This window comes from Pectobacterium carotovorum (assembly GCF_033898505.1).
GTDB lineage: Bacteria > Pseudomonadota > Gammaproteobacteria > Enterobacterales > Enterobacteriaceae > Pectobacterium > Pectobacterium carotovorum_J.
Window position 1 is genome coordinate 403,235 of the sequence record NZ_JAXAFK010000002.1, and the last position, 115,343, is coordinate 518,577.

The 115,343-nt window shown below is 53.7% G+C and carries 92 protein-coding genes and 4 tRNA genes; 68 read left to right on the forward strand and 28 right to left on the reverse strand.

Translation table 11 applies throughout. The annotated features are described in order from the left end of the window. Positions 1 to 170: 170 nt before the first annotated feature. The 4 genes from deoC to deoD all read left to right on the forward strand — a co-directional run bounded on the left by deoC (position 171) and on the right by deoD (position 4,516). Positions 171 to 950 (forward strand): deoxyribose-phosphate aldolase, encoded by a 780-nt coding sequence (gene deoC / locus R9X49_RS13845; protein ID WP_319848953.1) that lies wholly within the window; start codon positions 171 to 173, stop codon positions 948 to 950. A 159-nt stretch (positions 951 to 1,109) separates the two neighbouring features. Further along, positions 1,110 to 2,438 carry a thymidine phosphorylase gene (gene deoA, locus R9X49_RS13850; RefSeq protein WP_319848954.1) on the forward strand — a complete coding sequence of 443 codons (1,329 nt, stop codon included), beginning with the start codon at positions 1,110 to 1,112 and terminating at the stop codon, positions 2,436 to 2,438. Positions 2,439 to 2,527: 89 nt separating this feature from the next. After that, positions 2,528 to 3,751, forward strand: coding sequence for a phosphopentomutase (gene deoB / locus R9X49_RS13855; protein ID WP_319848955.1), 1,224 nt, complete (start codon positions 2,528 to 2,530; stop codon positions 3,749 to 3,751). Positions 3,752 to 3,796: 45 nt separating this feature from the next. After that, positions 3,797 to 4,516: a purine-nucleoside phosphorylase gene (gene deoD / locus R9X49_RS13860; RefSeq protein WP_039485937.1), complete on the forward strand. Its 720-nt coding sequence runs from the start codon at positions 3,797 to 3,799 to the stop codon at positions 4,514 to 4,516. 42 nt (positions 4,517 to 4,558) lie between these two features. Here deoD and R9X49_RS13865 read toward each other — a convergent pair whose 3' ends face one another. The 7 genes from R9X49_RS13865 to R9X49_RS13895 form a co-directional block, all read right to left on the reverse strand. After that, positions 4,559 to 6,349 carry an ABC transporter ATP-binding protein/permease gene (locus R9X49_RS13865; protein WP_319848956.1) on the reverse strand — a complete coding sequence of 597 codons (1,791 nt, stop codon included), beginning with the start codon at positions 6,347 to 6,349 and terminating at the stop codon, positions 4,559 to 4,561. Between the two features lie 6 nt (positions 6,350 to 6,355). Then, positions 6,356 to 8,851 carry a TonB-dependent siderophore receptor gene (locus tag R9X49_RS13870; protein ID WP_319848957.1) on the reverse strand — a complete coding sequence of 832 codons (2,496 nt, stop codon included), beginning with the start codon at positions 8,849 to 8,851 and terminating at the stop codon, positions 6,356 to 6,358. A gap of 135 nt (positions 8,852 to 8,986) precedes the next feature. Continuing rightward, positions 8,987 to 9,964: a FecR domain-containing protein gene (locus tag R9X49_RS13875; protein ID WP_319848958.1), complete on the reverse strand. Its 978-nt coding sequence runs from the start codon at positions 9,962 to 9,964 to the stop codon at positions 8,987 to 8,989. Then, complete coding sequence (locus R9X49_RS13880; RefSeq protein ID WP_319848961.1) at positions 9,961 to 10,503, reverse strand: sigma-70 family RNA polymerase sigma factor; 543 nt, start codon at positions 10,501 to 10,503, stop codon at positions 9,961 to 9,963. The genes R9X49_RS13875 and R9X49_RS13880 overlap by 4 nt, the downstream gene beginning before the upstream one ends. A 222-nt stretch (positions 10,504 to 10,725) precedes the next feature. Beyond that, positions 10,726 to 11,205 (reverse strand): discoidin domain-containing protein, encoded by a 480-nt coding sequence (locus R9X49_RS13885; RefSeq protein WP_319848963.1) that lies wholly within the window; start codon positions 11,203 to 11,205, stop codon positions 10,726 to 10,728. 203 nt (positions 11,206 to 11,408) lie between these two features. Next, positions 11,409 to 11,852: a ribosomal protein S18-alanine N-acetyltransferase gene (rimI, locus tag R9X49_RS13890; RefSeq protein ID WP_319848964.1), complete on the reverse strand. Its 444-nt coding sequence runs from the start codon at positions 11,850 to 11,852 to the stop codon at positions 11,409 to 11,411. Continuing rightward, the gene (locus R9X49_RS13895) at positions 11,821 to 12,234 is read right to left on the reverse strand and encodes a DNA polymerase III subunit psi (RefSeq protein WP_319848966.1); all 414 of its coding nucleotides are present in this window, start codon (positions 12,232 to 12,234) and stop codon (positions 11,821 to 11,823) included. The genes rimI and R9X49_RS13895 overlap by 32 nt, the downstream gene beginning before the upstream one ends. A 159-nt stretch (positions 12,235 to 12,393) precedes the next feature. Between R9X49_RS13895 and rsmC the strand changes: the two genes are divergently transcribed. Further along, a complete protein-coding gene (rsmC, locus tag R9X49_RS13900) occupies positions 12,394 to 13,440 on the forward strand; it encodes a 16S rRNA (guanine(1207)-N(2))-methyltransferase RsmC (RefSeq protein WP_319848967.1) in 1,047 nt (348 codons plus the stop codon). A gap of 2 nt (positions 13,441 to 13,442) precedes the next feature. Here the strand turns inward: rsmC and R9X49_RS13905 are convergent, their stop codons facing one another. After that, on the reverse strand, positions 13,443 to 14,435 hold the full coding sequence (locus tag R9X49_RS13905) for an aldo/keto reductase (RefSeq protein WP_319848968.1): 993 nt from the start codon (positions 14,433 to 14,435) through the stop codon (positions 13,443 to 13,445). 113 nt (positions 14,436 to 14,548) lie between these two features. Between R9X49_RS13905 and R9X49_RS13910 the strand changes: the two genes are divergently transcribed. From R9X49_RS13910 to R9X49_RS13925, 4 genes are all read left to right on the forward strand, one after another. Then, a complete protein-coding gene (locus R9X49_RS13910; RefSeq protein WP_319848969.1) occupies positions 14,549 to 15,454 on the forward strand; it encodes a LysR family transcriptional regulator in 906 nt (301 codons plus the stop codon). Positions 15,455 to 15,557: 103 nt separating this feature from the next. Continuing rightward, positions 15,558 to 15,644: transfer RNA gene (locus R9X49_RS13915), tRNA-Leu, on the forward strand. Positions 15,645 to 15,717: 73 nt separating this feature from the next. Beyond that, positions 15,718 to 15,804 (forward strand) — tRNA-Leu (locus tag R9X49_RS13920). Between the two features lie 79 nt (positions 15,805 to 15,883). After that, a tRNA-Leu gene (locus R9X49_RS13925) sits at positions 15,884 to 15,970 on the forward strand. Positions 15,971 to 16,108: 138 nt separating this feature from the next. Here R9X49_RS13925 and R9X49_RS13930 read toward each other — a convergent pair. Both R9X49_RS13930 and R9X49_RS13935 read right to left on the reverse strand, forming a co-directional pair. Beyond that, the gene (locus R9X49_RS13930; protein ID WP_319848970.1) at positions 16,109 to 16,399 is read right to left on the reverse strand and encodes a DUF1435 domain-containing protein; all 291 of its coding nucleotides are present in this window, start codon (positions 16,397 to 16,399) and stop codon (positions 16,109 to 16,111) included. Positions 16,400 to 16,505: 106 nt separating this feature from the next. Continuing rightward, positions 16,506 to 17,408, reverse strand: coding sequence for a LysR family transcriptional regulator (locus R9X49_RS13935; protein ID WP_319848971.1), 903 nt, complete (start codon positions 17,406 to 17,408; stop codon positions 16,506 to 16,508). Positions 17,409 to 17,537: 129 nt separating this feature from the next. Here R9X49_RS13935 and budA point away from each other — a divergent pair, with 129 nt between their 5' ends. Both budA and alsS read left to right on the forward strand, forming a co-directional pair. After that, complete coding sequence (budA, locus tag R9X49_RS13940) at positions 17,538 to 18,320, forward strand: acetolactate decarboxylase (RefSeq protein WP_319848972.1); 783 nt, start codon at positions 17,538 to 17,540, stop codon at positions 18,318 to 18,320. A gap of 21 nt (positions 18,321 to 18,341) precedes the next feature. Beyond that, positions 18,342 to 20,021, forward strand: a complete 1,680-nt coding sequence (alsS, locus tag R9X49_RS13945) for an acetolactate synthase AlsS (protein WP_319848974.1) — start codon at positions 18,342 to 18,344, stop codon at positions 20,019 to 20,021. A 174-nt stretch (positions 20,022 to 20,195) separates the two neighbouring features. On the opposite strand, the gene R9X49_RS13950 is transcribed toward alsS, so the two are convergent. Continuing rightward, positions 20,196 to 20,585 (reverse strand): hypothetical protein, encoded by a 390-nt coding sequence (locus R9X49_RS13950; protein WP_319848975.1) that lies wholly within the window; start codon positions 20,583 to 20,585, stop codon positions 20,196 to 20,198. A 745-nt stretch (positions 20,586 to 21,330) separates the two neighbouring features. Here R9X49_RS13950 and gcvT point away from each other — a divergent pair. The 3 genes from gcvT (at position 21,331) to gcvP (ending at position 25,872) form a co-directional block, all read left to right on the forward strand. Continuing rightward, positions 21,331 to 22,446 (forward strand): glycine cleavage system aminomethyltransferase GcvT, encoded by a 1,116-nt coding sequence (gcvT, locus tag R9X49_RS13955; RefSeq protein WP_319848976.1) that lies wholly within the window; start codon positions 21,331 to 21,333, stop codon positions 22,444 to 22,446. 59 nt (positions 22,447 to 22,505) lie between these two features. Further along, entirely contained in the window at positions 22,506 to 22,898 is a 393-nt protein-coding gene (gene gcvH, locus R9X49_RS13960) for a glycine cleavage system protein GcvH (RefSeq protein ID WP_271876023.1), read from the forward strand. Between the two features lie 103 nt (positions 22,899 to 23,001). Then, positions 23,002 to 25,872 carry an aminomethyl-transferring glycine dehydrogenase gene (gcvP, locus tag R9X49_RS13965; RefSeq protein WP_319848977.1) on the forward strand — a complete coding sequence of 957 codons (2,871 nt, stop codon included), beginning with the start codon at positions 23,002 to 23,004 and terminating at the stop codon, positions 25,870 to 25,872. 136 nt (positions 25,873 to 26,008) lie between these two features. Here gcvP and R9X49_RS13970 read toward each other — a convergent pair whose 3' ends face one another. Beyond that, positions 26,009 to 26,428: a type II toxin-antitoxin system YafO family toxin gene (locus R9X49_RS13970; protein WP_319848978.1), complete on the reverse strand. Its 420-nt coding sequence runs from the start codon at positions 26,426 to 26,428 to the stop codon at positions 26,009 to 26,011. Next, positions 26,413 to 27,012, reverse strand: a complete 600-nt coding sequence (locus tag R9X49_RS13975; protein ID WP_319848979.1) for a hypothetical protein — start codon at positions 27,010 to 27,012, stop codon at positions 26,413 to 26,415. The genes R9X49_RS13970 and R9X49_RS13975 overlap by 16 nt, the downstream gene beginning before the upstream one ends. A 237-nt stretch (positions 27,013 to 27,249) precedes the next feature. On the opposite strand from R9X49_RS13975, the gene R9X49_RS13980 reads away from it, so the two are divergent. The 5 genes from R9X49_RS13980 to R9X49_RS14000 all read left to right on the forward strand — a co-directional run bounded on the left by R9X49_RS13980 (position 27,250) and on the right by R9X49_RS14000 (position 32,476). Beyond that, the gene (locus R9X49_RS13980; RefSeq protein ID WP_319848980.1) at positions 27,250 to 28,122 is read left to right on the forward strand and encodes a sugar ABC transporter permease; all 873 of its coding nucleotides are present in this window, start codon (positions 27,250 to 27,252) and stop codon (positions 28,120 to 28,122) included. Further along, the gene (locus R9X49_RS13985; RefSeq protein ID WP_319848981.1) at positions 28,112 to 29,017 is read left to right on the forward strand and encodes a carbohydrate ABC transporter permease; all 906 of its coding nucleotides are present in this window, start codon (positions 28,112 to 28,114) and stop codon (positions 29,015 to 29,017) included. Before R9X49_RS13980 ends, R9X49_RS13985 begins: the two co-directional genes overlap by 11 nt. 246 nt (positions 29,018 to 29,263) lie before the next feature. After that, the gene (locus tag R9X49_RS13990; protein WP_225086916.1) at positions 29,264 to 30,088 is read left to right on the forward strand and encodes a phosphodiesterase; all 825 of its coding nucleotides are present in this window, start codon (positions 29,264 to 29,266) and stop codon (positions 30,086 to 30,088) included. Continuing rightward, positions 30,088 to 31,176, forward strand: a complete 1,089-nt coding sequence (locus R9X49_RS13995; protein ID WP_319848982.1) for an ABC transporter ATP-binding protein — start codon at positions 30,088 to 30,090, stop codon at positions 31,174 to 31,176. Before R9X49_RS13990 ends, R9X49_RS13995 begins: the two co-directional genes overlap by 1 nt. Continuing rightward, on the forward strand, positions 31,169 to 32,476 hold the full coding sequence (locus R9X49_RS14000; protein ID WP_319848983.1) for an ABC transporter substrate-binding protein: 1,308 nt from the start codon (positions 31,169 to 31,171) through the stop codon (positions 32,474 to 32,476). The genes R9X49_RS13995 and R9X49_RS14000 overlap by 8 nt, the downstream gene beginning before the upstream one ends. Positions 32,477 to 32,521: 45 nt before the next feature. On the opposite strand, the gene R9X49_RS14005 is transcribed toward R9X49_RS14000, so the two are convergent. From R9X49_RS14005 to R9X49_RS14015, 3 genes are all read right to left on the reverse strand, one after another. Then, positions 32,522 to 34,666, reverse strand: a complete 2,145-nt coding sequence (locus R9X49_RS14005) for an alpha-galactosidase (RefSeq protein WP_319848985.1) — start codon at positions 34,664 to 34,666, stop codon at positions 32,522 to 32,524. 216 nt (positions 34,667 to 34,882) lie between these two features. Beyond that, complete coding sequence (locus R9X49_RS14010; RefSeq protein ID WP_319848987.1) at positions 34,883 to 35,887, reverse strand: LacI family DNA-binding transcriptional regulator; 1,005 nt, start codon at positions 35,885 to 35,887, stop codon at positions 34,883 to 34,885. 43 nt (positions 35,888 to 35,930) lie between these two features. Further along, the gene (locus R9X49_RS14015; RefSeq protein ID WP_319848988.1) at positions 35,931 to 36,539 is read right to left on the reverse strand and encodes an HD domain-containing protein; all 609 of its coding nucleotides are present in this window, start codon (positions 36,537 to 36,539) and stop codon (positions 35,931 to 35,933) included. Positions 36,540 to 36,972: 433 nt separating this feature from the next. Here R9X49_RS14015 and trhA point away from each other — a divergent pair, with 433 nt between their 5' ends. Further along, complete coding sequence (trhA, locus tag R9X49_RS14020; protein WP_319848989.1) at positions 36,973 to 37,620, forward strand: PAQR family membrane homeostasis protein TrhA; 648 nt, start codon at positions 36,973 to 36,975, stop codon at positions 37,618 to 37,620. A gap of 54 nt (positions 37,621 to 37,674) precedes the next feature. Here the strand turns inward: trhA and ygfZ are convergent, their stop codons facing one another. Further along, positions 37,675 to 38,676, reverse strand: a complete 1,002-nt coding sequence (gene ygfZ / locus R9X49_RS14025; protein ID WP_319848990.1) for a tRNA-modifying protein YgfZ — start codon at positions 38,674 to 38,676, stop codon at positions 37,675 to 37,677. Positions 38,677 to 38,911: 235 nt separating this feature from the next. Here ygfZ and sdhE point away from each other — a divergent pair, with 235 nt between their 5' ends. The 3 genes from sdhE (at position 38,912) to rlmF (ending at position 40,576) form a co-directional block, all read left to right on the forward strand. Next, positions 38,912 to 39,178: an FAD assembly factor SdhE gene (gene sdhE / locus R9X49_RS14030; protein WP_012773340.1), complete on the forward strand. Its 267-nt coding sequence runs from the start codon at positions 38,912 to 38,914 to the stop codon at positions 39,176 to 39,178. 19 nt (positions 39,179 to 39,197) lie between these two features. After that, positions 39,198 to 39,572: a protein YgfX gene (locus R9X49_RS14035; protein WP_319848991.1), complete on the forward strand. Its 375-nt coding sequence runs from the start codon at positions 39,198 to 39,200 to the stop codon at positions 39,570 to 39,572. 68 nt (positions 39,573 to 39,640) lie between these two features. Then, entirely contained in the window at positions 39,641 to 40,576 is a 936-nt protein-coding gene (gene rlmF, locus R9X49_RS14040; protein ID WP_319848992.1) for a 23S rRNA (adenine(1618)-N(6))-methyltransferase RlmF, read from the forward strand. A gap of 45 nt (positions 40,577 to 40,621) precedes the next feature. Here rlmF and R9X49_RS14045 read toward each other — a convergent pair whose 3' ends face one another. The 4 genes from R9X49_RS14045 to R9X49_RS14060 all read right to left on the reverse strand — a co-directional run bounded on the left by R9X49_RS14045 (position 40,622) and on the right by R9X49_RS14060 (position 43,748). After that, positions 40,622 to 40,945: a hypothetical protein gene (locus R9X49_RS14045; protein WP_095993682.1), complete on the reverse strand. Its 324-nt coding sequence runs from the start codon at positions 40,943 to 40,945 to the stop codon at positions 40,622 to 40,624. 28 nt (positions 40,946 to 40,973) lie between these two features. After that, positions 40,974 to 41,492: a flavodoxin FldB gene (gene fldB / locus R9X49_RS14050; RefSeq protein WP_319848994.1), complete on the reverse strand. Its 519-nt coding sequence runs from the start codon at positions 41,490 to 41,492 to the stop codon at positions 40,974 to 40,976. 333 nt (positions 41,493 to 41,825) lie between these two features. Further along, on the reverse strand, positions 41,826 to 42,212 hold the full coding sequence (locus R9X49_RS14055; RefSeq protein ID WP_319848995.1) for an acyl-CoA thioesterase: 387 nt from the start codon (positions 42,210 to 42,212) through the stop codon (positions 41,826 to 41,828). Between the two features lie 207 nt (positions 42,213 to 42,419). Continuing rightward, positions 42,420 to 43,748, reverse strand: a complete 1,329-nt coding sequence (locus R9X49_RS14060) for an MFS transporter (protein ID WP_319848996.1) — start codon at positions 43,746 to 43,748, stop codon at positions 42,420 to 42,422. Positions 43,749 to 44,059: 311 nt separating this feature from the next. Between R9X49_RS14060 and xerD the strand changes: the two genes are divergently transcribed. The 14 genes from xerD to R9X49_RS14130 all read left to right on the forward strand — a co-directional run bounded on the left by xerD (position 44,060) and on the right by R9X49_RS14130 (position 59,365). Beyond that, a complete protein-coding gene (gene xerD, locus R9X49_RS14065; RefSeq protein ID WP_012773347.1) occupies positions 44,060 to 44,959 on the forward strand; it encodes a site-specific tyrosine recombinase XerD in 900 nt (299 codons plus the stop codon). A 141-nt stretch (positions 44,960 to 45,100) separates the two neighbouring features. Continuing rightward, complete coding sequence (gene dsbC, locus R9X49_RS14070) at positions 45,101 to 45,817, forward strand: bifunctional protein-disulfide isomerase/oxidoreductase DsbC (protein WP_319848997.1); 717 nt, start codon at positions 45,101 to 45,103, stop codon at positions 45,815 to 45,817. 6 nt (positions 45,818 to 45,823) lie between these two features. After that, a complete protein-coding gene (gene recJ, locus R9X49_RS14075) occupies positions 45,824 to 47,584 on the forward strand; it encodes a single-stranded-DNA-specific exonuclease RecJ (RefSeq protein ID WP_319848998.1) in 1,761 nt (586 codons plus the stop codon). A gap of 114 nt (positions 47,585 to 47,698) precedes the next feature. After that, positions 47,699 to 48,797 (forward strand): peptide chain release factor 2 gene (prfB, locus tag R9X49_RS14080; RefSeq protein ID WP_319848999.1). Its coding sequence is split into 2 segments (ribosomal slippage): positions 47,699 to 47,773 and positions 47,775 to 48,797, totalling 1,098 coding nucleotides; the frame shifts between segments, so codons are not numbered across the junction. Positions 48,798 to 48,805: 8 nt separating this feature from the next. Then, a complete protein-coding gene (gene lysS / locus R9X49_RS14085; RefSeq protein ID WP_319849001.1) occupies positions 48,806 to 50,323 on the forward strand; it encodes a lysine--tRNA ligase in 1,518 nt (505 codons plus the stop codon). Positions 50,324 to 50,737: 414 nt separating this feature from the next. Then, positions 50,738 to 51,493, forward strand: coding sequence for an AraC family transcriptional regulator (locus tag R9X49_RS14090; RefSeq protein WP_319849002.1), 756 nt, complete (start codon positions 50,738 to 50,740; stop codon positions 51,491 to 51,493). Positions 51,494 to 51,555: 62 nt separating this feature from the next. Next, complete coding sequence (locus R9X49_RS14095) at positions 51,556 to 52,239, forward strand: LysE family translocator (RefSeq protein WP_319849004.1); 684 nt, start codon at positions 51,556 to 51,558, stop codon at positions 52,237 to 52,239. 81 nt (positions 52,240 to 52,320) lie between these two features. Then, positions 52,321 to 52,394, forward strand: a tRNA-Gly gene (locus R9X49_RS14100). Between the two features lie 113 nt (positions 52,395 to 52,507). Then, positions 52,508 to 54,133 carry a site-specific integrase gene (locus R9X49_RS14105; protein ID WP_261855443.1) on the forward strand — a complete coding sequence of 542 codons (1,626 nt, stop codon included), beginning with the start codon at positions 52,508 to 52,510 and terminating at the stop codon, positions 54,131 to 54,133. A gap of 1,020 nt (positions 54,134 to 55,153) precedes the next feature. Then, positions 55,154 to 55,711, forward strand: coding sequence for a hypothetical protein (locus R9X49_RS14110; protein WP_261855442.1), 558 nt, complete (start codon positions 55,154 to 55,156; stop codon positions 55,709 to 55,711). Positions 55,712 to 55,941: 230 nt separating this feature from the next. Then, positions 55,942 to 56,232 (forward strand): hypothetical protein, encoded by a 291-nt coding sequence (locus R9X49_RS14115; protein ID WP_261855441.1) that lies wholly within the window; start codon positions 55,942 to 55,944, stop codon positions 56,230 to 56,232. Positions 56,233 to 56,444: 212 nt separating this feature from the next. Continuing rightward, positions 56,445 to 56,879 carry a hypothetical protein gene (locus R9X49_RS14120; protein WP_261855440.1) on the forward strand — a complete coding sequence of 145 codons (435 nt, stop codon included), beginning with the start codon at positions 56,445 to 56,447 and terminating at the stop codon, positions 56,877 to 56,879. A gap of 101 nt (positions 56,880 to 56,980) precedes the next feature. Next, the gene (locus R9X49_RS14125) at positions 56,981 to 58,141 is read left to right on the forward strand and encodes a hypothetical protein (protein ID WP_261855439.1); all 1,161 of its coding nucleotides are present in this window, start codon (positions 56,981 to 56,983) and stop codon (positions 58,139 to 58,141) included. 831 nt (positions 58,142 to 58,972) lie between these two features. Further along, the gene (locus tag R9X49_RS14130; RefSeq protein WP_319849103.1) at positions 58,973 to 59,365 is read left to right on the forward strand and encodes an SgcJ/EcaC family oxidoreductase; all 393 of its coding nucleotides are present in this window, start codon (positions 58,973 to 58,975) and stop codon (positions 59,363 to 59,365) included. 90 nt (positions 59,366 to 59,455) lie between these two features. Here the strand turns inward: R9X49_RS14130 and R9X49_RS14135 are convergent, their stop codons facing one another. Further along, the gene (locus R9X49_RS14135) at positions 59,456 to 60,523 is read right to left on the reverse strand and encodes a DUF1176 domain-containing protein (protein WP_319849005.1); all 1,068 of its coding nucleotides are present in this window, start codon (positions 60,521 to 60,523) and stop codon (positions 59,456 to 59,458) included. A gap of 376 nt (positions 60,524 to 60,899) precedes the next feature. On the opposite strand from R9X49_RS14135, the gene lpxP reads away from it, so the two are divergent. Then, a complete protein-coding gene (lpxP, locus tag R9X49_RS14140) occupies positions 60,900 to 61,823 on the forward strand; it encodes a kdo(2)-lipid IV(A) palmitoleoyltransferase (protein ID WP_319849006.1) in 924 nt (307 codons plus the stop codon). 254 nt (positions 61,824 to 62,077) lie between these two features. Here the strand turns inward: lpxP and R9X49_RS14145 are convergent, their stop codons facing one another. After that, complete coding sequence (locus tag R9X49_RS14145; protein WP_319849007.1) at positions 62,078 to 62,482, reverse strand: hypothetical protein; 405 nt, start codon at positions 62,480 to 62,482, stop codon at positions 62,078 to 62,080. Positions 62,483 to 62,724: 242 nt separating this feature from the next. Between R9X49_RS14145 and R9X49_RS14150 the strand changes: the two genes are divergently transcribed. The 24 genes from R9X49_RS14150 to R9X49_RS14265 all read left to right on the forward strand — a co-directional run bounded on the left by R9X49_RS14150 (position 62,725) and on the right by R9X49_RS14265 (position 99,430). After that, entirely contained in the window at positions 62,725 to 64,080 is a 1,356-nt protein-coding gene (locus R9X49_RS14150; protein WP_012773362.1) for an NCS2 family permease, read from the forward strand. A 280-nt stretch (positions 64,081 to 64,360) separates the two neighbouring features. After that, the gene (locus R9X49_RS14155) at positions 64,361 to 66,007 is read left to right on the forward strand and encodes a Na+/H+ antiporter (RefSeq protein WP_225181477.1); all 1,647 of its coding nucleotides are present in this window, start codon (positions 64,361 to 64,363) and stop codon (positions 66,005 to 66,007) included. Between the two features lie 187 nt (positions 66,008 to 66,194). Continuing rightward, on the forward strand, positions 66,195 to 66,332 hold the full coding sequence (locus tag R9X49_RS14160) for a hypothetical protein (protein ID WP_319849008.1): 138 nt from the start codon (positions 66,195 to 66,197) through the stop codon (positions 66,330 to 66,332). A gap of 33 nt (positions 66,333 to 66,365) precedes the next feature. Beyond that, on the forward strand, positions 66,366 to 67,076 hold the full coding sequence (locus tag R9X49_RS14165) for a response regulator transcription factor (RefSeq protein WP_319849009.1): 711 nt from the start codon (positions 66,366 to 66,368) through the stop codon (positions 67,074 to 67,076). Continuing rightward, the gene (locus tag R9X49_RS14170) at positions 67,054 to 68,553 is read left to right on the forward strand and encodes a HAMP domain-containing sensor histidine kinase (protein ID WP_319849010.1); all 1,500 of its coding nucleotides are present in this window, start codon (positions 67,054 to 67,056) and stop codon (positions 68,551 to 68,553) included. Before R9X49_RS14165 ends, R9X49_RS14170 begins: the two co-directional genes overlap by 23 nt. Positions 68,554 to 68,865: 312 nt before the next feature. Then, positions 68,866 to 69,087: a Flp family type IVb pilin gene (locus R9X49_RS14175; protein ID WP_010295686.1), complete on the forward strand. Its 222-nt coding sequence runs from the start codon at positions 68,866 to 68,868 to the stop codon at positions 69,085 to 69,087. A 7-nt stretch (positions 69,088 to 69,094) separates the two neighbouring features. Next, positions 69,095 to 69,646: a prepilin peptidase gene (locus tag R9X49_RS14180; RefSeq protein WP_319849012.1), complete on the forward strand. Its 552-nt coding sequence runs from the start codon at positions 69,095 to 69,097 to the stop codon at positions 69,644 to 69,646. A 46-nt stretch (positions 69,647 to 69,692) separates the two neighbouring features. Continuing rightward, positions 69,693 to 70,637, forward strand: a complete 945-nt coding sequence (gene cpaB / locus R9X49_RS14185; RefSeq protein WP_319849013.1) for a Flp pilus assembly protein CpaB — start codon at positions 69,693 to 69,695, stop codon at positions 70,635 to 70,637. Positions 70,638 to 70,716: 79 nt separating this feature from the next. Beyond that, a complete protein-coding gene (locus R9X49_RS14190) occupies positions 70,717 to 72,153 on the forward strand; it encodes a type II and III secretion system protein family protein (protein ID WP_319849014.1) in 1,437 nt (478 codons plus the stop codon). A 20-nt stretch (positions 72,154 to 72,173) separates the two neighbouring features. Further along, entirely contained in the window at positions 72,174 to 72,860 is a 687-nt protein-coding gene (locus R9X49_RS14195) for a CpaD family pilus assembly protein (RefSeq protein ID WP_319849015.1), read from the forward strand. A 14-nt stretch (positions 72,861 to 72,874) separates the two neighbouring features. Then, complete coding sequence (locus R9X49_RS14200) at positions 72,875 to 74,074, forward strand: hypothetical protein (protein WP_319849016.1); 1,200 nt, start codon at positions 72,875 to 72,877, stop codon at positions 74,072 to 74,074. Between the two features lie 78 nt (positions 74,075 to 74,152). Continuing rightward, positions 74,153 to 75,556 carry a CpaF family protein gene (locus tag R9X49_RS14205; protein WP_319849017.1) on the forward strand — a complete coding sequence of 468 codons (1,404 nt, stop codon included), beginning with the start codon at positions 74,153 to 74,155 and terminating at the stop codon, positions 75,554 to 75,556. Positions 75,557 to 75,574: 18 nt separating this feature from the next. Continuing rightward, a complete protein-coding gene (locus R9X49_RS14210; RefSeq protein ID WP_319849018.1) occupies positions 75,575 to 76,555 on the forward strand; it encodes a type II secretion system F family protein in 981 nt (326 codons plus the stop codon). 14 nt (positions 76,556 to 76,569) lie between these two features. Beyond that, positions 76,570 to 77,529 carry a type II secretion system F family protein gene (locus R9X49_RS14215; RefSeq protein WP_319849019.1) on the forward strand — a complete coding sequence of 320 codons (960 nt, stop codon included), beginning with the start codon at positions 76,570 to 76,572 and terminating at the stop codon, positions 77,527 to 77,529. 100 nt (positions 77,530 to 77,629) lie between these two features. Further along, a complete protein-coding gene (locus R9X49_RS14220) occupies positions 77,630 to 78,481 on the forward strand; it encodes a tetratricopeptide repeat protein (RefSeq protein WP_319849104.1) in 852 nt (283 codons plus the stop codon). Beyond that, positions 78,481 to 79,041 carry a hypothetical protein gene (locus R9X49_RS14225; RefSeq protein ID WP_319849020.1) on the forward strand — a complete coding sequence of 187 codons (561 nt, stop codon included), beginning with the start codon at positions 78,481 to 78,483 and terminating at the stop codon, positions 79,039 to 79,041. Before R9X49_RS14220 ends, R9X49_RS14225 begins: the two co-directional genes overlap by 1 nt. After that, positions 79,034 to 79,666, forward strand: a complete 633-nt coding sequence (locus R9X49_RS14230) for a hypothetical protein (RefSeq protein WP_319849021.1) — start codon at positions 79,034 to 79,036, stop codon at positions 79,664 to 79,666. Before R9X49_RS14225 ends, R9X49_RS14230 begins: the two co-directional genes overlap by 8 nt. Positions 79,667 to 79,843: 177 nt before the next feature. Continuing rightward, a complete protein-coding gene (locus tag R9X49_RS14235; protein WP_319849022.1) occupies positions 79,844 to 81,463 on the forward strand; it encodes a Tad domain-containing protein in 1,620 nt (539 codons plus the stop codon). A 57-nt stretch (positions 81,464 to 81,520) separates the two neighbouring features. Continuing rightward, complete coding sequence (locus R9X49_RS14240; RefSeq protein WP_319849023.1) at positions 81,521 to 91,204, forward strand: beta-propeller fold lactonase family protein; 9,684 nt, start codon at positions 81,521 to 81,523, stop codon at positions 91,202 to 91,204. Between the two features lie 145 nt (positions 91,205 to 91,349). After that, on the forward strand, positions 91,350 to 93,137 hold the full coding sequence (locus R9X49_RS14245; RefSeq protein ID WP_319849024.1) for a TolC family protein: 1,788 nt from the start codon (positions 91,350 to 91,352) through the stop codon (positions 93,135 to 93,137). Further along, positions 93,137 to 93,892: an efflux RND transporter periplasmic adaptor subunit gene (locus tag R9X49_RS14250; protein ID WP_319849025.1), complete on the forward strand. Its 756-nt coding sequence runs from the start codon at positions 93,137 to 93,139 to the stop codon at positions 93,890 to 93,892. Before R9X49_RS14245 ends, R9X49_RS14250 begins: the two co-directional genes overlap by 1 nt. Further along, on the forward strand, positions 93,889 to 95,244 hold the full coding sequence (locus R9X49_RS14255) for an efflux RND transporter periplasmic adaptor subunit (protein ID WP_319849026.1): 1,356 nt from the start codon (positions 93,889 to 93,891) through the stop codon (positions 95,242 to 95,244). The genes R9X49_RS14250 and R9X49_RS14255 overlap by 4 nt, the downstream gene beginning before the upstream one ends. Before the next feature lie 2 nt (positions 95,245 to 95,246). Further along, positions 95,247 to 97,376, forward strand: coding sequence for an HlyD family efflux transporter periplasmic adaptor subunit (locus tag R9X49_RS14260; protein WP_319849027.1), 2,130 nt, complete (start codon positions 95,247 to 95,249; stop codon positions 97,374 to 97,376). Between the two features lie 323 nt (positions 97,377 to 97,699). Further along, positions 97,700 to 99,430, forward strand: a complete 1,731-nt coding sequence (locus tag R9X49_RS14265; protein ID WP_319849028.1) for a polysaccharide lyase family protein — start codon at positions 97,700 to 97,702, stop codon at positions 99,428 to 99,430. A gap of 452 nt (positions 99,431 to 99,882) precedes the next feature. On the opposite strand, the gene actP is transcribed toward R9X49_RS14265, so the two are convergent. From actP to acs, 3 genes are all read right to left on the reverse strand, one after another. Then, positions 99,883 to 101,541: a cation/acetate symporter ActP gene (gene actP / locus R9X49_RS14270; protein WP_319849029.1), complete on the reverse strand. Its 1,659-nt coding sequence runs from the start codon at positions 101,539 to 101,541 to the stop codon at positions 99,883 to 99,885. Next, positions 101,538 to 101,849: a DUF485 domain-containing protein gene (locus R9X49_RS14275; protein ID WP_012773384.1), complete on the reverse strand. Its 312-nt coding sequence runs from the start codon at positions 101,847 to 101,849 to the stop codon at positions 101,538 to 101,540. Before R9X49_RS14275 ends, actP begins: the two co-directional genes overlap by 4 nt. Before the next feature lie 125 nt (positions 101,850 to 101,974). Then, positions 101,975 to 103,936: an acetate--CoA ligase gene (gene acs / locus R9X49_RS14280; protein WP_319849030.1), complete on the reverse strand. Its 1,962-nt coding sequence runs from the start codon at positions 103,934 to 103,936 to the stop codon at positions 101,975 to 101,977. Between the two features lie 902 nt (positions 103,937 to 104,838). Between acs and R9X49_RS14285 the strand changes: the two genes are divergently transcribed. The 5 genes from R9X49_RS14285 to R9X49_RS14305 all read left to right on the forward strand — a co-directional run bounded on the left by R9X49_RS14285 (position 104,839) and on the right by R9X49_RS14305 (position 111,177). Further along, on the forward strand, positions 104,839 to 105,231 hold the full coding sequence (locus tag R9X49_RS14285) for a transcriptional regulator (protein ID WP_225086976.1): 393 nt from the start codon (positions 104,839 to 104,841) through the stop codon (positions 105,229 to 105,231). 738 nt (positions 105,232 to 105,969) lie between these two features. Beyond that, complete coding sequence (locus tag R9X49_RS14290; RefSeq protein WP_319849031.1) at positions 105,970 to 108,345, forward strand: TonB-dependent siderophore receptor; 2,376 nt, start codon at positions 105,970 to 105,972, stop codon at positions 108,343 to 108,345. Between the two features lie 169 nt (positions 108,346 to 108,514). Then, complete coding sequence (locus R9X49_RS14295; RefSeq protein ID WP_319849032.1) at positions 108,515 to 109,039, forward strand: sigma-70 family RNA polymerase sigma factor; 525 nt, start codon at positions 108,515 to 108,517, stop codon at positions 109,037 to 109,039. Beyond that, positions 109,036 to 109,983: a FecR domain-containing protein gene (locus R9X49_RS14300; RefSeq protein WP_319849033.1), complete on the forward strand. Its 948-nt coding sequence runs from the start codon at positions 109,036 to 109,038 to the stop codon at positions 109,981 to 109,983. The genes R9X49_RS14295 and R9X49_RS14300 overlap by 4 nt, the downstream gene beginning before the upstream one ends. 183 nt (positions 109,984 to 110,166) lie before the next feature. Further along, complete coding sequence (locus R9X49_RS14305) at positions 110,167 to 111,177, forward strand: AI-2E family transporter (protein ID WP_319849034.1); 1,011 nt, start codon at positions 110,167 to 110,169, stop codon at positions 111,175 to 111,177. A 198-nt stretch (positions 111,178 to 111,375) separates the two neighbouring features. On the opposite strand, the gene R9X49_RS14310 is transcribed toward R9X49_RS14305, so the two are convergent. Beyond that, complete coding sequence (locus R9X49_RS14310) at positions 111,376 to 112,902, reverse strand: MFS transporter (RefSeq protein WP_319849036.1); 1,527 nt, start codon at positions 112,900 to 112,902, stop codon at positions 111,376 to 111,378. A gap of 383 nt (positions 112,903 to 113,285) precedes the next feature. Here R9X49_RS14310 and R9X49_RS14315 point away from each other — a divergent pair, with 383 nt between their 5' ends. After that, positions 113,286 to 113,660, forward strand: coding sequence for a hypothetical protein (locus R9X49_RS14315; protein ID WP_319849037.1), 375 nt, complete (start codon positions 113,286 to 113,288; stop codon positions 113,658 to 113,660). Here the strand turns inward: R9X49_RS14315 and R9X49_RS14320 are convergent. Beyond that, positions 113,653 to 115,140 carry a fructuronate reductase gene (locus tag R9X49_RS14320; RefSeq protein ID WP_319849038.1) on the reverse strand — a complete coding sequence of 496 codons (1,488 nt, stop codon included), beginning with the start codon at positions 115,138 to 115,140 and terminating at the stop codon, positions 113,653 to 113,655. The two genes, R9X49_RS14315 and R9X49_RS14320, sit on opposite strands and share 8 nt — an antisense overlap. Between the last annotated feature and the right edge of the window lie 203 nt (positions 115,141 to 115,343).

The following is a 115,343-nucleotide window of genomic DNA, read 5'->3' on the forward strand; positions in this document are numbered from 1 at the left end:
GGATGAATTGTAGAGGAAGGCTGATTGCGGTGAGAAGGATCTCGGTGCCGCTACAGGTTGTTTCTCCTGAGCGCTATCTTCAAGGAACCAAGTCCGCTCGCCAAACGTGCTGGTTTTGCACCAGTTAATGTTCAGGGCCGGTTAGACCGGCTGACGAGTTGGAGAGTTGTATGACCAAGCTGACCACGGCCGCGCAGCGTGCGCTGGCGCTGATGGATTTAACCACGCTGAATGAGGATGATACGGATGAAAAAGTGACGGCGCTCTGCCGTCAGGCGAACAGCCCGGCAGGGAAAACTGCTGCTATCTGTATCTATCCACGTTTTATCCCCCTGGCGAAAAAGATCCTGCGTGAGCAAGGTACGCCGGATATTCGCATTGCGACCGTCACCAACTTCCCGCACGGCAATGATGATGTGGCAATTGCGGTTGCAGAAACCAAGGCGGCAATCGCCTACGGCGCTGATGAAGTTGATGTCGTATTCCCTTACCGCGCACTGATAGCTGGCAACGCTCAAATCGGTTTTGAGCTGGTGCAGGCATGCAAAGCGGTGTGTCAGGATGCCAACGTGCTGCTGAAGGTGATCATTGAGACGGGTGAGCTAAAACAGGACGCGCTGATCCGTCAGGCGAGCGAGATTGCCATTGATGCGGGTGCGGATTTCATTAAAACCTCAACCGGCAAAGTCCCCGTGAACGCGACGCCAGAGAGTGCGGCGATCATGCTGAAAACGATCCGCGATAAAGGCGTAGGCGAGCGCGTTGGCTTTAAAGCGGCGGGTGGCGTACGCAATGCGGAAGACGCCGCCATCTATCTGCAACTGGCGGACGATATCATGGGCGCTGAATGGGCGACGGCCTCGCATTTTCGCTTTGGCGCATCCAGCCTGCTGGCAAGCCTTCTGACCACGCTCGGCCACGGAGCAACAGCGCCGCAGGGCGGCTACTAAGCAGGCGTACAGGCGCACGACTTCATGTGTGACAACGTTATTCGTGACAACATTTTTTCATAACAGCATTCTGTTTATGACTGCATTGGCTCACAACAGCAAATGCGTCCGCAGCAAAAGGCTGCGGAGCCACATCAGAATTCATCAGGAGTACAGACCTTGTTTCTGATTCAAGAAATTATTCGTAAGAAGCGTGACGGAAAAGCTCTGAGCGAAGAAGAGATCCGCTTCTTTATCAACGGTATTCGTGACAATACCGTCTCCGAAGGCCAGATTGCGGCTCTGGCGATGACCATTTACTTTCATGACATGTCGATGGACGAGCGCGTGGCGCTGACGTTGGCAATGCGCGACTCCGGCACGGTGTTGGACTGGAAAAGTCTGAACCTGAACGGCCCGCTGGTGGACAAACACTCTACCGGCGGCGTGGGTGATGTCACTTCGCTGATGTTGGGGCCGATGGTCGCTGCCTGCGGGGGCTACGTCCCGATGATCTCTGGGCGCGGTTTAGGCCATACCGGCGGCACGCTAGATAAGCTTGAAGCGATTCCGGGGTTGGATATTTTCCCTAACGATGACGATTTTCGTCGCATCATCCAGCAGGTTGGCGTCGCAATTATTGGGCAGACTTCCTCACTGGCTCCGGCGGATAAACGCTTTTACGCTACGCGTGACATTACCGCCACGGTCGATTCAATTCCGCTGATCACCGCGTCGATTCTGGCGAAAAAACTGGCTGAAGGGCTGGATGCGCTGGTGATGGACGTCAAAGTGGGGTCGGGGGCGTTTATGCCGACCTATGAACTGTCCGAGCAGTTGGCGCAGGCGATTGTCGGCGTAGCGAACAACGCGGGATGCCGCACCAGTGCACTGCTGACTGACATGAATCAGGTGCTGGCCTCTAGCGCGGGTAATGCGCTGGAAGTGCGGGAAGCCGTGCGTTTCCTGACGGGGGAGAGCCGCAATCCGCGCCTGTATGATGTTACTATGGCACTCTGTGGCGAGATGCTGCTGGCGGGCGGGCTGGCAAGCTCGGCGGACGACGCACAGTCACGTCTACAGGCCGTGTTGGATAACGGTAAAGCTGCCGAAGTCTTTGGCCGCATGGTCGCCGCACAGCGTGGCCCGGGCGATTTTGTCGAACACTACGATCGTTACCTGCCAGTGGCGACATTAAGTAAGCCGGTGTTCGCGACGCGTGAAGGCATCGTGACCGCGATGGACACGCGCGCGCTGGGCATGGCAGTCGTCTCGCTGGGCGGCGGACGTCGTCAGGCTACCGATACGATCGATTACAGCGTCGGTCTGGATAGCATGATCAGCCTGGGTGAGCGTGTTGATGCGCAGCGCCCGCTGGCGGTGATCCATGCCAATACAGAAGCGCAATGGCAGCAGGCGGCAAATGAGGTTCGCGCCGCGATCCAACTGGGCGACACGGCGCCAGAAAAGACCCCGATGGTCTACCGTCGGGTGAGCGCAGAAGCGTGATCGCCAGAGTGGGTTATTGGTCGTCTTGAAATTGATATTCCCCTGCCTGTAGGCAGGGCGTTAGCGCATAGCTGCGCAGGAGAGAAAGAATGAAACGTGCATATATTATGGTTCTTGACTCGTTTGGCATCGGCAGCAGTGCGGATGCAGAGCGTTTTGGCGATGTCGGTTCGGATACGCTCGGTCACATCGCTCAGGCGTGTGCGGCGGGGACGGCGGATAAAGGGCGCAGCGGCAAGCTGCATTTGCCGAACCTGAGCCGTCTGGGGCTGGGTAAAGCCGCTGAGGCCTCAACGGGGACGTTCCCAGTAGGGCTGGATGAAAATGCCGACATCATCGGTGCTTACGCGCACGCCAGCGAAATCTCCTCGGGGAAAGATACGCCGTCTGGCCACTGGGAAATTGCCGGTGTGCCTGTGCTGTTTGACTGGGGCTATTTTAAAGATGAAGAAAACAGCTTTCCGCAGGAATTGCTGGATAAGCTGGTAGAACGTGCCAATCTGCCGGGTTATCTGGGCAACTGCCACTCTTCCGGCACGGTGATTCTGGATCAACTGGCTGAAGAACACATGAAAACCGGCAAGCCGATTTTCTACACCTCTGCGGATTCCGTGTTCCAGATTGCCTGCCATGAAGAAACGTTCGGTCTGGATAAGCTGTACGAACTGTGTGAAATCGCCCGCGAAGAGCTGACCGAAGGGAATTACAACATCGGGCGCGTGATTGCACGTCCGTTTATCGGCGACAAACCCGGTAACTTCGAGCGTACTGGCAACCGTCACGATCTGGCCGTTGAACCGCCAGCGCCGACCATTCTGAAAAAAATGGTAGATGAAAAAGGCGGTGAAGTGGTTTCCGTCGGTAAAATTGCGGATATCTACGCGCAGGTCGGCATCACGAAGAAAGTGAAGGCGACCGGCATTGATGCGCTGTTTGACGCGACGCTGAAAGAGATGGATAACGCGGGCGACAACACCATCGTGTTTACCAACTTTGTTGATTTCGATTCTGCCTACGGTCACCGTCGCGATATTCCGGGCTACGCTGCCGCGCTGGAGCTGTTTGACCGCCGTCTGCCAGAAATGCTGTCCCGCGTGAAAGGCGATGACATCCTGATTCTGACGGCAGACCACGGCTGTGACCCAAGCTGGCACGGCACCGACCACACCCGTGAGAACGTCCCGGTGTTGATCTATGGCCCGAATGTGAAACCGGGCTCATACGGCCACCGTGAAACCTTCGCCGATATCGGGCAGACGGTTGCGGCCTACTTTGGCCTGTCGCCTATGGACTACGGTAAATCGATACTGTAAAACACACCGTTTTTACGTGAACTTGATTAATTAAGGAATAAACGCATGGCTACGCCACATATTAATGCAGAAATGGGTGATTTCGCGGACGTTGTACTGATGCCGGGAGACCCGCTGCGTGCTAAGTACATTGCAGAAACCTTTCTGGAAAATGCCCGCGAAGTGAACAACGTGCGTGGCATGTTAGGGTTCACGGGGACCTACAAAGGCCGTAAAATTTCGGTTATGGGCCACGGGATGGGGATCCCATCTTGCTCAATCTATGCGAAAGAACTGATCACCGAATTCGGCGTGAAGAAGATCATTCGCGTGGGTTCCTGCGGTGCGGTACGTGAAGATGTGCAGCTGCGTGACGTGGTGATCGGTATGGGCGCCTGTACGGATTCCAAAGTGAACCGTATGCGTTTCAAAGATCACGACTATGCGGCTATTGCTGATTTCGACATGGTGCGTAATGCCGTTGATGCGGCCAAAGCACGCGATGTTTCTGTCCGTGTAGGTAACATCTTCTCCGCCGATCTGTTCTACACGCCAGACCCGCAGATGTTCGACGTGATGGAAAAATACGGCATCCTGGGTGTGGAAATGGAAGCGGCCGGTATCTACGGCGTCGCGGCAGAGTTCGGTGCAAAAGCGCTGGCCATCTGTACCGTTTCTGACCACATTCGTACCGGTGCACAGACTACGTCAGAAGAGCGTCAAAACACGTTCAACGAGATGATCGAAATCGCGCTGGAATCCGTTCTGCTGGGCGATAACGAGTAAGTTCACATCAGCCCGGACGTTCGTTCCGGGCTGTTTTTCTCTTCACCTCTCTCCGTAAGCAACCTGCTGACTGTCTGCCGCTGGCGGTGCAACAGAAGGCTCGTCTGTGTGATTTTCTGTGTGCGCTTTCTTCTCTGCTTCGAGTGGCGTTAACCGTATCTGATGTGTGAAACAGGCCAATACCGCAGGCTGATGGCTGACGGCCAGTACGATCGTGTGTGGCAGCGCAGTCCTGATGTGCTCTAGCAGCTGAAGCGCCGCTGCGTCATCGAGTTGGCTGGTGGCTTCATCCAGACAAAGCAGCGTCGGGCGCAGCAGCAGCACACGTGCGAGCGACAGGCGCTGTTGTTCGCCGCCCGATAGCTCCCGGCTCCAGTTTGCCTTGTCGTCCAGACGAGGAATCAACGCGGCCAGCCCGGTTTGTTCCAGCGCCGCGATCGTCTGCGCAGTATCCGCTAGCTGTGCCTGCGGGTAACACAGCACCTGACGTAGCGTATCCTGCGGTAAATAGGCTTTTTGCGGCAAAAACAGCGTGCGGCCTACAGGGAAATGCCAGTCTCCTTGCGAAATCGGCCACAGCCCCGCCAGCGCACGCAGCAGCGTGGTTTTTCCCGTGCCGCTGGCTGCGTTAAGCGTCGCCCACTCGCCAGCCTGAAGCGTGAGCGTCAGCGGGGCGAAATACGGCGAACCATCGGGGCGCGGTACGGATAGCGCGTTGATGTGCAGAGTATGACCTTCATGGCGCGGGGCGTCTGGCACAGGCAGTTGCTGTAATCGGTGTTGGAATTCCCACAGCCGTTCAATCGTGGAAGACCACTGAACTAGCTGGCGATACGCATCGATAAACCAGCCAAAGGCATCCAGTACATAGCCGAAGGCGGATCGCGCCTGCATAATCGCCCCGAGGCTAACCTGACGAGCGAGAAACAGCGGCAGGGTAGCGAAAACCGGAATAATCAGGCTGAAGCGGAAATAGCTGGTCGTGAAGCTTTCCAGCCGGAATTCTCGCGCCATTAGGCGCTGCCAGTTTTGCACGATGGGCAGGAAATGTTGCCGCATCCGCTGCTGTTCGGCGTCGCTCCCCTGATAAAACGCAATCTGCTCGCTGTTATCCCGCACCCGTAGCAGCGTGGCGCGATAGTCAGCCTCTGTCCGCTGACGCTCAATGTTCAGCTTGTGCAGGCGGTGCCCCAGCAGGTGCGTCACCACGCTGGCTAGTGCGGCGTAAACCAGCGCGATCCACACCAGATAGCCGTGTATCGTGATGGTGTAGTCGCCCAGCGTGACGGTGTGGACGCCGGAAAGCTGCCAGAGAATGGCGATGAAAGAGAAAAAACGGGCGGTGTTTTTCAGTAGCGAAAGCAGGAGCTCGAGGCTTTGTTCGATCAGCAGACGAATATCTTCCGCGATGCGCTGATCGGGGTTATCCAGCCCTGAGTTGAGCTGATAGTGGGCGTGATTGCGCAGCCAATCCTGCTCATACTGCTGCGTCATGGTATCGCGCCAGCGGATAATCAGCTGTTTCTTGAGCCAGTTGCCGCAGATGATCACCAGCACGAACAGCAGCGTATAGGCCAGATAGCGCACGACCATATCGTAGATTGAGGCGTGCTGAAAATAGTCGGCCAGCGCGTCGTAAAAATCCCGACTCCAGTTATTGTACTGCACGCTGATCCACACGACGGAGAGCGTCAGGCTCATGATCAGCAATAGCAATAACCACAGCAGCGTGGCGCGTGTAGTCAGCCAGAAAGGCGCGACCAGTGAATAAAAGCGTCTAAGCGTTTGCATAATTGGGGGAGCGATAGCCTGCCAGAAGAGGCTGGCAGGCATATTCGCTTAGAAATTCCACTTCGCGGTCAGCATGAAATTACGCGGGTCGCCGTAATAGTTGTTGCCGCTAAGATGGCGATTGTTCAGGTTTAAGAAGTAGGTTTTATCCGTCAGATTATTGCCCACCAGATTGAAGCTCAGGTTTTTGCTGTACTGATAGCGGATATTGGCGTTAAACAGGGTGTAGCCGCCCTGATGCAGACCATAAGCCCGGTTCGGGTAGGTTTGCGTTTCGGTCTGTGCCGTCATACCTGCGCCAATCGTCCATTGGTTCAACTCACCCGGCAGATTGTATGAGGTGTAGAGCTTGAACATATGCTTCGGTGTACGCGGGCTGAACTGTGCGGCTCTTTCACTCGCACTGCCTTCAAGATATTTACTGTTGGTCAGGGTATAACCCGCCTGAATCTGCCAGCCTTCAGTCAGTTTCCCCGTGACATCCAGCTCCACACCCTGACTTTGTACCTTGCCTTCGGGCTGGGAGCAGCTTGTGCCGATCAGGCAAACCGAGCTATCCGCGACGGCCATGGCCCGATTTTCCTGAATGATGCGGAACAGCGCCAGTGAGGTATTCAGATCGCCATCAAAGAATTCGCCCTTCACGCCGGTTTCATAGTTGGTGCCGGTAACCGCGGGCAGCAGCTTGCCGTTGCGGTCTTTTTCGCTCTGCGGCTTGTAGATCTCGGCGTAGCTCAAGTACCAGGTGTAGTGATCGGCGAAGTCCCACAGCAGGCCGCCGTAAGGGACAAACTCATTACTGGCATGCAGGCTGCTGAGCGAGGAGGTATTGCGGAGATGGTTAGTGAAATACTCGTCATAGCTGTAGGCGCTGTAGCGGCCGCCCAGAATTAGCTTCCAGTCATCCGCCAGTTCAAATCTGGCTGTGGCGAACGCGCCGCGCTGATAAAGATTAAAACGGTCGTTGTAGTGGTTGTTGTAGAGACTCGTATTTGACCAGTCCGGTTCTGCCAGCGAATTGGGCTGCCAGTTGAAGATATTCACGCTGCTGGTGTTGTTGATGCGGATGTGGTTGTTATCGAAGTTCTCTTTCTGATAATCACCGCCCACCACCAGTTCATGATTGCGTCCCAGCAGTTCGAACGGACCGTTCAGGCTGAGGTTGTAGCCCCACTGTTCGGCTTTATTGTCGTAGCGCAGGTTATTGTTGAGCGATGACGTCCCCGTTGCCGGATTGACGCCGCTGGTGCCGTTCATGATTCCGATATAGCTGCTGGCCGCACGGGAATGGATATAGTTCAGCGCGGTTTTCAACGTCCAGTCGTTATCGAAGTGGTGTTCCAGTTCGACGAACGGGTTAATTTTTTCAAATTCGATGCGGTTCCAACTGGCACCCAGATAGGTGGAACGCGGCAGGTTCAGGCTGCTTTTATCGGTGGCAAACGGAACGCCATACACATCAGGCACGCCCCGGGTTTTTTGCCAGTTGATACCGCCGGTCACCGTGGTGGACGGCGTCAGGTCGTAAGCCAGCGTGCCAAACAGCACTTTTCTTTCACTGTGCTCGTAATCTTTAAAGCTCTGCTTATCCTGATAAACACCGACGAGACGGCCGCGCAGGCTGGCATCGTCGTTCAGCGGCCCGGAGACATCGAGTTCGCTGCGGTAATTATCCCAACTGCCAGCGCCAACGCTGCCGGAAGCCTGAAAGTTGTGAGTAGGTTGCTTGCGCACCAGATTAACGGTGCCGCCGGGTTCGCCATTGCCTTGTGACAGACCGGACGCCCCGCGCAGGATTTCGACACGGTCATAAATCGCCAGATCGGGCGATTCGCTGGAGGCCTGAACTGCACCCATGTTGGAGACGCTGTTCTGGCTAGAGAAGTTAACGCCGTCTTCCTTGATATTATCCATCACGAAAGCACGCGACTCGTATTTCACCTGATAGCTGTTTTGATTGACCACGTTAATGCCGGTGGTTTGCTTCATGGCCTCATCCAGCGAGGTCATATTCTGATCGTCCATCCGCTGGCGCGTGACAACGCTCACCGACTGAGGCGTTTCTCGCGGCGACAGATTCAACTGCGTCGCGGTGTTCATGCTGCGCGTAGTGTAGGACTGGGTGCCTTCGGTCACGCCGTTGCGGTTGATGCCCGCTACGACCAGCATCTCATCGCCCTGCGGTATTCTCTGTAAGCGCCAGACGCCGTTAGGCTGTGGAACCACCTGAAGCCCGCTTCCTGCCAGCAGTGCCGAAAATCCGCCATCGACGCTGTAATTCCCTTGCAGGGACGGCCCGGTTTTTCCTGTCGCCAGCTGTGCATCGCCGACCAGATAAACGCCCGACTGGGCGGCAAACTGGTTTAGCTGCTGGTTAAGCGACCCGGCAGGAATAGCGTAGGTTTTGGTTGCCGCCGCGGCTGTCGTTTCCGCTGCGATTGCGGTGGAATGTGCGAGCAGCGGTGCGCCGCACAGCAGCAGATGAACGGCTATTGCCAGTTTGGAAGGGGTGCGCTGTGTAGAGAAAAATGGAATCAATGCCATGAAAATTCGCCTTCTGACCCAGAGTAAAAATTGGTGGTTTTACTGTGAATCGAACGACAGTGGAAAAAGGGGAACTCAAAAGAGAAAATTTTTTGGCCGTATCCCAAAAAACGGTATCCGAAAAAGAGGGCGATATCAGCGCGGTTCCACGGTCACCCACCACGGAAAACGTCGATGGATGCGAACCGGGAAGGCCTGCGCCAGCATGTTCAGTGCCATGTCGGTATCGGTTAAGGGGAAGGTGCCCATCACGCGTAAATCAGCGATGGCAGGCTGGCACGCCAGATAGCCGTGGCGATAGCGAGACAGCTGCGCCACGACCTCTCCCAGCGGCATGTTGTCCGCCTGGAGCACGCCGTGTGACCAGTCGGCATCGTTCTGCTGGTTAGAGACGATGTCACCCTGACCGTCGGCGTTAAAACTTAGGTGATAGCCCGCGTTGACCCGACGTGCGGTGGAGGCGTACTTGGCGCTGGCGTCGACCGCGTGTTGGTAAACGGTCAGCGTGGTGGCCTCCGGCTCTTGCGCGACGCTGAAGCGCGTGCCCAGCGCCTGCAAACGCCCTTGCGCGGTCGTGACAAAGAAAGGGCGGGCATCGGCAGCGGTATCAATCAGAATATCCCCCGCTAGCAGGGCAATTTCCCGACGCTGGTCGCTGTAGCGGATATCAATCGCGCTGGCGGTATTCAGCCACACCCGGGTGTTGTCCGGTAACGTCAGCGATTTGATTTCTCCTACCGCGCTGTGATGATCGGCTGTCATCGCCAGCAGCGAGCCTTTTAGCGGCGTGTGGCGGTAAGTCAGCCAAGAAAGGAGTGAGCCAGTGCTGAGCAGCGCAGCGAGTTTGAGCGCACGGCGGCGTGCCATCGACGCAGGCTGGTGCAACAGCGTATTCAGCGCAGGCTGTTGACCGTCACCACGTAGCGGCTGGAAGCGTTGGCTGACCGTGAGCACGAACTCCCAGGCATGGCGATGTTCTTCGCTTTCGTCCATCCAGCGCTGCCAGTGGCGGTAGTGCTCATCGGCAGGTTCCCGATCGCACAGCTGGGCGTACCACTGCGATGCCTGCTGCAAGGCAATAAAGCTGGGTTTGTTCCGACTGGGGTTGTTCATGAATGAGCGGCCTGACCGTCCGCGTCTATCTCTGCCTCCAGCAGTACACAGTGCAGCATGGCCTGCGCCATGTATTTTTTCACCATGCGTTCGGAAACGCCCAGTGTCTCGGCAATCTCCCGATAGGGGAGCCCTTGTACCTGCGCCATGATGAAGGCGGCGCGCACCTTCTCGGGCAGCGCACGCAGCATGGCATCGACCTGATACAGCGTTTCGAGAATGATATTGCTGTCTTCCGCTGACAGGGCAACCGGTTCCGGCTGTTCGGCCAGCGAGGTAAGCCAGACGCGCTCAATTTCCCGTTTGCGCCAGAGATCGACGCACATACCTTGTGCCATCACGCTCAAATAAGCCCGCGCGCCCGCGTGGCTGTCGAACTGACGTGGCTTCAGCAAGAGCCGTAAAAATACATCCTGTGCCAGATCGGCCGCATCACACAGATTCCCCAGCCGTTTGCGCAATAGCCCCTGCAACCAGCCATGATGCTGGCAATAGAGCTGATGCATATCTGCTGAGGTATCAATATTGGCTGATGACATGTCTGGTGCCTGAACCGGAACGATAGGAGGTCAAATTTCAGGCGCATCTTAGTTGAGAATGATTTTTATTTCAATGCTAAGGAAAATGTGGGTACTGATGGAGAGAGGACGGGATGCTCCGCAACGTGTGGGCTGCAAGGCGAAAATGCACCACGCCCTCTAGCGGTGCGGTTCAACGACAGCGGAAGAGGCCGGCCTTAACGTCAGGCCAGCCCGATAACGTTACTTAATCGCCTGAGCAGGAACCTGTGCGGTGCTGTTAAAGCTGATCTCGTTGATCGCGCTCCATTTGTTCACATCGGTGCCAAACGTATCCAGTTTGAAGAATTTGGCTTTAACGGCTGGGAAGGTGAATTTTTCACCGTCTTTGGCATTGCTGGAGGTGACCAGATTCTCAGCCAGCTTTTTCCAGGTTTTACCGTCGGTGGAGTAGGAGACGGAGAACTTCAGTTTGCGCTCGTCCGCTTTGAAAGGAACAAGAACAAAGTTCTCAACCGATTGTTCTTTATCCAGTTCTAACTGAACCCAGCTCTCACCATTTGCTGCCCAGCGCGTTTTTACGTCGCCATCGGCAATGTTGGCCGGCTTGTGGCCTTTGTCTGAATCATAAGCGGAGGCTGTCACCGCCGTTACTTGTACCGCGTAAGCGGAAAGAGAGAATAAGCCGCACAGAAGCGTCGTAGCCAGAGTGTATTTTTTCATATTATTCCTCGTTGATAACGGATAAACCATGGCATGCCTGCAAACCAGAAACATGAAATGGAATGTCATTATGATAAAAAAGAAACGATGTTTTATTTGTAGCGATCACGTTGCGGGGATTTTTCTGGCAGGAAAAAAGGCAGAGCGAGACGGGGCGCACATTTATGGCACTCTCCTCGTGGCGAGTGCCGCAGATAAAGGTGTTAGCCGAGCGGCAGCGCCATGAGAATCGCGTCTTCTCTACCTTGTGCCGTGGGGTAATAATCGCGGCGCACGGAGACTTCGTTAAAGCCCAGACTTTCATACAGCGCGATGGCGCGTGCGTTTGATTCGCGGACTTCCAGCCACAGCGTCAGAATTCCGCGTCGCTCCATTTCGTCGATCAGGTGCTCCAATAGCTGGCGACCCAAGCCCTGACGCTGGTGGTCGGGGTGCACGGCGATGTTGAACAGCGTCGCTTCATCCAGCACAACCTGCGTGATGGCGTAAGCGGCAAGCTGCCCGTCATGGCTCAGTTTGATGTTGAAATAACGTTCCCCTTGATTGCTGACAAACGTTTTTTCCGTCCAGGGAAAGGCGTGGCTGGCTTGTTCAATTTTAAAGGCTTGCGCCAGGTCAGCTGGCGTCAGAGAAGATATCGTGTTCATGTTCACAGATCTGTTGCCACAGCGCCCGTTTGGCGTCGGCATTTTGATAAAGTTCGGAAAGCAGAGGGCTGGAAAGCTGAACGCCCTGTAGCGCAATCGGCTCCGCAATACCCAGCCGCCAGCTATGGCAGCGTGCGTCGGCGGGCAGCATCTCGAGCTGCTGCGGCGTCAGCCGATAGGCTTGTGCAGGCGTCAGCGCCAGACTGTGCAGGACATCGGCCAGCAGCGGTTCATCATCGGCCAGCGGCTCGGCGGAGACAATCACCAGACGCACCTGTGCGGGCAGACTGACGGCGATTTCGCCTTGCAGCACCGTTGGGCGACGCAGCGTCCACTGCGTAATCCCCAGTTGCTGTAGCAGCCTGTCACGTCTTGATTCCATGCGTTATCCTGTCTGGCGTGCGAGAAAATGATTCGTGCCTATGCTAACAAACCCCGTCAGGCTGCGCCAACGTCGGCGCGGTTATTTCCTCTGCGCGCTGCAACTTCGGGGGCGAAGCGTATATAATCCCCCGCTCAATGATTAAGGAGCCGTAGCCCGATGTCCGCATTAACCCCCGCCAGTGAAGTTATACTGCGCCATAGCGATGAATTTCTCTCACGCCGCGTTCTGTTTGCCGGTGATTTGCAGGATACCCTGCCTGCGCAATTTGAGGCGGCGTCGGTGCGTGTCCACTGCAACCAATATCACCACTGGCAACAGATGGTAAAGCCGCTTGGAGAGAATGCTCGATACGGCCTGGTGGCGGATGCAGCGCTGGTGGCGGATAGCGATACGCTGATCTATTACTGGCCGAAGAGCAAACAGGAAGCGGAATTCCAACTGCGTAATCTGCTGTCCCTGCTGCCGGTTGGCGCGGAGATCTTCGTGGTTGGGGAAAACCGCAGCGGCGTGCGCAGCGCCGAAACTGTGCTGTCTGATTTCGTTGATCTGGTTAAAATCGACAGTGCGCGCCGCTGTGGGCTTTACCACGGTCGGATTGACAAGCAGGCCAGCTTCACGCTGGATGACTGGTGGGACGAGTATGTGACGGATGGTGTGACCGTCAAAACGCTTCCGGGCGTCTTCAGTCGTGATGACCTGGATCCAGGTAGCCGACTGCTGCTGTCTACGTTTGAGCCGCACATGAAAGGCAAAGTGCTGGATATCGCCTGCGGGGCGGGCGTGCTGGCATCGGTACTGGCGAAACAGTCGCCGAAGATCCGCCTAACGCTGAGCGATGTCAGCGCGGCGGCGGTGGAGTCCAGCAAAGCTACGCTGGCGGCGAATGCGTTGGAAGGCGCGGTGATTGCGAGCAACGTCTATTCCGACATTAATGGCCGCTTCGATATGATCGTCTCCAATCCACCATTCCACGACGGCTTACAGACTAGCCTGCAAGCCGCGGAAATGCTGATTCGTGGCGCGGTGACCCATCTGCCGGTTGGCGGGCAGTTGCGCATCGTCGCTAACGCCTTCCTGCCGTATCCGGCGCTGTTAGACGCCGCATTTGGCAGCCATGAAGTGCTGGCGCAGACCGGACGCTTTAAAGTGTATCAAGCCACTGTTGGTCGTCCGCCGCGCACAGGCAGTAAAGGTCGTCGGTAATCCTACTGATTAAGGGCTGCCATACTCTCCTTGCCATAGCGTTCGCCCGCTGCGGCATCGGGTGGGAAGATGGCATTAATGGCGGCCAACTCCTCTTGCGTCAGCGTGACATCCAGCGCCGCGACGTTCTCTTCCAGATAGCGGCGGCGTTTGGTGCCCGGAATCGGCACGATATGCTCACCCTGTGCCAATACCCACGCCAGCGCCAGTTGTGAAGGTGTAACCTGTTTTTCCTGCGCCAGTTGGTTAATTTTCTCTACCAGCAGCAGATTCTTGTCGAAGTTTTCCCCAGAGAAACGCGGATTGGTGCGGCGGAAATCGTCGGCGGCCAGATCGTCCGGGCTGCGAATCGCACCGGTCAGGAAACCCCGGCCCAGCGGGCTGTAAGGCACAAACCCGATCCCCAAACGCTCACAGGCAGGCAGAATGTCGGCTTCCATATCGCGTGTCCACAGTGAGTATTCACTCTGTAACGCCGTAATGGGGTGCACGCGATGCGCACGCTCCAGCGTGGTGACGGAGGCTTCACTCAGGCCGATGTAGCGAATCTTGCCTTCCTGTACTAGCTCCGCCAGTGTGCCGACTGTCTCTTCGATCGGAACCGTCGGGTCGATGCGGTGCTGATAGTACAAATCGATGACGTCCGTACCGAGGCGCGTCAGGCTGCCTTCTACCGCACGGCGGATATAATCCGGCTTACCGCAGATGCCGCGCGCGTTGGGGTTTGCCGGGTCGCGGATGATACCGAATTTGGTTGCCAGAAAGACCTGATCGCGCTTGCCTTTTATCGCTTTTCCGAGCAGTAACTCATTGGTGTGTGGGCCATACATATCGGCGGTATCCAGCAGTGTGACGCCCAGCTCCAGTGCGCGGTGCAACGTGGCGATGGATTCTTTCTCATCCTGCGCGGTGGAGTAGAAATCGCTCATCCCCATGCAGCCTAGCCCAATAGCCGAAACCTGTGGACCGTTCGTGCCTAATTTGCGCTGTTGCATTGTCATCTTCCTCATTTCGTTGGCAGTGAAAGCAGTCTGGTTGTTTATCTAACAAAGATAAATACCGCTTTTTATGCAACACTGTTCAAAAATAACCAACAATGGTGGCGGTGATGGATCATATTCAGGCGATGCGGGTTTTTGTGCGAATTGTCGAATTAGGTAGCTTCAGCCGGGCGGCGGAGCGACTGACACTACCGCGTGCGACGGTGAGCAACACCATCAAACAGCTTGAAGGGCGTCTAGGGGTGCGTTTGCTACAACGCACGACCCGTCAGGTGCAGATCACCGATGAAGGACGCGTTTATTATGAACGCTGTCTGCAATTGCTTGCGGAAATTGAAGAAATCGACACGCTATTCACGCAGCAAAAACAGCAGCCCGTTGGTAAAGTGCGGGTGGATATGCCGCACTCGCTGGCGCGAGAGATCGTCGTTCCGGCGCTGGGGGAGTTCTACGCGCGTTATCCGCAGGTGACGCTGATGCTGAGCGCCAACGATGCGGCGATTAATGTGCTGCGTGAAGGCGTTGACTGTGTGTTGCGAGCCTGGCAGACGGACGACGAGACGCTGGCGACCCGCCATTTGCCGTCAATGCCGCAGATTACCTGTGCGTCGGCCGACTATCTGGCGCGATACGGCGTGCCGCGTTCGCTTGATGAGCTGTCGGGGCATCGCATGATCGGGTATTTCTCCCTGCGTACTGAATATCTTTATCCGCTGGAATTCATGTCGGATGATGAGTGCATTACGCGTATGTTGCCCAGTGCGTTGCAGGTTAACGGCACCGATGCCTACATCGCCAGTGCCCGTGCCGGGCTGGGGATTATTCAGGCACCGCGTCGCGGTTTACGCCCATTTCTGGAAAGCGGGGAACTGATGGAGATCCTGCCGGAAATGCCGCCGCCTGCGATGCCGCTTTACGTGATGTATGCGCCCGGTCGTTTTCTCGCACCACGGATTCGGGTGTTTATAGAATGGCTTGATGAGCTCTTTACGCGCAACGCCGCAGCGAGATGATGATTTTTGCAGCAAACCCCGCATTCCAGAGGAAATAATCATTGACGTGAACGCGAAAACCTCTAGAATTCGCCCCCGTAGTGATATTGCGTAAAGCAGTGTTGCGAAGGTGGCGGAATTGGTAGACGCGCTAGCTTCAGGTGTTAGTGTTCTTACGGACGTGAGGGTTCAAGTCCCTCTCTTCGCACCAACGTCACTACAGCGGTTCTCGTTTGTCGAACCGAAGCAGTAAATCAGTATTGCATAAGCAGCATGACAGAATTGCGAAGGTGGCGGAATTGGTAGACGCGCTAGCTTCAGGTGTTAGTGTTCTTACGGACGTGAGGGTTCAAGTCCCTCTCTTCGCACCATGTCATGATAGCTTTAACGCATAAAGCTGATTTTCCGCATAAAGCAGGTTTGCTGCATAAGACAAACAACGTTCTCAGTGCGAAGGTGGCGGAATTGGTAGACGCGCTAGCTTCAGGTGTTAGTGTCCTTACGGACGTGAGGGTTCAAGTCCCTCTCTTCGCACCACAGATTCCCTCTGTATCTTCCTGATTTTTTCCCTATTATTCTCTTTTATCCCGTTTCTGGCTATGCCGCTTTTTCGTGATTATTTACCATTCTGGGTTGTGTACTCTTTCTCGTTTACTGATCTACATCCACGTACATTTACAGCGTCGTGAGATTAAACGTGACGGACAGCGCCGCTAAGCCGCCAGCCAGCGCAACGCAGGACGGCAGCAGTAAATAGTGACGTAAGCGTTGATGGAACAGCATGACAAGCGTCGCCAGCAGGGCGATGGCGATAATCACTTTCAGATGCGTCAGGTTCAGATTGAGCAGCGCCAGTAGCGGCATGATGGCACAAGGTAACAGCACGCCCCAGGCACTGGACAGATGCTTCCCCATACACCAGCTCACACCCCATAGCCCGCAGGCTGTGATCATTGCTGTTAGCATTTTTCCACCCGTCAAAAGTGATAATGATAACTAATATCATATAAGAATTTATATCAATTACTAGCTTTTTGACGAGCAGATGGCCGGAATTTTCTCTATCACGGGATTAATCGGGATGCTGGCTACTCAGATGCTGGCGTATCAGGTGGATCATATTCACGATAACGGGCGATCGTTCATGTTTGCGCCAGATAGCCGCAATTTGTGTATGGATTTCAGGCATGCCGATATCGTGATAGGTCACGTTATCGGCCTGAATGCAGGCGAGTGATTCCGGCACCAGAGTAATGCCGAAGCCTGCCGCGACCATCCCGATCGTCGCCGTAAGCTGCGGGGCAAATGGGCTGGGTCTGGGGCCATAGCCTGACAGATAGCAGGTGCGGATAATCATATCGTGCAGTCCCGGACACACCTCGCGTGGGAAAATAATCAGCGGTTCCTGACGCAACTCGCTGAGCGAAACCTGCGCTTTATGGCTAAGCGCATGCCCCGCGGGTAATACCAGTTTCATCGGCTCCTCGGCCAAAATTTCCCCGTTAATCTCATCACTGAGATCGCAAGGTAAACGCAGAAATGCGATATCGATATTGCGTTCTTGCAGCGCAGCAATAAGCGTTGCCGGGTTTTCTTCCCTCGGTAGCGGTTGAACATGTGGATACTGCTGACAGTAACGATGCAGCAGGGCAAGCACCGTCGGATGGAACATGGCCGACGGTGAGAAGCCCACGTTCAGGCTTCCTTTTTCGCCTCGCGCAATACTTCTGGTCCGTGCAATCGCCGAATCGGTGAGTTGCAGAATCCTGCATGCGTCTTCATACAGCGCCTGTCCCGCCTCCGTCATTTCTACGCCGCGCGTCAGTCGCTTGAACAGCGGTGTCCCGATCTCCTGCTCGAATTTCTTGATTTGCTGGCTAAGAGGCGGCTGTGACATCCCCAGATTTTCTGCCGCACGCGTGAAATGCCGTGCCTGGGCAACGGCGACAAAATAGCGCAGATAACGTAGCTCCATTTACGTAACTCCATATGTTTCCGATCTTGAAATAGCCTGAATTGCATATTGGAATTTTGTTCTCTCCCGCGTCAATCTTTATCTAAATATTAGTAATATTTAAGTAATTGGTGCGGTGAGAAGGAATGTATGAAAACGAATGTCAGTGAACAATCCTGTGAGGAAGCCTTTGCCAGCTATGCTTATGATTTTCGTCAGCAGCATGCAGACAGCGTTATTTATCAGACCTCATTAATGAGTGGGCTAATAAATGGCGTATACGAAGGTAGCCGAACGATGGCTGAATTACTGGAACATGGTGACTTTGGATTAGGAACATTTAATAGTTTGGATGGGGAACTGGTTGCGTTAAATAGCCAGATTTTCCAGCTGTTATCCGATGGCAGCGCACGGGCGGCGAAGCCGGAGCAGAAAACGCCGTTCGCCGTAATGACGTTCTTTCACCCGACGGAAACGATCCGTTTTGATCGCTGGACCTCGCGCGAAGACGTGCATCGCCAGATCGATGAGATTGTGGGAACGGATAATTTGTTCTGCGCGCTGCGGATTGACGGGAATTTTCGCTGTGTTGAAACCCGTACCGTCCCCCGGCAGTGCCGGCCTTATAAACCGATGCAGGAAGCGGTTGAAGGACAACCGACATTTCATTTTGAGCACCGTAACGGCAGTGTTATTGGTTTTCGTAGTCCAGCTTACACTCAGGGAATTAATGTCGCGGGTTACCACGAACATTTCATTACTGACGATCGCCAGGGCGGCGGCCATATTCTGAATTATGACGTCGAACACGGCACGCTAACGTTTGGTGTGGTTGCCAAACTGATCATCGATCTGCCTCAGGATCGGGAATTTCTCAATGCCGATCTGTCCTCAGAAAACCTCAATAGCGTCATCAAGTCAGTAGAGAGCTAGTCATTTCATCGGAGTCATGTCATGGAAAAGTCCACCGAACAGCAAAGCTGGAGTAGCGGAGCCGAGCTGATTGTAAAACACCTGGAAGCGCAGGGCGTAAAGCATATTTTTGGTATTCCCGGCGCTAAAATCGATCGCGTGTTTGATGAGCTGGAAGACTCGACAATTCAAACGATCCCGGTACGTCATGAGGCGAACGGCGCGTTTATGGCGGCGGCGATAGGCCGTCTCACGGGAAAAGCGGGAGTGACGCTGGTGACATCCGGCCCCGGCTGTTCCAATCTGGTCACCGGGCTGGCAACGGCAACCGCAGAAGGTGATGCGGTCGTGGCATTGGGCGGGGCGGTTAAGCGGGCGGATAAGCTCAAGCTGACACACCAGAGTCTGGACACCGTTAGCCTGTTTCAACCGGTCAGTAAATTCAGTGCGGAAATTACGGCATCCAGCGCGATTTCTGAAGTGCTGGCGAATGCTTTCCGGGCAGCGGAAAGCGGCCGTCCAGGGGCGGCGTTTGTCAGCCTGCCGCAGGATATCGTCAATGAGCCGGTGAGTAGCCCTGTGCTGGCATGTCCGAATTTGCCGCTGCTAAACGGTGCGCCGCATAGTGACGTTGCCGAGGCGGCCAAACGGCTGCGACAGGCTAAAAATCCGGTGTTACTGCTCGGATTAATGGCTAGCCAACAGGAAAATGCACAGGCACTGCGTCGTTTTTTACACCGCAGCCAACTGCCGGTTACCAGCACGTATCAGGCTGCTGGCGTGATCGACCAGCAGCAGTTCGATCACTTTGCCGGACGCGTTGGATTGTTCAACAATCAGGCCGGGGATAAGCTGCTGCAACAGGCGGACGTGATCGTTACCGTAGGCTACAGCCCGATTGAGTACGATCCGGTGTTATGGAATAGCGGCAAAGCAACGCTGATCCACATTGACGTGCTGCGGGCTGAGATCGACAGCGCCTATCACCCTGATATCGAGCTGCTCGGGAATATCGCGATGACGGTGGATGCGTTGAATGCGTGTATCAGCGAGCCAGTGATCTTATCGGCGGGCACGCAGGCCGTGTTGCAGGATCGTCAGCGTCAGCGCCACGATCTCAGTACGCGTGCCATCAACATGGCTGGGTTTGCGATCCACCCTCTGCGTCTGGTACGGGCGATGCAGGATATCGTGAATGAAGATGTCACGCTGTGTGTGGATATGGGGAGTTTCCACATCTGGCTGGCGCGTTACCTGTATAGCTTCCGGGCGCGACAGATTCTGATGACCAACGGCCAGCAGACCATGGGCGTGGCGCTGCCGTGGGCGATAGCGGCATCACTGGTGCAGCCTGGCAAGAAAGTGGTATCCGTTTCCGGCGATGGTGGGTTTATGCAGTCCAGTATGGAGCTGGAAACGGCGGTGCGCCTGAAAAGCAATCTTCTGCATATCATCTGGGTGGATAACGGCTATAACATGGTGGAAATCCAGCAAATCCATAAATACCATCGTCCGGCGGGCGTGGCATTTGGGCCGATTGATTTCAAAGCGTATGCGGAAGCGTTTGGCGCGAAAGGGTTTGCGGTGGAATCCGCGGATGAACTGGTCAGCAAACTTCGTCAGGCGATGGACGTTGACGGCCCAGCGGTGATTGCGATTCCGGTTGATTATTCCGATAACCACTGGCTGATGGAGAATCTAAATATTAGCGTGCTGATTTGATACGTCAGGATCGCGTCTGTACGCTGGTATCTATTAATATTATTTACACTGTCTGCCCAGAGGAATCTGGGCAGACAGTAAAAGAGTAATATCCAGGAAAGTATTCATGTTAAGGGCTAACATTTTTCTGTATTTTATGAAAACAAGCTCATTCAATAGTTATTAAACAATGTGCTACCTTTCTCCATAAGTGTACTCAATCTTGTTAATTGTTGATTTGAATCCATATCGTGGAAAAATTCTCTGTGGCGATGCTAAATAACTATCAGCTAACGCTTCAGCCGCAGTTCGGTAAAACTTTTCTTGGTTTTTATTATACCAGGGGTCATCATGCGGGTTAGGGCTGAATTTGTAGGTTTGATCGCGTGTAGCCGCCATGATACGAATTCCGCGATTTCCTGCACCAGAACCATATTTTTGCTCTGCGTAAGTAAACTCCACGCCACTTTTGGTGAATTTTCCTTTGACATCTACCGCGAATGCGTTGTCGGCAGTAAACGTCAAAAATAGAAATGCCGATGCAGCAATAGAACGTTGCAATAATGTATTAATGTTTTTTTGCATAGCTTTTATCCTATATGATTTTAACAGGGAGAAACACATTTAAAATCTAGATGAGCATCTGAGTTTATGCAATTGGCAGTCAGATTCTATTAACTGTATTTTCTTGGTTTGCTAATAAATAGCAACTTTAAAGTTATAATCCAATCTATTATCTCGATCGTCATTTTAAGTAATATTAATTTTTCATGTAATTATTAATATAATGCTGCGTGACGATATTTTTTACACCTTAATCCTCGTCATACTTCAAGTTGCCTGTGAGTTGGCCGATCAAATTCGTTTCAGACGAATTTGATCTTTTAGCGCGTGCTGCCACATAGAAAAGACGCCTGAGATACGGCTCACAAAATCGTGATGATGGCGACATAAGGAAAAGCGTAAAGCAGGGGGCCGTTGCCGGATTTTGATTGAAAAAATCTAATTTAGCGTTGTTTTTATCATTAGATTATCTAATTCGAATGATATTCTTGCGTGGGGGGCATTGCCTGAGTTATCCAGCTTTAATGCCATTAATTTGTGAATTAGGCTGGTTTAAGTAAGTTATATTCTTGTTTTTGTCTATTGTTAAGAATATTACGCTGCTTTGTTTTTTGTGGACGATTCGACTTTCTTCGCCTTCTATATAATTTATCTTATGCCTAAGAGTGTGGTTTAACCTGCGCTTCGGTGGTAAGTTCAGTTAGAAGATATCGTTTGCGTAGTGTGTTTTATCGCCTGAACGCCATGCGCTGAAGAGGGATGAAGAATGGCAAAGCAGACCCCGTTGTACCAACAACATCTGGCCGATGGTGCCAAAATGGTGGATTTTCACGGCTGGATGATGCCGCTGCATTACGGTTCTCAATTGGATGAGCACCATATTGTGCGTCGGGAAGCTGGCATTTTTGACGTTTCCCACATGACCATCGTCGATTTGCACGGCGTGAGAACGCGTGAATTCCTGCGTTACCTGCTGGCGAATGATGTCGCTAAACTCACGCAGCCGGGCAAAGCGCTGTATACCGGCATGCTGAATGCTTCCGGTGGCGTCATCGACGATCTGATCGTTTATTTTCTCACGGAAGATTATTTCCGGCTGGTAGTGAACTCCGCGACCCGCGAAAAAGATCTCGCCTGGATCGAGCAGCACGCTGCTCCTTTTGGTATCGAAATCCGTGAGCGTGAGGATCTGGCGCTGGTCGCGGTACAAGGTCCGCAGGCGCAGGAAAAAGTGCAGGAATGCCTGAAGGCGAAAGGCTTGAGTGATGCAGACGTGGCAGCGGTAGCTGGCATGAAGCCATTTTTTGGCAAGCAGGCGGGGGATTTCTTCGTCGCTACGACGGGTTATACGGGCGAAGCCGGTTATGAAATTGCGTTGCCGAGTGAGCAGGTGGTCGAATTCTGGCAGCAACTGCTGGCAGTTGGCGTGAAGCCATGCGGGTTGGGCGCACGCGATACGCTGCGGCTGGAAGCCGGGATGAATCTGTACGGTCAGGATATGGATGAGGGCGTTTCGCCACTGGCGGCCAATATGGGATGGACGATTGCCTGGCAGCCGGAGGATCGCCAATTTATCGGGCGTGAAGCATTAACGCATCAGCGTGAAAAAGGGACCGATCAACTGGTTGGTTTAGTGCTGACGGAAAAAGGCGTATTGCGCAATGATTTACCTGTGCGCTTTACTGATAGTGATGGCGTGATGCGCGAAGGGGTCATCACCAGCGGATCGTTCTCGCCAACGCTTGGCGTGAGCATCGCGCTGGCGCGTGTTCCGGTGGGGATTGGTGAACAGGCGATTGTGCAGATTCGTAACCGCGAACTGCCCGTCCACGTGACCAAACCCGGCTTTGTTCGCGCCGGAAAAGCCATCGTTCAGTATTGATAGCGGCTTGCCTGTAAAGATAAGCGCATAGGATTAACGACTTTAGGAAAGGGGATGCAATGAGCAATGTACCAGCAGAATTAAAATACACCACGTCGCATGAATGGGTACTGCACGAGGGCGGCGGTATCTACAGCGTGGGCATTACCGAGCACGCGCAGGAGCTTCTGGGTGACATGGTCTTTATCGATTTACCTGAAGTGGGCACAGTCGTCGCCGCAGGCGATGACTGTGCGGTGGCGGAATCGGTAAAAGCGGCGTCGGATATTTATGCGCCCATCAGCGGTGAGATCGTGGAAATCAACGAAGATCTGGAAAGCTCCCCTGAGCTGGTCAACAGCGCGCCTTATGCTGATGGCTGGCTGTTCCGCATCAGAATTTCTGATGAGTCTGATTTGGACGAACTGCTTGATGCCGAAGCCTATCAGGCGTCGCTAGAAGAAGACGAGTAGTTATCGCGCCCTCGGTTTTGCTGAACCGGGGGCGTTTTGTTTTATTCGCCCGCGTCGTCTTTCAGCGCGGCAGCGATCACGATTGATGCAGGAAATTACTGTAATGACCCAGACACTCAGTCAACTCGAACATGACGGCGCGTTTATCGAGCGCCATATCGGTCCTTCCGTCAGCCAACAGCAGCACATGCTGTCGGTGGTGGGCGCGACGTCGCTGGATGCGCTGATCCGCCAGATTGTCCCGGTGGATATTCAATTGCCCAGCCCGCCAGCGGTGGGAGAGGCAGTGACGGAACATGAAGCGTTAGCTGAGCTGAAGGCCATTGCAGGACGCAATCAACGTTATAAAAGCTATATCGGTATGGGCTACAGCGCGGTGCTGATGCCGCCAGTGATTTTACGCAACCTGCTGGAAAACCCAGGCTGGTACACCGCCTATACGCCGTATCAGCCGGAAGTCTCTCAGGGGCGTCTTGAGGCGCTGCTGAATTTTCAGCAGGTCACACAGGATTTAACTGGTCTGGACTTGGCCTCCGCCTCGTTGCTGGATGAAGCGACCGCAGCGGCGGAAGCGATGGCGATGGCAAAACGTATCAGCAAACTCAAGCAGGCTGAGCGTTTCTTCGTCGCCGACGACGTACATCCGCAAACGCTGGACGTGGTGCGTACCCGCGCGGAAACCTTCGGTTTTGAGATTGTTGTGGGTAAGGCGGAAGAGGCGCTGAAAGACGGTGCGGTGTTTGGCGTACTGCTGCAACAGGTGGGGACGACGGGCGAACTGCACGATTACAGCGACCTGATGGCCGCACTGAAAGCGCGTAAGGTTGTCAGCTGCGTGGCGTCGGACATCATGGCGCTGGTGCTGCTGACCGCCCCGGGCAAACAGGGCGCGGACATTGTCTTCGGTTCCGCACAGCGCTTTGGCGTGCCGATGGGTTACGGCGGGCCACACGCGGCCTTCTTCGCCTGTCGTGATGAACATAAACGTGCGATGCCGGGACGTATCATCGGTGTGTCGCGCGATGCGGCAGGCAACACTGCGCTGCGCATGGCGATGCAGACGCGTGAACAGCACATTCGCCGCGAGAAGGCGAATTCCAATATTTGTACCTCGCAGGTGCTACTGGCCAACATTGCTGGGATGTACGCGGTATTCCACGGCCCAGAAGGGCTCAAACGTATTGCAGGACGCATCCACCGCCTGACCGATATTCTGGCGGCGGGATTAACGCAGGGCGGCCTGCTGCTGCGCCATCGCAGCTGGTTCGATACTTTGACCATCGAAGTCGCAGACAAGGACGCGGTACTGAGTCGGGCATTAAGTTTTGGCATTAACCTGCGCAGCGATTTGGCAAGCGCCGTGGGCATCACGCTGGATGAAGCGACCACGCGTGAAGACGTACTGGCGCTGTTTGCGGTGCTGTTAGGTGACGATCACGGGTTGGATATTGAGGCGCTTGATGCGGCTGTTGGTCAGCAAGCTGCGACGATCCCTGCCGGGCTGGTACGTCACGATGCGATCCTGTCGCATCCGGTGTTCAACCGCTATCACAGTGAAACCGAGATGATGCGTTACCTGCATCGTCTGGCGCGTAAGGACCTGGCGCTGAATCAGGCGATGATCCCGCTTGGTTCCTGCACCATGAAGCTCAACGCGGCGGCGGAAATGCTGCCGATTACCTGGCCGGAGTTTGCTGAACTGCATCCGTTCTGCCCGCCGGAACAGGCGCTGGGCTATCGTCAAATGATTGAACAGCTATCGGGCTGGTTGGTACAACTGACGGGCTATGACGCGATTTGCATGCAGCCCAATTCGGGTGCGCAGGGCGAATACGCGGGGCTGCTGGCGATCCGTCGCTATCATGAAAGCCGCAATGAAGCCAGCCGTAATCTCTGTCTGATTCCTAGCTCTGCCCACGGTACGAACCCGGCATCGGCGCAGATGGCGGGGATGGACGTGGTGGTGGTCGCCTGTGACAAGCAGGGCAATATCGATCTGCACGATCTGCGTGAGAAAGCACAGGCGGCAGGCGAGCAGCTTTCCTGCATTATGGTGACCTATCCGTCCACCCATGGCGTCTATGAAGAAACGATCCGTGAAGTGTGCCAGATCGTGCATCAATATGGCGGTCAGGTGTATCTGGACGGCGCGAACATGAACGCGCAGGTTGGTATTACGACGCCGGGCTACATTGGCGCAGATGTATCGCACCTGAACCTGCATAAAACCTTCTGTATTCCGCACGGCGGCGGCGGACCGGGCATGGGGCCGATTGGCGTGAAAGCGCATCTGGCACCGTTTGTACCGGGGCATCAGGTAGTAAAAATCGAGGGTGTGTTAACGGAGCAAGGCGCGGTATCGGCGGCACCGTTCGGGAGTGCCTCCATTCTGCCGATTAGCTGGATGTATATCCGTATGATGGGCGCGGAAGGGCTGAAACAGGCCAGCCAGATGGCGATCCTGAACGCCAACTACATCGCGACGCGCTTGCAGCAGGCCTATCCGGTGCTTTACACCGGCCGTGATGGTCGCGTGGCGCACGAATGCATTCTGGATATTCGTCCGCTCAAAGAGAGCACGGGTATCAGCGAGATGGATATCGCCAAGCGTCTGATCGACTACGGTTTCCATGCGCCGACCATGTCGTTCCCGGTCGCGGGCACGCTGATGGTGGAGCCAACGGAATCGGAGAGTCAGGTCGAGATCGATCGCTTTGTTGACGCGATGCTGGCGATCCGTGCCGAAATCAACCGTGTTGCGCAGGGCGAATGGCCGCTGGACGACAACCCGCTGGTGAACGCACCGCATACGCAGGCGGAGCTGGTGGCGGACTGGGCACACCCCTATAGCCGCGAACTGGCGGTATTCCCGGCTGGCAGCGAACACAAATACTGGCCGAGCGTGAAGCGTCTGGACGACGTTTACGGCGACCGTAACCTGTTCTGTTCGTGTGTGCCGATGAGCGATTATTAATAAGCGCGGTGTGAATATTGGCCTCGCACGTATTTTAACGCATGCGAGGCCAAATTTATTTGGCTACGGGGAATTTGAAGCTGATACCAGAAGGAGTTTTTGGTTTATTCGAACATTCCTCAATATTCAGCCTCTCTTATTTATAATAAGAAAGTGAATTAAGCTGTCTTTCATTTAGAGACTGAAACTTGCTTTCCGTTATTTTTATAATTGTGGGTAATAATTTCTTAATCCTTTCGTGACCATCTGGTTTAATAATTGCAATTACTTGAATATTCAGGGGATGGATATTATGTATTGCAAATACTAAGAAATTATCGCTTACTCTGCGATGGAGGGGATGTGATGCAGGCCACGGGGTCTCTTCTCCTGGAATGCGAATATGAGACTTGTAAATTCCAGAAAGGTTAGATTGAGAAGAACGTTCAAAACCGCCCATCTTTCCAAGATATGCAGAGACTTTTCCGTTGTTTTTATAATTTGCTAATGCTTTAGCAAAGAAGTTTTCCAATTGACCTGCGGCGGCATCATCAATAATGCTTACGCGGTTTTCCATGCTGGCGGCTCCATGCCAAGTCTCTTGTGACTGTCTTCAACTGACTTTTTGAAAGCAGCTAATTCTTCATCGTTAAATTCCCCTGCTTCTTCGTATTCAAGAGGAAGAAACTGAGCTCCGAGTGTGGCTACCCCCATAGTTAACTTCTTGTATTCGATGAAAGTGTTGATCGCGTGATTTTTCATTGTCATAAGCGTAGTGAGATGTGGCAACCAGGCTTTGTTATTTTCGGCAACAAAGAAGGTATAAAGAAGCCTCGTTATGCCATGATCAATTTGATTGACCTGATCGTTTAGCTTGTCGATGTCACTGCGTTGGATGTCTAGTGCTGCAATGTTCTCATCAGTTCCATTGCTAAGGGTATCGATAAACTCTTTATATTTTTCACAGTTTTTTTCAACGGGTGCCATGACTTTGTAGATGATTTTCAGTGCATCGGAGGCTTGTTTTTTGGAGATAGAATTCCCGTGACTTCTGTCAAAGTCAGATATGGATCGCTCAATAGGCTGAGACACGTTATTGAAAACGCTCTCTATCTTATCCGGCCCTTGGTTGACAATAGCCATAGCTTCAAGCCCTAGCATGATTGATTCCTTATAATTTTACAGGTTAAAAATGATACAGCAAAGTTAGTCACTCTTCCCAGCCGTATTTTTAGGGACTTCGAACCTTCCCGCAAATCACCTGCCAAAACGGAGATGAATCGTTCGCAGGCATATTTTCCCTACCCGAAAACAAACTGTCATTAAACTGACGCCCCACTGACACGCTAGCGTTCTAGGGTAAGGCCTCTGTGTTTCACACTGAGCGGCCTTTGAGTTATGCGTGCAAAATGCTTTCCCTATCTTGTGCTGTTGCCGACGCTGGTTTTTTTGCTTGCCTTCACCTATTTCCCCCTGCTGCGCTCGGTTATCGATAGCCTGTATGACACCCGGCTGAATGCCGATACGCCGCTGTTTGTCGGTATGGATAATTTTGTGCGTCTGGTGCAGGACGCGGTGTTCTGGCAGGCCTTGCTGAACAACGTGCTGTATATCCTGATGACGGTGGTTCCCGGCGTACTGCTGGCGCTGTTGCTGGCGGTGCTGCTGTGGGAAAACACGCGCGTTAACCGCTGGCTGCGTACTGCTTTCTTCTTTCCGATGATTATTCCGCTGGTGAGCGCCGCGACGCTGTGGCTGTTCATCTTTATGCCGGGGCTGGGGCTGCTGGATTACTATCTGGCGAAAGTGTTCGGCCCGATGAACAACAACTATCTCGGCATGAGCGACAGCGCGCTGGTGGCGGTGAGCGTTATCGGTATCTGGAAATTCGCGGGTTATTACATGCTGTTCTTTCTCGCCGGTCTGCAAGCCATTTCTGCTTCCGCCCGCGAAGCGGCGCTGATGGAAGGCGCTTCACGGCGTCAGGTGTTTTTCTACGTCACGCTGCCGCTGCTACGGCCAACCATCGCCTTTGTGGTCACTATCGCCTTTATCTACGCCATTACCCAGATCGACCATGTTGCTGTGATGACGCGCGGCGGGCCGAATAACGCGACGACCGTGCTGCTCTATTACATCCAGGATCTGGCGAATGACACGCACGATCTGGGTAAAGCCTCTGCGGCGACCTTCCTGACGCTGGCGATGCTGTTCGCCTTTTCCACTATGAATCTGAAAGTGCTGGAGAAAGGGGTGCATTATGAGCGTTGATCACCTGAATGTTGAGAACCTAAGCGTTGACGTTCGGCATGTTGCAAACCGCAGCGTTGCCAATCGCCACCCGCTTCGCATCACGACGCGATTCACGCTACCGCTGCTGCTGATTTGCGCTGCGCTACTGTGGGTCAGCCCGTTTATCTGGATGTTGTCTTCTTCCATTAGCACCAGCAGCTTCGGCGTAGATATGGCGTCGCTGCTGCCGCGTCTCCCATTTACGCTCGATAACTTCCGCGATGCGTGGGACAGCGCCAACTGGCTACAGCTTTACACCAACACGCTGATCTTTGCGGTCGGCACGTTTCTGGTACAGCTGGTGACGATCACCACGGCGGGCTACATCTTTGCCTATCACGAGTTTCGCGGCAAAACGCTGCTGTTCTATCTGCTGCTGATTCAACTGATGATCATGCCAGTCGTCATGATGGTGCCAAACATGATGACGCTCAAACAGCTTGGCCTGCTCAACACCCTGACTGGTGTGATGATGCCGTATTTCGCCTCGGCGTTTGGCGTATTCCTGATGCGTCAGGCGTTTCTCAATATCGCCAAAGAGATCGAAGAAGCCGCGTTGATGGAAGGCTGTCGCTGGTGGCAGGTGGTGTTTCACGTCCTGATCCCGATGACCTGGCCGTCGATTCTGGCTTTCGCCACGGTAAGTATTACCTACCACTGGAACGAATATCTCTGGCCGCTGATGGTGCTCAACGACCCGGACAAACAGGTACTGACCATTGGGCTGGTGTCGTTTGCCATGGGCGCGGAGTCCGGCGGGCAGTGGGGATTGATTTGCGCAGGTACGCTGCTGGTGTGTCTGCCGCTGATGGTGGCTTTTGTGGTGTTCCAGAAGCAGTTCCTGAGCAGCTTCGGCTTCTCGGGCATTAAGTGAATCGCTGATAAGGCCATGCGGGTAATACGGGTTACTTAAGCTCGCTGTTAGGGGAAACACAGGGGGAGGTTCCCGCAGGGAGGCCTCACCCCTGCGGTCGCCCCGTGTACCTCGATGCTTGAGCGATCGGCGTTAGGCCATGCGGGTGACTTAATTCTATTTATCAGGAGCGACAAGCTCCATGTATCTCGATCCTTAAACGATCGGCGTTCGCCAACGGGTGAAATAACGATAGAGGTGGTGGTTATGTTGCTGGCACAGATTTCCGATCTGCATTTTCGCAGTGAGGGGCGCAAGCTCTATGAATTTATTGATATTAACGGGGAAAATGCCAAGGTCATTAACCAGCTCAACGCGCTGAGCGAGCGGCCGGACGCGGTGGTGATTAGCGGCGATATCGTTAACTGCGGCAGTCCGCAGGAGTATCAGGTGGCACAGCGCGTGTTGCAGATGCTGGATTACCCGATGTACGTGATTCCGGGTAATCACGATGATAAGCAGCATTTCCTCAACGCGATGCGCCCGCTTTGCCCACAATTAGGCGATGATCCCGAGAACATCCGCTATGCGGTGGATGACTTCCCGATGCGCCTGCTGTTCATCGACACCAGTTTGGCCGGGCAGGCGAAAGGCTGGCTGACGCCGTCCACGTTGGGCTGGCTGGAGCAGCAGTTGCAAGATCACGCCACGCGCGAAACGGCGATCTTCATGCACCATCCGCCGCTCCCGCTGGGATCGGCACACATGGATCGGATTGCCTGCGAAAACGGGAGCGAGCTGCTGACGTTGATCGAGCGTTTCCCGCAGCTTACGCGGATCTTCTGCGGCCATACGCACCGCCTGATTATGACGCAGCATCGGCAGGCGATTATTGCCACCGTGCCGGGCACTGTCCATCAGGTGCCGTATTTCTACTATGACGACACGTCGTACTACAACCTGGAACCCGCCAGCGTGGTCATGCACCGCTATGTGCCGGTTACCGGGCTGGTCAGCTACAGCCAGTCGATTGCCTCGTACCCCGGGCCTTACCTCTACGATCCACGTATCAGCTGTCCGGTGGATGCGTAATGGCTGTGATTCAGTTACGTAATATCAGCAAACGCTTCGAGCATACGCAGGCGCTGGCATCGCTGTCGCTGGATATCGCTGACGGCGAATTTCTGGTGCTGGTCGGACCGTCCGGCTGTGGCAAAAGTACGCTGCTGCGTATGCTGGCCGGACTGGAGGACGTAAGCGACGGACAAATTCTGCTGGGTGACGACGACATTACGACGTGGAGCCCGAAACAGCGTAATTTCTCGATGATCTTCCAGAACTATGCACTGTTTCCGCACCTGACAGTTGAGCAGAACATCACTTTTGGGATGCGGATGCGCGGCGAGCCGAAAGCAGAGTATCCACAGCGCGTGCAGCGCGTTGCCAGCCTGCTCCAGCTTGAGCCGCTACTGAAACGCAAGCCGGGGAAACTATCTGGCGGTCAGCGCCAGCGTGTGGCGATGGCGCGGGCGATCGTACGCGATCCGCATTTATTTCTGATGGATGAGCCGCTGTCGAATCTGGATGCCCGCCTGCGCAGCGATGTGCGGGACGGCATTATGGATCTGCATCGGCAGTTGAAAACGACCACCGTTTACGTCACGCACGATCAGATTGAGGCGATGACGATGGCCGACAGGATCGCCGTGCTCGATCGCGGCGTGCTGCAACAGGTCGGGACGCCGGAACAGCTGTATTCACACCCGGCTAATGTCTTTGTCGCCGGGTTTATTGGCACGCCAGCGATGAATCTCGTGACGCTGCCCTGCACAGATGGCCGCGCCATGTTGCAGGCATTGCCTGTGGCGCTGCCTGACAGTGAAGAAACGCGAGCATTAACCAGCGTGCTGCTGGGGATTCGCCCTGAGCATATTACCGAACACGCCGCGTCAGACGGCGACTTGTCATTGCCGGGAACAGTGAAGCAGAGGGAGCTGTTTGGCGCGGAGTATCTGATACATGTGGATACGCCGTTGGGAAATATTCGCTACCGTCGGCCAAATCGCGATGGCGTGCCGGATGTCGGTGCCCCCATTGTGCTTCATTTTTCACCGCAGGATTGTCATTGGTTTTCCGGGCAAACCGCCCGTAATTTATCCCAGGAGAAAAGAAATGCGTAACCCCCGTATGATGGCGCTGGCGATAGCCTTGCTGATGTCCGGCCCCGCGCTGGCGAAAGAGAGTATCGATTTCATGTTTCCTGCGCCGGTTGATGGCAAGCTGACGATGGAAATGACGCGCATCATCAAGGAGTACAACCAATCGCAGGATCAGGTTGAAGTGCGTGGGATCTTCACCGGCAATTACGACACAACCAAGGTGAAAGCGGAAGCTGCCGCTAAAGCGGGCGATCCGCCAGCGCTGGTGATTATGTCGGCGAATTTCACTGCCGATCTGGTCATCAAAGATGAAATCCTGCCGATGGACGAGCTGTTCAAATACGGCAATGAAAAAGCCACGCCTTTCCTGACCAAAAATTTCTGGCCTGCGCTGCATCAGAATGCGCAGGTAATGGGGGTGACTTACGCGATCCCGTTCCACAACTCGACGCCGATCCTCTATTACAACGAAGACATGCTGAAAAAGGCCGGCTTTAACGAACCGCCGAAAAACTGGGATGAAGTGGTTGCCGTCGCGAAGAAACTGACTGACCCGGCGAAAGGGCAGTGGGGCATCATGATTCCGTCCACAAACGATGACTACGGCGGCTGGATGCTGTCTGCGCTGACGCGTGCCAACGGCGGAGCGTATTACAATGCCGATTATCCGGGCGAAGTGTATTACAACACGGCATCAACCAAAGGCGCGCTCCAGTTCTGGCGTGATTTAGTGTACCGCGACAAAGTGATGCCCGCTGGCGTGCTGAATTCCAAACAGATCAGCGCCGCGTTTTTCTCCGGCAAACTGGGCATGACGATGCTGAGCACCGGTGCGCTGGGCTTTATGCGTGAAAACACCAAAGATTTCCAGCTTGGCGTGGCGATGATGCCGGAAAAAGAGCGTCGCGGCGTAACCATCGGTGGGGCGAGTCTGGTGAGCTTCAAAGGGATTTCCGAAGCGCAGAAGAAAGCGGCCTGGCAATTCATGAACTATCTGGTCAGCCCGGAAGTCAGCGGCAACTGGAGCCGTTTTACCGGCTATTTCGCACCGCGCATGGCGGCCTACGATCTGCCGGAAATGAAGGATTATCTGGCGAAAGATCCGCGTGCGGCGATTGCGCTTTCACAGCTGCAATATGCCCATCCGTGGTATGCAACCTATGAGACGGTCGCGGTGCGTAAAGCGATGGAAAATCAGCTGGCTGCGCTGTTAAACGATCCGGCGAAAAAGGTTGATGACGCCGCTGCTGCTGCACAAAAAGAGGCGGATGGCATCATGAAGCCTTATGTGGATAAAACGGCGTTGCGAGACGTGAAATAAGGACATCTCGCCCCATTGATACTGGCTCAACGGGGCGGGAAAAGGCTAATTGCCTGCGCTTTCCGCCACTGCGGAAAGCGCGACCAGAATGGCGGTTTCCGGCGTCAGGACGGGAAGGGAAAGACCAGCCTGCATCAGCCAATCGCCAGAAACCACGATCGGTTGACGTAACCAGAGAGGAAGTTCACGCATGGTGCTGCCGCCTTCGCGCACCGTTTTGATTTCCGGACTATCCAGCAGTGTGACTTCATAACGCGCGTCGGGTCGCAGACCGGGGAAGCGCAGCGTACCCGCCAGCGAATAATTCGGCATACACAACTGGGCAATCTGAAAAACGGCATGCTGCCGATCGTGGCTGACCACGCCGGTGACCTGTGTGGCATTGTCCGGCATATCGACCCGCCAGGTGGTGCCGTTGTGCAGCAGCGGGCGCAGCGTTTTATGCAACTGGATGTAGTGGCGATAGCCTTCCAGTTCGTCGTCATCGGCCTTTACGGGATCCAGTTCGATGCCCATGTGACCGAACAGAGCGGTCAGGCCGCGAAAGGCGAGGGTATGGCGCCGATAGGTAGCGTGGCACCGTGCATGTCCGATGTGTTGCCCCATCACCTCTGGCGGGAAGAAGTAGCTCATGCCGCGCTGGATGGTCTGTCGCTCCAGCGCGTCGTTGTTATCCGACACCCAGAAACGCTGGGTGCGCTCCAGCACGCCGTAGTCGATACGGCCGCCGCCGGACGCGCAGGATTCAAACTCAACATGGGGAAAACGCTGACGCAGGGTATCGAGCAGACGATAGAACTGCCGAGTCTGCGCATCGGCGGCCAGACGCCCTTCATGGCCGGGCTGCACCAGCTCGCGGTTCATATCCCATTTCACATAATCGACCGGGTGCTCGCCCAGCAGCCAGCTCAGCCGCTCCAGCAGGTAAGCGAAGGCGTCGGGCTGATTTAAATTCAGCACGTACTGGTAGCGACCCGTTGGCTGTGCGTAGCCGGGCAATTGCAGCACCCAGTCGGGATGGGCGCGGAACAGGTCGGAATCGGGGTTGATCATCTCCGGTTCGACCCAAATACCGAACTCCATCCCCAGTGCTTTGACATGCTCGATGACGGGCATTAGCCCGTTCGGGTATTTTTCCTCGTCCAGATACCAGTCGCCGAGTGCAGCTCGGTCATGATGGCGACCGAGGAACCAGCCGTCATCGATAATGAAGCGCTCCACGCCGACGTCGGCGGCCTTGCTCGCCATCTGCATGATGTACTCTGGATCGTGATCGAAATAGATCCCTTCCCAGGTATTGAGGTGCACCGGGCGCGGCTTGTCGCCGCAGAATTGGATCAGGGACTGGCGCAGGAAGGTGTGGTAGCGCTGGCTCATGCCATTCAGGCCAGTATCAGAGAAGGCGGCGTAGACCCATGGTGTAGTGAGGGATTCCGACTGTGCCAGCGTGATTTCGCCCGGCAGATACAGGGCTTCCGCCTGCACGACGCGGCGTCCGTCCGTTTTAATATCGGCACGCAGACGGTGGTTGCCGCTCCAGCCTAAATGCACGCCCCAGACGGCACCATGCTGCTCATTGAACGCGGATTCACCGAGGATAAACGCGGGGAAATATTCGTGGGAGCTTCTTCCGCGACGGCTTTCCTGAATAAAGCCGCCGTGCTGCAACGTGAGACGGTGAGTCTGAAACTCACGTAGCCAGCGGCCGTGAAACGCCATGACGTCGCTCGCCCGTTCCGGGACGGGGAGCGTGACGGCCAGGCGCTGTACTTGCCAGACATCAGCGCGCAGATTCTGCAACGTGTGGCGCAGTTGCAGGACATCGGTCTGCGGATCCAGACGCAGCTCGCTGGTCAGACGCAATCCTGCCTGTGCATCTTCCGCTGTAATGATGAGCGTATTGTCCTGAACGTCAGCCTGCGTCGTCGTGAAGATCGGCGCGGCGTCATAGCCCGAGCGATGCCCCTCAATACCCGGGGAACCGAACTGGCCACGTCCGTATTCCATCGCCAGCGTCAGAGGGAGATCGACATCCAGACGACCGTTAGCAACGGGGCGTTGCAGAGAAACGATATCCTCTGGAGAGAAACCGCGCAGCCGTGGCCCCCAGTAGAGAATTTCCGCCGCCGGAGCGCAGCGAACGATGATATCGCACTGCGCGCTGGTTAATTGAACAAGATCACGCACCATGAGGAAGGCTCCCAATTACGATCCGATTAATGCCTCTTAGTGAAAACTTAAACGTTTAAGCCATCAACTTAAACGTTTAAGAAATGTGATTTTGTTAAAATAATCGTTAAGGAAGGGAGAAAGGTTGCGACGAAGATGTGAAGAACATCTCGTTGGCGGCTGGAGCCAATAAACCAACTGATGTCTTTATAAAAAGGCGGAAGAGGGCGGAATAGATTAGGCGGGAAAGCTCGTCTTACCGATGCGTAACGTCGGTTGCCATAGCACCTGCAAATTTTCTACGGCTTCGCCTGCGATGAGCGCCTGCGTCATGCTGGCAATCTGTTCGCCAACCTGCTCGCGCGTCGCTTGTTCTATGGCGGTCACGTTGATGTCGGTCAGGCTGTCCTGTGGCAGACCGTCATACATCACCAACGAAATGGGGGGTGAACTGGAAAGTCGGCCCGCCTGCTGCAATGCCGCAACGGCACCGTCGCCGTGCACATTGCCATCTATCACCATCGCGGTTGGCGGTTCAGGCAGTGCCAGAAGGTCGAGCATGGCCTGATATCCTGCGCGGCGCGTGGGGCTGACACAGCGCAGATAGGTTTCGTGAAACGGCAGACCGTGGTGTTGCAGAGCATCGCGATAGCCCTGACGACGCTGCATGATGAACGCCTGCGGGTGGTCTTCACTTAACATGGCGATACGGCGATGGCCGAGCGCGATCAGGTGCTCGGTCGCCAGCGCCATGCCAGCGCGGTTGTCAAAATCGAACCAGGCGTAAGGGTGGGGAAGCTGACTACGCCCCAGCGCCAGAAAAGGCACGTTGTGGCGTTGCAGTAGCGCCAGCCGCTCGTCCTGTTCGCACGTATGCGCCACAATCAGCGCATCAATGCGCTGGCTGGCGATCAAGCGGGCGGCTCCCTGACAGGCGTCTTGCTCATCGGCCAGCAGGAGAAAATCGACCTCGTGCTGCGCTAGCTTATGGCTGATTGCGCCAATCATCTCAAAAAAGACATCGTTACTCAGGGAAGAAGCGTAGGGATAGACCAGCCCGACGGCGTTGCTTTTGCCCATTTTCAGGCGGCGCGCGTGGGTATTGGGACGATAGCCGATACGTTCTGCTTCTTCCTGAATACGCTGGCGCGTGGCGTCGGAGATATCCCGATGGCCGTTCAGAGCACGGCTCACCGCTGCTACGGACAAACCCAGGTTATTCGCGATTGTTTTTAAAGACATCACCCTCTCCTGACGTGAATGCCCGGCTAGCGGGAAAACCGAATTATAGCAACCAGCCCTTGGCTTTGGCCTCTTCCAGATGCTGCTTCAGGTATTGCCACAGCTCCGGGTTGATCGCGGCGATGAATTCGGCGCGTTCAAGAACCTGCTCCAGACGAATGCCGTTTTCTACCCAGCTTTGCCCGCCGTTGTACAGATTCATCAGCATTGGCATGACGCGATCGAGCATCATGGCGAACTGGGCGCTGGGGGTTTCGTTGGCTTCATACTCTTCCCACAGATCGTGGAATCGTTGACGCTGTGGCTCCGGCAGCAGGCCAAAGATGCGGGCGGCGGCAGCGACTTCCTGATCGTGAATCGCCAGACGCGCGGAAAGATCGTAAACGATCACATCACCTGCATCGATTTCGACGATGTCGTGAATCAGCGCCATTTGGATCACGCGCTGGATATCCACGTTTTCACCTGCATAAGGTGCCAGCGCCATCGCGGCGACGGCAAAATGCCAGCTGTGTTCGGCAGAATCTTCGTGACGTTCGCTGCCGATGATTTTGTTACGGCGCTGCACGCTTTTTAATTTATCGATTTCTATCAGAAAGCCGAAAACATCGGTCATGGAGCCGAAATTCAGAGTGGATGGGAAAGATGACATGAAAAGCTTACCTCTTGCAGTGAAAACGATGCAGTAAAAATCATGCAGTGAAAACGATATGTAGTTAAAACCAAAACGATATGTAGTGAAACTACAGGAAAGCGCTGTAAGCGTCAGAACCGGATAACCGTAAACGCGAATAACCGGTAAAAACGGCAGAGCCCTTCAAAAAACAGGGAGATATCGAGGCCGATCATTGTAGGGGATGTTGCCCGAGATTGACATGCATGATTACACGTTAAGTCAGAGAGAAAGTGAGACGATAATTATTTTAGCTTACACGTGTACACTGAAACTATTCTCAGTTACTCTGCTCAAAGGTTAAACACCTGCGCCTGTGTCCCCTGTATGAAACCGGGGAAGGTAAGGCGGATAACGTCAGCGCATGATGTTGTGAAATGTGTACTGTTGCCGAATACAGTGGGATCTATTGATGTCAAAAAATACACAGATGTCGGATTACTCTCTGGCAGAGGAAATTGCGAACAGCATAAGCCATGGAATCGGTGTGATTTTCGGGATTGTGGGTCTGGTTTTATTGCTGGTTCAGGCGGTCAATAATGACGCTGGCAGCGTGGCGATTACCAGCTACAGCCTCTATGGCGGCAGTATTATCCTGCTATTTTTGGCGTCGACGCTGTATCACGCGATACCGTCTCAGCGTATTAAGCCGTGGCTGAAAAAATTCGACCACTGTGCTATCTATCTGTTAATTGCCGGAACCTATACGCCGTTTTTGCTGGTGGGGCTGGATTCACCGCTGGCGCATGGTCTGATGGTTGTTATCTGGGGGATGGCGCTGCTGGGTGTGATCTTCAAACTGGCGTTTGCCCACCGTTTTGAAGTGCTGTCATTGATTACCTATCTGGTGATGGGCTGGCTGTCGCTGGTGGTGATTTATCAGATGGTGATGAAGCTGGCGCCAGGGAGTGTGACGCTGCTGGCAATCGGCGGCGTGGTGTACACGCTGGGGGTGATTTTCTATGCCTGCAAGCGTATTCCCTATAATCACGCGATTTGGCACGGGTTTGTATTGGGCGGGAGCGTTTGCCACTTTCTGGCGATTTATCTTTATATTTAATCCTGCATAAAGCGCATGAACCTAAGTGGTTCATGCGCGATGTCACCCGCCGGATTAATCCGTTATTTCATACGGCAGCGGCTGAATCGTGAGCTGGCTGTCGGCATCTTCGCGTACGCGCAGAACATTCTCCGCGGTGAGATCGTTATTCAACACGGCCTGTACCCACACCTCACCGTTCTGCAATTGGCTGGCGGCCAACACCGTACCGGTACGGCGCCAGTTCTCGCCGAGCTGCAATTCGAGATCGTCCCCTGCTTGCGGCACCTGATTCGCCTTACCCGCCAACCAGTAAAGCGCACGCTTGTTTGCCCCACGATATTTTGCCCGAGCGACCATTTCCTGACCGGTATAGCATCCTTTGCTGAAGCTAATCCCATTTAATGCCTGTAAATTAGTCGCTTGCGGGATGAACTGCGCACTGTTTGCGCTGTCAATGATGGGCTGACCTGCTTCGATATCCAGCGTCAGCCACTGGCGGCTGTCGTTCAGACTGACTTTATCGCCGAGCTGCTCAAGCAGCGAAGCGCTTTGCTCAGGCGACAGCACCAGCAGGAAACGTTCTGCGGGATGGGCAAAATGCAGTAAGGTTGCCCCTTCGTGCTGCACGACAGGGTGATCGGCGTCTGGCAACTGGCTAAAGGCAGAGGCCAGCAGCTCGCGGATGCCTGCACCTGCCGCGCCGAGCAGTACGGCGTTGTCGTCCGGTACGATAGTTGTTTTCGAGAAAACGGCGTATTTTTTCAGTTCGCTAAGCTGGGCGTCGCGTAGGTTACGACGCTCAATGAAAGCAAAGCCTTCGCCGTGATGGAACAGGCGTAGGTTGCTCCACATTTTCCCTTTCGCGTCGCAGTGGGCGCAAAGGATGTGCCGATCGTCAGCGAGTGCGCTGACATCCGCAGTGACCTGTCCCTGGAGATACTTGACGGTATCCGGTCCGACCATCGTGGCCAGCGCCCAGTCATCCAACGAGATGAGCGTGGCGGCCAGTTGGGCGGAAGCAAATAGGGGTTGTGAGGCAAAAGGACGTTGATGAGCCGTATGTTCGTTAACCATATAGTACAATCCTGCGCTAAGGGCGATACCCGAATGGCTTAATGGTAAAAGAGCGCTCAGGGTTTGCAAGTGGTTATTCACGCAGCGTTATTGCATAGCACATCCTGATACCGATCGGCGCGCTCGTCGCGGCGCACGCCGGTAAACTATGTCAAAATGTTACTATTAGTTGATACCCGCTACCGGAATCGGAGTACACTAGCGGCACGTTGCGATAACAAGGTGGACATGAAACATGGAAATCGATAATAAATCACGCATTCATTGGGCATGCCGCCGCGGTATGCGCGAACTGGATATCGCGATCATGCCGTTTTTCGAGCATGACTATGACACACTCAGTGACAGTGATAAGCGCACGTTTGTACGCCTGTTACAAAGCGACGATCCCGATTTATTCAACTGGCTGATGAACCATGGCGAGCCGAAAGACGGAGAGCTGAAACGCATGATTTCTCTTATTCAGACGCGAAATAAAGATCGTGGCCCAGTGGCAATGTGATCTTCGCGTTTCCTGGCGTATGCAACTACTGTCATTGGTTGTGCATGGCCTATTAGTATTGCTCATTCTTCTGGCGCCGTGGCCGGACGGCTATGCGTGGCTGTGGCTGTGCCTGGTCACGATGGTGATGTTCGGTTTTATCCGTAGCCAAAGGAATATCAAATCCCGACAGGGGGAAATCGTTCTGCTCAGCGAAACGACCCTGAACTGGCGGCAGCAGGAATGGCAGATCGTTAAACGACCGTGGTTGCTGAAAAATGGCGTGTTGCTGTCATTGCAGGCCGTTAACGGTAAAGACAGACAACAGCTTTGGCTGGCATCGGACAGCATGGGCGATGACGAATGGCGTCATTTGCGTCAGCTTCTTTTGCAGCAGAAACACTGGGCGAGATAGCGGCGCGTTGGAAATGTTCTTATTCGGTCACCGTGTGACCGTGCTTTAAAATTGATTGGATATAACTGATGACTAAGCCCGCAGTGCAAAAAAATGGTCTGCATCCTCGTAATCGCCATCGCGACCGTTATGATTTTCCCGCGCTCAAACAGAGCTATCCCGCGCTTGTCCCGTTTGTCACGGTGAATGCCTACGGTGATGAGTCAGTGGACTTTGCGAATCCCGAGGCGGTGAAAGCGCTGAATCAGGCGTTGTTGCAGCATTTTTATCAGATTGAACACTGGACGATTCCAGACGGTTTCCTGTGCCCACCGATTCCTGGCCGTGCCGACTACATTCACCATCTGGCTGACTTGCTGGCGGAAGATAACCGCTCAGTGGTGCCGCGAGAGGCGTCCGTGCTGGATATCGGCTGCGGCGCCAACTGCATTTATCCGCTGATTGGGTATCGTGAATACGGCTGGCGTTTTACCGGCAGTGAAATTAATCCGCTCGCAATGAAAGCGGCCAACCAGACGATTGAGGCTAATCCCGGTTTGAACCGAGCGATTCGCCTGCGCCGTCAAAAAAGCAGTACAGCGATACTGGCAGGGATTATTCACAAGAACGAGACGTTTGATGCGGTCATGTGTAATCCGCCATTCCACGCTTCCGCTGAGGATGCGCGTCAGGGAACGCAGCGTAAACTGCATAACCTGGGGCTGGATAAACGCTCACCGCTGAATTTTGGCGGCCAGCAGGATGAGCTGTGGTGTGAGGGGGGCGAGTCAGCGTTTATTGGTCAGATGATTAAGGAGAGCGCCGGTTTTGCCCGTCAGTGCCTGTGGTTTACGTCGCTGGTATCGCGCAAAGAGAACCTGCCGGAGATTTATCGCGCGCTGGAAGCGGTTGACGCAGAAAAGGTCAGAACCATCGATATGGCGCAAGGCCAGAAGCAAAGCCGCTTTGTTGCGTGGAGTTTCCTTGATACCGCCGCGCGTACCCGCTGGTTACAAAAGCGCTAAGCCACTTCAACGGATGCGGATACCGGTAAGGTATCCGTGAACGTATTACTCAACGGTAATCGTATCCGGTTCCTGCTGGGTTACCTTCAACGATGTCCCCTGAATCGCCATAAACACCGCTTCCCGTCGGGTCAGATAACCTTTGACGGGATGCGGCTTAATCGCGCCCGTCAGCGTGGTATCGGTGATGATGCCGCAGCCCGTCGCGTGTGCGATTTGCTGGGCAGTCTCATCAAATCTGGAGAAATCGATAGCGTAATATTGCGGTACATCGCATTTCCCGCCTAGATTTCTGGCGTATTCCTGCGTGCCTGTTTGAGCACAACCAGCAAGCAACAATCCTGCGACCGCTATGAGTAACATTTTCATCGTGCTTACCTCTGTTGAGTCGTACCGTTTACAGTAATGACGCCATTTCTTGCAGGATCTGTTCGCACCACTGTTCCAACCGCTCATCGCTGAGATCGTATTGGTTCACTTCGTCCAGCGCCAGCCCGACAAAGTGTTTGCCGTCAGCGGCCAGCGGTTTTGGACTGATGAAATCATAGCCTTCTGTCGGCCAGTATCCAACGAACGTGACACCCAGCGGCAGCAGTTGGTCATGCAACATGCCCAACGCATCAAGGAACCATTCGCTATAGCCAAGCTGGTCGCCCATACCGTAGAGCGCCACGACTTTGCCTTTGAGGTTTAGCGTCGCTAATTGACCCCAGATGTTCTCCCAGTCTTCCTGAATCTCTCCGAAATCCCAGGTGGGGATGCCGAGAATCAGCGTACTGTAGTCTTCCATACGTTGAGGTTCGACATCCTTAATATTGTGCAGATCCACCAGTTCTTCGCCCAGAATGTCGCGAATTTTTTCCGCCGCCATTTCGGTGTAGCAGGTGCTTGAGCCGTAAAACAGACCGATTTTCATACTATCTATAAGTCCATGATTTAATTATTTTATAAAATCAATGCATTGGTTCAGTTTCTGCGCTGTGACGTGACATGCCTAAATGTGGCAAGTCCATCGCTCATATGCAGCAGAAAACAGGCAATGAGTGTCATATTCGGTGATATCGAGGTCTTTTACAATCGCTGGCGAAACTCGCGGTGCAGAGCGATTGGCTGAAATGGGGGGCACAAGAACCGTATTTGAGGGAAATGGTCTCAGTGAGAAAAACGTATCTCATTACAACATGCAGAGCTCTCTTCGTTAGCGCTATAGGCTGGGGGCTAACGAAGAGAACCCTGATCATACGGATGCTTAAAGCGCTAATGCATTCACTACTGCTTCCGGCATTGATGGTCGGCCATTGGTCAGGCAAGTAGCGACAAACGTGGCTTCTGCGTAAGTAACGTCGCCAACCTTAATCTGCTGAACGAAATTGACACGATTACGTTTTTCGTTCTTTTCCAACTGGCAGGTGACTTCTAACCGATCGCCTTTTTGCAGGCTTTTACGGAAGCGCAGAGTGTACTCGAGTACCATGTAAATCTTTCCCTGCTTGAACTCTTCTTCAATATCAATGCCCAGCGCTTCTTTCATAAAGGCATGTCGCGTCCACTCCATGTAAAACGGGTAGTAGAGGCCGTCGACGACGCCCTGAAAGTCGATATGACTGTCCTCAACGTCATAATGTTTTGAAAACATTTTTGCATCCTATTTGATTGTTGTACCGAACGGATTTGTTACATCGACAGGCCTGTTGGTATACCTCACTTAATTAGCGTGGTAAATGCGAAAATGTATCAAAGTGATAATAACGTGATGTCATGATTTGAGTGGGGATAAGCGGTTTGGTGCCATGGTGAAAAAGGAAAGGTGCAGTGAGGGCCGCGGCCCTCACTGAAGGGAAATTTATCCCAGAGACTGGTGACGTGTTTCTCTGGTCGCCAGCAGCGCAATCAGCGTCAGCGACGCCATGGCTGCCAGATAAACGCCGACGTAGAACAGGCCGTAGTTGGCCGTCAGCCACGCTGCGATATATGGTGCGACCGATGCACCCAGAATTGACGAGACGTTATAGGAGAATGACGCGCCAGTGTAGCGTACTTCCGTCGGGAACAGCTCCGGCAGCAGCGCACCCATTGGGCCGAACGTCAGTCCCATGATGCTCAGACCCAGCACCAGGAAGCCCATTACCAGCGCCTGATTACCTGAGCCGAGCATGTAAGGGAACAGCATCGCGAAGACGATCATGAGGCAGGTGATGGTAATCATGGTCTTGCGGCGGCCAAAGGCATCCGCCAGATAGCCTGCTACCGGCACCATCAGGCCAAAGCCGATCACCGCGATCATCAGCATCAACAGGAAGCTGTTACGCGAGAAGCCAAGCCCCTTAGGTTCTGGCGTTGTTCCGTATGTCATGGAGTAAACGGTCATGATGTAGAACAGTGTGTAGGTCGCCAGCATGATGAAGGTGCCGAGGATCGTGACTTTCATGTGCTTGCTAAGCAGCGTGCCCAGCGGCATACGCACCTGTTTGCCGGCTTTGACCGCTTTGGTAAAGACCGGGGCTTCATGCAGAGAGATACGGACATACAGGCCAACCAGCACCAGCACCGCGGACGCGACGAACGGTACGCGCCAGCCCCAGGTCATGAACTGCTCTTCCGTCAGCAGCCAGGACAACAGCAGGAAGGTGCCGTTTGCGAAGAAGAAGCCAATCGGTGCGCCAAGCTGGGGGAACGACCCGTACAGCGCACGCTTATTGGATGGGGCATTTTCGGTCGCCAGCAGTGCCGCGCCGCCCCATTCACCACCCAGACCCAGCCCTTGGCCGAAGCGTGCCAGTGCCAGAAGAATCGGTGCAAAAATACCAATGGTTTCGTAGGTCGGTAACAGCCCAATCAGGACGGTTGAGATCCCCATGGTCAGCAGAGATGCGACCAGCGTGACTTTACGTCCGACGCGGTCGCCGAAGTGACCGAATACTGCCGAACCAATAGGGCGAGCCACAAAGGCAATCGCGAAGGTGGCCAGCGACTGTAGCGTAGCGGCTGTCGGATCGCCCTGCGGGAAGAAAATGTGCGGGAAAACCAGCACTGCGGCAGTGGCGTAGATATAAAAATCGAAAAATTCGATAGCGGTGCCAATCAGCGACGCAACAATGACTTTATTGCGTGAGTTTACGGGTGGCGCTTCCGCTTCGGCATCGAGAGTGGGAGTGACGGTGGTGGCTTGCATAATGTTTCTTTATTTTAACAACACGAACGACCATTCTACGCACAGAAAAATTGGCTTTTCAACGTTGATTAAGTAAGGGCAATGCCAGTCGGCACGCGGCTTCAAGGAGCCTGTTCCAATATATTATCGATACATAAAATATAATGTGCCACAGCCTTATTTTTGCCGGAGAATGTTATGGCGATGTTGATGTTCACGGAATATGTGAGATCGCGCACAATTCTGTCTGCGCGCGAATACGGCCTTGATGAAGGTGTAAAGTCGCCGCTTCATCGGCATAATATTGCCAATCAGTGAAGAAGGACACGGCGATGCAAGAACACGATCAGGCGCTTATCGAACAGTTTCTCGATGCGCTATGGCTGGAAAGAAATCTGGCCGAGAATACGCTAGCGTCTTATCGGCTGGATCTGCGCACGCTCGCGGAGTGGCTTGCACACCATGATAACGACTTATTGCAGGCGCAGGCGCTCGATCTTCAGGCGTTTCTCGCCGATAGGGTTGATGGCGGCTACAAGGCGACCAGTTCGGCCCGTTTGTTGAGCGCGATGCGCCGCTTCTTCCAGTACCTTTATCGGGAAAAGCTGCGCAGCGACGATCCCAGCGCGGTGTTGTCGTCCCCGAAACTGCCGCAGCGTCTACCCAAAGATTTGAGCGAGGCGCAGGTGGATGCGTTGCTCAACGCGCCAAGCATTGAGCAACCGCTGGAATTACGCGATAAGGCCATGCTTGAGGTATTGTATGCGACGGGGCTGCGCGTTTCCGAGCTGGTCGGTTTGACGATGAGCGATGTCAGCCTGCGGCAGGGCGTGGTACGCGTGCTGGGAAAAGGTAATAAAGAACGGCTAGTACCGCTCGGTGAAGAAGCAGTGTACTGGATCGAGTACTATCTGGAACATGGGCGCCCGTGGCTGCTGAATGGGCAAACGCTGGATGTCCTCTTTCCCAGCAATCGCGCACGGCAAATGACGCGCCAGACGTTCTGGCACCGCATCAAGTATTATGCGGTGCTGGCGTCGATTGATAGCGAAAAGCTCTCGCCGCACGTTTTGCGTCACGCGTTTGCTACCCATTTATTGAACCACGGCGCGGATTTACGGGTCGTACAGATGCTCTTGGGGCACAGCGATCTTTCCACGACGCAGATTTACACCCATGTGGCGACAGAGCGGCTGAAGCAGCTTCACCAGCAGCACCATCCGCGCGCCTAGGGGATAGCGTAACCAATCGAGTCATTATACAGAGTAACAGGATGTTATCTGGCTGGCGGGATTTCCCGCTTACTATCACGGCGCATCCTTGTCATCAGCGATTTGCCGCGGACAATGTTGCGAAAACACAGGATTGATGAAATGAAAAAAGGGTTATTACTGCTTTCTTTACTGGTCGCGACGGCAACCAACGTTGCTCACGCCGATGATGCCGCGATCAAGCAGACATTGACGCGTCTGGATATGCAGGGGGCGGAAATCCTGCCTTCGCCGATGGCGGGCATGAAAACGGTGATTACCGACAGCGGCGTGCTGTACATCAGCGAAGACGGCAAGCATTTGCTGCAAGGCCCGCTTTATGACGTGAGCGGCACCATGCCAGTCAACACCACCAATAAGATCCTGATCGGCAAGATGGATGCGCTACAGGATCAGATGATTGTGTATAAAGCCGCGCAGGAAAAACACGTTATCACCGTTTTTACCGACATCACCTGCGGCTATTGCCACAAACTGCATGAGCAGATGAAAGATTATAACGCGCTGGGCATTACCGTGCGCTATCTGGCTTTCCCGCGGCAGGGCATGAAATCGGCAGCCGCGAAAGATATGCAGTCCATCTGGTGCGTGGCCGATCGCAATAAAGCGTTTGATAGCGCGATGAAGGGCGATGCGATCTCGCCAGCAACGTGTAAAACTGATATCGCTGCGCATTACCAACTGGGCATACAGTTTGGCGTGCAGGGCACCCCTGCTATCGTGTTGCAAGACGGTATGGTCGTGCCGGGATATCAAGGGCCAAAAGAAATGCTGGCGATGCTGGAAGCACATAAAGCCTCGAAGAAAACCGGCGGTTAATGCTACGTGGATATGATTACCCAACTCCGTCGGCGTCCGCTGGCGGAGGACATTGATTTACCTGACACCGTTCCGCCCTTGCTGCGTCGCCTTTATGCGCAGCGCGGCGTGAAAGGGGCTCAGGAGCTGGAACGAAGCCTGAGTGGTTTACTCAATTATCGGTTGTTAAGCGGTATTGATAAGGCAGTCGATCTGCTGCAAAAAACGCTGGCTGAGAAGCGCTGCATCGTCATTGTCGGCGATTTTGATGCCGATGGTGCTACCAGTACCGCGCTCACCGTGCTGGCACTGCGCAGCATGGGTGCCGTGAACGTGAAGTATCTGGTGCCGAACCGTTTTGAAGACGGTTACGGGCTCAGTCCGGAAGTGGTGGCGCAGGCCGCCGCGCTGGGTGCAGAAGTGATTGTGACCGTGGATAACGGGATCTCTTCTCACGCGGGCGTTGAGGATGCGCATCGGCGCGGTATTACCGTGCTGGTGACCGATCACCATCTGCCGGGTGAAATTCTGCCTGACGCCGACGCCATGATTAATCCCAATCTGCCTGACTGTCAGTTTCCCTCCAAGTCACTGGCGGGCGTAGGCGTCGCGTTTTATCTGATGATGGCGTTGTTCGTACGCCTGCGTGATAGCGGCTGGTTTACGCAACCCTGGTTTACACAACAGGGGCTGGCGAAGCCGAACCTCACCGAATTACTGGATCTGGTGGCGCTGGGCACGGTCGCTGACGTGGTGCCGCTGGATGCCAACAACCGGATTCTGGTCGCGCAGGGGCTGAACCGCATTCGTGCGGGCGAATGTCGTCCGGGTATTCGGGCGCTGCTGGAAGTGGCGAACCGCGATGCCAGTCAACTGGTCGCCAGCGATTTAGGCTTTGCGTTAGGCCCACGGCTGAACGCGGCTGGACGGCTACACGACATGAAAATCGGTGTCGAACTGCTGCTCAGCGATGACATCGTACAAGCACGTATCCTTGCCAATGAACTGAATGACATGAATCAGGACCGGCGGGAGATTGAACAGGGGATGCAGGCAGAAGCGTTGCGCCTGTGTGAATCGCTGGAACGTACCCGTGATTCACTGCCTTACGGATTGGCGATGTATCACCCGGAATGGCATCAGGGTGTCGTCGGTATTTTGGCTTCGCGCATTAAAGAACGTTTTCATCGTCCAGTGATTGCCTTTGCTCCTGCGGGCGACGGCATGCTGAAAGGGTCAGGGCGCTCCATTTCCGGCCTGCATCTGCGCGATGCGCTGGAGCGGCTGGATACGCTGTACCCCGGTATGATGCAGAAATTCGGCGGGCATGCGATGGCGGCAGGGTTATCGCTGCATGAAGATCGGTTTGAGGATTTTCGCCAGCGCTTTGGCGAGCTGGTTGGCGAATGGCTCGACCCGTCTCAGCTTGAAGGCGTCGTCTGGTCTGACGGTGAGCTGGTGCTGCCGGAACTGGATTTGCTCTCAACGGCAGAGATGCTGCGCTACGCGGGGCCGTGGGGTCAGTCCTTCCCTGAACCGACGTTCGATGGCTGCTTCCGTATTCTGCAACCTCGCCTACTCAAAGAGCGCCATTTGAAAGCGATGTTTGAACCGATTGGTGCAACAGGGCAGGTGCCGCTGTTAGATGGTATCGCATTCAATGTTGATACTACCATCTGGCCGGATCCGAGCATTAAAGAAGTGGAAATCGTGTACCGGCTGGATATTAACGAGTTTCGCGGTAAACGTTCGGTGCAATTGCTCATTCAACATCTGTGGCCGCGCTAGCCGTGTGGACAGAATACGGTGGGCAGAAAGTCTATAAAATGGGCCTTTTATCCGCTAGAATGGCGGGTTACACCATTCCGTTGTCAACGACTTAACGTAAGAATATAAAAAATCATGTTTGAAATTAATCCGGTAAAAAACCGCATTCAGGACCTGTCTGAACGTAGTGCCGTTCTTAGGGGGTATCTTTGACTATGATGCCAAGAAAGAACGCCTCGAAGAAGTAAATGCCGAACTGGAACAGCCTGATGTCTGGAATGAGCCTGAACGCGCTCAGGCATTGGGAAAAGAACGTTCCTCGCTGGAAGCCATCGTAGACACCATCGATCAACTGACTCAAGGTCTGGAAGATGTGAATGGTCTGCTTGAGCTTGCGGTGGAAGAAGACGACGAAGATACGTTTAATGAAACGTCGGTAGAACTGGACGCGCTGGAAAATAAATTAGGCCAGCTCGAATTCCGTCGCATGTTCTCCGGCCAGTACGACAGTGCGGATTGTTACCTGGATATTCAGGCAGGTTCTGGCGGTACGGAAGCGCAGGACTGGGCCAGCATGCTGGTGCGTATGTACCTGCGTTGGGCGGAAGCCAAAGGGTTTAAAACCGAAATTATTGAAGAGTCAGACGGTGACGTGGCCGGTACGAAATCCGCCACTATCAAGATCATCGGCGACTATGCATTTGGCTGGCTGCGTACCGAAACCGGCGTACACCGTCTGGTGCGTAAGAGCCCGTTCGATTCCGGCGGCCGCCGCCACACCTCATTCAGCTCCGCGTTCGTTTACCCGGAAGTTGAAGATGATATCGATATCGAAATCAATCCTGCCGACCTGCGTATTGACGTTTACCGTGCCTCTGGTGCGGGTGGTCAGCACGTTAACCGGACAGAATCTGCGGTGCGTATTACCCACATGCCTACTGGTATTGTCACGCAGTGTCAGAATGACCGTTCCCAGCATAAAAACAAAGATCAGGCGATGAAACAGCTGAAAGCCAAGCTGTACGAGTTTGAGATGCAAAAGAAAAATGCTGAGAAACAGGCGATGGAAGACAACAAGTCTGATATCGGCTGGGGCAGCCAGATTCGTTCCTATGTTCTGGATGATTCGCGCATCAAAGATTTACGTACCGGAGTGGAAACACGTAACACTCAGGCCGTACTGGATGGCGATCTGGACAAATTTATTGAAGCAAGTTTAAAAGCGGGGTTATAAGAATTCACATGGCTGAATCACAATCACAGGGTGCCGATCAGGCGCAAGATCTGAATAATGAATTAAAAACGCGTCGTGAAAAGCTGGTGGCGCTGCGTGAAACCGGGATCGCATTCCCGAATGATTTCCGCCGTGACAGCACGTCCGATCGTCTGCACGCTGAGTTCGATGGCAAAGAGAACGAAGAGCTGGAAGAACTGGGCGTTGAAGTGACTGTCGCGGGCCGTATGATGACCCGTCGCATCATGGGTAAAGCCTCTTTCGTGACCTTGCAGGACGTTGGTGGCCGTATTCAGCTGTATGTTTCCCGCGACGATCTGGTGGAAGGCATCTATAACGAGCAGTTCAAGAAGTGGGATCTGGGCGATATTCTGGGCGCGCGCGGTAAGCTGTTCAAAACCAAGACGGGCGAGCTGTCCATCCACTGTACTGAACTGCGTTTGCTGACTAAAGCGCTGCGTCCGCTGCCGGATAAATTCCACGGTCTGGCCGATCAGGAAACGCGTTATCGCCAGCGTTATCTGGATCTGATCGCTAACGATGAATCTCGCAATACCTTCCGTATTCGTTCAAAAGTGATGGCGGCGATCCGTAGCTTCATGGTTGATCACGGCTTTATGGAAGTTGAAACGCCAATGATGCAGGTGATCCCTGGCGGCGCGTCTGCCCGTCCGTTCATTACGCACCACAACGCGCTGGACATCGACATGTACCTGCGCATCGCGCCGGAACTGTACCTGAAGCGTCTGGTTGTCGGTGGCTTTGAGCGTGTGTTCGAGATCAACCGTAACTTCCGTAACGAAGGCGTTTCCCCACGTCATAACCCTGAATTCACCATGATGGAACTTTATATGGCGTATGCCGATTATAAAGACCTGATTGTGCTGACGGAAAACCTGTTCCGTACGCTGACGCAGGACGTACTGGGCTCGACAACGGTGGAATACGGCGACCAGACATTCGACTTCGGCAAGCCGTTCGAGAAGCTGACGATGCGCGAAGCGATCTGTAAGTACCGCCCTGAAACCAACGTTGCCGATCTGGACGATCTGGAGAAAGCGACCGCGATCGCCCAGTCTCTGGGGATCAAGATCGAGAAAAGCTGGGGTCTGGGCCGTATCGTTACCGAGATCTTCGAAGAGACGGCAGAAAGCAGCCTGATCCAGCCAACCTTCATCACCGAATATCCGGCTGAAGTATCACCGCTGGCGCGTCGTAACGATCAAAACCCTGAAATCACCGATCGCTTTGAGTTCTTCATCGGCGGCCGTGAAATCGGTAACGGCTTCTCCGAGCTGAATGATGCCGAAGATCAGGCAGAGCGTTTTGCGCAGCAGGTGAATGCTAAAGACGCGGGCGATGACGAAGCGATGTTCTACGACGAAGACTACGTGACCGCGCTGGAACACGGCCTGCCACCGACAGCGGGTCTGGGTATCGGTATCGATCGTATGGTGATGTTGTTCACTAACAGCCACACCATCCGCGACGTGATCCTGTTCCCGGCAATGCGTCCGCAGAAATAAGGCAAAGAAAGTCAGACTGACACTGTCGTCATACTTTATTAAACCGGTGCAACCGCACCGGTTTTTTTACTATCGACAAAGGCCGTCGAGCGGTAGTAACGGATAGATCGTAAAGACGCTGTGAACACATCCCTGTGCGCTCGGCTTGCGCGGATATGAATCTCATCCCTGAGATTCACCCTTACAGGGCCGTCGCTAGCGACGTTCAAAAACGTTCCTGACGTTTTTGTCCATGGCGCAAACGCTTTACTCTTCTATTCCGTTACTACCGTTTTTTTTCGGCGAATGGGTTTATCAACTATCTGGAACGCCATAACCACGTTTTCCCTCCGCATTCTTGCCGTTATTCTGTGATTGTCGCATGACGGGGGAAGATGCTATTTTCAGGCATTCATTCACTGCCGGAACACTCCCATGATGACTTACCGCGATGCCTGGTTCGAACTGGCGCTGTTAACCAACGGCCGCAGTTTTCCACGGCATACGCACGACGAGTTCGTCATCAGCGCCAATCTCAGCGGGTTGGAAACGGTCTGGCTGGATGGAGAGACCTTTATTGCCACCAACGATATGGTGACAACCTACAATCCCGATCAGCTACAAGGCAGCGACAACGCGTTTGACCGCTGGCAGTGCGCATCACTGTACGTTCACCCGCAGGCATTCGAGCATTATTTCCACCAAACTTTTCGGTTCTCACGGGGCTGGAATCCGTCGCCGCAGTTGGCAGCCGAGCTAAAACAGCTGGTCATCTCTGATGTGGACGATTGCACGCGTCAGGAGCGCATTATCCTGCTGCTGGCTGCGTTGATGGAAAACCAGCATCCTATGCCGTCTCAGGGCCAGATTAAAGAAGCAGAGCGGATCACGCGGATTAAAGACGGGTTGCTGAGCGATCTCAGCGATGTCCCCACGCTCGATCAGCTCGCGCAGCAGGAAAATCTGTCAGTCGCACATCTGGTACGTTCGTTTAATCAGGCGGTTGGGCTACCACCGCTGGCGTGGCTGATGCAGCGACGTATGTGTAAAGCGCGGGAACTGCTGCGGCAGGGGACTGCGATTAGCCAGGTCGCGGGTGATGTCGGGTTTGCCGATCAGGCGCATTTCACCAAAGCTTTCAATCGCTATAACGCCATGACGCCGGGGCAGTTCCGCCGTATCAATTTTTGACAATACAGCGTTTCCTTTGGGCTCTAGACTCGCCTTATTGCTTAACGTTCGAAGGGAATTCCATGCTGTTAGTTGTGTTCACGGGGATGCTGCTATCCCTGTCGCTGTGTCTCGATCTGGGGATGGTCAATACCGCGATTATTAACCGGGGGCTGCGGCACGGCGCGCGCTCGGCGTTTTATATCGGGCTGGGTTCCTGTTTCGGCGATCTGTTCTATGCCACGCTGTCGGTGCTGGGTCTGGCGGTTGTCTTTAATCTGACACCCGTTCGCTGGGCGCTATGGATTGGCGGCGGGCTGATTCTGATCTGGATGACGTTCAGTATGGCGCGTGCGGCATGGCGTGACTATCAGGTTAAACGTTTCGCCAATCTTTCTGCGACAGCGAATGCGGCGGATTTTACTGCGCCGCCTGCCCGCTATACCGAGTTTTTCAGCGGCGTTGGCATGGCGCTGGCGTCACCAACGGCGTTACTGTGGTTTGCTGCGATTGGTGGCACCATTATCGCGCAATCTACCGATGGCTCAGCCTTCATGATTAGCCTGTTTCTGCTGGGCTTTTTTGTGGGCGGCGTGCTGTGGACATTCTTCCTCGCCGCGCTGGTGAAGTACGGTCAGCGCCTGCTGAAAGAGCGTATCTCATTCTATTGCAGCCTGATCTCCGCGCTGCTATTTGCCTACTTTGCCTGGCACGTTATTTCCAATGGGTATGAGACGCTGTTTCTGCCGTTCTCTACGGCTGCATAACTGGCTAAAACATCAACATGTTGCCGGGTTTTTTACTTGCTCGGCAACGGCATAGCGCTATAATGCCATTCGCTTCTTTGTGCGAGTGTAGTTCAATGGTAGAACGGCAGCTTCCCAAGCTGCATACGAGGGTTCGATTCCCTTCACTCGCTCCATGACCTTCTTAAAGACCTCTAACTTACTGAATCCTAAGGGACACGGCTTAACGCCTCCTTACAGAGTTACTTACTGTAACCTACTGTGTAACCCTGCTCAGGGCATACAGACCATGATTCAGCTATCAAATTCAACCAGTGTTCTCTCGATTACCACTTATCTATACCAGCGTGGCGGCGTTTACTATTTCCGTATGAAAACAAAAAGAAGTAAAGATGTCTGGAAGTCTAAAATGAATGAGAATAAGATAACTTCAGTTTCATTACGAACCAAAGACAGGCGTACCGCTATGGCTCACTCTCGACACATTAAGGCAGCACTTAAAGCAATCCATGCGGATAAGCCTAACGCTTCCTATGAGGAGATGAGGGAGCATCTAAGGGATATTGCTGAGTGGGAATTGTCGTTGGGGCGTTCAGACCTCTTTGAGCCAGACATGAGGGATATCTATCGTGACCAGTACGGGGAAGTAGGCGAGGGCCTTATTGATGCTTTAGCAAGTGAACCGTTGAGTATTGACCAACACCGATACATCAATGAAGCGCTGAAGGTACTAAAGGCTTGCATGAAACGTATAGAAGTGGGAGACAGTCAACCTCTCATAGATTATATCGATGGATTTTATGATATTGATCGGTCAAATAATCAGGCGTCTGTATCCCTACCTGTTAATGTGCCAGAAGTGGCTACCGTCAGTGTTGCTGCTCTCTTTGGGCAATACGAAGATGAGAATGCTCAGAATTGGAAGCCAGCAACCTTAAGAGAAAACACATCGGCCCACGCTACGTTAATCGAAATCTTCAACTATATGGGCCTCAACGAGGACGCTAACGCGATAACTCGCGCTGATATGCTAAAGGTTCGTGATGTCCTCCAGCGATTACCAAAGCACCGTAAGCAGCGTTACAAGAATACGCCATTGGCAGACCTATTGAATCGTGAGGATAAGGCTGATTGTCTGGATGTGGTAACAATTAACAATAGATACCTGATTAAGCTGTCAGCCGTCTTTAAATGGGCTGTAAGAAATGACTTATTAGTCAAGAATCTAGCTGAAGGGTTGGAACTAAAAGTGCCCCAGCGTAGAGTCTCTGAGGCGCGTAATGCCTTTAGTCCTGAGCAAGTGAGGCAAATATTGGTCGCCGCTAGAGCGTATTCACAGAAGAACTCAGGTAAGCCATATCATTATTATGTCACCGCTTTGGCTGCAATCACTGGAGCAAGGCTGAATGAGGTGGCGCAACTACAGGTTAAAGACGTTAAGACCACGGGAACGGAAACTGTTTATATCCATATCAATGAAGATGATAGCAGCTTATCCGGTAAGAGCATTAAGAATGCCCATAGTGAACGCTACGTGCCGCTTGTTGATGGTGCGTACGGTTTTATATTGGCTGACTTCATGACACTTGTAGAGGCCCGTAGAAGCGCTGGCGGCGATGATGCGCTGGTGTTCGATGGTCTACACCTCATGAAGAACGGTTACGGCGAACAAGTTAGCAAGTGGTTTAATCGGACGTTGTTGCCTAAGGTTCTGACTGACCGTGATGGATTGGCATTCCACTCGTTTAGGCACACAGTAGCCACGCAGCTAAAACAGCATGGTGTCGAATTGGCTTACGCTCAGGCGATTATGGGGCATAGCTCGGGGTCGATTACCTATGACCGTTATGCTAAAGAAGTTGAAGTGGATAAACTGTTTAATGTTCTGTCTGGTGTCTACTTGCCTCAGCAATGAAAACATCTAACCAATACAGGATGATTATCTACCTTTCGGTTTTTTATGCATTAAGAGTGAATGGTTAATCAGTCTGCCTAAGGATGGGTGGATTGCTAAAACTCTATGTAAATCAATCACATTTAATAACGACTCACTACTAGAAGAGAGACCCTTAAGACTTCCCTTAAGTTAGCATTCAGTTTATTCATGCAGTGTTTATGCATGGCTACTGACTGTGTACTTAAGGGGTCATTCAGCTCCATTCTAATTGTTATAGTAATATAATCACAATCCCTATTAACGTTAAGCCACTTTATATCCTGATAGGGTCAGACTGATATTTCCTTGATGATGAATTGATGCTTTTTTTTGGTATTAACAGCTAACCTTCGGGAAAGACTGAGTGATGGAACTAGGATAAGGGCTTAAAGGTAACTTAGGGAGAGGTGATAATATGAATGATAATTGTCTATCACCAGCCTAGAGAATAACCTATGGCCTGAACTTTTAATTAATCAGGGTCATCTATGTATCAACCATAGGCTATCATTTGGTCTTGTGAAAGCCGCCATTGCTGTCATCATGAATAACGACTCACTACTAGGCAAAGGACAAAACTTAGCTGCATCGACAGGTTACCGCCACAGGAATCACGGGAGGAGTACGTTAGGTTTTTGCCTTTTGGCACCCCTCTTCAATTGTCTCATAGGCACGTTATCCGCGATATTCGGCGTATGATGGCTGACCTGAGCAATGAACAGAACGGTAATTCTCGCAGCCCAAATCTGGGCAGTGAACCGAGCGATGAATCACCACCGATATTATATTCAATCGTCGAGTTAAACCGCTCCGGAAATTTCTTACCGTGAATGGTACGTCATCAAGAAATACAAGGCTCTCCCCGCCTTCCTTCTTTATTTAAATCGCAAAGTCACTCTGTCTGCATCCTGTCTCCTGCTGGTCTCCCTTTATGTGGGGACTTTGTGTAGGCCAGCAGGATGGGACTTCAGGATGCATACAAATGGAGAACACATAAGCATGAATAAATTAAACAAACACGCAAGCCATATCATTATTATTGAAGAGCACAGCTTTAAAGCTAATGACTGCGGCATGTGGAATCTGACGGAAATATGGAAAGTTCTCGAATTAACCCGTGCTAAGGCACCGTCCCAATGGCGAACTAAAAGCACTGTGCGTCTGGAAGCTCTGCAAAAAATGCATAGGTACAACGGTGAATATATCTACGCAGATAAACAAGCAACCTTAAAGTACGCCGGATGGGTCTCAGCAGATTTTGAAGATATGGTCTATGCGGCTTTTGAAGCCATCTTGGAGATGCCAGAGATTGCCGAAGTTGTAGCCAATAAAATGATTGAATTGGGCTATCAGAAAGAGGCCGAGCTATTGGAACGCCATAAGGACGACTACAGAGAAGCTATGCGGAATTTGAATAGGATTGGTAAACGTGTTGATGGCAGGAAGCCTGAGCGTATCTACAAAGCTGTTCTTAATGGCAATATGACGAAATCTCAAGGCCTCTCCCTGATCCCTCGTACCAGTGTCTGGTACAACAGAATAATGGTGAATATATAATTCCTATGCAAATTGACACCCTAATACCTAAGGGAAGAGAACTATATGCCGCCGGATAGCTCCCCCCTAATTGACGTTTTTTGTCTGCCAACAAAGCAGAAACACAAGGCGTCAATATAGGTATTGGCGATCAATTCCAATTTAACGATCGAGACAAACGATCAATAAGGGAGCCAGAATCAGATATCCTTTGCCTCTTTCTCTTTAGTTATTTTTACAGGATATAAAAGATGTTGAAAGGCATGGGGTCATTCATTGGGATGTCAGTGCTGCTTTTAGGTGTGGGCGTTATGGCTGGTTATATCAGCGGTGGGACAACGTGGGAAACGTACCGCGCAGTAGCTAGAGGTATGCGCGCTTTCTGGTGGGCTTCGGGAAGCCTATTCGTCGCAGGGATAATCTACCGCATTGCATTCAACAGATTGTCAGGCGTATGTGGCGTCCTTTTTAGCTTAGCAATAGCCGTCGCCTTAATACTTACTGGTTTTCATTATGCGATTGGTGGTGGTTGGTGGCGGTAATCCACTTCTGTATCCCTTTAAATTTACTCACAAAAATCTCAATATCGATCCAGCAGTAACCACTATGCTGCATCCCCTTGGCCTCCTCAGGAGGCTTACTCTTTGTAAATAAAACCCTTTCTTGAACTGACCGATGCGGGGAGACCGTAGGCATGACTGTGTCTGCGATACCGATAAGTTCATCATCCAATTTCAAGAAGGAGAATCAAATCATGTCATCAATCAATGAAAACCTGCCATTACTGAACATCGTCAAACAGAAGCTAACTCTTAGTAAAGACGGGGCGACCGTGTTGTGGTGTGACGTTGAATACCCTGTAGTCAATTTTGTGAACGTCGTAGTTCCTAGCCTGCTGGCATATTTCCAGCCGTACAGTCATGGGTCACATCATCTGCTGTCGGAGATGTCGGCTAACGGCTTCAGCATTCGAGGCTATGGCAAGCACGCTACCGCTTGGGCTGAGACCATCCGAAACAACCGAGAGGCACATGAACAGCGCCTTAAGGAAGTCCGTGAGCACCACGAACGGATGGCAGCAATGAACGCTACTCCTGCTGAGATTGCAGCGGAAAGAGCCGAGAAAGCACGCATTCAAGATGAATACGCTCGCCGCTATGGCCGCAAGGGCGCTGACTTCGGGCTGTAAGTCCAGACATTTAAACGCCAATACGATGGCCTGCCAGTCTCCCCCGCAAAGGAAACAGCAGGTCAACTCACCAGATTTAACTTACACAGGAGAACCACATCATGCAGAACACTAAGCACAGCAACGCCAACGCTACCACCGAGATTAAACGTACCGACACTACTCAATCAAAAATCAAAACGCTCGATGACCTGAAGACGCACCTCAAGGATTCCAACGGGGAAAAGATCCCTAACTCTGTCTGGGGAACTGATATCAGCCGCACCGAGCTTGTAAACCAGCAAGACGGCACAGGTCAAATTCTAAACGTTGGCTATACAGACCGCTCCGGCAATCCGCAACCTTTCGGTAATGACGTACACGACTACATTAAGGCGTTGGAAGAATCACTAGATGCGACCTTTAATGATGGCGAGTTTGCTGATGCTATGCAAATCCACATCTTCCCGTCTGAGTTCCGACCATTCGCCAGCCAGCCGACCCCACTTAATGTACAACTGCTGGAAGATCGCACAGTGACCTTCAATCCGAACGGTAAACGTGACCGTTCCAACCTGCCTACAGCGAAAGCAATTGCTGGGTCTGCGGTAATGGTCGCCCCTGTACTGCATGGCGATGACAACACGCAAACAGGCATTCTGTGCTCGACTGCTACCACCGTGTCCGATTTCGATATGATGGGTGGGTGGACTGCTGGGTCTTTACGTCAAACTGTCGAAAACATGCAGATTCAATTCTGCCGTGTCATGGCGGGTAATGTCGCCAAGGTACTAGCAAAGACACCTGACCTTGTAACGTTAGAGTGTGATGCTCTGAGCACCAAACCAAAAGATGCTGCTGAAGATCTGCTTGATTATCTGGCTATTCACCTTCCGGTTCACTTAGGGGCAACACTCGACGCTTACGCCTTGATGGTGCCTGAGAAGCTAGAGGCCGTACTAGAGCGTGCAGCCCAACGAGCAGGCCATGAAGACGCAAGCGAGTTATTCGGATGTACCATTATGGGATACCTTGGTGAAGACACTGGTGTTTACTTGCTGCCGAAAGGGTTTGCGATGCTGTCATTTCGCTCTACCAAGCAAGGCGATACCGTCAAGATTATGGTCACACGCCAACCTAGCCGCGCTGGTTACGCTGTAGAGTTGATTGCTGTCATTGATGTGATGGCGACTGGCACCGTTAAGGTGAAGCAAGGCGAGTTCAACGTAGAGGCGACCGCTGAGTTTCCTGTGGTACACCGCCTGACATTCAAAAAAGCATAACATCCACAAGAACCCTTGGGTCAATACCCTTGGGTTTATTATATGTTATGATATAACATCATAAATACAAGGGGGCCATTATGCCAACTATCCTACGAGACCTAGCGCCTCTGATGGTCAAACTAATAGTTACCTGCCTGCTGGCCTATCTGACGCTATCAGGGCACCTTAACGGCGGCCTGCTGGCACCAATCATAGAGGCTGTGGGTCGGGCTTACTGAATGCCATAAACGGCTACGCTCCGGCTGACCTGAAGTGGCCTTTGAGAAAAATATCACAAAAATCTGAGAGGGTATGTAATAGCTCTTTGTCGGACAATTACCCCCGTGGGTCGTCAATAAGTTGCCCAAGACGGAGGTGGTTTGTCCCTGTAATCGAAACATTGGCTTGCCTTTGGTTCTATTCCTGAATCGGAATCTAACAATGATATTGACTAGAGATCACTCAATGTGTAACCATAACTGTAACCTTCGGTTTCATCGTTTCTTTAAGAAACAAATGGTTAGATGTTGATTGTCTTCGGTGCTTCGATTCCCTTCACTCGCTCCAAGCTCTCTTCTCTCATCGTCAACCCAAGTCCCAAAAATCCAATAATGACAAGGCCTTGTGCTGCTTTTTAGTTGCTTAGGGAATAACCCGATTATCGAAATATATACATCAGAGTGTATAGAATGTGCGTATAAAGTAATCCCCCGAAAAAAACAGAGCATTCATAAGTAGAATTTTCTCGCAATCTGAATACAAGAGATTATTATGAATAATATCTCTATTATCATAGGGTTGTGCGTTATTTCTATTGGGTTTTACGCCATTTTACTGAGGCCAATGCTTATGAAACCACATCCGATACGCGAAATTATTGAGGCCTGTGATAAAGCAATCTCTGAGCGAAACCTTGATGCCCTGATGGATTATTACGCCGAGGATGCCGCACTTGTTATCAAGCCAGGCATGGTTGCGAGAGGCAAAGACGATATAAGAAAAGCATTTGTCGCTATTGCCGATTATTTTAAAAATCAGCTTATTGTTGAACAAGGAAATATGCAGGTCATTGAGGGGGGCGGAGACGCTTTAGTCATCATGGAAACCGTTCTGCATTATCCAGATGAGCAGGGCAGTATTGTTACAACGACCCGGCGAGCAACCTATGTGTTCAGGAAAGACGCTAATGGGAACTGGCTTTGCACAATTGATAATTCCTATGGAACAACGCTGCTTGACTGATTCTGTTTAGCCAAGGCTGGCGCGCCTTTATTCTTCCTCGGTAGCTTTTCCATGATTGAATTTGAGGTCAGCGAGTGACCTCAATTCCTGTCATTTACCCGGTTTCACCACGGTTGTTGTCCAGCTAGGTAAATCCCAGGTGCCGCCAAGTTGGATCATGCGGCATGAACCTGTGGTCGATACACTGCTTTGCTGGAATGCTTTGCCATCCCATGTCCAGGCGTCATAGCTCATGCAGTCCGCGAGTCCGCGCCCCTTATGCACAGAGGTAATTTCACCGTCCTCGTAATCTGTGCCATCTGTCGTCACGAGCTGCGGCTGAGTCTGCATGGCGTTATCGATGACCCAGTAGGCGTAGCCTTCGTTATACGCCGCGCGCCAGCAAAGGGTACTGAGCAGGGACAGGGTGTCATTCAGTGGCGTGATCTCAATGGGTTCCGCTTGTTGGCCATCTTGCGGCTGCAATCTATCGCAGTCGCCATCTAGTGTTTTAAGCAGTTTTTTCTGGATAGCCGACTGTTCTGCATCCGTCAGACTCCGTGATGGCTCCTGCTTAGTGACTGCTGCGTAGATGACGGGAGCTGTTACGGAAGGTAACGTACTGCTTTTATTCCCTTTTTTGGTGATGGCGTCGGTTGTGCCGATGCGACCTTGTTTCTCATCCATCTTTAACAGTACCGCGTAAGCACCAGCCCCAGACAGTTCGGAAACGACGCCATTGTGACGAAAAGCCACTTTTCCGCTTCCTTCCAGGGCCTGTAATACGACGGCAATTTGCTTCTCATTTAGCTGCCAGAGATTGTCTCCGGTTGAAGTGAGCAGGCCTTTATCCACGCCGTCAACGGTTAGCGTGAGTGTGGTGCCTTTAGGTATCGCTTGGTATACCTCCGCGAGCATGAGGTCGGCCGTTATTGGCGTATTTTGCCCCGCATGACGCGTGAGAAGCAGTGAGACACCGGGAATATCCTTCTCTTCTCCCGCGTACTGCTCTTCTGACGAGTAACCGGCAGCCCGGCACGTCAGCGTATTATCACAGACCACTTCCCAGTCTTTATGAGAGAAAGTGCTATCGGCAAGTGTTGTAGCCAACGCCAAAGTAGGGATACCCGCGATAAGAGCAGCGAGCACAGTGAGGCGGGGAGGGAGAGAAAAAGTCATTTTCCATCAAGTCCTTGATTATATTGTTACTTGTCATCGTCCTGTTCTTCGAGTCAGGACGTTAAGCGCTTTTTTGACATATGCCAAGATGTTAGCGCTAGACTACGTGATATTGCGAATATTTCTTGTCCGACCACTCCTTTATTAAGAGCGAATCGGGTATGATGCCGCTGCCGTCAACTGCTCATCGATTGCTCAACATCCCCTCTGTGTTATCAGCATGTTTATCCTGCTTTTTAACCTCATGCGTGATAACGGTCAGAAGCAGTTTTCCACACAGATAAAACGATTCCTATAAATAAGTGTCATGATAGATGTAGCGCGATAAGAACGACTCTTTATGCGGTACGCTGTTAATCACTTAAAGACGAGTATCATGAAAATTAAGCAAACATTTACCAGGGCATTACTCCATCCGCGCTATTGGACGACTTGGTTCGGCCTTGGCGTGCTGTTTTTATTAGTTCAACTTCCTTACCCGCTGCTGATGAAAATCGGGAGCAGTGCGGGTCGCCTGTCCCGCGTTTTTCTTAAACGCCGGGTGTCGATTGCCAGACGCAACCTTGAATTGTGCTTCCCTACGATCTCTGACGACGAAAGAGAAGCGATGATCGACAACAACTTTGCTTCGCTCGGCATGGCATTGGTCGAAACCGGCATGGCCTGGTTCTGGTCCGATCGTCGCGTGCGTCATTGGTTTGATGTTTCGGGACTGGAACATTTACAGCACGCTACCGCAAAAGGTCAGGGCGTGATGGTGATTGGTATTCACTTCATGTCGCTGGAGTTGGGCGGCAGGGCGATGGGGCTATGTCGACCGATGATGGCGATGTACCGCCCGCACAATAATAAAGCGATGGAGATGGTACAAACCTGGGGGCGTTCTCGTTCGAACAAGGCGATGATCGACCGTAAAGATCTGCGTGGCATGGTGCAGGCGTTGAAACGCGGCGAAGCGGTATGGTTCGCTCCCGATCAGGACTACGGTCCTAAAGGTAGCGTTTTTGCCCCGTTCTTTGCGGTGAAAAATGCGGCGACGACCAGCGGCACGTACACGATCAGCCGTCTGGCAAAACCGGCGATGATGACGACGGTACTGATTCGCAAGCCCGATGCCTCTGGTTATCAACTGGTGATTCAGCCCGAATTACAGGATTACCCTTATCACGATGAACAGGCTGCGGCGTGTTATATGAATAAGGTGATTGAGAAAGAAATCATGCGTGCGCCTGAGCAGTATCTCTGGCTGCACCGCCGCTTTAAAACGCGCCCGGCAGGGGAGGTATCGCTCTACGCCTGATGGCATAAAGCACGTGTGATATCGGATGGCGCTTCTGCGCCATCACGGTATGGTGAGCAGAATCCGTCACGCATCGTGTAAAACAAAAATGGCCGCCCGGATGGCAGCCATTTTATGGTGGTTAACGTACTTAAGTACGATTAACGGAAGATAGCGTGGGGGTTAACACCGCGATAGGTTTTGCCCAACGCTTTTAATATTTGATTGATTTTGCGGACAACGCGCATCTTTTTATCCCCACGATTCTTAAATAATTATTGGTTGAAAGTACCAAAGTTGATGTTGATGTTTTCAAACATAGCGATGATTTTGTTCAGCAGTTTCATGGTCATTTCCTCATTGTTAGTTGATTGTTTTTCTGTGATGCTGTTCACGTTTTTAAGAATACTCGCACTGATACGGGTGGTCAACTTTTTTGTGATGAGAATCACAAAAAAATGAACGATCAGTTTGTGAAGAGTAAACCGCTGTTTTGATTTCTGTCTAAAAACCTTTTCTGCTTTTTCTTCATACTGACGCGTTTTCAGCGAGTTACCTGATTGAACGTTACCTGTACTGGCTGAAGGCGTCCTTATCGGACAGATTAAGTGAGATAGGTAAATTGTCTCGATTAGCAGTTGAAATACGCGCGGGTGAAGCGGGATAATCGTGCGCTTCACATTGCCAGATACCGTTTTATCCAGCTCGTTTTAGTACAGCCTGTTTTGATATAGCAATGTTTTTATACGGTAATGTCTTGATACGACAACGTTTTCCGGTTTTGCACTCAGCGAGTTAATCGTTTGCGTGCGGAGCTATACGGTTCATGATGTGCCAGTGATGCTGGCACGCTTGCGGAGCAAGGCCGCGGGAACCGGTCAAATTGATCTTAAATAATAATGGCATTTCAGGGGATACCACCATGTCAAACACCACCCGTCAGGCAGGCTCGCAGGGCACGCTTGATGCTTTTTTCAAAATTACACAGCGCGGCAGTAATGTGCGTCAGGAAGTGTTAGCTGGCCTGACGACGTTTCTGGCGATGGTTTACTCGGTGATTGTGGTGCCGAGCATGCTGGGCAAGGCCGGCTTCCCACCTGCGGCCGTGTTTGTTGCGACCTGTCTGGTTGCCGGGCTGGGGTCGCTGCTGATGGGATTGTGGGCTAATCTGCCAATGGCGATTGGCTGTGCGATTTCACTGACGGCGTTCACCGCGTTCAGTCTGGTGCTGGGGCAACAAATCAGTATTCCTGTCGCGCTGGGTGCGATCTTCCTGATGGGCGTGCTGTTTACCATCATTTCCGTCACCGGCATCCGCTCCTGGATCTTGCGCAACCTGCCGATGGGCGTCGCGCACGGAACGGGGATTGGTATTGGCCTGTTCCTGCTGATTATTGCCGCTAACGGTGTGGGGCTGGTGGTAAAAAACCCGATTGATGGCTTGCCAGTCGCACTGGGCAATTTCACTTCTTTCCCCGTCGTTATGTCCCTGCTGGGGCTGGCGGCGACCATCGGTTTAGAAAAACGTCGCGTACCGGGCGGTATCCTGCTGGTTATCATCGCGATCTCTATTCTGGGGCTGATTTTTGACCCAAATGTAAAATTCTCTGGCTTCTTTGCGTTGCCGAGCCTGACGGCGGCTGACGGTTCGTCGCTGATCTTCAGTCTGGATATCATGGGTGCATTGCAGCCGATGGTTCTGCCGAGCGTGCTGGCGCTGGTGATGACTGCCGTGTTCGATGCTACCGGTACTATCCGTGCCGTAGCCGGACAGGCGAACCTGCTGGATAAAGACGGGCAAATCATCAACGGTGGTAAAGCGCTGACCGCAGACTCCGTGAGCAGCATTTTCTCCAGCCTGGTCGGGACGTCACCTGCGGCGGTTTACATTGAATCTGCGGCGGGTACGGCAGCCGGTGGTAAAACGGGCTTAACGGCAACCGTAGTGGGTGTGCTGTTCCTGCTGCTGCTGTTTGTCTCTCCATTGGCGTATCTGGTGCCTGGCTATGCCACAGCACCTGCGCTGATGTACGTTGGCCTGCTGATGCTGGGTAACGTATCCAAACTGAACTTTGATGATTTCGTCGATGCGATGTCCGGTCTGGTATGTGCCGTATTCATCGTACTGACCTGTAACATCGTGACCGGCATCATGCTGGGCTTTGGCGCGCTGGTATTAGGCCGCATCTGTGCTGGTGAATGGCGTAAGCTGAACATCGGCACCGTCATTATCGCTGTCGCGCTGGTGGTGTTTTACGCTGGCGGTTGGGCGCTGTAACCCCTTCCAGCAGACCTTCTGGCGCCGTCCAGAAGGTCTGTTATTCTTCGTCTTTCCTTCCTCTTTCCCTTCTTTATCGTTTCTCACGCCAAACGTGATTTTATGTGCCCTTTTATTGGCTTTGGGTTGATGTTACTTGTGTGATAATCAGTAAAGTAATTACTTTTCCTCTCCACCCAGAAATCCATTTTCATACCGAGCTAAATGCGTTAAATATGGAAGGGCAGTTTGCTCGCTAACAGGCAGAATTTTTTGATTTAGGAGTACGTCTAAGGAAAGCATGGAAATATTTTTTACGATTCTTATTTTGACCCTGGTTGTATCCCTGTCCGGGGTGGTTACCCGCATTTTACCTTTTCAAATTCCCCTGCCTTTAATGCAAATTGCGCTTGGTGCCATCCTTGCCTGGCCCCAGTTCGGTTTGCACGTTGATTTCAATCCCGAGCTGTTTATGGTGCTCTTCATTCCGCCGCTGCTGTTTGCCGACGGCTGGAAAACACCTACGCGTGAGTTTCTGCGGCACGGTCGGGAAATTATTGGTCTGGCGCTGGTTCTGGTACTGATTACCGTGGTGGGCATCGGCTATTTCATCTACTGGATGGTGCCGGGCATGCCGCTGATTGCGGCCTTCGCGCTGGCCGCTGTGCTGTCGCCAACGGATGCCGTCGCGCTGTCTGGTATCGTGGGTGAAGATCGTATTCCGAAAAAGTTGATGGGCATTTTGCAGGGCGAAGCGTTGATGAACGATGCGTCCGGCCTGGTGTCACTAAAATTTGCTGTCGCGATTGCGATGGGCACGATGGTATTTACCGTTTCCGGTGCGACGCTGGAGTTCATGCAGGTTGCGCTGGGCGGACTGTTGGCGGGCGTCGGCGTGACCTGGATATTCGGTAAATCGCTGCGCGTTATCAGCCGCTGGAGCGGTGATGATGCCGCAACGCAGATTGTGCTGCTGCTGCTGTTGCCTTTCGCGTCGTATCTGATTGCGGAACACATTGGCGTGTCGGGCATTCTGGCGGCGGTGGCGGCGGGGATGACCATCGGTCAGTCTGGCGTCATCCGTAGCGCGCCACTTGCGATGCGGCTGCGAGCCAACGGCGTGTGGTCGATGCTGGAATTCGTGTTTAACGGCATGGTGTTCATCATGCTGGGTCTGCAATTACCAGACATTCTGGAAACCTCGGTGACGCAGGCGGAGCTGGATCCAACGGTTGAAACCTGGATGCTGTTTACCGATATTGCGATCATCTATGGTGCTCTGCTGCTGCTGCGTTTCTGCTGGCTGTGGGTGATGAAAAGATACAGCATGCACATCCAGAAAAAGCGCCCGATGATCTTCGCCGAGTTTTCTACGCGCGAGCTGTGGATCGCGTCCTTTGCTGGTGTGCGAGGGGCGATTACGCTGGCGGGTGTGCTGTCTATTCCGCTGCTGCTGACTGATGGCACCGCGTTCCCGTCACGCTATCAATTAGTGTTTATCGCCACGGGCGTCATTCTGTTTTCTCTGCTGTGTGGCGTGCTGGCCTTGCCGTTTCTACTGCGCGGCGTGGTGGTGGCGGATAAAGCCGCACACGCCAAAGAAATCCGCATGGCACGTATGGCGGTGGCAGAAGTGGCGATCAAAAGTATGCACAAAATGGAGGAGCGTCTGGCGGCCGATCGGGAGGAAAACATTGATGAGCAGGTGCTGAAAGAAGTCAGCGCGCGCGTCATCGGTAATCTGCGCCGACGGCTAATCGATAAAGACGATCCTGAAAATGGCCTGCTGATTGAGAATCTGGAGCGGCGTTTTCGTCTGACCGCGCTGAACTCCGAACGTGCGGAGCTGTATCATCTGCGCGCCACACAGCAGATCAGCAATGAGACGTTGCAAAAAATGCTGCGCGACCTCGATCTGATGGAAGCGCTTCTGATCGAAAATGAGTAAAACGCGGTGAGGCGATCCCCGTTACCACGTTGATTTCTTTCTTTTCCCTTTTCTTCCTCTGCATCCCCATGGCGTAAGCGATGGGGATGTTTTTTATGCGTCCAGCCTAAGAACGACGTCAGGCGATTGTAAACTGCTTGTCACTAAATGATAATGATTGTTATTATCCGTAGGACTTTTCTCATAGGTGAAAAGTAGAGCAGTAAAAAGCAGAAAAGTAAAAAAACAAGAAGCACAAAACGGCCCGCACGGTATCAACACCGTGTGGGGTGAATGGCTGTTTGAAGGACCAGATAAAAATAAACGGACATTAACCCTGAATTAATTAGGTAATAAGCCACGTTTATAGGGGAAAATTATGCGTGTATTAGTGGTTGATGATGATTCTGTGCTGTGCCATTGGCTGGGGTCTAAATTACATTCCCACGGCCATTCTTGCCGAATGGTGCATGATGGCGCACACGCATTAAAAGCGATCAAGGATGAAGTTTATGATGTTGTTCTGTTAGACAGAATGTTACCCATCATGGATGGATTTACGGTATTACGCGAATTACAAGGCTCGCGCCACCCACCTATTATGCTGCTCTCGGCGCTGGATCGTGATGTCGATCGGGTGATGGGCTTAGAGCTTGGCGCAGAAGATTATCTCGGCAAGCCTTTTAATTTTAATGAGCTTAGATTACGTCTGGATATTATGGCGCGGCGCGGTAAACGCCATGCGGATAATCCTTCCATGCTGACTTTTGAAGATCTGCAACTGGATCGTATGCAGCGCGTTGCATGGCGTGGCGGCAAGCGTATCGATTTGACCGATAAAGAAATCAAATTGCTGATTATATTGATGGAAAATCCAGGTCAGGCGATTACGCGCACCATGCTGCTAGAGCGTGTATGGGGCTATAATTTTGATCCACAGACCAATTTGATCGACGTTCATATGTCAAAGCTGCGGGCGAAAATTGATAAAGGCTTCCCGCGTCCATTAATTAAAACGCTGAGAGCGATGGGCTACGCATTAGGCGCGGTAGATAAGGACAAAACCGATGTTGGCAGCCACGCTGAATAAAATAAAAATAAAGAAGCTGGGGCAGCGCTGGCAGGTAAAAATAAAACACTGGCAATTACTGGGAGCAAGCCAATACCCTGGCTTTTTATGCACCTCTAATTTTCGTCAGGCAATAACCATTGTTTTTCTGTTCTTATTAATGATGCTGATGTGTATTGTCGGCTTCAGTTCATTAAGTGAAACGCTGATTAGAACGCATGTACGTGAAGTTATTCTGGGTAATATTTACGATTATTCGATGCAGTCGCGCTTAACGAATGCCGATAGCCTGATCGCACAATTACGCCAGGATAATCGGGCGAAAGGGGATGAATTACCGCTGTTTCTGGTGATGAATAAAGACGGTGATATTCTGTATCACAATCATCCATTAAGAGCGCATCCACTCCCTCCCCATTCCGCAAACTCACACCCTCTGGAAATGCGGCAGCATACCGATTGCCGGATGGATGTCAGCTGCCTTAAGGCCGAAATTTCTAGCCCAGACGATCCCAATCTGATCGGTTTATCCGTCATGCTGGATGACGGGGGCGTACTGTTTACCGCCTACAACATTCGGCCCATGTTAGAACGGGTGAGAACAATTCCGCTGGTGGCGGGGGCGGGACTGTTTATCGTGCTGCTTTTCTGCCTGTTCGTCAGCCGCCATTTCAGTTTACGCAGCTTGCGCAGCGTGGAGAAAATCCGTGCGGCGCTGCATCGCTACAGCAGCGGCGAGCAGCAGGTGCGTATGCCGCTGTCGCCTTACGACGATGATTTCGATAGCCTGAGCGCCGACATTAATCAGAATCTGGAACGGATTGAACGCCTGATGGAGCAGGTGCGTAACACATCAAGCCACGTCGCACATGAGCTGCGTACGCCGTTGACGCATCTGCAAAACCGCCTGTTTAACCTGACAGAACGCGCAGGGCTGGATAACGACGTTCGTGATGAATTGAATCTGGCGGTGGATGAGGTACACAAAATCCTCGGGTTGTTCCGGACTGTGATGCGCATCGGTGAAATCGAAAGCGGGCGCTGTGTGCACCAGTTTGAGAGCATTGAAGCGCGCCAACTGCTGGAAGAAATTGCCGAATATTATCAGCCGCTGGCAGAAGAGCGCGGCTGTCGCCTGAAGATTGAAATCAAAGCCGGAATCCAGCTTTTTGGCGACCGCGCGCTGCTGTTTCAGGCGCTGGCCAATCTGGTGGAGAACGCGCTGAAATACGCGGCACAGGGGAAATACATCACCTTGAGCGTGACGCTGTATCGCGGCTGGATCGCCCTTAGCGTCGCCGATCGTGGCCCAGGGATTCCGCCCGCGCTTCACACCAAAGCGCTACAGCGTTTTCAGCGGTTGGATACCTGGTTTCAGTCCGGCTATGGGCTGGGGCTGTCTCTGGTTCAGGCGATTACCGACCTGCACGGCGGCAAGCTCTATCTGGACTCCTCTGAACCGGGCTTGAACGTCTATCTGTGTATTAATCGCTGTTAATGCGTTTTTTCTTACGATGAACAGACGCATTACGGGCGATTTTTCCCCAGCCTACCATCACTCGCCTCTCTCAATTTTTATGAATATCCCTGCAAAAAACATGAATATTTATTAATTTTCCTTGTAAGGAAGTTCATGTTAATTATTGATTTTTATTGATAATTTTTTGTATGAAAAGATTAACGAATATTAATGTTCTACTGCTTGCGGCGCTTGATAATAAGTCTCATTATTAATCTTATTATCATCATGGCACCCCCGAATTCCCGAGTAGGCCATGATTCCTTTGCCTGCGAATTAGAGAGTCTTCCCATGAAAAACATGAAAGCAAAATTACGTTCTTTCCTGCGTGACGAGAGCGGTGTAACGGCAATCGAATACGGCATTCTTGCGGCGGCAATGGCGGCAGCAATTGGCGCTATTTTCGGCGGCGACGGTATCTTCGTAAAAGCGCTGAATGAGAAATTCACCCAAATCGCCGATCAAATCACCGGTACGGGCACTAGCGGCGGTACCTCCGGCGCAGCGAAATAAGCGCGAGATGGCGGATTACACGCACTGGCTGCAGACGGCACTGCTGATGGGCTGCCTGCTGTGGTGTATCAGTACCGACCTGTTAGTACGCAAAATTACCAATCGGGCGGTACTGATTTTATTGCTGGGCTGGCTGTTCTTCAGCGCTTCACATGTCCTGCAATCCGGTGCGTTAGATATATTGGCACTACGGAAAACGCTATGGGCGCTGCCTGGTGCGGCGGCTGTATTGGTTGTGGGATTTTTGCTTTTCCTCACCGGCAGATTAGGTGCCGGGGATGTCAAGCTGATGAGTGTGCTGTGCCTGTGGGTTGGGCAAGGGCACCAGATCGTTTTCGTCATGGTGACGGCGCTGGCTGGCGGTGTTTTGGCGCTTAGCCTGCCGCTGCTGAATACCGTACCCACAGCGGTGGCGATGGGCATTCAAACCACCAACCGGATATTCAAGAGTCGGTTGCCTATGCCACCCGCGTTGCCCGCCGATCTTTCTCAAGGCATACCTTACGGCGTCGCCATTGCATTCGGCGCGATGTATGTCCTGATTTTTCCCTTGTTTTAATTCTGTCGCAGCTTTAAGACACACACGCTAGGGTAGGCAAGTTGAAATGAAAGTGAACTCTACATACGTACTGTCAGGTGCGCTCGTTCTGGCAGGCATTGTTGCGCTGGTGGTGCGTAGTCATCTCTCTTCGGAACCCCCTCCGCCACCTCCCGTTGTGGTGAAAGCGCCGGAAAAAACGGCTGTTCTGGTGGCTGCGAAAGATCTTCATCCCGGTGATTTCATTGATTCTGCCTCACTGCGCTGGCAGGAGACAGATCAATCGGTTTCCCGATCATTTAACTTTGTTCGTGGCAAAGACAGCCAGTCCCTGCTGCTGGGCGCAACGCTGCGTGAAACCGTTGCGGAAGGTGCGCTGCTGACCAGTAATGTATTGGTTAAGCCGAATGAACCGGGCTTTGTTGCCGCCGTGCTGCATAAAGGGATGCGAGCTATCTCCGTTCCCACTAGCGCGATTGCGAGCAATGCTGGGCTAGTCTCAGCAGGCGATCGTGTCGATGTGATCCTCAGTATGAGACGAGACGATCAGTCAGAGTTACCCGCAAGCCGTAACCAACCTGTCGTGATGCCGCTGTTGGCGTCACAAACCATTGTTCGTGATTTACGCGTATTGGCGCTGAATGACAGAACTGGTACGCCGGTATATCCACGCTTTGATACCGCGGAAGACGGTACGGTGCTTGATGCCACCGCTAAAAGCCGTGAATCAGCCGTGCGTTCTCGTCCTGCCACCTATCAAACCGTTACGCTGGAAGTGACGCCTCAGCAGGCTGAAGCGCTAACTGTTGCCAAAGAACTCGGCATTCTGCATTTAGCACTACGCAGTGCTGATCTGGATGATGCGGTCGATCCAGCGACAGGGCGACCACATGTGACCACGGTTCCGCGCGCGACCGATATCTACGAGGTGCTATCAGCAGGATCCGGTGAACGCAAAGTGAAAATCTATCGCGCTGAGCAAAAAGACGTGGTGACGTTCCCCTCCCGATAAGACGAGTACGCAATCTGACAGCCTGCGGGGAGCCGCGAGTTGCTCATGGAAAAATGAAGCCCATTACGGAATTAAGTAAATGACGATGTTTTCGCTGTTTTTGAAATCGGACTTTCGGGGCACGTGCAAACGGTTGCTGACCGCTGGCCTGTTTAATGCGGTATTGCCTGTCACGCTGACGACGATGATGTTGCCTGCGACCACGCTGGCTGCCGGGGTCTCTGTTGCGCCAGTCACCGATGAGGTGCGTTTGACCGTGAATCAGGGACGGTTACTGCAACTCCATGGACTGCCGGACAGCGTGCTGGTGGCCGATCCGAATATCGCCAGTTTTGAACTGCCTTCGCCGGGTAACCTGTTTGTCTACGCCAAAAGCGTCGGTACCACCACGCTCTACGCGATGGATGAAAATGGCAATGTCATCAACGCCATTCGTCTGGTATCCGAGCATGATTTGAAAGCGCTGGGTGAACGCATGAAGCGTGAATTCCCCGGTGCGGATATCCAACTGGAAGCCTCGATTCCCAGCGGTGTGATTGTACGCGGCAGCGTCGATACCCCACAGGATGCCAAGCGCGTGATCGACAGTATTCAGGCTTACATCAGTGCGTCCTCTGGCGGGCAGGGCGGCGGTGGAGGCGGTGGCGAAAAATTGCCGGGCTCCAGCGAATCCTCCGGCAAGGTGATCAATCAGCTCAAAATCAAAACGCCTTCGCAAATCAATATTCAGGTGCGCGTGGTGGAAGTGTCTCGCAAGCTGACCAGCGAACTGGGCTTCAACTGGGCGGCGTCACTGAGCACCGGCAGCGGCAACATGACCGCAGGCAGCGGCTCGCGTCTGAATCTGTTCAACGCCACGACCGGGAGATTTGCTAACCCAACGGATTCGGGCTTTCTCAACTTCGGCCGCTCCAGACTGAGCGGATTGTTAACCGCGATGAACCAACAGGGCATGGCAACCGTATTGGCTGAACCCAACCTGACGGCGATGTCAGGGGAAACGGCGGCGTTTGCGGCGGGTGGCGAAGTGCCGATCGTCCTGATCACCAATAACAGCGTCAGCATTGATTACAAATCTTACGGTGTGATTCTGCGCATGACGCCAACGCTGCTGTCTGCCAACCGTATCAGCCTGCACATTGCGCCGGAAGTCAGTGAGCTTACTGAAGTGGGTTCTGTACAGTTGGAAGGGGGATCGCGTATTCCGGCATTAACGGTACGTCGTGCGGATACCACGGTAGAGCTGGCCAGCGGACAGAGCTTTGCGCTGGCGGGAATGCTGCGTAGCGCGGGTAGCCAGACGATCAACGGCGTGCCGGGGTTAAGTAGCGTCCCGATGTTTGGTCGCCTGTTTGAAAGTGAAGCCACCAGTCAGGAAGAAACGGAACTGGTCATTATCGCGACCGCCTATGTGGTTGAGCCGGTTAACGCAGGTGAGCTTCAGACGCCGGGGCAAGGCGTAAAAATGCTAGATGCTTCCATGCCGCGTTCGGCATCTATCGGCTATCTCTACTGAGTCCGTGAGGGGAATAAAACATGAAAACGATCAACAGCAACCACCCTCCGTTTCGTCCGCTGCCCCTGCGCGCAGCGGTGCTTACCGCCGTTTTTCTGCTGGCAGGATGCGGATGGAATAAGCCGATTAACGATGTTCGTATGCAGCGTTTTGACCAGCCTGGGCTTCAACCGATTGCCGTCCAGCCTTCATCGGTGTCAGTGCCGTTATTGGCCGCGCCGAACGGGCGGGGGTTCCTCCCCGAGTCGTTGAAGCAGCTCAATATCATGCTGAAGGATCAGGGGCGGCTATCGGCACAGACACTGACGCTGATCCCGCACAGCGTGAGCGGCGAGCAGATGGCAGGGCGACTGGCGACGGTGCTGAAAAATGCCGGCGCTAATCCACAGAACGTGAAACAGATGCGCCGCTCTACGGCGAGCGGTCAGAACGGCGATCTGGAAGTGATCTCCGAGGCGCTGGTGGTCAAAACCACCCGTTGCACGATCAATGACCCGAATCAGCTGATGGTGAAGCCTTATGAAGCCATTGGCTCTCTCGGCTGTGCCACGCAGAACAATCTGGCGATGATGGTTGCTGAACCACGCGATCTGATTCAGGCGAAAGCGCTGGATGATGCGGATGGCGTAGCGGCGGTCAATAGCATCGAACGTTATCACAAAGGTGAAGTGAAAGAGCTCATCGACATTAACTTTGAAGAAGATTAAGGGCGTGACATTCCATGAGTGAAATTACCCCTAACGATGGTGAAGAACTGGCGCTGCCGCTGGTGGCATTCGCCAATGACGTACGCGATGTGGCGGATATCGGCGATCTCTTCACTCGCCTGAAACAGCCGGATGTACCGGTGATGTCCGGCGGTATTGCCGCTGCTCGTCAATGGTGTGAGCTGAATGTCCCGCCACGCATTTTGCTGGTAGATCTGGAAGGCGCGCACTGGCCGCTTCCGGCACTGGAAGAGCTGCTGAGCGTCTGCGGTCCAACCAGCCAGGTGATTGCGACGGGCAAAGAGCAGGATGTCGGCTTATACCGCGCGCTGCTTCAGGCTGGCGTGGTGGACTATCTGGTGAAGCCGTTCACGCTGGATCTGCTGGCCGCAACGCTGGCGAAGTGTGAAGGCCAACAGGCCGGGCCAGAATATGCCCGCATGGGCAGGACGATTGCGGTCGTCGGCGCCAGCGGCGGAAGCGGGGCAAGTACCGTAGCGATGGGGCTGAGCCGCCTGCTGTCCGGCGAACGTCATTTGCCCGTCGCGCTGGTGGATTTCGATCGCCGTAACGGCGATCAACTGCTGCTGCAAGGGCAAACCGATGACGCGGGGCTGGCGGCAGTGCTGGAAACGCAGGAGCTGGATACCCGACTCTTGCAGCGCGCCATGCTGCGGGTGGATACCCGCCTGCATCTGCTGGCGCAGAAGCCGGAGCTGGGCGAATTGGGGCCAGTTGACGTAGATAACGTGCTGAATCTCGGCGGGGCGCTGTGCCGCATGTTCAATCAGGTGATCTGGGATCTGCCCAGCAGCTATCCGACCGGAGCGCTGGATGTGCTGACCTACGCGGATCTGCGCATCATCGTGACGGAATTGACGCTTCAGGATGCGCGTAATGTGCGGCGCGTACTGAATGAGATCGGCGACGAAAGCGAAGGGCAACGTCTGTTGCTGGTGCATAACCAAAGCCGTTTTGCCACGTCCGCGCCGCTCAGTCGCGATCAGTTCGAACAATTTACTGGCCGGAAGATTGATGTCGTGCTGCCGAACGCGGGTCACGCGTTATCGCAGAGCCTGACGCTCGGCGCACTGAATCTGGCTGCGGCGCCTGCTTTCCAGCAGGGCTTGCGCCAACTGGTCGATCTGGCCTGTGGCGTGCGCGCCAGACCGGCGGAAAAACGCTGGTTCTCACGTTGGTTAAAACGCGCCTGATGATGTTCAGCGTGCGCCGTTTTTCAAAGATGAACGGACTATTTTAGGGTTACGGACTGTTTTTTGGGGTTCAGGATTATGTTGATTCGCAAGAATAACCTGCAAAAAAGCGAAGCAGGAAAAAGCACGCCTCAGCCTGCGCCTGCTGCCAACGTGGCAGAACTGAAAACGCGTCCGGCTGCGGAGAACCGCACACAGCCTGCGGCGAACACTGCGTCTGGATCTGCTCCGGCAGCTCGCCAGACGGACAACCGGACCAGCCAGCGCCGGATTATTCGCGCACAGCTCTACGATCAGATCGACGCAGGCAAAGCGGCGATGATGGGGCGCGACAAGCTGCTGGTGCAGATCGAAACGGTAATCCGCCGCATCTGTGATGAGCAGCGCCTGCAGCTTTCCCGGCAGGAAGAGGAAGCCATTGCCGCCGAAATGCTGGACGAGATGACTGGGATCGGGCCGATCCAGCCGCTGCTGTCGGATGACACGGTCAACGATATTCTGGTTAACGGCGCCGGTCAGGTGTTTGTCGAGCGTTTTGGCAAACTGGAACTGTCGCCGATTACCTTCATTGATGAAGAGCATGTGTTTAACACCGCGCAGCGCATTGCTGCCGCAGTAGGGCGCCGTATCGACGAAGCCAGCCCGATGGTGGATGCGCGTCTGCCGGACGGTAGTCGCGTCAACGTTATCACCTACCCGCTGGCGATCGACGGTACTACGATCTCGATCCGTAAGTTCATGCGCCGCAACCTGTCGCTGGAAATGCTGGCGGAGCGCCGCTGCATGTCCTACGCGATGGCGGATGTCCTGAACAAAGCGATGCAGGCGCGCGTTAACGTCATTGTTTCCGGCGGAACGGGCGCGGGGAAAACCACCTTGCTGAATGCGCTGTCGCAGAAGATCGGCAGTACCGATCGCATTATCACCATTGAAGATGCCGCTGAACTGCAATTGCAGCAGGAACATGTGGTCAGGCTGGAAACCCGTCCTGTCAGCGCCGAAGGCACCGGCCGCGTCGATCAGCGCGATCTGATGCGTAACGCCCTGCGTATGCGCCCTGACCGCATCATTCTGGGCGAGGTACGCGGCGGCGAGAGCTTTGACATGTTGCAAGCGATGAACACTGGCCACGACGGTTCGCTGTGTACGGTACACGCCAATACCTCGCGCGATGCGATACAGCGTCTGGAAAACATGGTGATGATGGCGAACATGCAGCTGCCGCTGATGGCGATCCGCCGTCAGATCGCCAGTGCGGTTCATCTGATCGTGCAGATCGAACGTATGCGCGACGGCATGCGCCGCGTGGTATCCATCACTGAAGTGTGCGGCATGGAGAACGAAGTGATCCAACTTCAGGATCTGTTCAGCTTCAACATTCAGGGGATGGACGGGCAGGGCCTGTTGACGGGTGAATATGTTCAGCACATCCAGCGTCCGCAGTTCTACAGCGACAAATCGCACCTGTTTGATGCGCAGTAAGGGACGAAGGAGACGCCGATGAGTGACGCACGTCTGAACCTGATTACGCTGCTGGTGTTTTGCAGCGTGCTGATGCTGCTTCTGGCGGTCAACGCCTGGAGAAAATCACGGCAGCAGCGCATGCAGCGCGAACAGCGCTGGCAGCAGATTTTGAACGAGGTCAGCCCGTCGGCTGCCGCAGTCGCGTCTGATTCGATCCTGCGTGATGAGATCAGAACGCCGCTGATGGGTGTCCCGGTGATTGGACGTTGGCTGGCCATCCTGTGGGCGCAGATGACGTTCATTGGCTGGAAAAAGAACCTGCTTCAGCGCGCTCTGGCGCTGGCGGCGGTCTGCCTGATACTCGGTATGATTCTGGGACAGCGTACTCTGCTGCCGCTCACGATGGGGCTGCTCTTTACGCTGCTGCTGTTTGTCAGCATTGGCCTGCTGCTGTTCCGTTCAACGTTGCAGAAACACCTGAAAGCACTGCGCGAGAGCCTGCCGGAAGCGATTGATGCCATTACCCGCAGCTGTCGTGCCGGTGTACCCGTTGCCAATACCTTCTCGATTGTCGCTGAGCACCTGACCGGGCCGCTGGCGAATGAATTCAAGACGATCGATCACTGGCTACGGCTGGGGATTCCGCTGCGTCAGGTGATCCAGGCCTCGGCTACGCGGGTACCGATGTCCGAATACCGTTTCTTCGTGGTGATTCTGATCATCAATCAGGAAGCGGGTGGGCGACTGGGAGAAACGCTGGAGCGTCTGTCTGCCACGCTGCGTGAACGTCGTGAGCTGCAACTTAAAGTGCAATCCAAGACGTCCGAGGCGCGGGCATCCGCCAAGATTGTTGCCGCTCTGTTTCCCAGCTGTCTGGCCTATCTGTACATGAAATCACCGGAGGATTTTAGTTTCCTGTTCTCCGATCCAGTGGGAACGTCGGTGCTGATTTACGCCTTGTGCAGCGTCTCGGTCGGCATGTTGATCACGCACGTTATGGTTAAGCGAATAGGGTAAAGGGAGAGCCATTCATGACTGTTTTTGACGATCCCTTACTGCTGCTGGCGCTCGTGCTAATGGTGGCGGGGATTTACCTGGCACGTATGCAGCATAAAACGCAGCAATACAAGCAACTGGAAATTCGCATGCGCGGGCATCTGCCCATCGCCTCTATAGAGGCGGCCTCTCAGGAAAACATCCTGAGAGGCCAGGGAACCACATTATCTCCCCTGCTGGAAAAGCTGTTGCAGCCGCTGGCTACACAGGGCGAGCGCCTGTCGGGATCGGAACGCGATCGCCGCAATCTGCGCCGCCTGCTGGATCTGGCCGGGATCCGCCGCAACGAAGCGGTGGGCTGGCTGGTGATGGGAAAATTTGCTGCCGGGGCGCTGCTTGCTATCGCGCTGGTGTGGGGCTGGTTGCCGCCTGCTGACCGTGCGGGACTGACGGGCGTTGCGGCAGGGCTGATTGGCTTCTTTGTCGGCTCGATGGTGCCGGAGTGGTGGCTGAAGTGGCGTGCGGCAAGCCGAGGCGAAAAGCTGGCACGCGCGGTGCCGGATGCACTGGATCTGATGGTGGTCTGTGCCGAAGCCGGTCTGCCGATTGGGCGCGTGTTGCAGGTGGTATCGAAGGAGCTAGGGCTGTCTTCACCGGAAATGGCGGATGAATTGCACTACACCGCCGCCGAATTGCAGATCCTGTCGGATCGTACGCTGGCGATGAAACATCTGGCGGAACGTACCCGCGTCAGTGAGATTGAAAGCATGGTGGCGACGCTAATTCAGGCGGAGCGCTACGGTACGCCGCTGTCTCAGGCGCTGCGCACGATTGCGGATGAAAGCCGCAAGACGCTGATTCTGAGTCTGGAAGAGAAGGCGGGTAAATTGCCAGCACAGCTGAGCGTGCCGCTGATGGCGCTGATCCTGCCACCGATCATCGCCATTATGGCGTCGCCTGCACTGGTGCGAGTGATCCGCCTGCTGGCGCAATAGCGTTTTATTTTTAACATATTGATTTTTAGTTCTTTTAAATACATTGATTCCCGGTATAGACCGGAAATCACAACGGTTACAACCGATGGAGTTATCGAAGATGGTCGATCTGGTAGCAAAACTTAAGCGCGGCGCGCCCATGCTGGCACTGCTGATTGTCAGTACCGTGCTGGCGGGATGCGGCAGCTCGATGGCGATTAAAGGCAGTAAGGATGAGGGCCTGCGTCTGGCGCGGCTGCTGCGCGATCAAGGGCGTGTGGAAGCGGCGACGGAAGTGTACGCGCGTCTCGACAGCCGCGATGCGCTGAAAGGGGCTGAGATGCTGGAGTATGCCAGTGTTGCGGCGCTGGCGCGTTCACCGCAGCAAACGCTGGAGCTGTACGGGCGAGCACGTCAGGCGCTGGGCGGCGATACCAACAAAATGACGCCGGAAGAAGCACTGGCTGTGTGTTTGGGAATGGGCCGTGCGCAGTTGGCTCTGGGACGTAATGCGATGGCGCAGACCGATTTTGCCTGTGCGCTGAAAGCACAGCCGAACGACGCGGGCGCTCTCAATGGCATGGGCGTGGTGGTGGATGCCTCAGGCAAACACGCAGAAGCGCGCCAGCTGTTTGAAAAAGCGTTGCAAATAAACCCGGCAGATGTCGCAGCGCTCAACAATCTGGCGCTTTCTTGGCTGGCAAGCGGCAATGCGGATAAAGCTATTTCTCTGCTTCGCTCGGTGGATGAGAGTAATGCAACTGGCCGACTGAATCTGGCGCTAGCCTACCTCTCCGAGGGCAGAGACACTGACGCGCGTTCGGCGCTGGCGACCATTGCCCAGCCACAGCGCATTGATGGCCTGATCGACGAGCTGAATCTGCGTTTACAGCAGATGCAGCAGGATAAATCCCGTGGTGAAGCGCTGCTGTTATCCAGCCGCCAACGCCTGCAATTGAGTACGCCTGAGTAATGGCGTGGCTTCGTAATCTCGGCCCGTGGCGTGATAAGGGCACTGTGCAAAGTATCGTGCCGCGCCATGAACGCCACTGGCGCAGCCCGTGCGGTGTGATCGCGACGGAAGTGGCGTTTCTGGTGCCGGTGGTGCTGGTCGGGGTGATGATGCTGTTTGAACTGGCGCGTATCGGGCTGGTGGTTGCCGCTGGCAGCGCCGCGCTGGATAAAGCCGTGCAGGCTTTCCGCCTCGATAATCTCGCGTCGGACAGCGCGGAACAGATGGGAACCCGCCTAAAGGCGAGGATGGTTGAAGCGGGATACGGTTACCTCAAGGAAGACGATTTAACCGTCAGCGTGTTGCACTTCGACAATCTGAGCCAGCTTGGCGGGCTGACCAATGGCAATAGCAGTCAGGACAATCCCAATGGTGAGGAAACGACGACGCTGCCGGTGTGGTCCGTGACGGTGCAGATTAAAAAAGCGTTTATCACGCCGCTGCCGGAGGTGTTAACGCTGGGAGACACCTTCCGCTACCAGTACAAACATGTGTTTGGGACGGAACTGCGCAATGACTGATCGTTTATTGAAAACCAGTCGTTCGTTGAAAACCGGCTATTTCCTGAATGGGCTCCGCCGCTTCTGGTTTTCTCGTTGTGCTTCTACTGCGGTAGAAACCGCGCTGGCGTTTCCGATTGTGTTGGCGATTGGGTCGCTGTGTGCGGATATCTACACCGTCGGGCTGGAGCGCACGAGTATGGAACAGCGGGCGGGTGCCATCGCGTCAATATTAGCGATGCAGCAGAAGCTGGATGAGAAAGGCCTGCAAGGTCTGCTCGATACGGTGCTGCCAACGGAAGGGTTAGGCAATTACCAGCTGTTAATCAGCAACGTGCGCCAGACCGGGGAGCTGTACTGGCAGTTGAACAGAGGCACGGCAGAGGCGCTGTGCGCAGAAAGTGAAACCCTGCCGGGCGAGGAGTACCTCCCTGAACTGCCGGAAAGAGACCGTGAAGAGGGCAGCAAGAACACTTCCATGATGGTGGTAGAAATCTGCCGTCAGGGGAAAGATGTGAGCCTGCTGGGCGGGTTGTCGCTGGGTGGGTTGCTGCACGCCTCGTCGGTCAACCGGGTGGCTATCGGTGTGGTTGAACTGGATGAGGTACTCAGAAAAGAGGCCGGTCTGGAAGAAGAAGATCAATAGCTACGGGTTTTATAAAAGACATAGAAGCGGCAAATAGACCGCAAACGGCAGCGAGTTTCTCGTTACCGGAATAACAAAACAATTAAGACAAATAACGTGTGAGCCATGTCGTTTTATTTTCCCGTTTTATGGGCGGGTTGAGTATGCGCTGAATCCAGGAATACAGGATAGGAAAGGATGAAAAAAACCTTACAGAACAGAAGAGTAAAAAAAGACGCTACCGGAATCACTCTGTTCTGGCGTGAACGCCTGTCCGCTTTTATTCAGCAGGAAAAAGGGGCGGGTACGGGGTTTTATGTGTTGGGTGCGATGGCGTTGTTGGTGACGGCGGCTTTTATCGTGGATACCTCTACGGCGACCGGCGATGCGACGCAGATCAAACGCGCGACGGATGCCGCCGCGTTGGCTGTCGGGCATCAGGCGACCATTAACGGTGAAGAGTACAGCCAGGAAGAGACCAATAAGCTGGCATATGAATACGTCAAAAATAATCTGGGTATAAATAAAGCCCTGAGTGAAAAACTGGTGGTGGGCGATGTGTCCGTTACGGAAGGACGTAACAGCGCGACGCGTAAAACCTATACCGTCACCGTCGCTTTCGAAACCAAGCCCAGCCTGCTGAGCCTCGGGGCGAGAAAGCAGGAAGTGTACTCGACCTCCGAAGTCATCAACCGCCCGACGGAAGTGGCTTTTGTGATGCCGGTGACGGGGGATATGAGTGATGCCGATATCCGTTCGCTGAAAAGCGTTAGCCGCAGCTTCGTTGAGCGCATGCTGAGCAGCGCAGACGGAAAACGCGACAACCTGTGGCTGTCGCTGGTGCCGTACAGCCAGTCGGTTAGCGTATACGACGCAGAAGACGCCAACCGCATTCGGCGCTGGGCCGCACCGGGTGCGCTGAACCCGCCAGAGCTGCGTTCGCTCTTTGCCAGCGGCGTGGTGAGTAGTCTGGCTGACCGCCGTTTCCCGGATCGTCGCGCCAACCTGCTGTGCATGTACCGTGGGTTGGGACGGGAAGAAAACTTCTTCTGGGATGAACCCCCTGTCGGCCAATTTAAAATCTATTACCGTCACGATTTACCGCAAAACGGCAGCCCCGGCGCGCCACCAATCTCCTGGCGCGGCCCTAACCCTGATTTTGACGATACCGATGCGGTAGATACCCGCTGGATCGTGGCGGATAAAGGGTGCCCGAATGCTGCGCTGATGCCGCTGACCAATGAAGAAAGCAGGCTGAATCAGCGTATCGAACAGTTTTCTGCCCGTTTCAACGTGAACTACGCCATCGGTATGTCATGGGCGGGCGCAGCGCTGTCACCCAATATGCGCGGTTCAGACGGCTGGGGTGATGCCAAGCTGCCGCTGGATTTCAATCTGGACGGCAACGGTGACGGGCAAAAGGTGATCGTGATGATGGCCAACACGGTTGGTAACTGGTTCGACACCGACAGCTACAACTTCAACCGAAATGCATTCAGTGGTCAAACCGGCACGGATCCTGCCCGCTCCTTTGCCGCGCAGCGCTTCCGCGATCTGTGTTCCAGCTTCCGCGCGCGCAACATCAAATTCTATTTTGTCGGCATTCGCCCCGGCGACCCAGAGGATTTTGGCCGCAACCTGTTCGACGCCGAAGCGACGCCGGGCCTGCTGGTCTGCACCGAGGGTGAGAAACGGATGAGTTTTATCGACGGTGCAGGCTTCGGCGCAGAGGGCGTGGAGGATCAATTGATCCGACGCCTGGATCGTATTGCCGGCCAGATCGAAACCGAGGGCGGCTATGTTCGGCTGGTTGAATGATCGCTGAAGGTAGCCAGAAATGACGCGCTTTGCCCCTTTATTACAGGACATGACACGATGACTTTTTCCCGCTCAAAATCTGGTTCAGGCTTAACGCGCACGCCGCGTCAGGCGTGGGTACTGGAACCGCGTATGATGTTTGATGCCGCCGCCGTGATCACTGCGGTGGATGTGGCAGCACACGTCGCGGCAACGGACACGGCGCCCGGCGTTGATGCGACGCCGGTTAAGGCGACGGTCACCATCACCGACTCCAGCGACAGTTTCGAACCGGTCGATCTGTTCAGCGACGTTCGCGTATCGGCGGATAAAGGCGGGCAGGAGCTAAAAGATCTGGTGATTACCGTCAATCGCACGGGCGCGAACCAGGCGTTAGTCATCGACGGCACTGAAATTACGCTGGAAGCCGCCAATGGGGCAAAAACGACGGAAGGCGACGGAAAATATGGCTATACCGTTGCGGTTAGTGGTACGACGACAACCATCACCGTTAGCATTGCTTCATCTGACGCATTTCAGCCCAGTGACGTCACGAAGCTGATCGACGGTATTGCCTATAAGCCACTTGATAAAACCGTGGCCGGTGGTGATGTCGTGGTGACGCTGAAAAGCCTGAGCGATGAGAGCGACACTGCCGATCTGAATATCCACTCGACCGTCACTATCGACAGCAAGATCAATGTAGCACCGGTGGTGTCCGCATCGGATGCGCCTGAGCTGGCCGAATTAATCATCGTGCCCGGTATGGCATCACCGCAGGACGTGCGCTATTCCAGTAATGGTGATTACGCCTATGCCATCGGAAGCGATGGCACGCTGGGGGTCTTTACCGTCGGCGAGCACGGCAAGCTGACGTTGAGCCAAACGCTGAGCGGCATCAGTGCGCTCAAGGATGTGAAAGAGGTCGCGCTGAGTGCGGACAACCGTTCGCTATATGCCACTACTGGCAGTAGCGATATTGTCGCGCTTAGCCTTGACGAAAACGGGCTGGTGGTTCGACTCAGCGGCAGCGACGAACAGCCGGTGTATACCCAAACCATCTCTTCGCAAAACGGCAATATTACCGGGCTTGCCGTCTCCAGCGATGGTACTCAGGTTTATGCCACAACGCAGTGGAACGGCATGGTCGTTTTTACTCGCGATGCGGCAATGGGCAGCCTGACGTTACTCCAGCGCGTGGACAGCAGCGGGATCGATCGCAGTGGTATCGTGGCGAGCAGCGGTAACTATGTTGTTACCATCGGAATGGGTGCAAAGCATACGTTATCGGTTTTCCAACGGGGCGAGGACGGAAAATTAACGCCAGTCACGACGCTGGAAACGTCTGGGGAAGGTTATGGGGCGGTAGAGTATCAACTGGCGATCTCGAAGGATCAGCAGTTCATCTACGTTGCCGATCCTGACAGCGGTGAAATCAGCGTCTATCAACTGCGTGACGGTACTGAAGGGAAAACGCTGGCTCATACGGACACAAAAACGCTGGAAGGCGTCAACGCGCTCTATTTTAACGCCAACGGCAGCCAGCTTTATGCGCTGAGCAGCGAAGGCGAGTTGCAGATTTATAGCGTCAACGCATCGACGGGGGCGCTGAGTGAAAACGGCCAGATTAAGAATATTGGCGATACGCGCGGCATGGTGCTGTCACCCGATGGACAATCACTCCTGATCGCCGGTGAGACCATTCAGCGCTTTAGTGCATTACGCACTTATCTCTATGGTAGCGACTTGCCGTTTGCCGATCATATCGCGCTTTCCGATAGCAATCTGGATGTGCTAAACGGTGGTGCAGGTAACTATAACGGCGCTGTGGTGACCATCGGTCGTGAAACGCCCTCGGCAGACGATCAATTCGGCCTAAGCGCAGGCAACAACCTGACGCTGCAAGATGGCAAAGTTCTGCAATCAGGCACAGAGATTGGGACGTTCACGCAGAATCAGGGCGTGCTCAGCGTGACGTTTACCGCTGATGTGACGAAAGAAACGGCTAATAACGTCCTGAAGCAAATCACCTATCGCAACGTCGGCAGCCAGAGCTCGGCCGAAACGGTGGTGCTGACGGTGACGGCGAACGATGGCGAGCTGAGCAGCACGGTAACCACTGTCGCGCTGCTGCTGACCGCCAACAGCGCGCCAACGCTGGTCAGTCAGGGCGGAAGTAACCTGACGCTGGATACGCGCGGCACGTCCGTCACGCTGTTCAAAGACACCGCGATTAATACCGGAGAAGCTGGACAGGCGCTGACCAAACTGTCGATCGGGATTGATGGCCTAAACAATCCGCATCAGGAATACCTGACGGTGGATGGTACGGTTATCGATCTGAGTAAAGACAGCGCTGGCACGACGGTGAGCGGCTACCAGTATACCTACACTTATAACGCCCTGAGCGGTGAGTCGTCACTGGTGCTGAGCAGCGTTCAGGGCATCAGCAGCATGGCGATGATGAAGCTGGTCGATGGTCTGAGCTACTCAGCCGGTAAAGAGAGCACCAGCGCCAGCGGCTTGCGTACCATCACCTTAACCGAGTTGCAGGATAACGGCGGCACCGCCAATGGCGGAAGCGATACCGCGACGCTGACGGTTTCTGGTAGCGTCAATCTGGCCTTCAACGAACTGCCAACGATCGAGGCAACCTATTCCCCCGATGCCACACTGTTTTATAACGCGGGTACGCTAAGCGGTTACAGCGAGCGCGTCTCGGCGATTAGTGTCTCTCAGGATGGGAAAACCCTGCTAGTCACTGGCAGTGAAGGGAACAATAACAGCGGCAAGACTTATCTGCGCGTTTACGCGCGTGATGCGGAAACCGGCGCATTAACGTTATTACAAAGCTTCACGCAGGGTGAGCAGGACGATCCATCCACCCCTGCGATTGAAGTTAACGGCCTGAACACCATCACCACGCTGGCGCAGTCGAAAGATGGCTCCAGCGTGTATGTCGCGGGAGGCAGCGGAAGCGCCTACTCGCTGGTGCAGTTTAGCCGTGATGCCACAACGGGACAGCTGAGCTATGTCGGCGTGGTTGCCACGCAGGGCGTGAATGGCGTCAGCGGCCTGGATGCGGCAGTTTCCGAGATCGTGCTGTCCGAAGATGGCACCTCGTTGTACACCATTAACGGTGTGACGCCCATCGATGGTTCTACGAGTAAAAACGAGATTACCTTTTTCTCACGTGATACTACCTCCGGTGCGCTGACGTTTGTCGGCTCGCTGGTGGGCGGCGACACCATTCCGGTGAGAAGCCCTAGCGGCATCGTACTGTCCAGTGACGGCACATCGGCTTATATCTCCAATCTGGGGAATCACAGTATTACCGTGTTGTCGCGCGATGCCGCGACGGGCAGCCTGAGCTATGTCACCACGATTAATAAAACCACGATAGCGGCTGATGCGAACAGCGCGGACATTCCGAAGGACGATCGTTACCTCAACGGGTTGCAGGATATCGTGATCTCCCCTGATAACCGTTTTGTCTATGTTTCATCAAATTCGCAGGGTACCGTCTCGATTTTCAGCCGCGATGCGGATACGGGCGCATTGACCTACGCTGGGACGATGGATTTGTACAACAGTGAAAGCCATGTTCCTGATGAGCTACGAGCAACATCACTGCGTGAAATCATTATCTCTCAGGACGGTTCGGCGTTGTATGTTGCTGCGTTCGGCAGTAAATCACTGTTGGTATTCGCCCGCGACGCTGATTCCGGTGCCTTAACCTACCGTAATAGCGTTGAACTCTCGGTTAATACCGTCAACCATCTTGCCGTCAGTGCGGATGGCAAGAATATCTATGCCGGGGTGAGTACGTTCTTTGCCGGGCTAAGCGTGTCCACCGCTGCGGCGAATGCACCTTATAGCCAGACCACGGATGCGTCGTTTGCAACAGGCGTCACTCTGTCAGATCTGGAGTTGGATGCCGCCGATGACTACAAGGGCGCGACGATTGCCATTAGTCGTAACGGCGATGTGTCGGCAAACGACCATTTCGCTTTCCAGAATGGGAACGGGTTAACGCTGTCCGGCAACGACATTCAGTATGAGGGCGCGACTATTGGCACCTTCAATGTGAGTGAAGGGGCGGTGAAGGTGGTGTTTACCGATAGCGTCACTAAAACGGTCGCCAATCAGGTGCTGCATCAGATGACTTACCGTCATGATGGTGATGCAACGGGGGCATCGATCCCGTTGAATATCACCTTTAGCGACGGCGGTAAAGAGACCAGTCTGCTATTGACGCTGGTGCCGAATAAGCCGCCCGTGGTGGATAATAGCGAGTACGCCCCGCCGTCTGGCGTAGCCGGGCAGCATTACGCGCAAACTCTCCCTGACGATCTGTTCCGTGATCCTGAAAATGGCGCGCTGACGTGGCAGGTGAATGGCCTTCCGGCGGGGTTAACCTTCGATGCCGATACACGCACGATTTCCGGCACGCCGACGCTCAATGGCGCGGGAAACTTCTCTATTACCGTCATCGCGACGGATGCGTCGGGCGAACAGGCGGAGCAGACGCTTACCCTAAAGATTGCCTCCGATCCTGCACAAATCCCAACGATCGGCGGTGAATCCAGCGCCCTTCAGAATGATTACGGCCTTGAGGGCTATGACTCCAATAGTTATGTGGATGTGCTGAGCGGGGTGAAAGATAGCCAACTGTCTGCGGATGGCAAAACGCTCTATGTCGTGAGCGCCCCAGAGAGTGGTTCGGCAGTACTGAGCGTGTTTGTCCGTAACGAAGAAGGCAAATTTACCCTGTCGAAGACCTTCTTTAACTACCGATCCGTTTACAACAATGAAACGGAGCAAATGGATAACGTGGTGGACAACGCCGGATTGGCGGGCGCATCAGACGTCACCCTGTCTGCCGATGGGCAGTACCTGTATGTGGTGGGCAGTGAAGGCAACGCGGTGACAATCTTCCGCGTCGGCAGCGACGGCGAACTGACGCAAGCTGGTGTGCTTGATCAAGCCGCTCTGGGTGGTCATACGCTGGATATGCGTTCCCAGATTGTTTCTCAGGGCGATTACCTCTATCTCACCGCTGCCCAGTCAGGCAGTGATAACGACAGCCGCAGCGTGCTGGTGTTTAAGCGCGGGGCGGACGGTACGCTAGCGGCGGTTTCTCAGGCTGATAACCTGATTGGGGCGAGCCGTCTTGTGCTCGATCCAACCGGGCGTTACCTGTTCGTGTCGGGTTCCGGCAGTACCGTTGGCGTCACGGCTTTCAGCATTGATGCACAAGGAGCGTTGTCTCAGGTCGGCCAGATTAGCGGAACGAGCGAGTATTACATCAATGGGCTGGCGCTGTCGCCCGATGGCAAAACGCTGTATGCGATTCATGCCGATGTGGGCAATTACACGCTCAATACGATAACGGTTGGTGCAGATGGCGCACTCACGCTGGCATCGACGGTACCGTTTGTCGATGACGGTGGTGATTCCGGCGAGGCGTTGGCAAGCAATCTGGTGGTCTCCGCGGATGGTACAGCGCTATTTGTGATCGGGAAGAACATCACTATCTTCTCCCGTGCTGAAGATGGCAGCCTGACCCTGAAGCAGACTGTGAGCAGCGGCTGGGACAGTTCACTCGGTATCAGTTTCTCATCGTTGCAAAACATAGCGTTGAGTGCAGACGGCAAACAGCTGTATCTGATCGGCGGCGATAAAATTCATGTGCTGAATGTCGGCACCGCGGGTGCCACTTATACCGAAGGGCAGGAGGCCACGGTGTTGCTGCCGTCAGGCCGTCTGTCCGATCCGCAGCTTGATGCGCTGAATGAAGGGAAAGGCGACTATAGCGGTGCCAGCATCACGGTGGGCCGACAAGAAGGCGGGCTACCGGAAGATACTTTTGGTTTTAAAGCGGATAACGGTTTAACGCGTGATGGCGACAATATCCTGAAAGATGGCATCGCGATTGCGACCTTTACGCAGGTGGAGGGCGTGCTGACGGTGACGTTTACGGCGGCGGTGACCAAAGCCGATGCGCAGAACGTACTGCGCCAGATTACCTACCACAACACCAGTCAGGATCCTGAACAGGCGGGAGCGTCACCGACATTCACCTTCAGTATGAATGACGGCGACAATAACATTGCTAACACGGATATCACCGTTACTCTCATTGGCGTGAACGATCCGGCGGTATTGAATACCACGGTGCTTAACCCGCAGATTCCGGGCAACGGCGAGTTCGTTAAGCTGTTTAAAGATACCCATGTCGACACCATTGAGAGCGGACAGACCATCTGGCAGGTGGTGCTGACGTTTGATGTCTCAGGCCCTAACGAAGTTATTAGCGTCGATGGCAGCACGATTGTGCTCGAAAAATCCAGCGGTGTTCCCCGCACCGCCAGCGGCTTGCAATACTCTGTTGATGTGAAGGACGGTAAAGCGACGGTTCTCCTGTACGTCGGGAGAGACGCGAGTGGAACCGCCGCGATCATTGACAGCATTGGCTACAACTATCTCGGCAGTGAATCCAGCGGTGAACGCCATGTCACCCTGATGATCAAGGAAAATAGTTATAACGGCAGCGCACCGGAAACCAAACTGGAACAGGCGATTACGTTGACGCTAGCACCAGCGGCAGAAACCAATACTGCTCCGGTCATTACGATTCCGGACACTACGCCAACCTATACCGAACGCGCTGAGCCTGTTGCGCTGGCACCGGACGCGACGGTGTCCGATGCACAGATGGACAAACTCAACGGCGGCAAGGGCAACTATGACGGCGCGACGCTGAAAATCACGCTGGGTGATGGCAAAACGGCGCTGGATAAGCTGGGCTTCAATGCAGGCAACGGCCTGACGCTATCGGGCGATACGCTGCAGAAAGATGGTGTCACCATTGGTCAGGTTAGTAACCAAGACGGCGTGCTGACGATTCGCTTTAATGCTAATGCAGGCACGGTTCCGACGACGGAAGATGTACAGAATACGCTGCGCCAGATTACCTACGCCAGCGACAGCCATACGCCTGCCGCGCAGGTGGCGGTGACGGTAACGCTGTCCGATCGTTATCTGGAATCTCAGGTCACGGCCTTGTCGGTGGCGATTACCGCGATCAACGACACGCCTGTCGTGGCGAACGATCCGGTGCTCTCTGCCGATGAACTGCGTCTGGTGAATACCTATACCGCGATTAGTGGGCTGGGCACGTTGACGGCTGCCGCCCGTACGACCGATGGGCTGTCGCTGTATGTCAGCGATGATAAAGGCGCGATTGCTTTATTCCAGCGTGATGCGAACAGCGGCGAATTAACCTATGTGCGTACCTTCGCCGCCGCAGAGAGCGTGACAGGAATAAGCCAGCTACAGGTTTCCGCCGAGGGTAACAGCGTGTATGCGCTGCGTGCCGATGGCAATGCGATTGTCTGGTTTAGCCGGGATGCTAACGGTGAATTGACCCATAAGGCCACGATAGAAAGTGATTATGATATCGATGGGGGCAATCTCTATAACATCAACGGAATTGCTCTGTCTGATGACGGGAAAAACCTTTATCTCATCAACAGCTACAACGGCCAGTTAGCCTACTTCAGCCGTGACACCGCAACGGGTGCATTAACCTATGTTGAAGCGCTGGGCGGGAGTATGTGGAGCGAGCCTTACCTATGGGCTCCGACCAGCATTCTCAGCCGCGGCAACCTGTTGTTTGTCACGACGGCAATCAACGATACCTCAACGGTTATTGTTTATCAGCGTGATGACAGCGGCAAACTGACGCCGTTGGGATACGTCCGCGGCTTTACTGATGCCGCAGGCAATACCGTGCAACTCTCAGGGCTGGAGCAGCTCACCGTCAGCGCCGATGGCCGTAGCGTCTTTGTCGCCAGCGCAGGGCAGATCGATGCTTTCGCGCTGGATACTGCAACGGGAACCTTTACGCACCTTGCCCGCATCGCGGCAGAAGGCACGGTGAGTGATATCGCCCTCTCTGCGGATGCACGAGTGCTGTATGTAACGAAAAACGATGGTGCGCTCACTCGCTATGTGTTGAACGATAAGGCGCTGATCCCACTCGATACGCTGATCAATAACGGTACAACCTTCGCCCATCTGCTGCCGGTTGATGGTGGGGTGATTGCGCTCGGCAACGGCGTGTCGGTGCTGGATGAAGCTTCCCGCCTGCCGGTTTACCGCGTTGACGGCCCGGCGGTCATCGTCGCACCGGCTATTGTCCTCAGTGATGCGGAACTGGATGCATTGAACAGCGGGGCGGGGAATTATCAGGGCGCATCGATCACGCTACAGCGCGGTGAAACGGTATCCGCAGGCGATCGCTTCGATTTTACTGCGGGTAATGGCTTTACGTTGGCAAATGGCGTGATTAGCAAAGATGGACAAGCGGTAGCGACCTTCACGCAGGTGGACGGCAAGCTCACCGTCACCTTTACTGCTGCGATTTCCCGTGCGGATGCGACGGCGCTGGCACGTCAGATTAGCTGGGCGACGAGCGCACCGCTGACGGGGAATACGACATCGTTGACGCTGGTGCTTAATGACGGCGTAGCCGATTCTGCGGCGCAGGCGCTTGGCGTGACACTGTCGAGAGAGGTTAACCAGCCGCCCGTTGGTCATGCCGAATTGTTCACCCCGCCAACGGCACAGGTTGGCACTCGCTGGTCCTATACATTACCCAATAGCCTGTTCAGCGATGCGGAAAATGATGTGCTGACGTTGTCGATCAACGGTCTACCGAACGGGCTGACGTTCGATGCTGCCACGCGCACGATCGGTGGCGATCCCGCCATTTCAGGTACGTTCAACCTGACGATTACCGCCACGGACAGCGCGGGCAACGCGACGGCGCTAAATGTGGCGCTGACGGTCAACGCGGCTTCGACACCGGTTGATCCCGGCACGCCGACGGAGCCGGCCAATCCCGATAACACCGCGACAGCGGCACCGGTGATTCTGGTACAGCAAGGCGTGAGCCTGCCTGCTGATTCGGGTGACAGAGAACGCGAACAGCCGCTGGGGGCGATTGTTGCCGATCTGTCTCGCCCGGAAGCACAACCGCTACCAACCAACATCGTCACCGAACCTGTACGCCAGCGTGATGCCGATACGTCACGCCAGTCGGATGCTCCTTGGGTGCTCGATCCCGTCATGTCATCGCTGATGCCGACGCTGGAGCAGGTCAATTTCTCTTCACGCGCTGAGGCGTCTATTCGCGATAACGCCGCGCTGCGTTCGGCTGATTCCAACCTGTTCCTGAGCGTGCGCGGTCAGACAACGTCGCTGGAATCGGCTTTCAGCAGCGTGCAGGGCGCGTTACAGCCGGATGCCTCCGGCGCACTCGCCTTTAGCTTGCCGCAGCGCATGTTCAGCGTGCGTGAAGGTAATGCCACGCTGACGCTGCAACTGGCGAACGGGCGTCCTTTACCTGCGTGGGTGCAGTTTGATGCCCGCAGCGGCGTGGTGCGCATTACCGACGCCAGTGCCGTGCAGGTTAATCAGATTCAACTGGCGCTGAAGGCGCAGGCCGTAGACGGCACCAGCCGGATCGTACCGATTACGCTGCAAACCGGACAGGGTGCTGGCACCGAGATGGCGACTGACCGTGGTGCGATGCAAGGGCCAGCCAACCCCACGATACAGCCAGCTGAAAGCCGGGATGTCGAACGGTTAGCGCCAGCGGGGAAAACCGCCTTTACCGAACAGCTGCGTCAGCATCAGCCGGAACAAGATGCGCTGCTAGCGGCGCTCAGTGAACTGAGCAGCCTGCGTGCATAACCAAGCGCAAACCTGGTAAAGCGCAGATCGAATACTGAGACGAGATTTTATTACTTAACCACTAACCCGGGCGCTTGCAGGCGGTAACCAACCCACCGCCTGCAAGATGAAGGGAACAGACAAATAGAAGATGGGGAGAACCCGGGTGAATCAGCACATAGCGCATTTCTGGGATAGCCAGCAACACGACAGTCAGCAGCAGAACGTTCAACACGAGGCTACACCACGCACCGCGGGTTCTCGAGCATTACGGATCGCGGTGACCCTTGCCTGTCTGGGGCTGGCTGGCTGTGCCGTCAAGCCTGAGCCGGTTACGATCGAACAGCAGGTTGCTCAGGCGCTGAGCGACAGAACGCAGATGTTCGCCAATCAGGAACCGGTGCGCGGCACGATCACGCTGGATGAAGCGATTGCCCGTGCGCTGAAATATAACCTGCAACAGCGGGTCGCGCTGATGGAACAGGCGATGGAAGATGACCTGTTGGGCGTACAGAATCTGGATATGCTATTACCTAAACTGACCGCGCGCGCCGGGCTGCAAACCCGCGACAACGTAGCCGGTTCCAGCAGCCAGTCGGTGACTACGGGACGACAATCGCTGGAAGCATCCACCAGTCAGGATCAGACCCAGCGCACCGCCGATCTGACGATGAGCTGGAACGTGCTGGATTTTGGTATCAGTTATTTCAACGCCAAAGTACAGGCGAACAAATCGCTGGCGGCGGAAGAACGCCGTCGTCGTGTCGTCGCGGATATTACCCGTCAGGTGCGGACGGCCTATTGGGAGGCCGCCACGGCGCAGCGTTTGCAGCCGGAAGTGACCACGGCGCTGACGCAGGCGCGTCAGGCGCTGGAATACGCGCGTCAGACCGAACAGCAGCGCCTGCTGGCACCGGTTGAGGCACTGCGTTTCCAGAAAAATATGCTGGAGATGGTGCGCCAGTTGGAAATCGTCGACAGCGATCTGGTGGTAGCAAAATCCCGTCTGGCCGCGTTGATGAATCTGCCGCCGTCGAGCAAATATGATGTTGTCGTGCCGAGCGAAAGCAGTCTGGTTGCGCCGAAGATGGCCTATTCGCTCGACGATCTGGAAAACTTCTCGATGGTTAAACGCCCGGAAGTGCGCGAAGAGAGCTATCTGGCACGCAATAGCGTACTGGAAACTCGTAAATCGCTGCTGCGTCTGCTGCCGGGCGTGTCGCTGTTTGCCGGTATCAACGGCGACAGCAACAGCTATCTGGTCAATCATCAGTGGGCAAACGCGGGCGTTCAGGTCAGCGGCAACCTGCTGAACGTGCTGTCGTGGTCGTCGGTTAAACGTGCCGGACAGGCGAATGAAGATCTGGCAGAAGTTCGTCGTCAGGCGCTACGCATGGCGGTGCTGACGCAGGTGAACGTTGCCTGGCAGGAATATCAGCAGAGTACGCGGATGTTCGGTCGCTACCAGGAACTGGCGCGGATTCAGCGCGGCATCCTCAATCAGACCACGCTCAGCGTACAGCATCGTGCCGAAACGCAGATGGAACAGGTGCGTGTCAGCACGGAAACCATTCTGACCACCCGCGCGCGTGACCGCAGTTTTGCCGATGTGCAGAACGCGCTGGGCGCGGTGTATCAGGCTGCCGGACTGGATGTACTGCCGGATAACGTGAGCGATGTCAGCCTGGCGGCGCTGAGCAGCTCGATTGCCCGCACCACGGGTAACCTTGAGAAAGGCGGCGTTGCGGTACCGCGTCTGTCCCTGTCAACACCGGCGACGTCGGCCACCACGACCGCTTCTGCCGTCACCTCTTCCGCAACAGGTTCAGCTGTCTCTAAGCCCATCACGCCTGTGGCTGTAACGCCACCGGCTAACGCGGGGAAACCCTACCGCGTCGTGAATACAGACATGTGGGATAACCTACAATCCCTACAGGCGGGAGGCTCGCGTTAATGGCTTTCGGCATGATGCGTCCGCTGTTGCTGGTGAGTGCGTTAAGTCTGCCCCTGTGGGGGCAGGCTGCGACGACGGGAGACATTCGCGTACAGCTTAGCGCGCAGCGCTATACCGTGTTATCCAGCGAAATTGCCGGAAAAGTGACGGATATTGCGGTGAAAGAGGGGGAACACTTCAAGCAGGGCGATACGCTGGTGACGTTTGACTGCACCGTGCTGCGTGAAAAGCTGAACTACTCAAACGCCGCAGAGAATGCCGCGCGTAAGAAGCTAGCGATTGCCGATCGACTGGATAAGCTCAATTCGATCAGCCTGTCGGATGTCGATCAGGCACGATCGTCGGTGTCGATGGCGCAGGCCGAAAGCGGCGTTAATCGCGCCATGCTGCAACGCTGTGTCATTAAAGCGCCGTTCTCCGGCCGCGTAACGGAAACCAAAGTGAAACGTTGGGAATCCGTGCCGGAAGGTAAAGAGCTGCTGGCGATTTATGATGACAGCGCGTTCGAGCTGGAAATGATTGTGCCGTCGCGCTGGCTGGTGTGGTTAAAGCAAGGCAGCGCTTTTCAGGTTACGCTGGATGAAACCGGACTGAGCTATCCGGCGGAAATCAGCCGGCTTTCTTCGGCGATCGATCCGGTTAGCCAATCGGTAAAAGTCTTTGGTCGCATTACCCAGTCTACTGCTGGATTACTGCCGGGCATGAGCGGTGTGGCGCAAATCGTGCCGCCTGATGCAGGCAGCGTGTCGCCATGACCGAACGGAACACGACAGCAGCACAAACTGAACAGGATACCCGGCTGGCGCTGCTGGCCGAGTTGTTGCAGCTGCAAAGCCGTGCCAGAGCGCGTGAAACGCTGGATGAACTGGCGTTTTTTATCGTCAACGAGACGCATAATTTAGTGAAGTATCGACAGGCGCTGCTGTGGGACGGCGATAAACGGCGCTTGCAGGCGGCCTCCGGGCTGGTCTCTCTCGATCACAACGCGCCGTTTTGTACCGAATTTAGCCGCCTGTGCCGCCAGTGGCAGGAAGAGGGGCGTCAAACGCAGGCGCTGCAATGCCGCGAGCTGCCTGCCGATGACCAGATTTTGTGGCAGGAACATCTGCCGGAATTTTTACTCTGGCTGCCGCTGCGTTTACCGCAGGGCGATACGCCGCTGGTGCTGGTGTTAGCACGGGATAGCGCGTGGCTGCCTGCCGAGATCGTGCTGCTGGAAAAACTGGCAGACGCCTACGCGCACGCCTGGTCGAGCCTGTGCAAAGTGCGCCGCCGCCCGTCGAAAACGCCGCCTGCCAGACGCCGTTTGATCGTTGCTGCGATCGTGGTGCTGGTGCTGATCTTATTGATTCCGGTTCGTCAGTCGGTGCTGGCGCCGGCGGAGATCGTCGCACATCGTCCGGTGATGGTGCGCGCCCCTGTGGCGGGCGTGGTGGATGACATACTGGTTCGCCCTAATCAGTCCGTCAGCGCTAATCAGTCGCTGGTGCGACTGGACGTGCGCGAACTGGAAAACCGGCTGGAATCGGCCCGACAGGCTTTTGCCACCGCCGATGCCCAGTATCGTCAGGCACAGCAGCAGGCGCTGTTCGATGCCAATAGCAAAGCCAGCCTGGCCGTGTTGCAAAGCCGCCGTGAGCAGGCGCAGAGTGACATGGATTTTCTGCAACGTCAGCAGGAACGCATGCAGCTCGTTTCCCCGCGCGACGGCGTGGCGATTTTTGATGATAGCAACGACTGGATTGGGCGCTCGGTGGCGGTGGGGGAACGTATTATGATGATCGCCGATCCGCACGATGTTGAGCTGGAGATTCAGTTGCCCGCGGCGGACGCGATCGCGTTGGAAAACGGCGCGGACGTGCGCCTGTTCCTCAATGTTGCGCCGAATTCGGCACAGGAAGCGCGACTTGAGCAGATCGGCTATCGCGCTGCGCCGACGCCGGATAATGTGATGGCCTATCGGCTTCGGGCGCGTTTTACGCAGGATGATCCGCAGCTGCGCGTGGGCCTGAAGGGGACCGCCAAGCTGTACGGGAAACGCACGGTGCTGTTCGTTTACCTGCTGCGTAAACCGTTGGCATCCCTGCGCGTCTGGCTGGGCGTCTGACGATGTCCGGAGGCGCGACGCCAGCCGCTGGGCTCAGCCCGCTACGCGATGAGCTGATCCTGCACGCCGGGCCGGCTAACCGCGACGGATCGCCCAGTTGGACGCTGGAAGATCCGCTGCGCGGTCTCTATTTTCGTATCGGCTGGGCAGAAATGGCGATGCTCTCGCGCTGGTCGATGGGGAACGCGGCGCAGATCGTGGCCGAGGTTAACCAGACTTCTGCACTGACGCTTGATGACAGTGATGTGCAGTATTTCAACCGCTTCCTACAGGCCAATAGCCTGACGCGTGTTTCCGGCGATGATGCGCTGGCACAATTTTCTCGTCAGGTGGAACAGTCGCGCGTTTCCATTTGGCGCAAGCTGTTGAAGAATTATCTGTTTTTTCGCATTCCCTTATGGCACCCCGATCGCTTTCTGGGCGCGACGCTGCCGTGGATCGAACCGTTTTTCAGCCGGACTTTCCTCAAACTGACGCTGCTGGTGGCCGTGCTGGGGCTCTTCCTCGCCGGACGCCAGTGGGAAACGTTCAAGCATACGTTTCTGCATTTCTTCACGCTGGAAGGCGCGGCGCTGGCGGGGCTAACGCTGTGCTTTACCAAAATTCTGCACGAGTTCGGCCACGCCTACACCTGCAAACGTTTTGGTGCGCGGGTTGCCACGATGGGCGTCGCGTTTCTGGTGATGATGCCAGTGCTGTACACCGATACGTCCGGCTCGTGGAAGCTCACACGCCGGCGGCAGCGGATGGCGATTGGCGCGGCAGGCATGATGACCGAGCTGGTGCTGGCGGCGTGGGCGACGCTGGCATGGAGCTTCTTGCCGGACGGCATGCTGCGCAGCGCCGCGTTTATGCTGGCGACGACAACCTGGATTATGACGCTGGCGATTAACCTCAGCCCGCTGATGCGCTTCGACGGCTATTTTCTGCTGTCCGATGGATTACAGATGCCGAACCTGCAAAACCGGGGCTTTGCTATCGGCCGTTGGCAGATGCGGGAATGGCTGTTTGGCTTAGGGGATGCCCCGCCGGAGCACTTTCCGCGCTGGCTGCAACGCACGCTGGTGGGTTATGCCTTTGCGGTGTGGATATACCGTTTCTTCCTGTTTACTGGTATCGCGATTCTGGTTTATCACATGGCGTTCAAGCTGCTGGGGATGCTGCTTTTCGCGATTGAAATCGGCTATTTCGTGGTGATGCCGGTAGTGAATGAAGTGCGCGAATGGAGTAAACGTCGTAAGGATTACCGTATGAACCGTAATATGACGACAACGCTGGCCGTGAGCGCTGTGATTCTGCTCTTACTGATGCTTCCCTGGCAGCGCGGCGTGTACGCACCGGCACTGCTGCGGGCGGAACAGCAAAGCAGCCTGTATATGCCCGTACCGGCGATGATTCAGCGCATTGAGGTGCAGGTCGGTCAGCCTGTGCGCGCCGGACAGACGCTGTTTACGCTGTCGTCTGACGCACTGGCGCATGAGCGGCAGCAGTTGGAGCGACAAATCGCCACGCTGAACTGGCAAAGTACCTTTCAGGTATTCAACAAGGAAGCGGCTGGCGATCACCAGCGGGTGAAGCAGGAGCACGACGCGGCGCTGCAAAAGTTACAGGTCTTGCAGCGTCAGTCTGAACAACTGACGGTACGTGCGCCGATAGACGGCGTGGTGGCTGACATGACAACGCCGCTGGAACCTGGCGAGTGGCTGGGGCAGGGCGAATGGCTGGCGGTCGTCACCAAGCCAACCGGCGGGCTGGTGGAAGCGTTCGTGTCGGAAAAAGACTGGCAGCGGCTCCGCACGGGCGCAAAGGGGACGTTTTATTTACAGGACGTGAGTCGCTCGTCGCTGCCGCTCACTATTGTGGAGATTGCCAGCACGGCAACCCGCGATCTGAATGCTGCGCCGGAACTGGCATCGATTTATGGCGGCGATATTGCCACGTTGAGCGACGCACAGCGCAAGTTGCATCCTGAACAGGCCGTTTATCGCGTGTTGCTCAGTCTGCCTGACGATTATCGTGCTCAGCCGCAGGTGCTGCGCGGCACGGTGGTGATGGACGGTGAGGCGCAAAGCCTGTTGGTCCGCGGCTGGAAAGTTGTGTCCGCCGTACTGATTCGCGAGCTGTCATTCTGATCAGTTTTAATTTCTGCGATGTCGATCCTGACTTTCTTCCTGTCATTGCCAGCTTCTTGTTTCTGCTGGCATTGACGTGAAGGAGGGCGCTTATCTCCTCGATTATGTTGTCCACACTACTGCTATATATTTCAAATAGCGGGAATTTTTTGATATCTCAGGCTACACCCAATGTTGGATATTAGGGGAAACACGGTGATGAGGTTCCCGCAGGGATACCTCGCACCGTGGTAGCCCCGTGTATCTCGATATTGAAGCGGCAGTAGCCTGAACGGATGCGATAAAAATTTCTGTCTAACCAATGGAACACAAGAGGGCTGACTGTGAAGCGATCTGTCTTGTTGTTGATAGGGGCCATGCTGGCTCCCTATAGCTATAGCGCGCAGGATAATGCGGTGTCGTTATCCGTTTCTGGTTTGCATACCGTTCTGGATAACGGCTTGCTGAAAGTCGCTTTCGGGGAGGATGGCAGCGCGGTGAGCATGGTGACGGGAGGCAAAAATATCGTCACCAACCTGTCCGGTGCAGCGCGCGACCCGAGTAAAACGCGCAGCGCTTATCTCGATTACTATGTTAACGATACTCATGTTAAGGGCGTCAAAGATTTTGTCCCTGATCGGATAGAGGTGCTGCGCAACGATCGAGATATAGCGCATGTCGCCTATATCGACGATCGGGACGGGCTGTTACGGCTAGAATATCACCTGATCATGCGTCGCGGCGTTAGCGGTCTTTACAGCTATGTGGTGGCCGAGAATAGCGGCAGTCAGGATGTTAAAGTCAGTGAATTGCGTAACGTATACCGCTTCGATCCTGCTCGGTTAGACCATCTCTACAACGGCGAACGTCAGGGTAAACCGCTGCTCTACAGCCAGCTTGAAGCCTCGCCGAAGGTACAAGATGAAACCTGGCGGTTGCCGGATGGCAGCATTTATTCCAAATATGATTTCGCCGGTTATATGCGTGGCGCGCCTTTCTGGGGCGTTTTCGGTAATGGCGTGGGGGCGTGGTTGATTCACGGTAATCGGGAGTATTTCTCCGGCGATGCGCTCAAGCAGGATCTGCTGGTGCATCAGGATGCCATTATTCTGAACTATATGACGGGGGCGCATCTCGGCACACCGGATATGGTGGCAGCACCGGGCTGGAAAAAATTCTACGGTCCGTGGCTGCTGTATATCAATCAGGGCGATACTGAACAGATGCTGGCAGATGCCCGACGTCAGGCGCTGACAGAAGCCGTCAGTTGGCCGTACACATGGGTGGACGATTCCCGGTATGCGCGCGATCGCACACAGGTTAGCGGACGCGTTGCCAGCCAGCAGTCGGTAACCGTCGTGCTTTCATCGTCATTGGATGAACCGTTTGATGTGCAAACTCTCGGCTATTCGTATCAGGCAACCACGGATACTCAGGGAAATTTCACATTTCCCCATGTTCGTCCGGGTAATTACCATCTGACGGTATACGCCAGCAGCGGTACGCAACCAGGGATATTGGCAGAGCAAACGCTGTCCATTTCCGGCGATGAGCAGGCGCTGCCTGTGATTGCTCTGCCCAAAGCCGAATCGGTTGTCTGGGCGATTGGACAGGCAAATCGGCAAGCGAGTGAATTCCGCTTTGGCGATGAGGCTCGTAACACCCGCTGGCAGCATGAGGTTCCGGCAAATCTGACGTTTGATATTGGCCACAGCGATTATCAACGCGACTGGTATTATGCGCAGACCAAACCGGGAAAATGGGATATCCGTTTTGCTCTGCGGCCTGAGAAGGACACCTATTTCCTGAATATCGCACTGGCGGCAGCGAGCAACAGCGGCATGAGTGAGCCGACCCTGCCACAGCTGGCGGTAGCGGTAAACGGTAGCACGCTGGAGACGCTGACTTACGAAAACGATAAAGCCATTTATCGCGGCGCGCTACAGAGCGGTCGCTACCACATTGCCCGTATCCCCGTGTCATCCCGTTTCCTGAAAAACGGCAACAACACAATCACACTGCAATTAAAAGGCGGCAGCGTGATGTACGACGTGGTGACCTTAAGCGAGGAGTAAAACCCGGTTGTGAAGTGTTGGCTAAATGGCACTGATAGATCTATAAGACAATGATGCATTATTTTTAAATTATTTTAAATAACAATGCGTTGGTGTTTTTATTCCTTCGCGTAAAAAATTGCGCTGAGGTGGGTGGGGCTGCCGGGTGAACGGCAGGACGCCGTGAAAGTCAGTGCCGCGCCGGGAGCGCGTCATTGACGGCCCGAACAGCAGTCACGCACGCCGAAGGCATCGCGTAGCGACGCGATTAACGCGAAAAGCCAGGGGACATGGGGCGGCGGCGACTGAGCCGCTCCATGTCGGGCGCGTGCTGCAATGGCTACAGAAAGTAGCATTGGTTAGTGCGCACGAAACCTTGCGTGCTACTAACAGAGATCTTTCCCCTGATTTATGGAGGATATTGAGCTTCATAAAAGAACTGACCCGCGAATGCGGGCCAGTGAGAGGGAGGATTAGTGGGAGCTGCCTTTTGATGCGCCGACGCCGGTTTGTGAACGGACAAACTGCGCATGGAAGCGAGCGCGTTCCTGCTGTCCGGCTTCGGAGCGATCGGTGATGGAGAAGAACCAGATACCGATAAACGCGACTAGCATGGAGAAGAGCGCTGGATAATCGTAAGGATAAATGGGGGTGGCGTGACCGAGGATTTTCACCCAGATAGTCGGCCCCAATATCATCAAAACGACAGCCGTCAACAGCCCTGCCCAGCCGCCAATCATCGCCCCGCGCGTGGTCAGTTTTGACCAGTACATCGAGATGATAATGATCGGGAAGTTACAGCTGGCAGCGATGGAGAAGGCCAGCCCGACCATGAAGGCGATATTCTGGTTCTCAAACAGGATACCGAGCGAAATCGCCACGACACCCAGCACCAGCACGGTGATTTTCGAGACTTTCAGCTCATCACGCTCCGTCGCTTTCCCTTTCTTGATCACGTTAGAGTAGAGATCGTGGGATACGGCTGAAGCGCCTGCCAGCGTCAGACCTGCAACGACGGCCAGGATGGTGGCAAAGGCCACGGCGGAGATAAAGCCGAGGAAGAAGTCTCCGCCGACCGCATCGGCCAGATGCACCGCCGCCATGTTATTCCCACCGATGAGTGCGCCTGTCGCATCCTTAAACGCAGGATTAGCGCTGACCAGCAGGATGGCACCGAAGCCGATGATGAAGGTCAGGAAGTAGAAATAGCCCATGAACCCTGTGGCGTAGAACACGCTCTTCCGTGCTTCTTTCGCGTCGCTGACGGTGAAGAAGCGCATCAGAATATGCGGTAGACCAGCGGTACCGAACATCAAGCCTAACCCGAGGGACAGCGCCGAGATGGGGTCAGAAACCAGTCCTCCGGGGCTCATGATCGCTGCCCCTTTTGGGTGAACCGCCATCGCCTGCTTGAACAGCGCGTCAAAGCTGAACCCCACGGATTTCATGACCATGACGGCCATGAAGGTGGCGCCGAATAGCAGCAGGACGGCTTTAATAATCTGTACCCATGTGGTGGCGAGCATGCCGCCAAACATCACGTACATCACCATCAGGATACCGACCAGCACCACGGCCACATGGTAGTTGAGGCCGAACAGCAGCTCGATGAGTTTCCCCGCGCCCACCATCTGTGCGATGAGGTACAGGGCCACAACCACCAGCGAGCCACAGGCGGAAAGGCTACGGATCGGGCGCTGTTGCAAACGGTAGGATGCGACGTCAGCAAAGGTATAACGCCCGAGGTTGCGCAGCCGCTCTGCGATTAGAAACAGAATAATGGGCCAGCCGACCAAAAAGCCGAGTGAGTAGATCAGGCCGTCGTAGCCGGAGGTATAGACCAGTGCAGAAATACCGAGGAAGGACGCGGCAGACATATAGTCGCCCGCAATCGCCAGCCCGTTTTGGAAACCGGTAATATTGCCGCCAGCCGTATAATAATCGCTTCGTGAACGGGTTTTCTTCGACGCCCAGTAGGTGATATACAGCGTACCGCCGACGAACAACAGAAACATCACGATGGCTTGAATATTCAACGGCTGGCGCTGAACATCCCCCGTGAGGGCATCCGCCGCCCACGCAAGCACCGGCAGCGTCAAAAGCCCGAACAGCATCATAAAGCGTATTTTCATTGCTTTACCTCATCCAGTAACTGTTTGGTCAGACGATCGAATTCACCGTTGGCGCGGTACACATAAATGCCTGTCAGAATGAAGGAGATCGCAATCAATCCCACTCCAATCGGAATGCCGCGGGTAATGCTGGAACCTGGGCTGATAGGCGTTCCCAGCCAGCCAGGCGCAAAGGCGATGAGCAGGATAAAACCCACATAAAGCACCAGCATGATCAGCGAGAGAAAAACAGCGAAACGCTGCCGTTTGTTGACCAGTTCTCTGAATAAGGGGTTACTTTCAATCCGTTGATAAATGGCATCATTCATCGTAAGTCTCCAGTAATCTGTAGGGTTGAGTATTGCCGCGACGTCGCCGCCTGATTTATCGCCAGCCACATCCCCGCAAGCCACGTCATGGCTTACGGGAATGAAGAGAGCGGTGGGTCAGAGGGTTATTGAGAGGCGGTACTCATGGCCTGCTTTTCTTCGAGCAGTTTTTCGACGACGCCAGGATCGGCCAGCGTTGAGGTATCCCCCAGATTGCTGGTATCACCGGCGGCGATTTTCCGCAAAATACGACGCATGATTTTGCCGGATCGCGTTTTCGGTAAAGAGTCAGTCCAGTGCAGGATATCTGGAGTCGCAATCGGGCCGATTTCTTTACGGACCCAGTTGCGAACTTCCGTATACAGCTCGCTGGACGGCTCTTCGCCGTGGTTCAGCGTGATGTAGGCGTAAATAGCCTGCCCTTTCATATGGTGCGGAATGCCGACCACGGCCGCTTCGGCAATTTTTGGATGGGCAACGAGTGCCGATTCGATTTCCGCCGTCCCCAGACGATGTCCGGAAACGTTCAGCACGTCGTCGACGCGACCCGTGATCCAGTAATAGCCATCTTCGTCACGACGCGCGCCGTCACCGCTGAAGTACATGCCTTTGAAGGTGGAAAAGTAGGTTTGTTCGAAGCGATCGTGATCGCCAAACAGGGTTCGTGCCTGACCTGGCCAGGAATCCACGATGACCAGATTGCCTTCCGCGGTGCCTTCCTGTGGGTTGCCGAGGTTGTCGACGAGCGCAGGCTGTACACCGAAGAATGGTCGCGTCGCGGAGCCGGCTTTCGCTTCAATCGCGCCGGGCAGAGGGGTGATCATGAAGCCGCCCGTCTCCGTTTGCCACCAGGTATCGACGATAGGGCACTTACCATTTCCGATTTTGTTGAAATACCACTCCCAGGCTTCTGGGTTGATCGGCTCACCGACGGAACCCATGATCCGAAGTGATTCACGCGATGTCCCTTCGATCGCTTTATCACCTTCAGCCATCAGCGCGCGGATGGCGGTGGGGGCGGTGTAGAGAATGTTGACCTGATGCTTATCGACCACTTGCGCCATACGTCTGGCATCCGGCCAGGTTGGTACACCTTCAAACATGAGCGTAATCGCCCCGCATGTCAGCGGCCCATACAGCAGGTAGCTGTGCCCCGTCACCCAGCCAACGTCTGCCGTACACCAGTAAATGTCGCCAGGATGGTAGTCGAAGACATACTTGAAGGTCAGTGCAGCATAAACCAGATAGCCACCCGTGGTGTGCAATACGCCCTTGGGTTTACCGGTTGAGCCCGACGTATAAAGGATAAAGAGCGGATCTTCCGCATTCATCTCTTCTGGCGGGCAGTGATCATCTGCTTTTTCAACCAGATCGTGCCACCACAGATCGCGACCCTCCTTCCATTCACCGGTTTTACCGGTACGATGGAAAACGATGACGCTGGAAATGGTGGTGACGTTTGGGTTCTTTAACGCTTCATCAATATTCTTCTTCAGCGGAATCACACGTCCGGCGCGTACGCCTTCATCGGCGGTAATAACCAGCTTGGCGCTGGAATCGATGATACGCCCGGAAATGGCTTCAGGAGAGAACCCTCCGAAGATCACCGAGTGAATGGCACCGATTCTGGCACAGGCCAACATCGCCACGGCCGCTTCCGGCACCATCGGCATATAAATGGCAACGACATCGCCTTTTTTGACGCCCTGTGACTTCAGCACATTGGCGAAGCGGCATACGGATTGATGCAGCTCGCGATAGGTGACTTTTTTGCTTTCTGTCGCGTCATCACCTTCCCAGATGATGGCGGTTTGATCGCCACGCTCGGCCAGATGGCGATCCAGACAGTTTGCTGCCACGTTTAGCGTACCGTCTTCAAACCAGCGAATACTGATATGGCCAGGGTCGAATGAGGTGTTCTTGATCGTTTTATAGGGTTTGATCCAATCGACGATCTTTCCCTGTTCACCCCAAAAGGCAGCGGGATCGTCAACGGACAGCCGATACATATCTTCGTATTGCTGGGCATTTATCAGTGCATTTTCCGCAATTGCGGCGGGAATGGTGTGTTTATTATGTTGTGTCATAGCGCTTCTCCTTAAACATGTTAATGCTATGTCAAATAATGGTTAATTGTAGTTAACCAGTTATCTTTGTTTCTTTTTTGCGCGATTGATCACGCAATACAGGAAAAGCAGTGAAGCGTTACTTAAAAGATAGTCTTTTGGTTCAGAAAACAGGCAGTTTTTTCGTGGTAGCCAAAACGCGAGAAGTGATGTATGTCACAATATGACAGTCAGCAGAATTATCTATGCTGTTATAATGTCATTAACGATCAATTCATTGTTTTCAATAGATTATATCTATTGTTATCAAGTTTTTGATCGCCCTTTACGATCAAAAGGCATAAAGATCCCGCTTATTCAGCCGATAGTAAAAACCCCGTTCAGAGTATATTTCTACGTGAGCCAGCTATTTAGCGCGTTCACCTGTGTTCAATCTGTTGAAATTTTGTTTCAGTTGTTAATTATATGTAGGCTATTAATGAAATAGATTTATCTGATTATCAACGGGCAGATAAGTGTGAATAATCTACACTCTAAGTGGGTTCCACAGCGCAGATGTGGGCCTTCTTAAAAAGGGTAAAGATGCCGTGTGCTAGCCGCTGACAAAAAGAAAAATGAAGTGTTATTTTTTGTGTCTTATTCAGAAATATCCGGTTTCCAAAAATAAATAACATAGATATACCCAACATCACTGACGCTGACTAAGGCGGCAGATGTTTGAGCCCCGGTAGCCTGAGAACGTGTAAACGGTTCCGGTTAGCGAAATTCACTATTTTCATTAGGTGACTTTCTGGGGTGGGGAAGAACACTATTAGTCCGGAAACCTTTTAAATTCCGGTAGGTTGATTGCTTATCAATGGTGCGCCGTGAGGTCATGGCGCGCTGTGAGATATCTTTTTACATAGCATGATGCAGAGGAAACAATGAGTCTGATATTTGGCCGGAATGAAATTTTAGGCATGCTTTCTCAACCAGTTCAGAACGATCGGCGTGCTGTGGCGGTGATTGACGAAAAGTGTAAGGTCGTTTGCGCGAATTCTGCCTTCAACGCCCATTTTGGATTGCGTGCTGAAATGAATACGCCCGTCTCAATTGATGATGTGCTGCCTATCAACGTGAAGTTCGCCTATCACGACTTTATAACGAATTCCAACGTGTTAAGTACGCGGGTGGTCTCGGATTTGTTGTCTGATGGCTTTACTAAAAAGCAGTTAAGTACGCTGTCTTTTTCTAAGCTGAACGTTGAAAACCGGGTGCTTTCTTTGCTGATCCTGAACCAGGATACGGTTGAGCCTTCGGCAAATCTGGCGTCATAAGCTTGCATAATCGTAGATTATCTGGCCGGAAGACTAGAGGCGTGTATTTTCCAGTGGAAAATAACGACCAAAGAAAAATTGTTGCTATTAATAACGTTGTTATTGCTAATTTAGCACCGCTTTTTCAACAGCAACCGATTGCGTAGGTTATTCTCTGATAACCACTTGCGGCCAGCAGGACGATAAAGTCGCGCCGATTTTTCGTGAATGAAGAATGAAAGCCGTTCTTTATTAACTGCGATAATGTTAAAAGTTAATAAAAAATAGAGGGTTAACTATTTTATTGCATATAATATGTCTCTTTAAAATAAACAGCGAAACGTTTCGATACAATCTTGCTCTCCTTCATGCCTATTCTCTTTTCCTTTTGCCTTCTCACAAATTATTCCCTTAAACATTAGGGTTTATTAAACCTCGATAAGAAGCTCTTAAAATTTTCTTTATTTTTAGCGTGTTGAATCTTAAAGGATGACAAATGAATAAGTAGACTCTCGTCTAATTACTGATGAGGTTAGGCCAATATAGCTTTTGTCGGCGTATAGCACTTTTTGATAAAACTGACGTCAGTTTTTTATTGGCAATGGCATTGGTTTACCAATATCGACAATGCGTTTTCCGCAGTAATTCTGATTCAAGACGCATTATTTCAATTATTTTTCGATTTTCAGTTCCCCTTTTTACTCCCCCAATTGGCATAGCTTCTGAAAACAGCGTTTCTTATGCGATAGGGGATAAATAATGGTTAAATTCCGTACCCACCTGTTAGCACGTGCTTTACGTGCTGGGGTACTTGGGGCATCGTTTGCCTCAGTGCTGCCAATGGCGGCGGTCTATGCTGCCTCTGCGGCGCCAGTCCAACAATACGCGGTGTCGTCCGGCCCGCTCAATCAGGTGCTCAATCAATTTGCCCAACAGGCTGGCGTATTACTTTCTTACGATCCGGCATTGGTCGCGGGTAAACGCGGTGCGGGGTTGCAAGGAAACTACAGCGTAGAGCAGGGTTTCCAGCAGATTCTCAGCAGCAGTGGCCTCAGTGCACAGTACAGTGCTGATGGCAGCGTGACGCTGGTACAGCGCACAGCGAGTGAGCCTGTAACTGCTAAAAACGATCGGATTGTTGTCACTGCTCCACCGAATACCGCGATGAAGCTGGATGTGCCGATTTCAGAAACGCCACGTGCGGTTGCGGTTGTCACAGAGAAACAGATCGAAGAGCGCGGCGCGCAAAAGATCGATCAGGCGCTGCGCTATAGCAGCGGTATTCTGGCTACGCCATACGGGCCGGACAACAAAGCTGAATGGGTGACCATCCGTGGATTTAGCGATCAATCCCGGTTCCAGAATGGTCTGGCGACGCTGAATGAAGATGGGTTCTATGGTCAGCAGATTGAGCCATTCGGCGTTGAGCGTATCGAAGTCCTGAAAGGCCCCGCTTCTGTCCTGTACGGGCAAAACCCGCCGGGAGGTCTGGTTAACGTCATTACCAAACGGCCTACGCGTTTGCCGCAGGGAAAAGTGGAGCTGGAATACGGCTCTAACGACTATCGCCATCTTGCCGTCGACAGTGCGGGTCCGTTAAACGATGACGGCTCGGTGCTGTATCGGGTTGTTGCGCTAGCGCGTGACACCTCGGGCGAGATGGATTTCTCGAAGAGCAAGCGCCTTTATTTAGCACCGAGCGTCACGTTCCTCGGAGAAGACACGGAGCTGACCGTATTAGCCAGCTACATGGATACGAAGTCTGACACAACCAACGGCTTTAAGTTGCCGTACGGTACGTTGCATAACACGCCGTTCGGTAAAGTTGGCTATAAAACGTCGCTGGGCGAACCGGGCATCAACCGCCATGATACCCGCCAGTTCACTCTGGGCTATGAGTTCACGCATCATCTGAACGACACCTGGACGTTCCACCAGAATGTGAATTACACCTATCTGAATTTGGATCTGCGTAATGCCTACGTGCTGGGGATGTATACCGATCCGGTAACGAATGTTGTCAGCGATCGATTAGCCAATCGTGGGTTGACCTACCGTGACGGTTTTGCGCAAAACTGGGCTACCGATAACCGTTTAGTGGGCGAATGGCAGTGGGAAGATATTGAAAACACGCTGCTGCTCGGGTTCGACTACCGCCGTGCCAATACGCAAAGCCGCGATGGGAACCTGTACTCCTTTGGTAGTCCTATCGACATCTTTAATCCGGTTTATGGCAACTATACGTCGCCAGACAGCCAACTGTTCGCTCACCGCTCTGGCCGCCATCAGACTGGTTACTATGTCCAGAATCAGATCAAGTATGACGAACGTCTGATTTTCTTGCTGGGTGGACGTTACGACGTGGCGAAGTCTCGTGACCGTAATTTTTCATCTGGCGCGGATACACGTACCGACGATACCAAATTTACCAAGACTGCTGGGGTAATGTATCTGTTTGATAACGGTATTTCCCCTTACGTCAGCTATTCGGAATCGTTCCTGCCGGTGTCAGGCCGCGATGGGTACGAACGCCCTTATGTGCCGGAAGAAGGCCAGCAGACGGAAATCGGCGTGAAATATACGCCGGAAGGCTTTAACGGGTATGCTTCTGCTGCCCTGTTTAATCTGGAACAGAAAAACGTTAAAACGACGGATCCTCAAAATCCGAGTCTGACTATTCAGGCGGGTGAAGCCCGTTCACGCGGTCTTGAACTGGAATTGAGCGGCGAGGTGTATACCGGTCTGACGCTGACGGCAAACTACACATACAACGAAGTGGAAACGACCAAATCAGGTACCGTCGGTGAAGTGGGGAAACGCCTACCGGGCCTGCCTGAACAGATCGTGTCTGGCTGGGCGACTTATGCCTTTAACGGCAAGCTGGAAGGATTAAGTATCGGCAGCGGTGTGCGCTATGTGGGCAGCTCTTACGGTGACATTGCTAATTCGTCGGACATGAAGGTTCCTGCTTATACGCTATGGGATGCGATGATCGCCTATGATTTCAGCAAGGACTGGCGGTTGCAGGTTAATGCAACCAACCTGACAAACCGTGAGTATGTCAGTGCGTGTAACTACTGGTGCTACTACGGTGAAGGCCGTAACGTTAGCGCGAACGTCAGCTATCGTTGGTAATCACCCGTCTCAAACATCACTAAAAGAAGCCCTAGGGCTTCTTTTTTTGTATTAATGCCTGCAATGTCCTTATTTTTACCGTTCTCGGCACGATAGACGTGAATAGTCATTGACTTTGCTTTTAATGATAATGAAAATCATTTCATTGCTGTCACATTGAGCGAATACCGTGAAGAGTCCCGCTGCTGTCTGCCCCAATCAGCCTGAAGCCTTAAACGTTCAGCAGATTTATCATGATCATCATGCCTGGTTACAGGCGTGGCTGCGTCGGCGTTTGGGATGTTCACAGCAGGCTGCGGATCTGGCGCAGGATACATTTCTACGTTTGATTTGCCAGCATCAGACCGATCGCATCCGTGAACCTCGCGCCTGGCTGACGACCGTGGCTCACGGATTGATGGTGAATCACTGGCGGCGTAAAGATATCGAGAATGCCTATCTTCAGGTGCTGGCAGAGCAGGAGTTTCATTTTTCCTCCTCGCTGGAGCAGCAGGCGATGGTGGTTGATGCGCTGTTGGCCATCGATCAGATGCTGGCGACGCTGCCTGGCAAAGTGCGTCAGGCATTCTTGCTGGTGCATCTTGACGGTTTGACCTATCGACAGGTCGCTGAACAATTAGCCGTTTCCGAGCGGATGGTAAAAAAATATATGGCACAGGCGATGCTGAATTGTCTATTGTGTCAGGACTTATGATTTCCTCTATCACGTCTTCTATTCCCAAAGATGTTCTTTATGCTGCCGCAGAGTGGTATGCCACGCTGTATGACGAAGACTGCGCTGAGCACGATCGTCAGGCATGGCAGCGCTGGTTACATCAGAATGAAACCCATCGGCTTGCCTGGCAGCAGGTTGAACAGATTCATGCCCGTTTTCATGCGGTAGACAGCCAGTTAGCCTCTTCGGTGCTGAGTAAGCGGGGTGAGGAACGCCGGCGTATGCTGAAATTGCTGGCGATTGTCAGTCTTACCGGAGGTGCGGGTTTTAGTCTGCCGTGGGAAAGCTATGCTGCCGATTACCGTACGGGCACGGGAGAAACACGTGAGCTCAGCATCGAAACGGGGATGACCCTCTGGCTCAATACCGACTCGGCATTGAATCAGCAGGGCAACCCCGCGTTGTCTCAGCCGCTGACGTTTCAATTGATCAAAGGTGAATTGATGCTGGACAACCAAACGGCGCATGCCGCCCGGTTGACCACGCCCCATGGCGATCTCGCCGCTTCTGCGCATTCCTGCCAATTAGCGCTGCGCTATACGTCCGCCCACAGCGTGCTCTCCGTTTTTAGCGGTGAGGTTTTGCTACAAACGGCGGTCCCCGCCGCACGGCGGGTAACGGCCGGGCAACAGGTTATCTTTACCCGCGACAAGAGCAGTGAACCAGCACCCGTTGAGAATTTCCGTCAGAGCTGGCGTAAAGGACAACTGGTCGCGGATAACATGCCGTTAGGGCAGCTCATTAATGAAGTTTCCCGCTATCACAATGGTTATTTTCATGTTGATTCCGCGGTGACGACGCTACGGATTTCGGGCGTTTTCCCGCTGCATGAAACCGATCGTCTGCTCAATGCTGTTGCGCGAACGCTGCCGGTGAAGGTAACCCGGCGTTTTTCCTGGTGGGTGGATATCCGGCCGAGTTAAAACACTGCTGGTATTTCGCCGGTAAAACACCAAAAATATTCTACGTTTGTTATCTGGTTGGTTATCACGTCGCAGACGAAACGCAAATCTGGCGCATATATATCAATCTGTTGATACCGAAAAAGGCGTAGCATACTCCACAACGAGTATTCTCGGCGTCGCCTCTTCATACGGGAAGTTATCATGCAGTTACTGAACCTGAAACAAGCTCGCCTGTTGAGCTTTTTCTTTATTATGGGTGGCCTGCTTATATTGCTGCCTTTACGCCTGCTGGCCTGCTTTATTGCCGGTTTTTTGGTGTATGAAATCGTGAATTTACTGACGCCCTATTTTCAACGGGTTATCAGCGGTAAGCGCGCCCGCTGGATTGTGGTCGCGGTAATCAGCACATTGGTGGTCAGCCTGTTGAGTTTACTGTTTGGTAGTCTGGTCGGGCTGTTGATGCAGGAAATGAAGGATACGGCAGCATTCAACGTGCGTATTGGCTACATCCTCAATGATATCCAGCAGCAGGTCGCCCACTATTTACCAGGGTATCTGCCAGTGAGTATTGAAGAGCTTCAGCGTGAGCTGCTGCAATGGGTTCAGGCGCATATTGTGATGTTGCAGAACATGGGGAAAAGTTTCCTGCATGGATTTGTGACGATGCTAATCGGTATGGTGCTGGGAGCGATTGTGTCTCTTTATAACGTCGATCAGGACACCGAGAAGCCATTACTCAAAGCGGAACTGCTGCGTCGGGTGACATTGTTATCGGCATCGTTTCGCAACATTGTTTTCGCTCAGGTGAAAATCTCTGCGGTTAACACGGTGCTGTCTGCCATTTTTATTCTGGGCGCTCTGCCGCTGTGTGGTATCCATCTGCCGTTTGCCAAAACGCTGGTGGTGCTCACCTTCATTTTCGGCCTGCTGCCAGTGATCGGTAACCTGATTTCCAACTCGATCGTTTTTCTGTCGGGCTTATCGCTTTCGCTGCCGATCGCACTGGTTGCGCTGGTGTATTTGATGTTGATTCATAAGCTTGAATACTTCCTGAATGCACAAATCGTTGGGACGAGGATCAAAGCGCACGCGTGGGAAATCCTGCTGGCGATGCTGGTGTTTGAAGCGGCCTTTGGGTTGGCCGGTGTGATTGCGGCACCGATATACTACGCTTACCTGAAAAGTGAATTGAAAGAAGCCTCGTTGATTTAATGCTGCATGTTGGCAGGTGATTGATGTGTTCGCCTGCCATAGTTTATCCGCTCAGTTAATCAAAGTACGAAAGCCTAAATAAATCAGCCCAATACGAGATTGGGCTGATTGTTTTTAGTTGACGACAGTTTTTAGTTGATGACGGCTTTTAATTGATGCTTGTCTTCAATAAACGTCGGTATAAACGATCGTCTTCGATTAATGCTGCGCAGTCGCAACCTGCGGCTTCGTCTCTTCAGACTGAACGCCTAACGGGTTGTTGCCCCAGCATTTTTCATATTCCCAGCCCGTCAACTCTTCCGCGACAGCGCGTGCGTGAGGTGGTACATCGGCAATCGCGCCGCCCGCTTTGATACGTGCAATTTCTTCCAGCAGGATGGCGTGGTTCTTACGATCCAACTTCATCTGCGTCGTGTAGTAAATGGCAACCAGCGCCAGGCCGATAACGCCCAGTGAGAACACGCCAACAATCGCCTGGACGGCAGATTCAGGCTGTGCTGACTGCCCGGAGACGAAACCGAATTGGCTCAGCGTCCAGCCCATTGCGAAGACAATCACAGAGCGCACCATTTTGCCGGCAAACGTCATGGCACCCGCGTAGATACCTTCGCGGCGGCGGCCAGTCAGGACTTCATCTACGTCAGCCAGGAAGGTATAAACCGTCCAGGGAATATAGTAGATGCCGCCCGTGCTCAGGCCAAATACGGCGGTAATGGCAAATAGAACAAAGATGGTCATGTCTTCTGACCAGTTAGCGAAATAGAGTGCGGCATAGGCTATGACGCTGACAATCACCACCATTAACGCCAGACGGAATGGCCGCGCAAAGCCCATTTTGACGCAGATACCGATGAAGGCCGCGGTAGAAATAAGCTGCATGACCGAACTGAAGCTATTGAGGTGTGACACTAATGCCGTGTTCTGCTTCAGACCAAAGACGATGAAGTAGGTAAACGCGGAAGCGAACAGCCATTCAGCGCCAAAGCCAAACAGGTACATTCCCAGATGTTTGCGGAAAATACGCAGGCGGAAGGTGGACACCATATCCACGCTCAGCTTTTTCATCGCCTGCCACAGGCTAGAGGTGCTTTCACGGACGATCTCGTTAACCGGGCGCTCCCAGGACGTCATATACAGCGCGATCATCGCCGCGCACATAATGGCGCCGTAAACCAGACCGGTGTAGAAGAATGGCGTCGCGGAATCTTTACCGTAGACGGCAATAAATTGTCCAGGAATGAATGCCGCCAGGAAGTTGGCGATTTTGCCGAAAATGGCTTTAGAACCCGTCAGCTTAGAACGCAGTTTGAAATCGGAAGTCATTTCGGTAGCCAGCGTTTCATACGGCACCATGATCGAGGTGTAAATCAGCTCGAACAGCACGTATGTCGCCAGGTAATACCAGAAACCAAAGCCATCAACCCACAGCATCGGGTAAACCAGAACCAGCGGGACACCCAGCAAAATAAAGAAGCGGCGGCGGCCAAATCGGCGGCCAATGCGGGTGTTGTAGAAGTTATCACTGATGTACCCCATGATGGGGTTACTGATAGCATCGATGATGCTGGCAACGGAGAAAATGGCAGCGGCCTGAACCAATGTTAACCCACAAAATGTGGTGTAAAAGTACATCAGCCATGCGCCGCTGATAGCAAGCGCGCCACTGCCGAGCAGGTTCGCGCTGCCGTAGCAGAACGTATGTTTAAAAGAGATTGGTTTATTCATGATCAGCCTAATTACAAATATGAAACAATATTTCAGTTCGATTGAACTATCATTTCTTTATAATTTGCTCTATTGAAAAGAAAGTAAACTGACGATCACGCTTTCACGCGCTTTTAATGACGATCTGTCAGACAGATCATGAAATAAGATATTTTAATTTGCTTTTTATGATTTTTTGATCCTGCATTTATGTGCTTAAGTTACAAAATATGTAGATTTCTTACAGCAGAGCGGTACACGTACAGATTGGCGGCGAGTCGACATTGCGCGCTGCTCCACAAATCGATAGCGTGATATGAAATAACGCATTGACCTCAGAGCGGAAATGTCGTCATCATCCCGCCCAGTTTACTCGATCGTATCCCCTTATCAGGAGCCGTAACGTGAGTCATTTGATGATCTACGCCGTTATCTATGTGGTTTTTATTGCCGTGGTTGGGTTGTTTGCTTTTCAGGCCTGGTTACCTTCTTCCGCTCCGCGTGGGCTGAGAGATCGTGCGGGGATTCTGGTTGGGGTATTACGTTGCGTCACCCTTTTTCTTGTCGTTTCCGCAATGCAAATTTTGTTTCCCAATTCGCTGCTGGATAAGCTCGTTTGGCTGGTTGCCGCCGCGATGTTGCTGATCGCCGTTATTGGTGGGGGAATGAGTTGGTCATCGCTGCCGTGGCTGGATGAAACAAAAGGGAAAAGCCGCACTTTGGCTCTGGGTGTCCAAAGTGCGCTGTATCTTGGTCTGCTTGGGTTTATCGTTATTTAAAGTCTTGTACCAGTGCGGCCACGGTGTTCTTTGCGCCGTGATCGCGCAGCTTCAGATAAGCCTGTGCGATAGCGTTAAAGACATCGTGATTGGCTGGCAGATCCCCGCCGAAAATAGAACGAATATTGAGAAACGCGCTGACCCGTTCGGCGCTGTCTGATGTTTCCTCAACGACGTGTCTGAGCTTGTCAGCCAGTGGATCGCGGATTTCAATCGGGTTGCCTGCGTCATCCTTTCCGCTGACATAACGCATCCAGCCAGCAATTCCCAATGCCAGACAGCGATAGTCTCCTCCATTGCTCACATGCCACCGCAGTGATTCCAGCATGCGCTGAGGTAACTTCTGGGAACCGTCCATGGCAATCTGCCAGGTCCGATGCTTGAGCGCCGGGTTGGAAAAACGGGTCAGTAGCTGGACGGCATAATCTTTCAGATCGATATCCACTACGCTAAGCGTCGGTGCCTGTTCCAGCAGCATGAGATGAGACACGGCCCGGCGATAGTTCTCGTCATTCATACAGTCGCTGACGTGATCGTAGCCAGCGAGATAGCCCAGATAGGCCAAAAATGAATGGCTGCCGTTCAGCATGCGCAGTTTCATTTCTTCAAACGGCAGTACGTCATGTACCAGCTGTACGCCTGCCTTTTCCCATTCGGGGCGCCCGGCAGTGAAATGATCTTCGATCACCCATTGAATAAAGGGCTCACAGGCTATCGCACAGGGATCGACGACGCCAAGGTGATCGGCAATTTCCTGCAACGTTTCCGGCGTTGCCGCAGGGACAATGCGATCCACCATCGTATTCGGGAAAGAAACCTTAGCGTCGATCCAATCGGTCAGGCTTCGATCGTTGATCCCCGCAGATTCCAGCACGGCGGCTTTGGCCGTTTTGCCATTTTCCGGCACGTTATCGCAGGAGAGTACGGTGAACGGCGCGATCCCACGTTCGTGACGCAGGCGCAGCGCTTCTGCCAGCAAACCCGGCACCGATGCGGGGTGACGAGGATCGATGAGATCCTGTTGAATCAGCTTATTGGTACGATCCAGCTTGCCGCTCGTACCGTCCATGCAATAGCCTTTTTCGGTAATCGTCAGGGAAACGATGGCGGTTTCTGGCGCGGCGAGTTTCTCAATAATCGTGTTAATGCCTTCTATTTTGGCATGTAGCGATTCACACACGGCACCAACGACAATCGGCTGATTGCTCGTCGCGGCTTTTTCCAGCACGGTAAACAGATGATCCTGCTGGCGCAGCGCATTGATCATCGTATCGTCGCTGAATAGCACGACTTCACAAATTCCCCAGTCTCCTCCCACCATATTCAGTACGCGATCGGTGAGCAGTGCCTGATGAGCACGATGAAAAGCGCCAAATCCGATATGGACGATACGCGGCTTCAGCGCCTTACGATCGTAGTGAGGAAATTGGACGATGTCAGGCAATTCGCAGGTAGCGATATTTTTTATTTTATCAGTCATTTATTGCGCTTTCGGGTGGGGGGATCCATGACGTTAAAAGTAGCTGTGATTTGCAGGCGGTGCAATACAAGACGCGCAGATAGGTTACGGTGCGCACGTTTTTTTCTCCGCGCAAATTCTATCGCTTTTTCAGATTCGCTTCTTCGGCAGCGTGCCGTTTTGTGAGGGGGCTTCAGCGTAATGATGTAACGCTGAAATTTAGT

Coding starts and splice junctions, on each gene's coding strand:
- deoC (WP_319848953.1), top strand. CDS start 171: ATGACCAAGCTGACCACGGCCGCGCAGCGTGCGCTGGCGCTGATGGAT.
- deoB (WP_319848955.1), top strand. CDS start 2,528: ATGAAACGTGCATATATTATGGTTCTTGACTCGTTTGGCATCGGCAGC.
- deoD (WP_039485937.1), top strand. CDS start 3,797: ATGGCTACGCCACATATTAATGCAGAAATGGGTGATTTCGCGGACGTT.
- R9X49_RS13865 (WP_319848956.1), bottom strand. CDS start 6,349: ATGCCTGCCAGCCTCTTCTGGCAGGCTATCGCTCCCCCAATTATGCAA.
- R9X49_RS13870 (WP_319848957.1), bottom strand. CDS start 8,851: ATGGCATTGATTCCATTTTTCTCTACACAGCGCACCCCTTCCAAACTG.
- R9X49_RS13875 (WP_319848958.1), bottom strand. CDS start 9,964: ATGAACAACCCCAGTCGGAACAAACCCAGCTTTATTGCCTTGCAGCAG.
- R9X49_RS13880 (WP_319848961.1), bottom strand. CDS start 10,503: ATGTCATCAGCCAATATTGATACCTCAGCAGATATGCATCAGCTCTAT.
- R9X49_RS13885 (WP_319848963.1), bottom strand. CDS start 11,205: ATGAAAAAATACACTCTGGCTACGACGCTTCTGTGCGGCTTATTCTCT.
- rimI (WP_319848964.1), bottom strand. CDS start 11,852: ATGAACACGATATCTTCTCTGACGCCAGCTGACCTGGCGCAAGCCTTT.
- R9X49_RS13895 (WP_319848966.1), bottom strand. CDS start 12,234: ATGGAATCAAGACGTGACAGGCTGCTACAGCAACTGGGGATTACGCAG.
- rsmC (WP_319848967.1), top strand. CDS start 12,394: ATGTCCGCATTAACCCCCGCCAGTGAAGTTATACTGCGCCATAGCGAT.
- R9X49_RS13905 (WP_319848968.1), bottom strand. CDS start 14,435: ATGCAACAGCGCAAATTAGGCACGAACGGTCCACAGGTTTCGGCTATT.
- R9X49_RS13910 (WP_319848969.1), top strand. CDS start 14,549: ATGGATCATATTCAGGCGATGCGGGTTTTTGTGCGAATTGTCGAATTA.
- R9X49_RS13930 (WP_319848970.1), bottom strand. CDS start 16,399: ATGCTAACAGCAATGATCACAGCCTGCGGGCTATGGGGTGTGAGCTGG.
- R9X49_RS13935 (WP_319848971.1), bottom strand. CDS start 17,408: ATGGAGCTACGTTATCTGCGCTATTTTGTCGCCGTTGCCCAGGCACGG.
- budA (WP_319848972.1), top strand. CDS start 17,538: ATGAAAACGAATGTCAGTGAACAATCCTGTGAGGAAGCCTTTGCCAGC.
- alsS (WP_319848974.1), top strand. CDS start 18,342: ATGGAAAAGTCCACCGAACAGCAAAGCTGGAGTAGCGGAGCCGAGCTG.
- R9X49_RS13950 (WP_319848975.1), bottom strand. CDS start 20,585: ATGCAAAAAAACATTAATACATTATTGCAACGTTCTATTGCTGCATCG.
- gcvT (WP_319848976.1), top strand. CDS start 21,331: ATGGCAAAGCAGACCCCGTTGTACCAACAACATCTGGCCGATGGTGCC.
- gcvH (WP_271876023.1), top strand. CDS start 22,506: ATGAGCAATGTACCAGCAGAATTAAAATACACCACGTCGCATGAATGG.
- gcvP (WP_319848977.1), top strand. CDS start 23,002: ATGACCCAGACACTCAGTCAACTCGAACATGACGGCGCGTTTATCGAG.
- R9X49_RS13970 (WP_319848978.1), bottom strand. CDS start 26,428: ATGGAAAACCGCGTAAGCATTATTGATGATGCCGCCGCAGGTCAATTG.
- R9X49_RS13975 (WP_319848979.1), bottom strand. CDS start 27,012: ATGCTAGGGCTTGAAGCTATGGCTATTGTCAACCAAGGGCCGGATAAG.
- R9X49_RS13980 (WP_319848980.1), top strand. CDS start 27,250: ATGCGTGCAAAATGCTTTCCCTATCTTGTGCTGTTGCCGACGCTGGTT.
- R9X49_RS13985 (WP_319848981.1), top strand. CDS start 28,112: ATGAGCGTTGATCACCTGAATGTTGAGAACCTAAGCGTTGACGTTCGG.
- R9X49_RS13990 (WP_225086916.1), top strand. CDS start 29,264: ATGTTGCTGGCACAGATTTCCGATCTGCATTTTCGCAGTGAGGGGCGC.
- R9X49_RS13995 (WP_319848982.1), top strand. CDS start 30,088: ATGGCTGTGATTCAGTTACGTAATATCAGCAAACGCTTCGAGCATACG.
- R9X49_RS14000 (WP_319848983.1), top strand. CDS start 31,169: ATGCGTAACCCCCGTATGATGGCGCTGGCGATAGCCTTGCTGATGTCC.
- R9X49_RS14005 (WP_319848985.1), bottom strand. CDS start 34,666: ATGGTGCGTGATCTTGTTCAATTAACCAGCGCGCAGTGCGATATCATC.
- R9X49_RS14010 (WP_319848987.1), bottom strand. CDS start 35,887: ATGTCTTTAAAAACAATCGCGAATAACCTGGGTTTGTCCGTAGCAGCG.
- R9X49_RS14015 (WP_319848988.1), bottom strand. CDS start 36,539: ATGTCATCTTTCCCATCCACTCTGAATTTCGGCTCCATGACCGATGTT.
- trhA (WP_319848989.1), top strand. CDS start 36,973: ATGTCAAAAAATACACAGATGTCGGATTACTCTCTGGCAGAGGAAATT.
- ygfZ (WP_319848990.1), bottom strand. CDS start 38,676: ATGGTTAACGAACATACGGCTCATCAACGTCCTTTTGCCTCACAACCC.
- sdhE (WP_012773340.1), top strand. CDS start 38,912: ATGGAAATCGATAATAAATCACGCATTCATTGGGCATGCCGCCGCGGT.
- R9X49_RS14035 (WP_319848991.1), top strand. CDS start 39,198: ATGCAACTACTGTCATTGGTTGTGCATGGCCTATTAGTATTGCTCATT.
- rlmF (WP_319848992.1), top strand. CDS start 39,641: ATGACTAAGCCCGCAGTGCAAAAAAATGGTCTGCATCCTCGTAATCGC.
- R9X49_RS14045 (WP_095993682.1), bottom strand. CDS start 40,945: ATGAAAATGTTACTCATAGCGGTCGCAGGATTGTTGCTTGCTGGTTGT.
- fldB (WP_319848994.1), bottom strand. CDS start 41,492: ATGAAAATCGGTCTGTTTTACGGCTCAAGCACCTGCTACACCGAAATG.
- R9X49_RS14055 (WP_319848995.1), bottom strand. CDS start 42,212: ATGTTTTCAAAACATTATGACGTTGAGGACAGTCATATCGACTTTCAG.
- R9X49_RS14060 (WP_319848996.1), bottom strand. CDS start 43,748: ATGCAAGCCACCACCGTCACTCCCACTCTCGATGCCGAAGCGGAAGCG.
- xerD (WP_012773347.1), top strand. CDS start 44,060: ATGCAAGAACACGATCAGGCGCTTATCGAACAGTTTCTCGATGCGCTA.
- dsbC (WP_319848997.1), top strand. CDS start 45,101: ATGAAAAAAGGGTTATTACTGCTTTCTTTACTGGTCGCGACGGCAACC.
- lysS (WP_319849001.1), top strand. CDS start 48,806: ATGGCTGAATCACAATCACAGGGTGCCGATCAGGCGCAAGATCTGAAT.
- R9X49_RS14090 (WP_319849002.1), top strand. CDS start 50,738: ATGATGACTTACCGCGATGCCTGGTTCGAACTGGCGCTGTTAACCAAC.
- R9X49_RS14095 (WP_319849004.1), top strand. CDS start 51,556: ATGCTGTTAGTTGTGTTCACGGGGATGCTGCTATCCCTGTCGCTGTGT.
- R9X49_RS14105 (WP_261855443.1), top strand. CDS start 52,508: ATGATTCAGCTATCAAATTCAACCAGTGTTCTCTCGATTACCACTTAT.
- R9X49_RS14110 (WP_261855442.1), top strand. CDS start 55,154: ATGAATAAATTAAACAAACACGCAAGCCATATCATTATTATTGAAGAG.
- R9X49_RS14115 (WP_261855441.1), top strand. CDS start 55,942: ATGTTGAAAGGCATGGGGTCATTCATTGGGATGTCAGTGCTGCTTTTA.
- R9X49_RS14120 (WP_261855440.1), top strand. CDS start 56,445: ATGTCATCAATCAATGAAAACCTGCCATTACTGAACATCGTCAAACAG.
- R9X49_RS14125 (WP_261855439.1), top strand. CDS start 56,981: ATGCAGAACACTAAGCACAGCAACGCCAACGCTACCACCGAGATTAAA.
- R9X49_RS14130 (WP_319849103.1), top strand. CDS start 58,973: ATGAAACCACATCCGATACGCGAAATTATTGAGGCCTGTGATAAAGCA.
- R9X49_RS14135 (WP_319849005.1), bottom strand. CDS start 60,523: ATGACTTTTTCTCTCCCTCCCCGCCTCACTGTGCTCGCTGCTCTTATC.
- lpxP (WP_319849006.1), top strand. CDS start 60,900: ATGAAAATTAAGCAAACATTTACCAGGGCATTACTCCATCCGCGCTAT.
- R9X49_RS14150 (WP_012773362.1), top strand. CDS start 62,725: ATGTCAAACACCACCCGTCAGGCAGGCTCGCAGGGCACGCTTGATGCT.
- R9X49_RS14155 (WP_225181477.1), top strand. CDS start 64,361: ATGGAAATATTTTTTACGATTCTTATTTTGACCCTGGTTGTATCCCTG.
- R9X49_RS14165 (WP_319849009.1), top strand. CDS start 66,366: ATGCGTGTATTAGTGGTTGATGATGATTCTGTGCTGTGCCATTGGCTG.
- R9X49_RS14170 (WP_319849010.1), top strand. CDS start 67,054: ATGTTGGCAGCCACGCTGAATAAAATAAAAATAAAGAAGCTGGGGCAG.
- R9X49_RS14175 (WP_010295686.1), top strand. CDS start 68,866: ATGAAAAACATGAAAGCAAAATTACGTTCTTTCCTGCGTGACGAGAGC.
- R9X49_RS14180 (WP_319849012.1), top strand. CDS start 69,095: ATGGCGGATTACACGCACTGGCTGCAGACGGCACTGCTGATGGGCTGC.
- cpaB (WP_319849013.1), top strand. CDS start 69,693: ATGAAAGTGAACTCTACATACGTACTGTCAGGTGCGCTCGTTCTGGCA.
- R9X49_RS14190 (WP_319849014.1), top strand. CDS start 70,717: ATGACGATGTTTTCGCTGTTTTTGAAATCGGACTTTCGGGGCACGTGC.
- R9X49_RS14195 (WP_319849015.1), top strand. CDS start 72,174: ATGAAAACGATCAACAGCAACCACCCTCCGTTTCGTCCGCTGCCCCTG.
- R9X49_RS14200 (WP_319849016.1), top strand. CDS start 72,875: ATGAGTGAAATTACCCCTAACGATGGTGAAGAACTGGCGCTGCCGCTG.
- R9X49_RS14205 (WP_319849017.1), top strand. CDS start 74,153: ATGTTGATTCGCAAGAATAACCTGCAAAAAAGCGAAGCAGGAAAAAGC.
- R9X49_RS14210 (WP_319849018.1), top strand. CDS start 75,575: ATGAGTGACGCACGTCTGAACCTGATTACGCTGCTGGTGTTTTGCAGC.
- R9X49_RS14215 (WP_319849019.1), top strand. CDS start 76,570: ATGACTGTTTTTGACGATCCCTTACTGCTGCTGGCGCTCGTGCTAATG.
- R9X49_RS14220 (WP_319849104.1), top strand. CDS start 77,630: ATGGTCGATCTGGTAGCAAAACTTAAGCGCGGCGCGCCCATGCTGGCA.
- R9X49_RS14225 (WP_319849020.1), top strand. CDS start 78,481: ATGGCGTGGCTTCGTAATCTCGGCCCGTGGCGTGATAAGGGCACTGTG.
- R9X49_RS14230 (WP_319849021.1), top strand. CDS start 79,034: ATGACTGATCGTTTATTGAAAACCAGTCGTTCGTTGAAAACCGGCTAT.
- R9X49_RS14235 (WP_319849022.1), top strand. CDS start 79,844: ATGAAAAAAACCTTACAGAACAGAAGAGTAAAAAAAGACGCTACCGGA.
- R9X49_RS14240 (WP_319849023.1), top strand. CDS start 81,521: ATGACTTTTTCCCGCTCAAAATCTGGTTCAGGCTTAACGCGCACGCCG.
- R9X49_RS14250 (WP_319849025.1), top strand. CDS start 93,137: ATGGCTTTCGGCATGATGCGTCCGCTGTTGCTGGTGAGTGCGTTAAGT.
- R9X49_RS14255 (WP_319849026.1), top strand. CDS start 93,889: ATGACCGAACGGAACACGACAGCAGCACAAACTGAACAGGATACCCGG.
- R9X49_RS14260 (WP_319849027.1), top strand. CDS start 95,247: ATGTCCGGAGGCGCGACGCCAGCCGCTGGGCTCAGCCCGCTACGCGAT.
- actP (WP_319849029.1), bottom strand. CDS start 101,541: ATGAAAATACGCTTTATGATGCTGTTCGGGCTTTTGACGCTGCCGGTG.
- R9X49_RS14275 (WP_012773384.1), bottom strand. CDS start 101,849: ATGAATGATGCCATTTATCAACGGATTGAAAGTAACCCCTTATTCAGA.
- acs (WP_319849030.1), bottom strand. CDS start 103,936: ATGACACAACATAATAAACACACCATTCCCGCCGCAATTGCGGAAAAT.
- R9X49_RS14285 (WP_225086976.1), top strand. CDS start 104,839: ATGAGTCTGATATTTGGCCGGAATGAAATTTTAGGCATGCTTTCTCAA.
- R9X49_RS14290 (WP_319849031.1), top strand. CDS start 105,970: ATGGTTAAATTCCGTACCCACCTGTTAGCACGTGCTTTACGTGCTGGG.
- R9X49_RS14300 (WP_319849033.1), top strand. CDS start 109,036: ATGATTTCCTCTATCACGTCTTCTATTCCCAAAGATGTTCTTTATGCT.
- R9X49_RS14305 (WP_319849034.1), top strand. CDS start 110,167: ATGCAGTTACTGAACCTGAAACAAGCTCGCCTGTTGAGCTTTTTCTTT.
- R9X49_RS14310 (WP_319849036.1), bottom strand. CDS start 112,902: ATGAATAAACCAATCTCTTTTAAACATACGTTCTGCTACGGCAGCGCG.
- R9X49_RS14320 (WP_319849038.1), bottom strand. CDS start 115,140: ATGACTGATAAAATAAAAAATATCGCTACCTGCGAATTGCCTGACATC.